Consider the following 114,094-nt stretch of genomic DNA (forward strand, 5'->3'; position numbering starts at 1 on the left):
GGAACGTCAGCCTCAACGACACCCGGGTCGATCCCGCCATCTTTATCGGTGCCTTCAAGCCCTGAATCGGCAGAGCCCGTTAACAAAACATCCTCTAACAAAACAGGCAGCCCATGGCTGCCTGTCTGCTGTCTGCACGTCGAACCTGATTACCTATCCGGCCAGCGTGTGGGCGCCGGACTCCCGACGCATCGCCCGCCACATCACCAACACCAGCAATGAGCTGCACGTTGGCAATGCCAGCCAGACGCCGGGCACGCCCCACTGGGTCGAGAATCCCCACAAGAAACCGCCAATCAGCACCAGCTTGCCGCCGGTGAGCAGGGAGGCGATGCGGGCCCGATTGATGGCCTGGAAGTAGGTGGCCCCCACCAGCAGCAAGCCCTCCATCGGCAGCCCCCAGAAGTAGAGCCAGATCCCGAGACTCGCCACCGGCAGCAGGGTGGCGTTGTCGCCGGCAAACAGATAGACCGCCGCCTCCGGCCACAGATAGAGCGGGAACATGGCGCACAGGGCGATCCCCAACGTCACTCCGAGTGCCAGATTGCGGATCCGCAGCACCCGCCGCCAGTGACCGGCGCCCGCGTTGAAGCTGGCGATGGGCTGGATACCCATGGCGATCCCCTCAAACACCAGATAGAAGAAGGCCTCGGTGTAACTGATCACCCCGTAGGCCGCCACATGCAGCGAAGTACCCACCGCTAGCAACGCCTTGTTGTGCAGCGCCAGCACCACAGAGAGATAGAGGTACATTAGAAAACTGGAGACCCCGAGGCGCACCGTTTCGCCCATCAGCCGCAGATCAGGGCGCAAGGTGTCCCAGCTTATCCGCAGTTGGCTGCGCGGCGTGAAGAAGTGCCACAGGCAGGCGAGGCCCGTCACCGCCTGGGAGAGCATGGTGGCCGTCGCCACCCCAGCCAGTCCGAACGGAAACACCACCATCAGCAGATAGTCGAGCAGCACGTTGAGCAGCCCCCCGACTACCATGATGAGCGTGACAAACCCGGGGCGGCCATCGTTGCGCAGCAGCGAGCTGAACGCCATCGACAGCACCGCAAAGACGCCCAGCCAGGCGTAGGCCTGCAGGTAGGAGAGCCCGGCGGTGAAGATCTCCCCCTCCGCCCCCATCCAGGCCAGCATGGGCTCGCCATAACGGATCCCGATAAAACTGAGCAGTGCCGAGGCCAGCAACACCATCACCAGCGCATTGCCGACGATATGGCGGGCTTTGGCCGGGTTGCCCTGCCCCAGATAAAAGGAGACCAGCGACGAGGCCCCCATACCGATCAGCGCCCCTACCGCATAGAGCACGGCGCAGATGGGATAAGCCAGCATCAGACCGGCCATCCCATCTTGACCCAGCACATGGCCAACGAAGATGCCATCGATGGTGACATAGATGCCGGTGATCAGCATGGCCGCAACGGTCGGGGTTACGTAACGCCAGAAAAGGCGAGATAGCGGGGCTGTGCCCAGATCAACAGCTGACATATTCGACTCGGTGGAGAGAAAGCGGCCGGGATCATAGCGAAACGGCAGCACGACTTCCTGTTATTTGTGTTATGAATCATTAATATAGACTGCTTTACCCGCCTCCCTGCCCTGTTTTAGGCTAGGGCCACCTCTTCTGAACGGAAACGAGCCTCATGTTGCAACGCCTGCTCACCCTCTTGCTGCTCTCCCTTCTCTTGTTGCCGCCAACCGTGCGCGCCGACGATGCCATTGCCCAGGCCGAATCCCTGTTGCAGAGCGTGCCCAAGAGCGATACCCCGGAAAACCAGAAGCTGCGGGAGAGCTACCAGCAGGCGCTGCAATTTGCCAGAGAGGCCGAGCGCTACCGGGAGCAGAGCAAAGCCTATCAGCAGATCCTTATCGATTACCCCAAGGAGTCGGCGCGCCTCAAGGAGAGCCTGCACAACTATCAGCCCGCTGCTCGCCCGCCGCTGGCGAGCCTCAAGGAGGAGGCGCTGCGCCAGGCCATAGGTCTGAGCAGCAACCGCCAGCTCAACCTGCGCAAGGAGCGGCAGGGGGTGATGGACAGCCTCAACCAGCTGGAAAGCACCGGGCAGGAGTATCACCTGCGGGTGGATGATCTGCGCAAACAGCTGCAACTGACCCGCAGCCAGCTGGAGCGACTGAGCTTCAGCAGCGAATCGGATCGCCAGCAGGAGGCACAACTGCTGCTGACCAGAATGAAAGAGCAAAGCCTCTCCGACCGGATCCAGATGCTGGAGCTGGAGCAGCTCTCGGCCCAGCAGCGCAACGATCTCGGCAAGCTGAAGCTGCAGGAGCTCAATCTGGCCATCGCCGACGAGGATGAGTGGCAAGCCAGCCTGCTGACCCAGCAGAACCAGCTGCGGCGGGAGAAGACCGAGCAGGCGCTGGAGGAGAGCGAGCGGCTGCGCAAACAGCTCACCACCGACATGCCGCTGCTGCTGGAGCAGCAACAGCAGAATCAGGCGCTCTCCATCCAGCTCGGCACGCTGGAGGATCAGATTGAGCGGGTGCAGGATGAGCAGCGTAGCGTCGACAAGAATCTGTTTGAACTGAATGAGCTGGTCAACTCGGTGCGCGAACAGCTGGAGTGGCTGCAGATCAGTAATGCCTACGGCGAGAACCTGCGCAGCAAACTCTCCGATCTGCCTCCCCAGTTTCCCCTCGACAAGCTGGAGTCCGCCATCGTCAGCGCCCGCATGGCCAAGTACCAGTACGAGAGCGAGCAGGATGGGCTCAAGGATACCCGTCAGCTGCGCGACAAGCTGATGGCCGAAGAGGAGGTGACGCTGGATCGGCCGCAGCAAGCGGTGCTCGACAACCTGCTCAAGGCCCGGCGCCAGCTGCTGACCCGGCTCAACGATGCCTCAGATACCCTCATTCAGGAGCAGACCCGCCTCAAACTGCTCTACAGCCGTCAGAACAGCAAGATCGACGAGATCCGTGAAATAAGCGCCAGCCACCTGTTCTGGATGCCGGATGTGCGCCCCTTTACCCCACAGGTCATGCTCGGTATTCCCGCCGCGCTGACTCTGGCCTTCAACCCGGACAACTGGTTGCAACTGCCCTATGCCATCGCCGAGAACAGCCCGCTGAGTCTCACGCTGGCCGGTATTGGTCTGCTGGTGCTGGCCTGGAGCTGGTTCAAACTGGCCCGTCACCTGAACCTCTATTGCGACCATATTGCGCCGCGGATCGGTAAGGTAACTCAGGACAAATTCAGCCTCACCAGCCGCTTGCTGCTGCGCTCCCTGCTTGCCGCCCTCCCCTTGCCCGCCATGGTACTGATGGTGCGCGGCCTGCTCGAAGGGGCCTGGCAATACCCGTTTGCGGTGGCGGTGGCGCGTGGTCTTGGCGAGATCTGGTTTCTGCTGCTGGCGCTGGTGATGGCCCGCCATCTGACGCTGGAGCGGGGGATTTTGATCCACCACTTCCGCTGGCCCCGGGAACAGGTGCAAAAGGTATGGGGGCAGTTTCGCACCCTGCTGCTGGTGCTGATCCCGAGTTTCTTTGTGCAGGGGATGGCCAACAGCTATCAGGAGCACGCCTTCTACGACTCCCTCGGCCGGATGGCCTTCATGATCGGTGCACTCTGGCTGCTGCTCTTCTTTGCCCGCCTCAACCGGGAGCGATTGCCGCTCACCTGGGGCCAGACCGACATGACCAAGCCCCATCTGCTGCACCACTTCATCTGGAACAGCCTGATGCTGGCGCCGCTGCTGGCGGTGATCGGCGCCCTGTTTGGCTACTTCTATACCTCGCGCACCCTGCTACGCCAGCTGGAGCTGAGCCTGCTGATGGGGCTGGGTTGCCTGCTGATCTACTATCTGGCCAGACGCTGGATGCTGATCCAGCGCCGCCGCCTCGCCTTCGAGCGAGCCAAGAGCAAGCGGGCCGAGATCCTGGCCCAGCGCGGCCGGGAAGAGGGGCATGACGAGCTCAACTCCGAGACCCCGGACGTGGTGGAAGAGACTGAACTGGATCTCGATACCATCAGCGCACAGTCGCTGGGGCTGGTGCGCACCCTGCTGATGCTGGGCTTCACCATGCTGGTGGTGGTGCAATGGTCGGATCTCAACTCCGCCTTCAGCTTCCTCAGCAATATCGAGGTGTGGCAGGTGAGCAGCAAGATTGGCGGCATCGAGCAGCTCTCGGCCATCACCTTGCAGGATCTGATGCTGACCGCCTTCGTCTTTATCCTGACCGTGGTGACTGCCCGCAACCTGCCGGGGCTGATGGAGCTGACCCTGCTGCAACACCTCAGCCTCTCCCCCGGTACCGGCTTTGCCCTCACGACCACCAGCAAGTATCTGGTGATCCTGATCGGTGCCCTCACCGGCTTCTCCATGCTCGGCATCGACTGGTCGAAAACCCAGTGGCTGGTCGCCGCCCTCTCGGTGGGGCTGGGTTTCGGTCTGCAGGAGATCTTCGCCAACTTTGTCTCCGGCCTCATCATCCTGTTTGAGAAGCCAATCCGGCTCGGTGACACCGTCACCATTCGCGATCTCACCGGCACCGTCACCAAGATCAAGACCCGGGCAACCACCATAGTGGATTGGGATCGCAAGGAGATCATCGTGCCCAACAAGGCCTTCATCACCGAGCAGTTCATCAACTGGTCGCTCTCCGATGCCATCACCCGGGTCAAACTGCGGATCCGGATCGGCCTGACCCGGGATCCGAAACTGGTGCAGCGCATTCTGGAAGAGTCCATCCAGGCATCGACCCTGGTATTGGAGACGCCGACGCCAGAGGTCTTCCTGATCGAATTCACCGACTCGGCACTGATCTACGAGATCCGCCTCTACGTCAACAACATGGATCACCGGATGCCCATCACTCACGAGGTTCACTCGCTGGTACTGGAGAAGATGCAGCAGCAGGGACTTACCCTGCCCCATCAACAGATCGACATTCACCTGAGCCGCGGCTGATCCGCGAGGTAAAAGGAGCAGAACATGCAGATTATTGCCCACCGTGGCGCCAGCGGTCTGGCCCCCGAAAACACTCTCAAGGCGATGGCCAAAGCGCTGGAGCTGGGAGCATCAGCCATCGAGATCGACGTGCAGGCGGCCGATGGCGAGTTGTGGGTCTTCCACGACCGGCGGCTGGAGCGCTGCACCAATGGCAAGGGGGTGCTGACCGAACAATCCCGCTCCTATCTGGAGCAGCTCGATGCCGGTGAGGGAGAGGTGATCCCGACCCTGTGGCAGGTGATGGAGATCATCGCCGGACGCTGCGAGCTGCATATCGAGCTCAAGGGCGCCCATACCGCCGATGCGGTGGCAGCCCTGACCCGACGGGCAGAGGCCGAGCTGGGCTTTACTCCCGGGCAGTGGGTGGTCTCTTCCTTCCATCACCCGGAACTGGCCCGATTTGCCGCCTTGCGGCCCGATATCCGGCTCGGTGCCCTGACCGCTAACCTGCCGCTCAACCTGGCGCAGTTTGCCGACGAGCTGGGGGCCTGGTCCATCAATTGCGATGTTGATTTCATCGACGCCGCGCTGGTCGATGATGCCCATCGCCGGGGACTCAAAGTTCTGGTTTATACCGTTGATTATCCAGAAGATTATGAAACGCTCTCTAGCATGGGGGTCGATGGAATCTTCACCAATCGACCAGATCGTTTTCTGGCGCAGTGAGGGGGGGATACGCACATGGATAACCACTGATTTAGGCACTAACTTTAAATAGCTGACCGGGATACAAAGAGTTCAACTTCAGCCGATAAACAGAGGCTCATAACAATAACTAGATTCCACACACACTTCAGACTGACGCTCACAAGGATGTAACTATGAACTTATCCATTAAAAACAAGCTTGTTCTGGCTATCGGGGTCATCATTCTGGTGATCACCTGCCTGCAGGTCTGGTACAACACCTCGCAACTGCGCAGCGAGACCCAGCGACTGGTCTGGAACATCATCGACGAAAGCTCCATGGCCAACGTCAAGGGAATCTCCCGCTGGGTCGACTCCCGGATTAGCATGGTTAGCACCACCAAGGAAGCATTCGCCAAAGAAGATGAGCCCATCAGTCATCTGGCCCAGTCCATGAATGCCGGTGGCTTCGACCTGGTCTATGCCGGTACCGCAGACGGCAAGATGATCCAGAGCAAACCAACCGACTTGCCCGCCGGTTATGACCCCCGTCAACGCCCCTGGTACAAGGACGCGGCCGCCGCAGGCAAGCTGGTCATCACGGCCCCCTATGCCGACATCTCCACCGGCCAGCTGATTGTTACCATTGCCGAGCCGTTCCAACGTGGCAATACCCAGGGGGTCATCGCCGGTGACGTCTCCATCAGCTCACTGATCTCGGACATTCTGGCGGTCACCACCGAGGGCACCTACGCCATGCTAGTGGACAGCAATGGCACCATCATCGCGCACCCCGATGCCTCCCTGAGCCTGAAATCCGCCACCGCTCTGGCACCGGAACTGACTGCCGCCTACATCAATCAGGTCGCCCATGACGGCATGATCAACGAGCTGGTGATCAGCGGCAAGAAAGAGGTCTACGACTTTAATGCCATTCCCAATACCAACTGGTATTACGGCATGATGGTGGATGAAGAGATCGCCTACCAGTCGGTACGCCGCATGGTTACCTCCTCCCTCATTCAGGGGCTTATCACCATACTTATCGTGGCAGGCTTCTCCTATGTCGCCATCAACGGCTCGCTGGCCCCTCTGAAAACCCTGGGCGAAGCGATTGCCGATCTCTCCCGTGGCAACGGCGATCTGACTCGCCGCATCAAGATTGAACGTGAGGATGAAGTAGGCGCGGTTGCCAAACACGTCAACACCTTCATCGAGCGGATCCATGTGATGGTGCAGGATATCTCCAACTCCTCCGGCCAGCTCAACCAGCAGGCTAAGTCCTCCCACAGCATGGCGGAAAAAGCCAATCAGGGGCTGGCACGCCAGCAAAACGAGATCTCCCAGATCGCCACTGCGGTACACGAGATGTCGGCCACCGCGGTCGAGGTCGCCAGCAACGCCGAGCAGACCGCCGAAGCGGCCCGCAGCTCCTCCAGCAGCTGCGAGCATGGCAAGCAGGTGATCGCCCGCAACCAGCGCTCCATCACCGATCTGGCCACCCAGGTGGAACAGGCCTCCAACATCATTCAGGAACTGGAGAAAAACGCTCAGGAGATCAACACCATCCTCTCCACCATTCAGGGCATCGCCGAGCAGACCAACCTGCTGGCACTCAACGCCGCCATCGAAGCGGCCCGTGCCGGTGAACAGGGTCGCGGCTTTGCGGTGGTAGCCGACGAGGTGCGCGTCCTGTCACAGCGTACCCACAGCTCTACCGTCGAGATCCGCAATATGATCGAAACCCTGCAACGCAATACCCAGGGAGCGGTCAGCACCATGCACGAAGGCCAGCTGTTGGCCCAGAACAGCGTGGATGACGCCAACAACGCCACCCATGCGCTGGAACAGATCACCACCTCGATCAACCAGATCTCCGACATGGCGACCCAGATCTCCAGCGCGGCTGAGGAGCAGCGGGCCGTCACCGATGAGGTAAGCCGCAACATTCAGGCGGTGAAAGATGTCTCGGACGAACTGGCAGTGGATGCAGACAGCTCACGCCATCTCTCTGAACAACTTAAAAATATTTCGGGTGAACTGAGCAATCAGGTCGGTATGTTCCGCATTTGAGGATGAGCAAAAGGGGCCGTACAGGCCCCTTTTATTTTTCTAAATAGCGCTTAATTTTCAGTGAGTAATCTCACATTACCCGCCAAATACCCCGCCTTGAAATCCTTGTAATTCGTCTGGAATTATCAGATCACCGCCGTGGTCACCGCAGTATTTCGGATTACCTATTTCTATCCGAATATATAAATGCCAATAATTCTCATTAAAAAATTACAATAAAAAACTTAAAATTTTTTTCGCGAGTACCCAAAAAGAGAGGTGATTCGCATTTTATTGAAAGAAAACTACGTACAATCCAGAAGTTAAAGTGCTCGTAGCTAGGTGTTCAACTGCTCAGTAACACCAAAAAATGACGATAATAACGACATTTTCATCCAGGGATTTGGGTGTTTTATAGAAAAATAACCAATAAAAAGGGAATAAAACCTAGCAGTTTGACTTGCATCAAGCCTGAATTTTTTTCATAGAGCAAAATCGTGCCCAGCAAATCTATCCCTAAGGAGGCAGATGTGGATATTATCAAGACCGATGTGGCCATCATCGGTGCTGGCGGTACCGGCTTACGCGCCGCTATCGCTATAGCCGAATCACAGCCAGACCTGGACATCGCCCTGATTTCCAAGGTTTACCCGATGCGCAGCCACACGGTTGCTGCCGAAGGCGGCGCCGCCGGTGTCGTCCGTGATGACGACTCCCTCGAAAACCACTTCAACGACACCGTCTCCGGTGGTGACTGGCTGTGCGAGCAGGACGTAGTGGAATACTTCGTCAACAACGCAACCAAAGAGATGATCCAGCTGGAGCACTGGGGTTGCCCCTGGAGCCGCAAGCCGGATGGTAAAGCCAACGTGCGTCCGTTTGGTGGCATGAAGGTTCCCCGTACCTGGTTCGCCGCAGACAAGTCCGGTTTCCATATTCTGCACACCCTGTTCCAGACCTCCGTCAAATACCCGAGCATCAAGCGCTTCGACGAGCATTTCTGTCTTGACCTGATCGTGGACGACGGCCGCGTTCAGGGCGTACTGACCTTCGACATCCAGAACGGTATCACCCGCTTCATCCAGGCCAAATCCGTGATCGTGGCAACCGGCGGTGCTGGCCGTGTCTATCGCTACAACACCAACGGTGGCATCGTCACCGGCGACGGCATGGCACTGGCCTATCGTCACGGCGTACCGCTGCGTGATATGGAGTTCGTCCAGTATCACCCGACCGGTCTGCCGGGCACCGGCATCCTGATGACCGAAGGTTGTCGTGGTGAGGGTGGCGTCCTGCTGAACAAGGATGGCTACCGCTACCTGCAAGACTACGGCTTGGGCCCGGAAACGCCGATCGGCCAGCCGAAGAGCAAATACATGGAGCTTGGTCCGCGCGACCGCGTTTCCCAGGCATTCTGGCAAGAGCAGCAGAAAGGCCGCGTCATTCAGGGCCCGATGGGCGATGTGGTTCACCTCGACCTTCGTCACCTTGGCGAGAAGTACCTGAAAGAGCGTCTGCCGTTCATCTGCGAACTGGCCAAAGCCTACGTCAACGTGGATCCGGCCAAAGAGCCTATCCCGGTACGTCCGACTGCCCACTACACCATGGGTGGTATCGAGACTGACAACAAGTGTGCCACCCGTCTGCCCGGCCTCTACGCCGCGGGCGAATGTGCCTCCGTCGGTCTGCACGGTGCCAACCGTCTGGGTTCCAACTCCCTGTCCGAGATCGTGGTATTCGGCAAGCTGGCCGGTGAGCAGGCAGGTGAATTTGCCAAGACTCAGAAGCATGGCAACACCGAAGCGCTGGCCGCCAAGGCCGAGGCGCTCATCAAGCAGCACCTCTCCCTGATGGACGTAGACGGTACTGAAAACCCGGCCGATATCCGCAACGAGCTGGGCATGTCCATGGAAGCCGGCGTCGGTATCTACCGTACCGAAGAGCTGATGCAGGGCACCATCGACAAGATCAACGAGCTGAAAGCCCGTTACAAGAAGGTCAAGATCAACGACAAGTCCTCTGTCTTCAACACCGATCTGCTGTACGCCATCGAACTGGGTTACATGCTGGACGTGGCTGAAGCCATGGCGCACTCCGCCATCAATCGTAAAGAGTCCCGCGGTTCCCACCAGCGTCTGGATGGTTACGAAGAGCGCGATGACGTGAACTTCCTCAAGCACACGCTCTCGTTCTACAAAAATGGCGAAACGCCCTCCATCGATTACTCCGATGTGAAGATCACTAAGTCCCAGCCGGCAAAACGCGTGTACGGCTCCGAGGGTGAGAAACAAGACGAGGCTAAGAAGAATGGCTGAGATGATTGAAATTGAGATCCTGCGCTACCGTCCGGAACAGGATAACGAGCCCTGGATGCAAACCTTCCAGGTGCCATACCAGAGAGAGATGTCTCTGCTGGACGCCCTGCAGTACATCAAGGATCACCTGGACTCTACCCTGAGCTTCCGCTGGTCCTGCCGAATGGCGATCTGCGGCTCCTGCGGCATGATGGTCAACGGTGTGCCCAAGCTGGGTTGCAAGGCGTTCCTGCGCGACTATCTGCCGGGCAAGATGACCGTCGAGCCGCTCAACAACTTCCCGATCGAGCGCGATCTGGTGGTCGACATGTCCGACTTCATCGAGAAGCTGGAGAGCATCAAGCCGTACATCATCCCGAGCGAGCCGCGCAGCCTGTGTGATGGCGAGTACATCCAGACTCCGGCCCAGATGGCGCAGTACAAGCAGTTCTCCCAGTGCATCAACTGTGGTCTCTGCTACGCGGCCTGCCCGCAGTACGGCATCAACAAGAAGTTCACCGGCCCGGCGGCACTGGCTCTGGCCTATCGCTACAACGTCGACAACCGTGATGCCGGCGCCAAAGAGCGTATGCGCATCATCAGCCAGGACGAAGGCGTCTGGGGCTGTACCTTCGTGGGCTACTGCTCCGAAGTGTGCCCGAAGGGCGTCGATCCGGCGGCGGCCATCCAGCTTGGCAAGGTCGAAAGCGCCAAGGACTACATGATCGCCATGTTCAAGCCAGATTGAGAGCAGGATTGAGACCATGAACAACACTGATAGCAAACGTAAACCTTACGTCCGCGAAATGAAGAAAGACTGGTGGCTGAAGAACGCCTTCTACACCGGTTACATGATCCGTGAAGGCACCAGTATCTTCGTCTCCATCTACGCCGTTGTGCTGATGTGGGGCCTGATGCGCCTGGTTCAGGGTCAGGAAGCGTTCAACGGCTGGCTGGAATCCCTGCAAAGCCCGATCGCCATCCTGTTCCATGTCGTCGCTCTGGCGGCGTGCCTGTTCCATGCCAAAACCTGGTTCGCCCTGGCGCCGAAAGCCATGCGTATCTTCCGTGGTGAAGACCTGGTACCGGAGAAGCCGATCGTTCTCGCCCAGTATGTGGCGCTGGCGGTGGTGTCCCTGCTTGTCCTGATCATCGTGGCCTGAGGAGAAAACAATGAGACGTTCTGACGAACCAATTTACTGGGGTCTGTTTGGTGCGGGTGGCATGGTCGTTGCCATGCTGCTGCCGGTCATTGTCCTCATCACCGGTCTGCTGGTGCCCATGGGCATCATGGACGTGGAAACCATGAGCTATGACCGCGTACACGCGTTCGCCAGCTCCTGGTGGGGTGCCTGTATCCTGCTGGTGATCATCGCCCTGCCAGTCTGGCACGGCATGCACCGTATCTACCACGGTCTGCACGATCTGGGGATCCACACCACCAAGCTGCACCACTATGTGTTCTATGGCTTTGCCTTCCTGGTATCTGCCATTACCGTCGGCCTGCTGATGGTACTGGTACTCCAGTAATCACATCTGACTGATTGACCAAACCGGGCCTCGTGCCCGGTTTTTTTTGCCCCGCTATCCCGCTCCTGCTTTTTATTCACTCAAACAATTCGATAAAAACCAGATTATCGTCCAATCATATGGCGATCACAGTCACATAACCCCAATACATTCGTCATTTGTAGCAAACCATTTTGACCACCATCAATTTAGTGACATCCATATCAATTATAATTATTCAGATTAAATAATTATTCATATGGAGCTAGCTAATGACAGACAAAACACGCTCGGTGAGCATAGGCAGTTACCTGGCACTGGCCTTCGCCGTGGTCTTCTTCTCCGGACTGTTGCAATCCGGCGAGTGGTACGGGGTATTCGATTTCACCACGCTGAACGGCTCGTTCGGCACCATGGTCCAGAGCGTCAGCGAGAATGGTGACGGCATCAAGACCGCCATGACCGACATGCGCGGCAAGGGGGGCAACGGCGCTCGCGATGGCTTTTTGTTTGCCCTGACCCTGATCCCCACCGTGATGTTTGCCCTCGGTATGATCAATGTGCTGGAACACTACGGCGCGCTGGAAGCGGCCCGCAAGTTGCTGACCCCGCTGCTGCGTCCGCTGATGGGGATCCCGGGCAATACCGGCCTCGCCCTTATCGCCTCCCTGCAGAGTACCGATGCCGGTGCCGCCATGACCCGCCAGCTCAAGGATGAAGGGCTCATCACCAAACGTGAAACCGACGTGTTCACCATGTTCCAGTTCTCCGCTGGTGCCACCATCGTCAACTTCTTCTCCTCCGGCGCCGTGCTGTTCACTCTTACACTGGCAGATGGCAGCCCGGCGGTCAGCTCCTCCATCGGTCTGGCTGTCATCGTGATGTTCGCCTTCAAATTTGTCGGGGCCAACCTGTTCCGGGTCTACCTCAATATGAGCGAAGGCAAGCAGACCGATAACAACACCCAGCAGACCCTCAACACTCAGGAGCAAGCCAAATGAGCCAGGCCAACATCAAGAAACCCATCGTCACCGATATCTTCGTCGAAGGGGCCAAGAAGGGCTGGGTCATCGCCACCACCTCCACCGTACCCAACGTACTGATGGCCTTCGTTATCATCAAGGCGCTGCAGATCACCGGCGCGCTGGATGCCATGGGCGCCATCTTCTCCCCTGTCATGGCCATCTTCGGGTTGCCCGGTGAGGCGGCAGCCGTGCTGATCGGCGCCTGGATGTCGATGGGTGGCGCGGTCGGCGTGGTCATTACCCTGTTCGATCAGGGGATCCTCAACGGCACTCACATCGCCATTCTGGCGCCAGCCATCTACCTGATGGGCTCCCAGGTGCAGTACATGGGCCGCATTCTCGGCTGCATCGGCACCGAAGGGCGTTACATCCCCATCATGGTCGCCATCTCGGTACTCAACGCCTTCGGCGCCATGCTGGTGATGAACATCCTTCTCTGACCCGAACCTGATAGTGGAGCAAGCAATGACTTTTTCTCTGGATCAATACCTGACCGAACTGGCCCCGCTGATCAATCTGGATTGCGGATCCCTGCACCAACCGGGCATTGCGGCAGTGGCCGACCTGATGGCCACCAAATATGAGGCGATGGGCGGCTGGCAGATCAAGCGGGTCGACTGTGGCGCCGCCGGGGTGGGACTGGAGATCCGCAACCAGCCTGATGCGGCGCAGATCGATGTAATGCTGATCGGCCATATGGATACCGTCTTCCCCCTCGGCACCGCCGCCGCCCGCCCGATGAGCATCGATGGTGAGCGCGCTTACGGCCCCGGTGTCTCCGACATGAAATCCGGCCTGCTCAACATCGTCTATGCCCTGCGTGAATTGCCCCGCGAGGTGCGCGATCGCCTGAGCATCTGCGTCTGCATGAACCCGGACGAGGAGATTGGCTCCCTCCACTCCAGCGACTGGCTGGCAACGGTGGCCAAACAGGCAAAGCAGGTGCTGGTGGCCGAAGCGGCCCGCGCCGATGGCTCGCTGGTCAAGGCTCGCAAGGGGATGGCCCGTTATCGCATCGATTTCACCGGCAAGGCGGCTCACGCAGGCAACGAACCGCAGAAAGGGCGCAGCGCCATCACCGAGCTGGGCCACTGGATCCTGGCCATCAACGCCCTGACCAACTTCGAGAGCGGCACCACCCTAAACATCGGCATTGTCGAGGGGGGCAATGGCGCCAACATAGTGCCGGCCCATGCCAGCGCCGTGGTGGATGTCCGTTTCTGGGACAATCAGGAGTACCACCAGATCAACGATCATCTGCTGACCCTGGCCGAGCGGCCGCATCTGAACGGCGTCACCATCAAGCTGACCCGCGAGGCCCACAAACCGGCCATGGTGCCGTCTGAGGGTACTCAGGCACTGATGCAGCTGGTGGAGGAGTGTGGCGCCGAACTGGGGCTGCCAATCAGCTGGCAAGAGGTGGGGGGCGGCTCTGATGCCAACCTGACCGCCGCCCTCGGCATCCCTACTCTGGATGGTCTGGGCCCCATCGGTGCCGGTTTCCACAGTGACGAGGAGTATCTGGATCTGGCCAGCATTGCCCCGCGCATCGAGCTGCTGGTGAAGGTACTGACCCGTCTGGCGGCCTGACAGCCTCTCACGTAAAAAAGGGCCAGCCGGTTTGCACCGGCTGGCCCTCTGTGTATCAGCCCCCCAGAATGACAGCAACCCTTCGCTATTACTCCATCGGCGGCAAGAAGCGGCGCATCACCTCATCCGTATGCCCCCCTTCCTGAAATGCCACCAGCGACTGATTGAGGATATTCACCAGCTGGTGGCCGCGGGGGGAGCCCTTGCTCACCAGCAGATAGAATCCCTTGCGGCTGGGCAGGGCGAGATTGAGCAACCCGCTCTCGCTGCGGTAGATGCCAAGGCTGATGCCTGCCACCAGAGGTTCGATTTCGCTTGGCAGAAAGTCGCAGCGATCCCGCTCCAGCATGTCGAGCGCCTGCTGCAACTGTTTGACCCGGCGTGGCTCCTGCGCAAGCCCGTAGGGGGTGTAGTTGTAGCCAATCACCCCGCACACCCGGGAACGATTGACCGTCTGCAGATCCGGCGGTTCGGGGTAGCGGCGCTTGAGATAGAAGAAACCGAGGTGAGTGTAATAGAGGGGTACGCTATAAAAGGCAAACTCGGCCCGCTCCTGCTTGTAGCTGGCATCCCAGGTCAGCTCGCACAGACCATTCTGGCGATAATCCGCCAGCTCCTGCTGCACCCGCGCCCAGGGCAGATAGCGGATCTGGTGCGAGAGCCCGCTCTGTTGTAATGAATCGAGCACCAGCGTCGTCGCCGAACCGGTCAGGCGGCTGGTATCGGGCACACCGTCCTTGCGCTCCCAGTAGGTAAAGGGGGCCCACTCGTTGCCCTCCCCCAGACAGATCTTCACTGGTGGCTCTTGCCCCCATAGCGCGGGGGACAAGATAGCCATCGCCAATCCCGCCCACCATGTTGCCGCTCGTCTCATCTCCCTCTCCCGAACTGTTTATCCCTCTTGCAGCTTAGCCCAGAAGAGATAGTGCTCACTTTGCAGGGGCGCTTTCATGCCACAACGTCAGCAAATTGGCCGGAATGGCACCATAACGAAGCTGCGGCGTCTGGTGCCAGTCAGCCAGCTTTTGCAGGGCTTTCGCCAGATCCTGTGCAAGCGTGCGGGTCACTCTCACACCGGCTTCCAGATAGAGGCTCTTGATCTCGAAAACTCCCTGCTGGCGATGGGCCTTGGCATCCATTCTGCCCACCAGCTTGCCACGATGCAGCAGCGGCAACACGAAGTAGCCGTACTGACGCTTGGGCGCCGGGGTATAGCACTCGATGCGATAGTCGAAGTTGAACAACTCACTGGCGCGCTTGCGATCCCATACCAGCGGATCGAACGGCGACAGGGCGGTGGTATGGGTTGCCTTGAGGCTACCCGCCTGCGCCCTTGCCAACTCATCGGCCAGAGATGCGGGCACAAAGGCGCCGTGCTGCCACCCCTCCACCCGTACCGGCAGCAGCTCACCCTCGTCCGCCAGCTGATGGAGCAGGGCGTCATATTTGCCGCGCCGCAGCCGGTAGTAGTCCGCCACCCAGCCAGTTTTGACCAGCCCCAGCGCCCGGCAGCTGGCGCGCACCATATCCCGCTGCGCCTGCTCGACGCTTGGCAGGTCCCGCTGGTCGCTCCACTCGGGGATGACCCGTTCGGCCAGGTCATAGACCCGCTGAAAGTTGCGCCGCTCCCGCACCATCAGCTGACCGCTGGTAAACAATACCTCCAGATGGCGCTTCTCCGGTTTCCAGTCCCACCAGCCATTCCCCTTGCCGGTTGTGCGTTCAAAGTCAGCCGCCCGCACCGGGCCGTGCTGGCGAATGCGCTCGATAAGCTGGCCAATCTCCTGCTGATGGGTAGCGAGCCAGTTGGCTGAAAACTTCCACCCCATGGCGGCAGGGTCGAGCATCCGGTGGCGCAGCAGCCGGTAATCCTCGCGGGGCACAAAGCAGGCCTCGTGGGCCCAATATTCGAAGATCTCGCCGTCGGCCAGCAGCTGCTCCAGCCAACGCGGTTCGTACTGGCCAAGGCGGCTAAAGAGCACCAGATAGGGGCTGCGCGCCACCACCGAGATGGTATCGATCTGCAGCAGCGCCATGCGGCGAATGGTGGCCAACAGATCGGCCGGAGTCGCCTTGCTGCGACGGGGGGCGAGCAGCCCTTGCGCCGCCAGTTGCAGATGACGGGCATCTTGCAGTGACAAATGGGTAATCGACATCAACAACCGCTCCCTGTTATCTGGCCATCGCGCGCCCGGCGGATAGCCAACAAAACCGGGGGAGACACCACGCTGACATGCCTCCCCTCCCTTGTGTGCCTGCGCCGCTATGAGTGAGCCGGGGGCAAGACCAGCTGATTGACCACCAGCATGATCTCTTGATAAGTGGCCTCTACCGTCTCGAGGGTCGGCTCCAGAATCAGGTCATCGGCATAGCCGTTGATAAGGGAGGTGATCTGGCGCGCCAGTCGCCGGGCATCACCCGCTGCAAACTCGCCGCTGTCGATCCCCTTTTGCAGGATCTGCTCCAGCACCTCGCGCCACGCCAGAATGATTTTGCGGTAGCTCTCGGCAAACACAGGGTCACGCAGTGACTCGTTCCAGGCATCGAGATAGATGGCCCAGGAGGCATCCTGACTGGTCGGCAGGTTGTCCCGCACAAAGAGCGGCAACGCTTCGCGGGCCGGCAGCGGCAACAGCCACTCCCGCTGCTCGGCGATCTCCTGATAGGTGAAACGCTCCACGGCGCAGAGGCAGAGCTCCTTCCAATCCTTGAAGTAGTGGTAGACGTGGCTGCGCGCCAGACCGGTGCGCTCGGCAATATCACGGGTTGACGATGCCGCCATCCCCTTCTCCCGAAACAGGGCCAATACGGCCTCGATGATCATCTCTTTGCGCTGTTCTGCTGATGGGCGTGCCATCTGACCTCCTGCGATATCAATCGATCTGCTTGACTTTGAGCAGTCGCTCAAACAAACTTTGAGCACTCGCTCAAACTTAGCGTTTCCGACATCTTAGGAGATAACCCATGACAACACCAACCACTTCGGCAGCCAGTTGCGACGAGCAGGCCACGCCGTTGCCACACTCGGCCGGTCGTTCGCTGGGGGCGATTGCACGGGCCAATCCCCTCAAGCTGGCAGGCACCTTCTCGCTGGTGGCCCTCGAAAACATCCTGCTGGTGGTCTATCCCCTGTTCGCCGGCTTTGCCATCGACGCCATCGTCAAGGGCCAGTGGCTGCAGGCCTCGAGCTACGCCCTCATCGTGCTGCTGTTCTGGCTCATCGGCGCCCTGCGCCGGGCGGTAGATACCCGCACCTTTACCCATATCTATGCGGCACTGGCGGTGCCGGTGATCCTGACACAACGCCAGCAGCAGGAGGGGCAATCCACCATAGTGGCGCGGGTCACCCTGGCGCGGGAGTTTGTCGACTTCTTCGAGAAACATATCCCGATCCTGGCCACCAGCCTGATCTCCATCGTCGGGGCGGCCGTGATGCTGATGGTGATCGAGTTCTGGGTCGGCATCGCTTGCATGGGGGTATTGCTGCTGTTCGGCCTGCTGCTGCCCGGCTTTTCGCGCAAGAACCAGCTGCTGCACGAGCGGCTCAACGATCGGCTGGAACACGAGGTCAAGCTGGTCACCCATGCCCAGTCAGCCAGCCTCGCCCGCCACTACCGCGCGCTGGCCTGGATCCGCATCCGGATTTCGGATCGGGAGGCACTCGCCTTTCTGGCGGTCGGCATCAGCGCCTCCCTGCTGTTCCTGCTGGCCATCACCATGCTAATGGCCCAGCCCCAGGTCTCGGCAGGCCATGTCTATGCTGTGATGACCTACCTCTGGAACTTTGTCACCAGCCTGGATGAGGGGCCCGGCCTTGCCGATCAGCTGGCCCGGCTGAGAGACATAGGCCGCCGGGTCAACACCGCCCAACCCGATGAAATGATTTGATATTTTGTATCTGTAACCGGAGTAGAAGATGAATCCGACCACCCTTTGCCAACGAGCGTTGACCATGTGCATCAGCTGTTTTTTCCTCGCCGCCTGCGGCCCCAAGACGAGCGACTTTGAGCCCAACACCAGCTACTGGTTCAAGGAGAAACCGACAGAGGAGAGTGCCCCGCTGGCGCAAGACCTGAAGGTCGATATCGCCATCATAGGTGGCGGCTACAGCGGCCTCTCCAGCGCCTGGCATCTGGCCAAGGCCAATCCGTCGCTCAAGATCGCTATCTTCGAGGCCAAACAGGTGGGCAGCGGCGCCTCGGGTCGCAACGGCGGCATGGTGTTACCGGGCTCCGAGGTGATGGATCTCTATGAAGAGGGGGAAGCGAGCAAGCGCCATTACGACCTCACCGTCGCCAGCATGCACAAGCTGCAGGCGTTGGTTGCCTCAACCGGCGTAGAGGCCGATCTCAAGCTCGATGGCTATGTGGAGGCGATCATCGATGAGGAGGATATCGCCGAGTACCGCGACTATGTGAAAACCGCCAATCGCCTCGGCATCCCGCTCCAGTACTGGAACGCCGATACCACAGAGGAAAAACTCGGCACCGACCGCTACGCGGGGGCGGTCTACGACCCCAATGGCGGTCAGGTACACGCCATGAAACTGGTCAATGCCCTGCGCAAGGCGGTGGAGCAGGCGGGCGTCACCATCTATGAACAGAGCCCGGTGCTGGGGATCAAGGAGGGCAAGCAGATCGAGCTCAATGTAGCCGACAAGTACAAGGTGACCGCCGACAGCATAGTGCTGGCGACCAACGGCTATACCTCAAAACTTGGCTACTTCAGCGGGCGAGTCTTTCCGGTGCACGCCCAGAGCGCCGTCACCGAGCCGCTCAGCAAAAAGCAGCTGGCCGCCATCCAGTGGCAGAGTCGGGTGCCCTACTACGACACCCGCAACATCCTGTTCCATCTGGTATTGACCCCGGATAACCGCATCGTCATCGGTGGCGGCAATGCCGAGTACGTCTTCAACGACGGCCTCAACTACAAGGGCGATCTTAACCGGGTCAGCGAGATGATGATGACCGAGCTGGTGACCCTCTATCCGGCCCTCAAGGGGATCAAATTTGAGCAGGTGTGGGACGGGGTGCTCGGCATGACAGGTGACAGCACCGAAGCGGTGGGGGTGATGGGGGATCACAAGAACATCTACTACGCCCTCGGCTACAACGGCCACGGCATCAATCTCTCCTTCCTGTTTGGCGACATCGTGGCCAGCCTCTATCAAGGCAAGGAGCACCCCTGGTTCAACCACGCGGAGCAGAGTCTGCCGATGTGGCTGCCGCCAGAGCCGTTCAAGTCAATTGGCGTAAAATCTGCCCTGATGTACTACCAGTGGCAGGACAAGGGCTACAAGGAGTAGCGCCGGGCGAACCCGACGAGTAACAGACGAAGGCACGCCTCAGGGCGTGCCTTTCTGCAATACCGCCACATCGGCGTGGGGGAAGCTGAGCTCGGCCTGCCAGCTGGCGGCCAGCACCTGAAACGATGCCTCGGCAAAGAAGACGATGTGGGTCGGGTCGTGGCGATAGCGCCAGTTTTTAAACCGCTCGTCACCGAGCACCCGCTGGGTCTGCAGCACCAGCAGGCCACCGGGCTTGAGGCAATCCCACAACTGCGCCAGTACCGTGCGCGGCTCGGCGATATGCTCGATCACCTCGGTACTGGTGATGAAGTCATACTGACGCGTCAGCAACTCGGGAAAATCGGCGTAGAACTTGTCATACCCCGCCATCTGGTAACCCGCCTCGCGCCCCATCGCCACCAGCGCCGGCCCTGGGCCACAGCCAAAATCTAGGCCACTGGCAGGGGTTGGCACCCGCGCCAGCACCTCACCAAAAGCCCGCATCAGAAAGCTGCGATAACGGGGGTCATCCACCCGGTTGTCGTGACCGTCATAGACCGCCTTCTCCGCCGCCTCATCCAGATGATCCGCCTCATCCAGCCAGACCAGCTCGCACACGAGGCAGCGATGATAGCGCTTGCCCGCCACCGGCAGGGGATAACTGCGATGGCTGGCACACAGGGGGCAGCTGACGGTGGATGACATGGCGGTTCCTCTTGGGGGCTTCCTGTTGGATAACAGCGGCGCAGATTGCCTGCCCGCTGCCTCGCTGACAACTTTTTTTGCTGCTTAAGGGTTTCTTAAGTTTGCCCTTTTACTCTCAAACCATCGCAAGAGAAGGAGTCACCCATGACCATCGAGATCCAGGCACCCTACCGATTGCTGCTAGCCAAGTCCCCGCAGCAGGTCATGGCGCTGCAAACCTATATCCAGGCAGCCTACACCCTCGAGTTCAACGCCCGCATCCCCCATTTCCTCCCCTGTCTGCTGGGGCTCTATCGGGCGGACGGGACGCTGGTCGGTGCCTGTGGTCTCAATCATGCCAGTGAAGGGCCTCTCTATCTGGAACAGTATCTGGAGCAACCCATCGAGGCTGCCATCAACACCCGCCTCGGGGTCTACCCGGCACGCAACCGCATTATCGAAGTGGGCAATCTGGCCTGCAGCGAACCGGGCAATGCCCGACTGATGTTCGCGGCCCTGTGTCGTCTGCTGTGTGAAAACGCCCTCGACTACGTGGTCTTTACCGGCACCGCCAAGCTGCGCAACAGCTTTGCCCGCCTGCAACTCAACCCGGTGGAGCTGGCACCCGCACAGGCCCATCAGGTGGGGGCCGACGCCGATGCCTGGGGTGAGTACTACCGCTGCCAACCCAAGGTGATGGTGGGTGACATCAATCAGGGGCGCGAGGTGCTCGCCCAGAGCAGCCTGCTGCTCAATCTGCTGGCCCCCATGCCGACCCTGTTTGACGATGCCGGCAAGAGCAGTGATAACCAGCCCCATCAAAAAAGGTGCGCCCAATGAGCCTGTTCGACGCCATCGCCAAACATGCCCGCGAGAATCCGCAATCCCCTGCGCTGCTGAGCAGCCAGCAGCGTCTCGATTACCAGACCCTGTGGCAACAGATCCAGCGTCTGGCCAGCCAGCTGCAACAGCTCGACATCAGCCGTCTGGCGCTGCAACTGGACAACGGCCTGCCCTGGGCGCTGCTGGATCTCGCCTGCACCCGCGCCGGTATCGTGGTCATTCCGGTGCCCCACTTCTTCAGTCAGGCCCAGCAGGCCTGGTTGCTGGAGAGCAGCGGCGCCGATGCGCTGGTGGGCCCATATCATCAGGGGTGGCATGCCGCCGAGCCGCTCTCGCTGATCACCGGCGAGCTGCCGCTCTGGCGCCATACCCCGGCCAATCGACCGGCGCTGCCCAAGGGCACCGCCAAGATCACCTACACCTCCGGCACCACGGGCCAGCCCAAGGGCGTCTGCCTGTCCCTGAGCCAGATGATGGCGGTGAGCCATGCGCTGGCCGAGCGGGTCGCGCCAGCCAAGGTGGAAAAACACCTCACCCTGCTGCCGCTGGCGACCCTGCTTGAGAACATCACCGGCCTTTATGTGCCGCTGCTGACCGGCGCCTGCAGCCGCATTCCGTCCCTCGGGGAGCTCGGTTTCACCGGCTCCAGCTCGCTCAACCCTGCCATGCTGGGGGAGGCCCTGCTGCGCTGGCCAACCCACAGTCTGGTGCTGGTGCCCGAACTGCTGCGCCTGCTGCTGGCGCTCTGCACCAGCACCCCGACGCTGGCCCAGCAGCTCAAGAGCCTGCGCTTTATTGCCGTCGGTGGCGGCAAGGTAGCCCCCGACCTGATCACACATGCCCGCCAGCTCGGACTGCCGGTATACGAAGGTTATGGCCTCTCGGAGTGTGGCTCCGTGGTGGCGCTCAACAGCCCGGATGCTGACAAGCCCGGCAGCGTCGGCCGCCCCCTGCCCCACTGTCAGGTCACCATCGCCAGCGACGGCGAAATTATGGTGAGCGGCAGTGCCATGCTGGGCTATCTCGGCAGCAGCGAACCTTCTGCCATGCAGATCGCCACAGGCGATCTGGGTCATCTCGATGATGAGGGCTACCTCCATATCACCGGGCGCAAGAAGAATGTCCAGATCACCGCCTTTGGCCGCAACTTCTCCCCCGAGTGGGTGGAGGCCGAAGCACAGCTCTGCCCCGCCATCGCCCGCATCGTGGTGTTTGGCGATGGTCAGCCCGCCAACGTGGCGCTGATCCAGCCCCTGCCGGGGAAAGAGGCGGATCTGCCCCGCCAGATCGCCGGTCTGAACCAGAGGCTGCCCGATTATGCCCGCCTGCACCACTGGTTGCCGGTAGCACTCGACCAGCATCCCGGCCTGCTGACCGCCAACGGGCGCCCCCGTCGCAACGAGATTTACCAACACTTTTCCCGGCAAATCAGCCAATGCCTTACAGGAGAATCGTCATGAGCTTCTACCAGACTCTGCAACAAGCCACTGCTCAGGAGCGTGAGCATCTGTTCAACGCCCCCATTATCGAAGCCTGTCGCCGTGGCGATATCAGCCGTGATACCTATCTCGCCTTTCTGGCGCAAGCTTACTACCACGTGCGCCACACAGTTCCGCTGCTGATGGCAACCGGCGGCAAGCTGGGTCAGGAGTACGAGTGGGTGCGCGGGGCCATTGCCGAATACATCGACGAGGAGTATGGCCATCAGGAGTGGATCCTCAACGATATCCGCGCCTGTGGCGGCGATGCCGAGGCGGTGCGCCACGGCCAGCCGGGGCTGCCCATCGAGCTGATGGTTGCCTTCCTCTACGACCAGATCCAGCGCGGCAACCCCATGGGCTTCTTCGGCATGGTACAGGTGCTGGAAGGCACCAGCGTGGCCATCGCCCTCACCGTCGCCGACCAGCTGAAAAAGGGACTCGGCCTGCCCCCGCAGGCGATGAGCTACCTGAGTTCCCACGGCGCCCTGGATCAGGAGCACCTCAAGTTCTTTGAATCCCTGATGGATCGGGTCGAGAGTCCGGCGGATCAGGCCGCCATCATCCACGGGGCCAAGGTGGTCTACCGCCTCTATGGCGAGATGCTCTACAACCTCACCGCCACACCGTAAGTCGGCAGCAGATCAGCAGACAGCAAAAAGGGAACCCACACCATGAACCTTGAAGGGAAACTCGTGCTGCTCACCGGCGCCAGCGGTGGCATAGGTGAAGAGCTGGCGCAGGAGCTGGCGGCCCAGGGGGCACACCTGCTGCTGCACGGACGTCGCGGCCCGGCACTGGAGCGGCTGTGCAAGTCACTGCCTCATCCCGAGCGCCATCAGGTGGTGCTCGCCGACCTCGGCTCTGCGCAGGAGCGGGCCAAGCTGTTGCAACACCCGGCTCTGGAGGATGGGATCGACATCCTGATCAACAACGCTGGCTGCAACCAGTTTGCCTGGCTGGAAGATCAGAGCTTCGAGCAGGTGGAGCGCCAGTTGCTGCTCAATATCGAGGCGCCCATCCAGCTCACCCGTGCCCTGCTGCCAACCATGCGCAAGCCGGGGATCATCATGAACATGGGGTCGAGCCTGGGCAGCATCGGCTACCCCGGTTACAGCGTCTACTGCGCCAGCAAATTTGCCCTGCGCGGCTTTAGCGAAGCGCTGGGACGGGAGCTGGAGGGGAGCGGCATCAAGGTGCTGCACTTTGCCCCCCGCGCCACCCGCACCAAGCTCAATTCTGAGGCCGCTTACGAGATGAATGCAGCGCTCGGCACCCAGACCGACAGCCCGCAGGAGGTGGCCGAAGAGGCGGTCATCGCCCTGTGCAACGAAACCCGCCGCAGCTGGCTCGGCTGGCCGGAAAAGCTGTTCGTGCGGCTCAATGCCCTGCTGCCCGGCATCGTCGATAAAGCGCTGGCCAGACAGCTGCCGATCATCAAACGTTATGCCCGTCATCTTCAGCCAGGGACGGCTGATGCCGGCGCCAACAGTGCGCCACAACCAGACTTGTCCCGCCCGATCCCGACCAAGAAGGAGCATTAATATGAACTTTTTCCGTCAATCAGTGACCTCTTGTGCCATCGCCATCCTGCTGGGGTCCTCCTCGGTCATGGCCGCGGATGATGCCCTCGTCCCCATCCAGCAGCAGTGGGCCGTCTGCCAGTACCAACAGACCGGCAAGGCGAAAGAGAGCTGCCTCGAAACCCTGAGCACCCGGGCCGAAGCGGCCAGCGCCAAGGAGCCTTTTCGCGCCGATCTGCTGATCTGGTCTGCCATCGTCAAGAGCACCTGGGCGGGGGCCAAAGGGGGGCTGGGGGCACTGGGTCTGGTGAAAGAGGCCAAAGCCAAGCTGGAGCTTGCGCTCAAGCAGGATCCCAAAGCACTGGACGGCTCTGCCTACACCAGTCTGGGCTCCCTCTACTATCAGGTGCCCGGCTGGCCGGTCGGCTTTGGCGATGACGAAAAGGCAGAACAGCTGCTCAAGCAGGCGCTGGCCATCAATCCGGATGGCATCGACCCCAACTTCTTCTATGGCGACTTCCTGCTGGATCAGGGTCGCAAGGCCGAGGCCAAAACCTACCTCGACAAGGCGCTGGCCGCCCCGGCCCGCCCGGGTCGCGAAGTGGCCGATGAAGGGCGCAGAATGGAGATCCGCGATCGGCTGGCCAAGCTATAAAACCCTGATGGATCAAAGAACTATTTAAACTCTGCCCACCAGCTTGCATACTGGTGGGCAGGGTTGTTTATGCCGCGGCACGCCCTGGCGCTGAGCCAGATCGCCACACCCAACAAACAGGGAGAAAAGAATGCGGATCCTGCTGGTGGAAGATGATGTGATGCTGGGGGATGGTATGCAGGATGCACTGCGCCATAGCGGCTACACGGTGGACTGGCTGCAACAGGGGTTGCCCGCTCTGGCAGCCCTCAAGAGCGACGAGTTCGCCGCCCTGATCCTCGATCTCAATCTGCCCGACATCGATGGCCTCAGCCTGCTGCGCAAGTTGCGACGTGAAGGACACCAGCTGCCTGTGCTGATCCTCACCGCCCGCGATGCGCTGGACGATCGGGTGGTCGGCCTCGATGCCGGCTCCGACGACTACATGGTCAAGCCCTTCGCCCTGCAGGAGCTCAACGCCCGCCTGCGCGCCCTGGTGCGTCGCAGCAAGGGGCAAGCTCAGGCGGTACTGGAGTATGGCGACATCCTCATCTATCCAGAATCCCAGCAGGTCACCTATCAGGGGGAAGCGGTCAAACTCACCCCCCACGAATACAAGTTGCTGCAGGAGCTGATCAGCCAGAGCGGCCGAGTGCTGAGCAAGGATCAGCTGCAACAGAGCCTCTACGGCTGGGATGAAGGCGCCGAGAGCAACGCGGTAGAGGTGCATATCCACCATCTGCGCAAGAAGTTCTACAGCGACCTCATCCGCAATATTCGCGGGGTCGGTTACATCATTCCCCAGCTCGAACAGCCAAGCCGGACACCCGCACGATGAAACGCCCCCGCTCCATTCGCCGCTTTCTACTCACCGGTATCCTGACGCTGGTGAGCCTGAGTCTCACCATCAGCGCCTTTATCGGCTACATGGAGGCGAGCCACGAGATGGAGGAGCTGTTTGATGCCCGCCTCGCCCAGTCGGCCCGCATCACCAACCAGCTGCTGGCTCGCTACATGGCCCAGCAGGGGCAACTGCCCGCCAACGGCACCGTCTATCAGGAGTGGGAGGCGCAAAATCCCGATGAGTGGCAAAAAGACCCCAGCCTCAACCTGACCGGCGAGGATCGGGAGATCACCCCCTACGGCCACGAGTTCGAACGCAATCTCTACTTCCAGCTGCTCGATGAAAAGGGCGGCTTGCTGCTGCGCGCCCCCAGCGCCCCGGATCAGCCGCTGGTCACCCTGGCCATCGGCTTCGACACTGTCGAAAAAGATAATCACCAGTGGCGCACCTTCACTCTCTACAATCAGCAGGAGCAGACCTGGCTGGTGGTAGCCGAGCGGGACGACGAGCGCAGCGAACTGGCCAGCAAGATGGCTACCCTCACCATGCTGCCGCTGCTGATCACCCTGCCTTTCCTGTTGGCCCTGCTCTGGTGGCTCATCACCCGCGGGCTGGCCCCCCTGCGTCAGCTGGCCCAGGCCATCAGTGAACGTCACCCCGCCAACCTGAGCCCCCTCAGCCTCAAGACAAGCGCGCAGGAGCTGACCCCCCTCACCAACGAGATCAATCGGCTGATGCAGGCGCTGGCGGAGACCATAGAGCGGGAGAAACAGTTCACCAACGAGGCGGCCCACGAGCTGCGCACCCCGCTGGCGGTGCTGCGGATCCACAGTGAAAATGCCCTGGCTGCCGAAGATGAAGTGAGCCGCCAGCAATCCCTGCACAAGATGCTGCAGGCCCTCGATCGCAGCGATCGTCTGATCCGCCAACTGCTGACCCAGGCCCGTATCGACAACCAGCAGGGGCTGGTATTGACCGAACTGGAGGTGGGTCACCTGCTGCAAGGCACCCTGGCGACGCTTGCTCCCATAGCGCTCAAGAAGGATCAGCAGCTATCGCTGGAATGTGAATTGCCGCAGCTGGTGATGGGGCAGGCCACCCTGCTCGAGCTGCTGTTCAGCAACCTGATCGACAATGCGCTGCGCTACACCCAGCCAGAGGGCGAGATCAGGGTACGGGTTCAGCGAGAGGGCAACCGGGTGAGGGTGGATGTGAGCGACAATGGCCCCGGCATTCCCGCCAGCGCCTTGCCCCGGCTGTATGAACGCTTCTTTCGGGTCAATCCCCAGCAGGGGGATGGCGTGGGGCTCGGCATGGCCATCGTCTCACGCATCGCCCAGCTGCACGGTGCCGATCTCGATGTCCACAACCGGCCGGAAGGGGGGCTGGAGGTGAGCGTCTGGCTACCGACCCACACCCACTCCCACTCCCAGCCCTGATCCGAAAATGACAACGCCTCCAGAGGGAGGCGTTGTTTATAGATAATTAACACGCTGACGCTACGCGACTTGTCGCCGCGCCATCACCGGCAGATCAGGCAAGCAGCGCATCCAGACCTGCCGTCACCGCCTCCATGCGATGCCCGCCAGAGTGTTCAATCACATAACGCTTGCCCACCTGGGAAGAGGCATCCAGCCCGAACACACCGTGCTCCACCTTCTGGCTCAGCGGATCCCCGCTGGTGTTGACGTGGGTGACATTAGCATCGTCCAGCTTGTGAGCGAGGCGATCCCTCAATCCGACATGCAGCCCCATGCTGTTGAACGCCGTGACCTTGAGCCCGTGCTTGATGCCGGCATATTGCGCCAGACCGCCCCCCAATGAGTGGCCTAGCACCTCGACCTTGCCGCCATACTGCTGGGCAAAGGCCTTGACCAGCCGGTCGGCATCTTGAAACGCGCTGTCCTTGATGCCAAGGGCCGCGCCAGCATCGCTCTTCAGGGTGCCGGGGCGTTTGGCAGGCTGAGTGCCCACAAACGAGAGCACCATGGTATCGCCACGCTTGTAAACGGCGACCTTGAGCGCAGACCAGGCATCACCTGTCAGGATAAAGGGGTCATTCTCGTTCTTGCCCGGGGTGACATGAAGCGTCAGGGTACTCCCGGTGCCACCGGAACCATCTTCACGGCGGGCCAATATCGAAGGGGGAATATCTGCCAGCGTGGCGTGACTGTAGCCTGCCGGCATCTCCCGATAGCTGCTGGAGCAGCTGACCCGCGCCAGCTGGGCCGCATCCATCACCGCTCTCGCCCCCTCGGCAGTCAGCGGCTCCTGCTGCGCCTTCGCCACGAAGGCCGGTTTGATGATCCCCTTGGCGGCACTCAAGGCCTGCTGTGAGCCTTGTTGCAACCGCTCTGACATACCGAGCGGCAGATGGGAGGCCCCCTTCATCACGCTACCCGCCAACCCCAGAGAGGAGGAGGCCACCAGACGCGCCGCTGACTCGCCAAGGTTTTTCACCCCGGCCACCCCGGCCGTCACCGCACCGCTGGCCACGCTGCTGACACCACCGGTGATATTGGCCAGCCCTTTGATGATGGCGCCCATCCAGTAACGAGCTTTGCCCTTGGCACTCTGGGCATGGGAGTCATGGCCGCCCTGGATGGCGATGCCAATCTTGCGAGCCGGGGCACTGAGGGTCAACCACTTGAGCGAGGTATTCAATACCTTGCCCGGCTGAACCCGGGAGCCGAAGCCGAGGCTGGTATAGTGAGAGGCCAGATTGTGATGAACCGAGTGCTGGCGAGATGAGGATTGCACCTCGCCATGCTCATGAGAGGCCACAGCGCTAGCGCGCTGGGGTTGTCCAATGCTTTGAATAGACATCTTCTACTCCTGATTAATACCAATGACGATCCATCAACACGGGATCATGGCGCCAGATAACGGGGAAGGAATGGCTGCTGTCTCCTGCTGGGCGCTCAACGCCTGCAACTGCGTCTGCAAGGTGACGCCGAGATCAAGAAATTCACCCAGAGTTTGCATAAACAGGGGTTTATCGAGCATCTCGATGAGAGAGGAAAAGGTCAGCACCAGATGGTTGCTGCGACTGTCCAGACTGATCTGGCTTCCTCCCGTGGTCAAACCAAACATGTTCAGCTCAAGGGCCGAGCGGGTCAGCTGCAACTGACTGGCCGCATCGTCAGGCAGACGCAGCAAGGGGATATAGAGGTAGCATGCCTGCAGATTATCGTTATCGGGCACTTCGACCAAGCACTCGCCATCCAGACCGAATGGCACACGGCAGTGGCCATCGTTGCCCAGACTCAAGGCTACGCCCTGCTGTTCGCCCGCGAGCAATAGCCATTCAGATACGATTTGTTGATAGGGTTTCACTATGATGCACTCCACGCTCAAGCCCTTGCTGGCGAACGAGCTCGCACGCTTCAGGGTATGGTGGAGATGCTACCTCTGGCAGAGGCGCGGGGATTTAGCTGTGAAACGGCGTTTTTTAGATTCACGCCGAAATTGCCCCTAACGGCAGGCGGGCTGTACGGTAAAGGTTCGACTGGAGTCCACCGGGCCCAGCTCCGCCAGCAGACGTCGGCCCAGCAGCACCGGATAGATCATCTTGCTGCGATCCCGCAGGGTGAACCACTCCTCATACACCTTGTCCCCCAGACAGATGGACATGGTCACCGTTGGCCGCTGCTCCATACCGCCCGCACCGCGCACCGTCACGCTGCGCTCGACCCTCCGTTCGAACTGTTGTTTGACCAGTTTGCCGCTGTCGGCATCGGTCACCACCAGCATGAAGCGCACCCAGGGCTTGCCATCCCGTTTGAATCTGGTGATGGCGCGTGCATCGAGGGAAGAGGTGAGCGCTCCGGTGTCAAGCTTCATCTTCACCGCCACGCCGCTAGGCAAAATAAGCCCCTTCTCGATCCAGCCATAGCTGGTCGGGGTCTCAGCCAGCGCACTGCCACACAGTGCCAGCATCAGGGTGATCCCCACCATCATCTTGCCCATTTTACTGCCCTGCCTTGTCAATCCTGCGCCCAGATCTACCACAGTCCCATTGTGGGTCAATCCGATTTATTTCAGCTACTTGGATAATATCTGGCGGGTCAGGAGAGAGACGACAAAGAGTGGCCGAACGGCGGCCCAAGCGGGCGGGAATATCGAAGGAGAGCAAGGCACCGAACGGTGCTGGATGAAACTGGTGGTTAACCTCAGGTTGTGACGCCAAAGGCTACCACAAGGATTTACAAATTATCAGTCTTGTTCTGAAGGGATTTTTGCCTACACTGTTGTAAACCGGAGGGCCTGAAAACCACCGGTTTTTTTGCGCCTGCCGAAAATTTGCCACTGCAAAAGTGACTTTCAACAAGGCTCAATAAGGAATTTGTAATGCGTATCGAAGAAGACTTGAAGCTCGGTTTCAAGGATGTCCTGTTCCGCCCCAAGCGCTCTACTCTCAAGAGCCGTTCCCAAGTAAGCCTGACCCGTCAGTTCACCTTCAAACACACTCAGACCCAATGGCAAGGCGTACCCGTCATCGCCGCCAACATGGATACCGTCGGCAGCTTCGCCATGGCGCGCACGCTGGCCGGTTTCGAGATGATGACCGCGGTACACAAGCACTACAGCCTTGAGCAGTGGCAAGCTTTCGTCAACGAGACCGACCCGGCGCTGCTGGGCCATGTGATGGTCTCCACCGGCACCTCGGCTGAAGATTTCGCCAAGACCCGCCAGATCCTCGCCATGTCCGAAGCGCTGCGCTTCATCTGTGTCGATGTGGCCAACGGCTACTCCGAACACTTCGTCGAGTTCGTGCGCAAAATTCGTGAAGCCTGCCCCAACCACGTCATTCTGGCGGGCAACGTGGTGACCGGCGAGATGGTCGAAGAGCTGATCCTCTCTGGCGCCGACATCGTCAAGGTTGGCATCGGCCCGGGCTCTGTCTGCACCACTCGCGTCAAGACCGGCGTCGGCTATCCGCAACTCTCCGCCATCATCGAGTGTGCCGATGCGGCCCACGGCCTTGGCGGCCAGATCGTCGGTGATGGTGGCTGCACCTGCCCGGGCGACGTCGCCAAAGCGTTCGGCGGCGGTGCCGACTTCGTCATGCTGGGCGGCATGCTGGCAGCCCACGAAGAGTGCGGTGGCGAGATCGTCGATGTAGACGGTGAGCCCTTCATGAAGTTCTACGGCATGAGCTCCTCCAGCGCCATGGACAAACATGCCGGCGGCGTCGCCGAGTACCGTGCCTCCGAGGGTAAAACCGTACTGCTGCCCTACCGCGGCCCGGTCGAGAACGCCGTGCGCGACATTCTGGGCGGCGTGCGCTCCACCTGTACCTACGTGGGTGCCAGCCAGCTGAAAGAGCTCACCAAGCGCACCACCTTTATCCGGGTACGCGAGCAAGAGAACAACGTCTACGGCAAGGAGTAACCTGCCGCAGAGACCGTCACGCGCTGACGGTTAGAAGCCAGCCAACCGGTGTGCTACCCTGCGCACCGGTTTTTTTGCATCCGGGATCCCGAGCCATGACAACTCCCCTGCCCCCGTTTGACTGGGACATCTTCTGCTGCGTCGTCGACAACTTCGGCGACATCGGTGTCACCTGGCGACTCGCCCGCCAGCTAAAACGGGAGGGGAATATAGCGGCACATGGCAATAAGGTTCAGGTGCGGCTCTGGGTGGACGATCTGGCAAGCTTTGCCCGCATCTGTCCGGGTCTCGACCCGGCGCAGGATGGCCAGTGGGTCGATGGCATCTATATCCAGCACTGGCATGAGCCCCTGCCGACCGACATGACCCCGGCCAGAGTGGTGATCGAGGCCTTTGCCTGCGATCTGCCCGCCCCCTTCATAGAGCTGATGGCGAGCCAACCCAGCCCCCCATGCTGGATCAATCTGGAGTACCTCTCGGCAGAGAGCTGGGTCGAGGATTGCCACGGCCTCGCCTCGCCCCAGCGTGTTGGCAATAAAAGCCTCAACAAATACTTCTTCTTCCCGGGCTTTACCGCTAAAACCGGCGGCCTGTTGTGCGAGCACGACCTCATCGCCGAACGGGAGCTGTGGCAGCAAGATGATGCGGGACTGGCAGCCTACTGGGCCAGTCTCGGTTTGCCGCCCAAGCAAGAGCACGAGCTGCGGGTCAGCCTCTTTACCTACGAGAGCGATGCGCTGAAGAGTCTGGTCGAGAGCTGGTGCCAGAGCGCCACGCCCGTCACCCTACTGCTGCCGCTGGGGCGCTCTCTCAACGATGTGCTCACCGGTGCCGGTCTGGCAGATGCCATCACCACCGCCCAAGCGGGGGATCTGCTCCACGCGGGCAACCTCACCATCAAGCTGCTGCCGATGACAGATCAGGCCGGTTACGATCGACTGCTCTGGAGCTGCGATCTCAATCTGGTGCGCGGGGAGGACTCCTTCGTGCGGGCCCAGTGGGCCGCTCGCCCTTTCCTCTGGCATATCTACCAACAGGAGGAGGAGGCCCATCTGGTCAAGCTGGAGCAGTTCCTCGACCACTATCTTGCTGATCTGCCTGTCGATTGCGCTCAATGGCTGCGCCGGTTCAATCTTGCCCTCAACCGTGGTGAAGATTGCGGCGAACTTTGGGCCCAATGGCCCCGATATAGCGCCATTTGGCAGCAACATGGGCGAAGCTGGTCACAGAAGTTGCTCCGGGATGGGGATCTCGTCACACGGTTGGTGAAATTTTTAGAAAGCCGTATATAATCTGGCAGTTTTTATCCGTCCGTTTCACGAACAGGAATTTTTTACATGAAAACCGCACAGGAAATCCGCGCTGGTAACGTAGTCATGATCGGCACCGAGCCGATGGTGGTTCAGAAGGCTGAATTCAACAAATCCGGCCGTAACTCCGCCGTGGTCAAAATGAAGCTGAAGGGCCTGCTGAACGGCAGCGCTACCGAGACCGTCTTCAAGGCCGACGACAAGCTGGACGTTGTTCAGCTGGAACGTAAAGAGTGCACCTACTCCTACTTCTCCGATCCCCTGTATGTCTTTATGGACACCGAGTACAACCAGTACGACGTAGAGAAAGACAACCTGGGTGACGTGCTGAACTACCTAGTAGACGGCATGGAAGACATCTGCGAAGTGACTTTCTACAACGAGAAAGCCATCTCCGTAGAACTGCCGACCACCATCGTGCGCGAAGTTGAGTACACCGAGCCGGCTGCCCGTGGCGACACCTCCGGTAAAGTGACCAAGCCTGCCCGTCTGAAAGGCACTACCTACGAGCTGGCTGTTGCCGCTTTCGTAGAGATCGGTGACAAGATCGAAATCGATACCCGCACCGGCGAATTCAAGCGTCGCGTCAACTAATTGACCGCTTTGAATTGATTGCAAAAAAGCGAGCCAACGGCTCGCTTTTTTATTGCCTCCGGGTTGCCATCACACCGCCCGCCTTCAGAAAATCCCGCCGCCGCCGCTAACCCAGATAACCGGGGGAGCACACTATGGCCAGATTATCCTTATCACTGCTGTTATTGACCTTGCTGGCTGGCCATGGGGCAGAGGCGAGTGAGGTTGCGCCCCCCGTTGCCGAACCTATGCCCCTCGACCATTGGCAAGCCAGCGACTGGAAAGGGTTGCCCGATGCTACCCAAATCGACAAGCAGACAGTGCTGTTCGCCAAACACGACAGTGAAAACTATCTGGGGCTCGCCATTTTACTACCCGACTGGCAGCGCAGCGGCCAGCTCTGGCAACTGACTCGCGCCCTTGGTCGACTGGGCTTTGATACCCTGCTGCTGCTCCCCTCCCCCCAGCAGACCGAACTGGACCCAGCCGCCGAGAAAAAAGCGAAAAACAGCGATGCATTTCGCAAGCAGTTTGCCGAGCGGATCAGCAAGCTGGCGGATGCCAAGCTGCAGGAGGGGGGCTTCAAGCTGATCCTGGCGCAAGGTACCGGCGCCGCCTGGACAGCCAACCTCATCGCCAGCGAACAGTTGCCCGCCCCCGACGCGCTGGTGCTGCTCGATGGCTTCTTCCCCAACCAACAGAGCAACCAGACCCTGGCCAAACAGGTGGCTCAAGCAGCCATCCCCACACTCGATCTCTATCAGGAGGATGGCGGTCGCTGGCCCCTGCTAGCCGCCGAGGCCCGCAAAAGCGAGAGCCGGCGCAGCAACAAGCTCAACTATCGCCCCTATGCCCTGATGGAGCTGGAGGAAACCCCCACCCGCATTCAGGGCTGGCTCAACCATCTGGGCTGGCTCTAAACCAGCCGTCACCGTGGCGCAATAAAGCGCGCGCCAGCTCACATCTGCCGGATAAAGCCCAACCCTGCCACGGCGGCGGGCTGGCCCTGACTGCATCCTCTTTGGCATCATGGCCTCTCGAACCTGAACAATGGCAGGAAGGCCCATGCAGCAGATTGTGTTTCTCGACAGCGATACCCTGGATGCGGGCATCACCCTGCATCACCCCGACTTCCCCCACCACTGGCAGAGCTATCCAAGTACTACCCCGGAACAGGTGGTGGAACGGCTCAAAGATGCCAGCATCGCTATCATCAACAAAGTACGGATCGGCGCCGCCGAACTGGCCCAGCTGCCTGAGCTCAAACTCATCGCCCTGGCCGCCACCGGCAGTGACAACGTGGATCTGGAAGCGTGCCGCGCCGCCAACGTCGGGGTGTGCAATATCCGCAATTACTCGGGCCCCTCGGTGCCGGAGCATGCCATGGCGCTGATGCTGGCCCTGTCGCGCAACCTCTTCTGCTGGCGCCAGTCGCTGCTGGAGGGGCGCTGGCAACAGAGCGGCCAGTTCTGCTTTTTCGACCACAACATCATGGATCTGCACGGCAAGCAGCTTGGCATCATCGGTAAGGGAACTCTGGGACAGGCGCTTGGCGAGCGGGCCAAAGGGATGGGGATGACAGTGCGTTACGCCCAGAGCCAGGTCGGCACCAGTCACGACGAGGATCGCCTACCCCTCGACGAGTTGCTGCAAAGTTCGGATGTGATCAGCCTGCACTGCCCGCTCACCCCCTACACCCGCAACCTCATTGGCGAGCGGGAGCTGGATCTGATGAAACCGGGCGCTCTGCTGATCAACGTCGGCCGCGGTGGGCTGGTGGATGAGGAGGCGCTGCTGCAAGCGCTGGCCAACGGCCGCCTCGGTGGCGCCGGTTTCGATGTGGCGAGCGTCGAACCCCCGCCCCCCGACCATCCCTTGATGAAGGCGCTGCAATACCCCCACTTCATTCTGACCCCCCATGTGGCCTGGGCCAGCGAGGAGTCGATGCAGCGACTGGCCGACCAGCTTATCGACAACATCAACGCCTTTGCCGCCGGTCGCCGCCAGCACCGGCTGGTGTAACCGCACGAGCGAGTCACCGCAAAATCGAGTGACCACACCATGCAAAACGGGACCAACAGGCCCCGTTTTGCATCTTCCGCACTCACTGCACACGCATCAATCGTCGTCATGCCATCTGTGCTTCTTATGCTTTTTGTACTTCTTGTGGTGCTTGTGATGGTGATGATCGTCGTCATCATCGTAATAGCGATCCTGGCTCTTATGACCATCGCCGGTCTTGGCACCGATGGCCGAACCGCTCGCCCCGCCGACCCCGGCGCCGATCAGCTGACCGGTATCACCACCGACACTCTTGCCGATGGCGGCACCGCCCAGCGCCCCCACCGCGCCGCCAAGGGCCGCTTCATTCTTGTTGCCCTTGTTGGCCGTCGCAGCCCCACCGGCAGCACCGCCCAACGCAGCCCCCACCAGCGCACCGGTATCGCCACCCAGCTCCTTGCCGATCATGGTGCCCGCCACACCACCTGCGCCGCCACCCAAAATGGTATTGAGGGTCTCGGAGGCGTGCACGGTCGCGCTGCCAGCCAGCAAGGCGCCCAGCAGTGCCAGTGCGCGAAGAGCACGCGAATTCATCTCCATGGGTACTCCTGTCAAACCTGATTAATATTCAGCGGCACTATACAAAGTGCCACGGGGTTCGCCAGCCAGCAGAAATGAGGGATGCGACAGTCAATGGCCGCACGGCCACCGCCCAAAATGGAAGAGTAAGATCAAGCAATTGAATTTAAAGATTAAAATCACCAAAAAGCCAAACTATTACGGCTGGGCGCCCCACAATCTGGTTGTCGTGTCCCGGCACAGACCCGCCGCGCTGGGACAAAAGCTGTCAGTCAGCAGCCTCATCCGCCAGATGCCAGCAGTCCCGGCCAGCCTCCTTGCTACGATAAAGGGCTGCATCAGCACGCTCGAAGATGGGGTCGGCAACGGGTGAATGGCAGGCGCCGCCGATACTCAAGGTGACCTGTCCCTTGTGCTCACGCCACTGTTGATGTCGCACCACGTCAAGCAGACAATTGAGCTTCTCCGCCAACTCATCCTGTGGCTGTTGCAGCAGAGCGGCAAACTCATCGCCACCAATCCGGTAAACCGTGCTCACCCCCAGCACATCAGCAAGACAGTTGGCCACCCGACACAGCACCTGATCGCCGAAGGCATGACCCCGACTGTCATTGAGTCCTTTGAAGTGATCAATATCAAACAGCAGCAGCCAGAAGCGCTCCCCCCTCAGCTCCAGCGCGCTCTTGTGCTGCTCGAAGGCTCGCCGGTTCATGATACCGGTCAGAGGGTCCCGCAACAGCGCATCCTGCCCCTTGAGGAAGCTGGCCCTGACCTGATCGATCTCGTTCAGGCTGCGTCGCACAAACCAGGTATTGGCCTTGGTGATAGGGGGAGAACTCTCCAGATTGCGCACGATACCGGTCAGTGACCCCGACACCAGCGCCTGCTCCTGGCGGAAGATCCGCACCAGCAGACTCAGCGTGCAACACCAGATGGCAAACAGGGAGATCAATGGCAAAACCACCATCTGCAGCGCCTCATAGAGGCTGTTGCGAAACAGCACGGGCGGCAGATAGATATTGAGATCCCAGCCAATATCCGCCAGCTCGCGCTTAAGGAAAGTGCCATGACACAACACATCCAGACCGAGCCACTGCTGGCCCTGATGTTGCTCGATGGGATGATCTGCCAGCAGATCCATATTGCTGCCCACCACCAGCTGGCCGCTGTCGCGCAAGGTAAGATAGAGTGCGGCCTGATTGCCACCAACCGTCCGCTGTAGCGCCTGCTGCAGCGAGTCGAACGACATGTCGACCATCAGCAGCCCCAGCAGTTGCCCCTGATCGTCCCGCACCCGTTTAATCAGGCTGAGTATCAGTTCATTGGTATTGTATTCAGGGTAGGGGCCAAACCAGACGAGCTCGTCGCCCGGCATGGTGGTCACCTGATACCAGGGTCGCAGCGCCGCCTGATAACCGGGGGGCGGTAGCCAGTCCGGGTAGCTGTCGATACGATCCGCGTTCAGGTTGTAAAAGTAGATGTAGTGGTTGCCTGGTTTGATCTTGTGCGCAATGGCCCAGATGGGGGAGTCGGCCAGCCCGCCGCGAGCGATCTTCTCCTTGTCGAGCGAGGCCTCCAGCACCGCCAGTTGCCGCTCATTGACCTTCACCATCTCGTGGATCAGGGACGCTTCAACGGAGGATGCCATGTGGCCGAAACCGGATACCGTCATGTCGATATCCCTCAGATAGCTGGCAATAGCCATGATGATCGTCACTATCAGGATCATCAAACCAATCAATGCAGAGAGGGGGACCAGCACATAGTAGCGTTTATTGAGATACGAACGGCTCACATCACATCCGAACCAAGAAAACATACGGGGATTGTGGGAGAGAAAGGAGAGTGAATCATTGATTAATATCACTTTCGCGCCCCTTAAATGACATTTCCAACATTAACGAAACTTCAAGGTTCGCAAACGAATATCAACTGACAGGAAAAACGCTAGTTACCCCAGGTTAACCCCGCTCTGCATTGCGGGTGTTATAGTCTATACCTGATTCGGCAGGCGCTGGACACACCGTCCATCACCGGCTGCAACGCCAAGCAGAACAAGGAGATGTTATGAGCAGTCCGTTTATCGAACAGATCAAAGCACGTCGTACCATCTATGCCCTGGGCGACCAGGTGTCCCACACGCCGGAGCGGCTGACGGCCCTGATCCAGGATGCCATCAGACACAGCCCTTCCTCCTTCAACTCCCAGAGCTCCCGTGCCGTCATCCTGTTTGGCGCCCAGCACCACAAGCTGTGGGATATCGTCAAAGCCGAGCTGAAAAAGATTGTGCCGCCGGAGGCCTACGCCCAGAGTGAGGCCAAGGTAGATGGCAGCTTCCGCGCAGGCTTTGGTACCGTGCTGTTCTTCGAAGACACCGATGTCATCAAGGATCTGCAGCAAAAATTTGCCCTCTACGCCGACAACTTCCCCATCTGGTCGGAACATGCCACCGGCATCGCCCAGTTTGCGGTCTGGACGACGCTGGCGCAGGAGAAAGTAGGTGCCTCCCTGCAACACTACAACCCCCTCATCGACGAGGCGGTACGCAAGGAGTGGAACCTGCCCGCCAGCTGGCTGCTGCGTGCCCAGATGCCCTTTGGCAGCATCAAGCAACCGGCCGGCGACAAGACCTTTATCGACGACGCTACCCGTTTCCGCGTTTTCAAATAACCGTTGAGAAAGCAAAACGCCCCCGCATCTCGGGGGCGTTTTTATTGCGGCATACAGTGTTGATGGCGATGGTTCATACCGCAATCTGCGGTCATAACGCGCTCTATCCACCGCTCAGGCGGGCAGCGTCACCAACAGGGACGCCTCCCTAGGCTCCACCTTCACCTCGCACCAGTCGCGGATCACCGCCACCACCGCCGGATTGAGCGGCGCATCGCCCCCTACCTGCACCACGGTGCAACCTGCACGCAGGGCACTCTCGATATCGGCCGGGGCATCCTCGAACACCAAGCAATGAGCGGGCGAGACGCCAAGCCGTTCAGCCCCCAGCAGATATGGCTCGGGATCGGGCTTGCCATTGATCACAGCTTCGGCCCCCACCAGCAGGTTGGGCAGCGGCAAACCGGCACAATTCAGGCGGTGATGGGCAACCCGCTCACTGGCGGAGGTCACGATGGCCCAAAGCTCTGGCGACAAACGGCCCAGCAACTCGCCAGCCCCTGCGATGGCGTCACCGCCGGTATGCTGCATCTCCAGCTCGTCGAGCCGCGCCGCTTCCCGCTCCACATCCAGCTGCGGGGCCAGCGCCCGGATCACCTCACGCGAGCGCATGCCGTGGCACATCGCCAGCACCGGCTCTGGGGCAAGCTGATGATGCTGGCACCAGAGCCGCCACACCTTCTCCACATCGCCGGTCGAGCAGACCAGGGTGCCATCCATATCGAGCAGCAGGGCGGATACAGACAGGGTGATCGTGTTCATGCCAGCACTCATACAGGCTCTCATACAGACACCCCGGCCAACTCGGGCAGAGAGCCAGAGAGCGCATCGGCAAGGGCCTGCTGCTGGGCGGCACGCTCATAACAAGCGAGCGCCTGCTCGGCACTGCCAGCCCACACCAGCAAGGGGCCGACCACAAAACCCTGTTGCAGCAGGCTGGCGAGCAGCTCCCCCGTCTCCGGGGCCGCCAATGGCTGGGCCAGCACCAGCGTGCCCTTGATCAAAAAGAGATAGCGTTGGGTAGACATGATATGGCTCCTTGTTCCGGTTCAGAGGAGGGCGATTCCCCCCTTGCCGAGCCATTAGAACAAGGCGATTAGATAATTTATAATCAATAAATCGCCACCTTGGATAACCAATTGGAATGAAATTCGACTTGAGGCAACTACATGCGTTTGTGACGCTGGCCGACACCGCCAACTACCGGGAAGCGGCCAGCCGCCTCTTTATCACCCAACCGGCCCTCACCAAGCAGATCCAGGGGCTGGAGCAGACGCTGGGCTGCACCCTGTTCAAACGGGGCCGCCACGGTGCCGAGCTGACAGCACTCGGTGCCCAGCTGCTCACTCAGGCGAGTGCGCTGGTCGAGCACGGTCGGGAGTTCGAAAGCCATGCGCTGGCGGTGGCGAGCGGCGTGGCCGGTCGACTCAAAATTGGCTTCGGTCTGTCGAGTTTCGCACTGGCCCCTGCGCTGGTGGCCCGCTTCAAACAGCAGGTCACGGACGTGATGGTCCATCTGCAGGATATGCCCTCCGCCATCCAGCAGGAGCAGTTGCTCTCCGGCCAGTTGCAGCTTGGCTTTATGCGCAGACCTCAGATGCCCCAGTTGCAGGAACACAGACTGCTGATCGACCGGCTGGTGCTGGCGGTGCCGACACGGATGACCGAGCCAGACCCGGCCGCATTCGACGTCCAGCAGGCACTGACCAGTCAACCCCTGTTGCAGATGGTGGGCCACCGCTGCCCTGGGCTCAGCCAGCAGATCGCCGGTTTTCTCGGCGCCAATCGGCTGACCGGCATGGTTCAGGAGGCCGAAGATATCCAGACGCTGGTGGCGCTGGTCGCGGCGGGCATCGGCAATGCCATCCTGCCGCGCAGCGTCAGCTTTATCGCAGGACCCGATGTCACCCTCTATCCTCTCTCTGGTCCCAGCTCCGAGTGGGAAGTCAGCATGGTATGGAATCCGGACTTTGCCGACCCCATCCGGGATCACTTCGTCAGGCAGGTGATCGCCAGCCATCCCCTGCCGGTGTCGGCCACACCCGAGCGCTGAAACCAACGCTCGCTGGTTGCTAACACCGTGACCAACCAAAAAACAGTGCGCCCCCAGAAGGGGGCGCATGCAGGACAAAAGCGGCAATGCGGCTCAACAGCTGGCGCAGTGACTACGGTTTTTACCCGCCCCCTTGGCGCAATAAAGCGCCGCATCGGCCGCGGCCAGCAACGCCCCTTCCCCCTCCAGCAGTTGCTCTGCCGTGTAGGTAGCAATGCCAATGCTGGCGCTAAGCTGAATATTATTTGCCACCACTATGTCGAGATCGTTGATGGCCTGGCGGATCTCCTCTCCAATCCGCTGGGCCGCATCTCGATCGGTATTGCCGAGGATCAGGGCAAACTCGTCCCCACCAAAACGGCAGGGAAGATCCGCCGGACGCTGGCAGAAGGACTGCAGAAGATGGCCCACCAGCTGGAGGGAGCCATCCCCCATCTGATGACCAAGATGGTCATTGCACGCCTTGAAGTTATCCAGATCCAGCATGATGAGGGAGAGCGGAGTATGTTCACGCATGCTGCGCCGCCACTCGTTATGCAAAAAGCTGTTGAACAGCCGCCGATTGGCCAGCCCGGTCAGGGGATCATGTTGGGAGAGGCTGGCAACTTCCAGCTCCAGCAGCTTGCGCTCGGTGATATTGATATGGGCGATGGAAAAATACTCGGCATCAAGCCCGGGTACCGGCGCGACTCGCATCATAAACCAGCGCTGGGTGTCGGGGCTGTGGCAGGGGTATTCCAGATAGAACTTCTCCTGCTGATGACGGATAACCCGGAGGATCCCCTCCACGGCAGCCAATCCAGAGGGCTCGGATTCAGCGTCACAAGCCCCCATGTAATTGACCCCAATCCAGTTATATCCCTTGGGCATGCCGTTTTGCTCGGCAAACAGATCCCAGGCGAGATTGGTGTAATGGATCACGCCATCCCGATCTATCACCGATATCTGGTCTTCCAGCGAATCCAGCAGCGCAGCCAGATGATGGGCTCGCTCGGCGAAGTGACTCTGCCGCGTCTGTATATCATCCGCCATGGTGGCCATCCTGTGGCAAAAGTGGCATACCGCCATCTATTAACAATTAAGTCAGCAGATAGAGTAAAGCACCCCGTTCCCACTTAGCCAACTGAGACCAAATTTCACCATCGCACATCATCCGGCAAGGTTTCAGGCCAGTTTCCCTGTTCCGGATAACAAGAGCACATCATGAGCATATGTATCTGATAAGTCACATTTAATGACCACACCACTGATTTTCACAGGGGATGCCATCTCCTTCCCCATCCATCTTGGTACCAGGGCAGTTTTGTAAAAACCAGGTTGCCTCCTCGCAGGAGGTCATCTGGGAGCAATGCTGCCGACCATCACACTGGCGAATAAAGGTCGTTGTCTGTGGCGTGCTCACAGTGGTGCTGACCTCCTTCTGATTGAAAGATGAGACCGGCAATGGCGCCATCGACTCGGCCGAGAAACGGGAATAGATGGAAAAGAGGCCGACGAGCACCAGCAGGGGGATCAGTTTTCCACTCCAACTGCTCTTGCGACGTCGATAGGGGTTACTTCGCTCTCTGGTCGAGGTGGGTCGTGGCGGCTGACTTGCCGCCCGAAACGATGGCGCCGCTGATGATGCGGTCGATCTTGCTGCTGATGGTGCGGCCGACGGCACTGCATCCGCCAACGTGAGCGGGCGATCGGGGAAAAAAACCTGTAACGCCCTCGGTTTGCCATCCTGGCCACTGCCGATCAGATAGGTGACACGCTCCCCCGGCTCGGGCAAGCGACCATCTGATTGCAGCGCAGTAACATGCACAAACAGCCCTGCACTGCGTGATCCATTGATTATCTGCTCGGCGCCATTTTGCTCCGGCGTAATAAATCCAAAGCCGCGCGCCTCGTTCCAGCTCGCGATCCGTCCCTGATAACGCATCTGTCCATCCTTGTTGTTATCCATGTGAGCACTATATTGCCCGACAATCATGTTGCCCAAAAGCGCTGCGGCCCGACAGAGGGCCGCTGAGTCAATCTCAACACGGTGCTCGGGTGCTGCCTGCGTTAAGGATCAAGCCAGCCGGGACACCTTGATGATCTCGGCGATACGGCCCAGCATCCGCAGCGAGGTGTGATGCTCGGTGGCATCTGCGGCGGCGCAGGCATCCTCCAGAATGGTAATGGCGTAGTCCCTGTCATGACCATCCCGCGCTGCCGCCTGAATGGCCCAGCTGGTGCTCACCCCGCACAGATGGAGGTGGTCGATGTGATTGGCCCGCAGCGCAGGCTCCAGCGCCGTGCCATAGAAGGGGCTGACCCTGGGCTTGGTCAGCACCAGATCGCCAGGCTGCACATCCAGACCAGGATGAAAGTCGGTGCCGCTGTCAGCCAAAGAGAGCGCCCCCAACTGGTGAGCGCGACCAAACATGGGGGAGCCCTTGGGTTGCAGCTGATAGCCGCCGTCAAAGCCCACCTTGATCAGCACCACCAGCCAGCCGTTGGCACGGGCATGGGCCAGCGCCTGATTAGCATGCGCGATGGCATCCTGCTCCAGCACATGGGCTGCGGAGGCGGCGATGCGCCCGTCGGGGTGGGCGATGTCGTTGATAAAATCGATCACCAGCAGTGCCTTGTTCATCACCTTTGCTCCTTCGCGCATTCAGCCCGTGTTATCTGATTCCGACCTGTCAAACCAGCCCCAGTGCATAGCGCAGCGCCATCTCCTTGAACGGGCCTGCCTTGTCCGCCAGATTGAGGGCCAGATTGCGGGCCAGCTTGAGGGGGCCAATCTCGTTGCTGAATACCCCGTAGAAGAGATCCATTCCCGACTGCATCAGCAGGTTGTCGGGGCGACGGCGTCGCTCGTAACGCTCGGCCAACGCCAGCTGATGCCAGTCGGCGCCAGCTCCTTGCAGCAGATCAGTCCAGCAGGCCACATCCTTGAAGCCGAGGTTGACCCCCTGCCCCGCCAGCGGGTTGATGGTGTGGGCAGCATCGCCAAGCAGCACCACCCGACCGACGTGATAGTCGTTGGCGTGGCGGCGCACCAGCGGGAAGCTCCCCTTGCCGGTGACGGTGAACCCACCGAGCCGACTCGGGAAGTGGCGGCGCACTTCGGCGGCGAGCGCCTCGTTGCTCATGGCTGCCAGCGCCCGGATCCGGGCCGGGCTGTCATACCACACCAGAGAGCCGTGCTGGCCTGGTAGTGGCAGGAAGGCGCGCGGGCCGCTCGGGGTGAACTGCTGCCAGGTGATATCTTCCTGCGCAAAGTCGGTGTCGATATTGATCAACATGCAGTGCTGGCGGTACTCGAAGCGCGATACGCCGATACCCGCCAGCTTGCGGGTGTGGGATTCGGCACCATCGCAAGCCAGCACCCAGCGGGCCGCCAGCTCGGTGCCGTCGTCCAGAGTCAGCACAGCTTCATCTGCACTCTGGCGCAGGCTGGTCACCGCCGCCGGGGTGTGGGTCTGGATGGTGGGGAAATCCTCCATCCGTTTGAGCAGGGCGAGCTGCACCAGCCGGTTTTCGATGATGTAGCCGAGCTGGGGCAGACCGAGATCGGCGGCATTGAAGCGGGTGGCAAAACCGTCCAGCTCCCAGGTCTCCAGCCGGCGATAGGGGCAGAGCCGCATCTGCTGCAGATGGTGCCAGGCACCGGCCTGCTCCAGCAGCGCCACCGAGGCCTGACTGATGGCGGAGACCCGCAGATCCAGCGGCTGCTCCGGCGCGTAATGCTCCGGCAGTTGGGTCTCGATGACCCGCACCGAGAGGCCCTGAGCCGCCAGCAGACAGGCGGTGGCGGCGCCCACCATGCCGGCGCCGACGATGGCGATATCACACTGTTCCATACATTTATTCCTGAAAGGGTGCGTCCGGCGACAGCGCCCGGACGTGAACCGGATGGCTGCATGATAGCGCAAGGGCGGCTGATAAACAGTGAGACAAACGGGGAATTGCTGCGTCAAATCAAGGAGAAAGCTTATTGAGCTTGCTGGCAACAGGTATCGGGTGAGCACCATTGCCAGCTGGATATTAGCTAGGCAGTATCCAGATTGCGGAGTAAAATGCGCGGTCCTTTGACCATGCCGATTTCAAAACAAGTCAAGAGAAGCAATGAGCAAGAAACTTCACATTAAAACCTGGGGTTGCCAGATGAACGAGTATGACTCGTCCAAAATGGCCGACCTGTTGGATGCCAGCAATGGCTACACCCTTACCGAAGAGCCCGAAGAGGCAGATGTCTTGCTGCTCAATACCTGCTCCATCCGCGAAAAGGCGCAGGAGAAGGTGTTCCACCAGCTGGGACGCTGGAAAAAGCTCAAGGCCAACAAGCCCGGTCTGGTGATCGGCGTGGGTGGCTGCGTTGCCTCTCAGGAGGGCGATGCCATCCGCCAGCGCGCTCCCTATGTGGATATCGTGTTCGGCCCGCAGACCCTGCATCGCCTGCCCGCCATGATCAAGGAAGTGCAAGAGGGCCGTGGTGCCCAGGTTGATATCGCCTTCCCCGAGATCGAAAAATTCGACAGCCTGCCCGAACCGCGCGCCGAAGGGGCCACCGCGTTCGTCTCCATCATGGAAGGCTGCTCCAAATACTGTACTTACTGCGTGGTGCCCTACACCCGCGGTGAAGAGGTGAGCCGTCCGCTGGACGACGTGCTCTACGAAATCGCCCAGCTCGCCCAGCAGGGCGTGCGCGAAGTGAATCTGCTCGGCCAGAACGTCAACGCTTACCGCGGCCCGACCTTTGATGGCGGCATCTGCACCTTCGCCGAGTTGCTGCGTCTGGTAGCCGCCATCGACGGTATCGATCGCATTCGCTACACCACCAGCCACCCGATCGAGTTCACCGACGACATCATCGAAGTCTACAAAGACACCCCGGAAGTGGTCAGCTTCCTGCACCTGCCGGTGCAGAGCGGCTCCGACCGTATTCTGACCATGATGAAGCGCCCGCACACCATCCTGGAGTACAAATCCAAGATCCGTCGCCTGCGTGCCGCCCGTCCCGACATCACCATCAGCTCCGACTTCATCGTTGGCTTCCCGAACGAGACGGACGAAGACTTTGAAGCGACCATGAAGCTGATCGAGGATGTGGGTTTCGACATGAGCTTCAGCTTCATCTTCAGCCCGCGCCCGGGCACCCCGGCCGCCGACATGCCTGACGATGTCGACATGGAAGTGAAGAAAGCCCGTCTGGCACGCCTGCAGCACGTCATCAACAACCAGGCGATGCAGATTGGCCGCGCCATGCTGGGCACCACCCAGCGCATCCTGGTGGAAGGGCCCTCCAAGCTCGACCCGATGCAGCTGTGTGGCCGCACCGAGAACAACCGGGTGGTCAACTTCGAAGGCCAGCACACCCTGATCGGCGGCTTTGCCGACGTGGAGATCACCGAGGTGCGTCCCAACTCCCTGCGCGGCAAGTTCATCCGCGGCGAGAGCGAGATGAACCTGCGGATCGCCACCGCCCCGAGCGAAATCCTGGCCCGTCGCCCGGATAACGTACCGGACGAGCTGGGCGTTGCCGCCTTCACTCCCCATTAATCCCCTCCTCCCCATTCGCCCGGCGGATGGGGAGCGCCTTGAGACGAGGATATTTTGAGCCGACACATCTCGACCCTGAATCTGCATCTGGAGCCCGCCGACAACCAGCGCCTTGCCAGCCTGTGCGGCCCCTTCGATGACAACATCAAGCAGCTGGAGCGCCGCCTCGGCGTCGAGATCAGCTACCGTGACAGCCACTTCCAGCTGGTGGGCAAACCGGCCCAGCTGGATGCCGCCGCCGTCATCCTCAAGCACCTCTATGTGGAAACCCAGCCCCTCAAGGGTGGCAAGGTGACCGACATCACTCCCGACATGGTCCATCTGGCCATTCAGGAGTCGCGGGTGCTGGAGCAGGATGACGAACCGGCGCCGAGCATCCCCTATGGCAAGGAGGTGACGGTCAAGACCAAGCGCGGTCTCATCAAACCACGCAGCCCCAATCAGGCCCAATACATCGCCAATATCGTGCGCCACGATATCTGCTTCGGCATAGGCCCGGCCGGTACCGGCAAGACCTATCTGGCGGTCGCGGCGGCGGTGGATGCGCTGGAGCGTCAGGAAATTCGCCGCATTTTGCTGACTCGCCCGGCGGTGGAAGCGGGGGAGAAGCTCGGCTTCCTGCCCGGGGATCTATCCCAGAAGGTGGATCCTTACCTGCGCCCGCTCTACGACGCCCTGTTCGAGATGCTGGGCTTTGAGCGGGTCGAGAAGCTGATGGAGCGCAACATCATCGAAGTGGCGCCGCTCGCCTATATGCGCGGAAGAACCCTCAATGACGCCTTTATCATTCTCGATGAGGCCCAGAACACCACCACCGAGCAGATGAAGATGTTCCTGACCCGCATCGGTTTCAACTCCAAGGCGGTGGTCACCGGTGATATCACCCAGGTAGACCTGCCGCGCAACGCCAAATCCGGCCTGCGCCATGCTCTGGAAGTGCTGCAAGGGGTCGATGGTCTGTCGTTCAACTTCTTCGAGTCCAAAGACGTGGTGCGCCACCCGGTGGTGGCCCGTATCGTGCAGGCCTATGAGGCGTTCGACGCCAAACAGGCCGCCGAGAAGGTGGCTGGCCAAACAAACTCCAGCAAAGAGAGTGAGCAATGAGCGTAACCCTAGATCTGCAACTGGCCAGTGCCAGCACCGACGGCCTGCCCACCGAAGCCCAGCTGCAAGGCTGGCTCGACGGCACCATTCTCGGCTTCCAGCAGGAGGCTGAAGTGACGGTGCGTATCGTCGACGAGGCGGAGAGCAACGAACTCAACCTCACCTATCGCGGCAAGGACAAGCCCACCAACGTGCTCTCCTTCCCGTTCGAGGCGCCACCCGGTCTGGAGCTGCCGCTGCTCGGCGATCTGGTGATCTGCCGTCAGGTAGTAGAGCGCGAGGCCGAGGAGCAGGGCAAGCCCCTCATGGCACACTGGGCCCACATGGTTGTGCACGGCAGTCTGCATCTGCTAGGTTATGACCATATCGAGGATGAGGAAGCCGAAGAGATGGAAGCGCTTGAGCGCGACATCATGCAGGAGCTCGGTTTTGCCGATCCTTATCTGAACGACGAAGAGTAAAACGCCGGACGGTCATCGACTTGAAACAGCAGATGACCATCCTTATATAACCCGAACAATTTCAAGTGTGTTTAAGCGAGTAACCAAGAGAAAAAATGACCGACGATCACCCTAGTACCGGCTCGCCGAAGAAAACCTGGCTCGACAAACTCAGCCAACTCTTCCAGGGCGAGCCAAAAGACCGCAATGATTTGGTAGACGTGATAGCCGATGCCGAAGAGCGCGACCTCATCGATCAGGACACCAAGGACATGATCGAGGGGGTGCTGGAGATCGCCGATCTTCGCGTGCGCGATATCATGATCCCCCGCTCCCAGATGGTGACCATCGAGAAGTCCCAACCGGTGGATGCAATCCTGCCGGTGATCATCGAGTCCGGTCACTCCCGCTTCCCGGTGATCAACGAGGACAAGGATCATGTGGAGGGCATACTGCTCGCCAAGGATCTGCTCCCCTTCGGGTTTGGCGGCCATCACGCCAGCGAGCCGCTGCAGCTCGAGAAAATCTTGCGCCCCACGGTGATCGTGCCGGAAAGCAAACGGGTTGACCGTCTGCTCAAGGAGTTCCGTGAAGAGCGCTACCACATGGCCATCGTGGTCGACGAATTTGGTGGCGTCTCCGGTCTGGTGACCATCGAAGACATACTGGAACTGATCGTTGGCGAGATCGACGACGAGTTTGACGACATCGAGGATGAGCCGGACGAAATCCGCCGCCTCAGCAAGCGGGTCTTCTCCATCAGCGCCCTGACCGAGATCGAGGATTTCAACGACTTCTTCGGCACCAAATTCAGCGATGAAGAGGTGGATACGGTAGGCGGTCTGGTGATGCACGCCTTCAGCCACCTGCCCAAGAAGGGCGAGGAGATCGAGCTGGATGGCTACCTGTTCAAGGTGATGCATGCCGACCGGCGTCGTCTGCAGCAGTTGCAGGTGAAGATCCCCGAGCACCATGCGGCGGCGCAATCCGAGCCGCAGTAAGCAGACCCGCTCAATGTGTGAAACAACGCCCCGACCTCGGGGCGTTGTGCTCTCTGCCACCGGCATCGAGGCTCGCCGTTGCCCCGCTTACAGGTTAAGATACCGGCCATTCGACCCCAGTTGCACACCAAGACGAGCACCATCGCCCGTGAGATTATCCCCTGTTACTTCCAAAATTCTGTTAAGCCTCAGTGCATTGGCCTCTGGTGCCATCGCAGTGCTGGCCTTCTCCCCCTTCGGCTACTGGCCGCTGGTGATCCCCTCCCTGCTTGGCCTCTACGCCCTGCTGGACAAAGCCACGCCGAAACAGGCCGCCTGGCGCGGTTTTGGCTACGCCATGGGACTCTTTTTACCGGGGCTGTGGTGGATCCATGTCAGCATGACCGAGTTTGGCGGCATCCCGCTGCCGGTCGCCTTCGTGCTGCTGGCCGGGCTCTCCGCCTATCTGGCTCTCTACCCGACGCTCGCCTGCTGGGTCTTTGCCCGCTTCTTTGGCGGCCGTCACTGGAGCCGCTGGCTGCTCGCCTTCCCGGCCCTGTGGTTAGTGGCTGACTGGCTACGTGGCTGGGTGATGACCGGTTTCCCATGGCTCTGGTTTGGTTACAGCCAGATCGACGGCCCCCTCAAGGGCTTTGCCCCCATTCTCGGGGTGCAGGGCATCACCCTCGCCCTGTTGCTGTCCGCCTCCGCTATCTGGCTGGTGTGGAAATCCCGCTCCCCGCTCTGGCTGGCGGTGCCCGCCCTGCTGACTGCCGGCGCTCACGGCCTGATGCAGCTCAACTGGGTAACCCGTGGCGAGCCGGTCAAGGTGGCACTGGTGCAGGGCAATATCGCCCAGTCCCTCAAGTGGGATCCGGAGGCGCTGGCCCCCACGGTGCGTACCTATCAGGATTTGAGCCGCGACAATCAGGATGCCGACATCATCGTCTGGCCAGAGTCGGCGATCCCGGCAATAGAGAAGGCGATGGGCCCCTATCTGGAGAATCTGGACAAGGCGATGAAGGTGAACGAGACCGGCCTGCTGGCGGGGATCATCCACTACGACGAGGATAAGCAACGCTTCTACAACACCGTGCTCGGCATGGGGGTACAGGATGCGGATGGCAAGGAGTCCTACTTCTACGGCCACCCCAACCGCTACAACAAATACCATCTGCTGCCCATCGGCGAGTTCGTGCCATTTGAAGATCTGCTGCGCCCCATCGCCCCCTTCTTCAACCTGCCGATGTCCTCCTTCAGCCGGGGTGACGAAGTGCAGCCCAACCTGATCGCCAAGGGGCTCAAGTTTGCCGCCGCCATCTGCTACGAGATCATCTTCCCGGAAGAGGTGCGCCGCAACGTCAACCCGGATACCGACTTCCTGCTGACCGTCTCCAACGACGCCTGGTTCGGCACCAGCATCGGCCCCTGGCAGCATATGGAGATCGCCCGGATGCGTGCGCTGGAGCTGGCTCGTCCGCTGCTGCGCGATACCAACACCGGCATCACCATCGTGACCGAGATCGATGGCAGCATCATCGGCCAGATCCCGCAGTTTGAAGCGGGTGTGCTGCGCAGCGAGGTGCGTCCCGCCCACGGCGAGACCCCCTACATGCGCTTTGGCAGCTGGCCCCTCTACGGTCTGACCGTGCTGCTGCTGGGTCTGGCGCTGGCGCTGCGCCCCAAGGCTCACCCCTGGGCCCGCGAACTGTAATGACCACCCGCAACCCCCGATAAACAACGAGGCGCCCGCAGGCGCCTCGTTTTTTTACGACAGCTAATCACTTATCTTTTTGCAGGCAGCAGATCACATAGCCGTAACTGCCCAGATATTGGCGGTGGATGGCCACCTCCCGGCTCAAGTCCTGCCAGGCAGCACTCTCCCCCAGCTCGTCACGATAGCGCACCAGATTGACCTCGATAGGGTCCAGATAGTTATTCCAGGCGCTCATCGGCAAGGGAGTGTGTGACAGGCAGCGGTAGCCTGCCGCTTGTACCGTCTCAAGCAGGCCCGCCAGCGTCTGCATGGCGGGATAATCCTGCTGCCAGAATGCCAATGCCGCCTCGGGCGGGTTATCGGTCAGCCAGACCGCATCACTCAGCACGATGCAAGCCTGCGGGCTCGCGAGCAGCGGACGCCACGCCTTCAGTGCATTGGCAACCCCCATCACGTAAGCGCTCCCCTCTGCCCAGATGAGGTCGGCCGGTGCCAGATCGTCCGGCAGTGCCGCCATGTTGGCACAGAGGGTGGAGACATGCTCAAAGCCCGCAGCACGGGCGGAGTGCGCCACGGCGGCCAGTGCCTCCTCTTCCAGATCGATGGCCACAATGTCGGCATCGGTCACCTGAGCCAGCGCCATGGTCGAGGCACCGCGCCCGCAACCCATATCGAGGATCCGGCGCGGCCGGATGGGCAAGGCGGCAAACTGCTGCTGGGTGAAGGCGCGATCCCCCGGCCCCCAGTAACTCATGCCATCCAGCAGCTGGATAAAGTCCTTGATGTAACGCTCATGTTCATTCATGTCTTTGCTCAACCATTGCAAGTGGTAGCGATCTTTCTCGCTAAAACCCTGTTTCATCACCCACGCGAAGTAGGCCTCAGGTGCCTCGCGCTGCAGTTGCAGCTGCCAGGCCTTGAATTCCTCACCGGAGCGCGGGCGCAGCCCTGCCAGATCCGCCAACAGATCCCGGGCGCGCTGCATCCGCGCCAGCTCCTCATCCAGCTCCCTGACCCGGGCCTGCAATGCCGCTTGATCTATCTCGCCAGCCAGACAGGCGAGGCACTGCTTGAGGCTGAGACCACCCGCCTGCAGGGCCTGAACCATCTGCAGTCGCTGCAGATCCCCCTCGTCATAGTGGCGATAGCCGTTGGCGGCCCGGGTACCGGCAATCACCCCCAGCTTCTCGTAATAGAGCAGGGTGGAGCGGGCGAGACCGCAGCGGCGGGCCAGTTCGGATATTTTCATGGCAATCACTCACGGTGCAGGCCATCAGGTGACCCGATAGAGACAAGCTTAAACTGTGAAGCTATAGACAGGTCAACGCCCTTTTCCAGAGATCCGCCAACAAAAACGGCCACCCTCGGGTGGCCGTTGTCAGCGCTATCTGTGATAAAGCGGCGATAGAGCAGCGATGCTACCGGCTCAAAGACCGGCCGCCTCCAGATGCTCCACCAGCAGCTGCACGCTGCGGTTGCCGCGCCACTCGTTGACGTCAAGCCGGTAGACAAGCCGCACCCGCTTGACCGAGGCATCGGGCCAGCGCTTGAGATCGACGCCAAAGGCGATGGCATCCACCGCATGACCGGAATCGGTTGTCAGCATCATCTTGAGGTGCTTCTCCCCCACCAGCCGCTGCTGCACCAGCACGAACTCGCCGTCGAACAGCGGCTCGGGGAAGGCCTGACCCCAGGGGCCGGAGGCGCGAATAAGCTCCGCCAGCTCGAGGTTGAGCTCGTCTGGCAACAACTCGCCATCGGTGAGCAGCACCCCGGTCAAAAGCTCTGGTGTCACCAGCTCGCTGATGACCGCCTCAAAGGCCCGACCGAACGCCTCGATATTGGTCTTGGGCAGGGTCAACCCCGCCGCCATGGCATGGCCGCCAAACTTGCCCATCAGGCCCGGATGGCGGGTATCGAGCAGCTCCAGCGCATCGCGCAGATGCACCCCGGGGATGGAGCGGCCGGAGCCCTTGAGTTCGGTCTCGCTGCTCTCGGCAAACGCGATGACCGGGCGGTAGTACTTCTCCTTCACCTTGGAGGCCACCAGCCCCACCACCCCCTGATGCCACTCGTCCCGATGCAGCACTATGCCGGAGGGCACCTCGCCATCGCGAAAACGGATCTGCTCCAGGGTGGCGAGGGCCTCCTGCTGCATCCCCTGCTCGATCTCCTTGCGCTCCTGATTGAGGCTGTCCATCTCGGCCGCAAGCTGGCGCGCCAGATTGAGATCATCGCAGAGCAGACAGGCGACCCCGAGGGACATGTCATCGAGGCGACCCACCGCATTGAGGCGTGGCCCCAGTGCAAAACCGAGGTCGGCGGCGGTGAGGCGACGACCATCGCGGCCCGACACATCCACCAGCGCCTGAATGCCGGGGCGACAGCGCCCGGCCCGGATCCGCTGCAAGCCCTGATGGACCAGAATGCGGTTGTTGCCATCGAGCGCCACCACATCGGCCACCGTGCCAAGCGCCACCAGATCGAGATAATCCGCCACATTAGGGGCGCGCAACCCTTGCCGTTCGTACCAGCCAAGCTGACGCAGATGGGTGTTGAGGGCCGCCATCAGGTAGAAAGCGACCCCGACCCCGGCCAGCGACTTGGAGGGGAAATCGCAGCCGTGCTGGTTCGGGTTGACGATGGCATCGGCGTCAGGCAGCTCCTGACCCGGCAAATGGTGATCGGTAACCAGTACCTGCATGCCGACCGCCTTGGCCGCAGCCACCCCGGCGATGCTGGAGATGCCGTTATCCACCGTGATCAGAAACTCGGCGCCACGGGCCACCGCCAGCTCGACAATTTCGGGGGTAAGGCCGTAGCCAAACTCGAAGCGATTGGGCACCAGAAAATCGATATGGCGGCCACCCATGGCGCGCAGGGCCAGCACACACAGGGCCGAACTGGTGGCACCATCGCAGTCAAAGTCGCCGACGATAAGGATCCGTTTCTGGGCAGTCAGGGCATCCGCCAGCAGCGGCACCGCCTGCTCCATCCCATAGAGGCGCTGGGGCGGCAACAGCTGGCTGGCGCTGCGCTCCAGCAGGGCGGGATCCTCTACGCCACGGCTGGCGAAGATTTGGCGAAGCAGGGGATGCAGGTTGGCAGGCAGATGGGAATCATCAACTCGCGGACGACGACGGATTTGCAGGGACATCAATATGATCCAGTATCTTGAGCAGCTGTTCGGGGCTCTGATACCCGCGCACCAGATCCCCGTCGGAGGAGACCCAGGCCGGCAGTACCTTGACCCCCAACCATTGGCTCAGGCCAATATTTTGGATAAGGGTCTCACTACATGCCGTTTGAGGCAAATAGGCTTTTAACGGATCATTTTGCAGCAGGGGATCGCTGCACCAGTCGGCGGCACGTTCGGCGTGATCAATCACCGGATAGAGAGCCACGCTCACCCCGGATGCCTGCAGGTGTTGCAAGGTGCCGGAGAGCTGACGGCGCTTTGCGTCCTGCTCACCGAGAAACAGCGCAACCCGGTGACGCTCATCCCGGGCCTTGAGCACGATGGGGGCATGAGCCACCTGCGCCAGACCAAGTCGGCGCTGCTCGCGCATACCCGAGATGGTCAGGTTCTTCATGTCGCGGGTCATATCAAGCATGACCCCCTGCACCACATAATCCCCTTTGGCATCGCTGTAAAGCACCCCCTGTGAGGTGCCCAGCATATACAACCCCGCGATCGGGGTCGGTTCAACCAGATAGACGGGGACCCCCAGCCGGGCTGTGATGGTCTGTTTCAAGGCTTGGGTATCCATCCCCGCTCTGGCAGCAAATGTGCACAAAAGCATCATTCCCAGTAGTAAATACTTCACTTGTTTACTCACGTGGTATGAATGAATCGACCCAGCAAACTACAGCAGCACAGCTCATCATTCAACCAGCTACTTACCAAAAAATTAATATCACTTTGTACCAAAAAAATGGTTCCCCCCGATTGCCAAGGACTCATAACGCCCGCAAGCTAGTCAGGACGACAGGAACAACGCGGCTTAGCCTCTGTTTTTCCTGACAAGAGTTCGCCCTTTGGCAAGGGTAATCAACGCGCTATCTTGTTTAATTTCGGAGGAAATAATGAGTCTGATTCAAGAGTTCAAATCCTTTGCCGCCCGCGGCAACGTCATCGATATGGCGGTCGGTATCATCATAGGTGCCGCCTTCGGCAAAATTGTCTCCTCTTTTGTCGGTGACGTGATCATGCCGCCCATAGGCCTGATCCTGGGCGGCGTGGACTTCAGCGACCTGGCGGTCACCCTGAAGGCCGCAGAAGGTGCAACACCCGCCGTGGTCATCGCCTATGGCAAGTTCATCCAGACCATCATCGACTTTCTGATCATCTCTTTTGCCATCTTCATGGGACTGAAAGCCATCAACACCCTGAAGAAGAAGCAGGAAGAGGAAGCCGCCGCCCCGGCAGGCCCGACCAAGGATCAGGAGCTGCTGACCGAGATCCGTGATCTGCTGAAATCCCAGCAAGGGAAATAAGCGCCATCTCCTGTCGTGTAGAGATAAAAAAACCGCCTGCTGGCGGTTTTTTGTTTTTGGGAGGCCAGCCACTCAAGCTCTGGGGTGATGCTCCCCGTGCAGCGCCTTGAGTCGCTCGTTGGCCACATGGGTGTAGATCTGGGTAGTGGAGAGATCCGCATGGCCCAGCAGCATCTGTACCACCCGCAGATCGGCGCCGTGGTTGAGCAGATGGGTGGCAAAGGCGTGGCGCAAGGTATGGGGGGATAGCTCGCCGTTAATCCCGGCCCGCAGGGCATAGAGCTTGATGCGATGCCAGAAGGTCTGGCGGGTCATCATACGGGCCTGCTTGGAGGGAAACACCACATCCGAGCTGGTGCCCCCCAGCAGCAGGGTACGAGCCTCCCGGTAGTAACGCTCCAGCCAGTACATCGCCTCCTCGCCCATCGGCACCAACCGTTCCTTGTTGCCCTTGCCCACCACCCGCACCAGCCCCTGCCGCAGGCTGACATGCTCGGCAGTCAGCCCCACCAGCTCGGAAACCCGCAAGCCGGTGGCGTAGAGCAGCTCCAGCATCGCCTTGTCCCGCAGCTCCAGCGGGTCATCCACCAGCGGCGCACTCAGCAACGCATCCACCTCCGTTTCGCTTAAATCGGAGGGGAGTTTTTTCGGCAGCTTGGGCCCCTCCAGCAGCACGGTCGGATCATCGCTGCGCAGCTTCTCACGGTTGAGATACTGATAGAAACGGCGCAGGGCCGACAGGAAGCGGGCGGTGCTGCTGGCCGCAAACTGGTGATCGACCCGCCAGGCGAGGTAGTGCTGGATCTCGTCCATCCCCGCCAGCAGCAGCGAGCTCCCCTGCTCGTCGAGCCAGAGGGAGAACTTCTCCAGATCGCTGCGATAGGAGCTGACCGTGTTGTCAGACAATCCCCGCTCCAGCCAGAGGGCGTCGAGGAAGGGTTCAATCAGGGGATGTGGGTCAGGCTTGCTCATGGTGCGCTGCAATCAGGGGAAAGATGGCCCATTGTAACGCGCCAACTCCTTGGAAAGACAAGGCACTTTCATTGGAAAGATAAGGCACGTTTGCCACACCCCTTGCCGGGCGGTGAAGGTCGAATGGCAATCTGCTAGACTGGCGCCCTCCCCTTACGTTACCCATCGTGTTGCCAACATGGCACAGCCCACACGAGCATGCGAGAACGCGCCAAAAGCAAGCGAGAAAGCGCCAACAGAGAGAAGAGCGATGAAGATTGGTCTGTTTTACGGTTCCACCACCTGCTACACCGAGATGGCTGCCGAGAAGATCCGCGCCCTCATCGGCCCCGAGCTGGTGGATATTCACAATATCAAGGATGTCTCCCTACGCCTGATGGAGGATTACGAGATCCTGATCCTCGGAATCTCCACCTGGGATTTTGGCGAACTGCAGGAGGACTGGGAGTCCCGCTGGGAAGATATCACCGATCTCCATCTGGAGGGGCGCATCGTGGCCCTGTTTGGCCTCGGCGATCAGCTCGGTTATGGCGAATGGTTCCAGGACGCCCTCGGCATGCTGCACGATCAGCTGGTGCCAAAAGGGGTCAAGCTGGTGGGATACTGGCCCAACGAAGGGTACGAATTCGATGCCTCCAAGGCACTGATCGACGATGGCCGTCACTTCGTCGGGCTGGCCCTTGATGATGCCAACCAATATGACCAGACCGATCCGCGCATCGAGCAGTGGGTCGAGCAGATCCTGAGCGAAATCCACGCCCTGCTCTGATCTTTTTCACTCATCTCAAGGCGGCCACTCCCTGTGGATGTGGCTGCCCGGGCGCAGTTATCGCACCGATTTTCTCAATCGGTATCATCGCATGACGCTATAGCGACTTTTTTGTGCTGGTCTGCAACAATGGACTCGACATCCCATAACAATCAGAGCCGGATGTCGGAAGCAAACGGACAGACCAGAAAAGGATATTCTATGACCCCATTCTCCCTGTTGGCCCCCGCCATTGCCCGTGACGTGCTCGATCACGCACTGGCGCTGGGTGCCGATTTCGCCGAGCTGTTTGTGGAGCGCAAGCGCCGCAGCCAGCTCAGCCTGCTCTCCAGCCAGATAGAGAACATCAGCGGCGGCCTCGATTTCGGCATCGGTGTGCGCCTCTGTTACGGCCACAAGGTGCTCTACGGCTACACCAATCTGGCAAGCCGCGACGAGCTGCTGCGCATCGTCACCCTGCTGGCGGCCAAAGACCGCCGCGACCCCGTGGTGACCGCCACCGCCTTCGATTTCACCCGCCTGAGCGATCGCAACCCGGTGGCCCTGCCCCTGTCGGCAGACAAGCTGCTGGAGCAGAAGATCGCCTATCTGCACGCCATGGATGCGGCGGCCCGCGCCGAGAGCGACAAGGTGAGCCAGTTCTCCGGCAACGTGCTGGGCTGGGAGCAGGAGGTGGAAATCTTCAACAGCGAAGGGGTGCAAGTGGCCGATCGCCGCCACTACAACCGCATCATGGCCCAGACTATCGCCATGGAAGGGAGCGAGCAGAGCGTCGGTTACGAGGCCCCCGGCGCCCTGATGGGGTGGGAGCATGCCGATCGCATCGATCCGCGCGAGCTGGCGCTCACCGCCACCCGTCAGGCACTGGTGAAACTGGGCGCGGCTCCCTGCCCGAGCGGCACCCTGCCGGTCATCATGGAGAACGGCTTTGGCGGCGTCATCTTCCACGAGGCGTGCGGTCATCTGCTGGAGACCACCTCGGTGGCCAAGAAGGCGTCGGTGTTCCACGACAAGATGGGCCAGCTTATCGCCAATCCGGTGGTCAATGCGGTGGACGAGGGACTGCAAGGCAACGCCTGGGGCTCCATCAACGTCGATGACGAGGGGATGGCGACCCAGCATACCCAGCTCATCAAGGACGGCGTCCTGACCGGTTTTCTGGTGGACAGAATGGGTGCCCTCAAAACGGGCTACGCCCGCACCGGCTCGGGGCGGCGCGAATCCTACAAGTACGCCCCCACCTCGCGCATGCGCAACACCTATATCGAACCGGGCAACCACAGCCTCGACGATATGCTGGCCACCGTCGAACATGGCATCTACGCCAAGAAGATGGGGGGCGGCTCGGTACAGCCCGGCACCGGTGAATTCAACTTCAATGTGCAAGAGGCCTACCTCATCGAGCACGGCAAAATCACCAAGCCGCTCAAGTCAGCCACCCTGATCGGCACCGGCCCGCAGGTGCTGAAAGAGATCTCCATGGTGGGCCGCAATCTGGCGCTGGCCGCCGGTATGTGCGGCTCGGTGTCGGGCTCGGTGCCGACCTCGGTGGGCCAACCCGCACTCAAAGTGGACAACATTCTGGTGGGAGGGAACGCCTGATGAGCCAACTCGACATGAACCAACTGCTCACCCGCCTGCTGGATAAAGTGGCTGATCTCGGTGCCGAAGCAGACATCATCGCCAATCAGGAGAGAGCCTTCTCCCTCAAGGCAGACAAGAGCGAGCTGGGTGAATACAAGGTGACCAGCAGCCAGCAGCTCGGTATTCGCCTGATAAAAGAGGGTCGGGTCGGCATCGCCTACTCGGAATCCCTCGATGAGCTGGCGCTGGATGCCATGCTGCAGGATGCGCTCGATGCCAGCCGCTTTGCCAAGGTGGATCCGGATCAGCGCATCTCGGTGGCCAATAGCTGGATCACCACAGATTGCGCCGAGATCAACCAGCCCGATACCACGCCGGTTGAGGAGAAGATCGCCCTGGCCCTGCGCCTCGAATCAGACATGCTAGCCATGCCCGATGTGAGCGGCGCCCCCTACAACAGCTTCTTCGAAGGGGAGAGCCAGCTCTGGCTCGCCAACAGTCAGGGCACCCTCTGCCAGCACGGCGAGTTCAGCGTAGGCTGCTACACCTCGGCGCTGGTGGAACGGGATGGCCGCCAGTCGATGCACTCACAGGGGCAGTATGGCCGTCGCTTCGACGAGCTGGATAGTCAGGCCCTGATCGAGCAGATCTACGCCATCGCCGATGGTCTGCTGCCCGGTGAAGCGGTGCCGAGCGGTCGCTACAGCGTCATCTTCAGTACCAACTGCTTTGCCAGCCTGTTTGGCTGCTTTCAGGGCGTGCTGTCGGGCAAGTGGGCCCAGCAGGGGATCAACCCCTGGCGCAGCAAGGTCGGCCAGAGCGTGGCGTCACGCTGGCTCACTCTGGAGAGCAGGGTCTATATGCCGGGCGGCATGAACATCAAGGCGTTTGATGGCGAGGGGGCGGCCAGCTCGGATCTGCTGCTGATTGGCGAAGGGGAGCTGAAAACCCTGCTCCACAACAGCGCCACCGCCCGCCACTTTGGCGTCGCCAGCAACGGCTCGGCCGCTCGCGGTGCCCGCAGCGCCCTTGATGTGACCGCTCGCCACCTGGTGTTTGGCGCGGGCCCCCACTGCGAAGCGGAAGTGCAAAGCGGCGACTATCTGGAGCTGGTCAAGCTGGATGGCCTGCATTCGGGTGCCGATGCGGTGAGCGGCGACTTCTCCTTTGGCGCGTCGGGTTTCCTCTGTCGCGATGGCGTTCGCCTGCAGCCGGTGCGCGGCATCACGGTAGCGGGTAACTTCTATCGCCTGCTGGGCGAGCTGGAAGCGGTCGGTGACACCCTGCACCACAACGATGGCAAGGGCTTCTACGCCCCGCAGATCCGTTTTGGCGGGCTCTCCGTCGCAGGCAAGTAAACGCCCCAACGAAACCTGTAAGTAAGAAAAAGGCGCCTGATGGCGCCTTTTTCTCGTTATCTCGTCCGCCTTGAGGCCTGACTCAGGGCGAGAGCGGCTCGCGATGATACTCGGCGCAGCCGCATTCGGGGCAGGTGTCGAGCTGTTGTGGGTGCAGCACGGTATGGCGCCAGCCACACTGGTCGCACACCATGACCCCGAGCCCTACCCAGTCACCCGCTTCGTAAACACCCTTATGCTCCAGCTCGTCGGCCAGCTCGCGCCACTCCACCTGGGCGCGGTCGGTCACATCCGCCAGCCAGGACCAGGCGGTGTCTTTGAGGGCCAGCATAAAGGCAGACTCTTCCACCTGCGCACTATCGTCATGGCGCCCCTCGTCATAGTTGCCCAGATCCCGCTTCACGTACTCGGCGATGAGCGCCAGTTCGTCTTGGGTCAGGTCGCTGGCAGCCTCCAGATAGGCCTGCACCTTGGCAATCATCCGGTTGAGGCGCTCCCCCTGGAACTCTTCAGTCTCTTGCCACTGCTTTTGCAGCTCGGCAATGAAGGCTTCGTACCCTTTTTGACGTTTGTCCATGGCTCTAACTCCTCTACTAAACCCTGATCTGGCCCGGCTTAAGGCCCAAGGGACGCTGGCGGTTGTTGCCGCCGCAGGATATGGGTATTCTATTGCGATTTCCCAGCTGATTTATCTATTCATTTCACAGATCCGGATGTCACCAATGCAAGAGCAATACGTTCCCCAATCAATCGAACCAGCAGTGCAAAAGCACTGGGATGCCAAGAAAACCTTCAAGGCCGTGGAGAAGGTAGACAAGGAGAAGTTCTACTGCCTGTCCATGTTCCCCTATCCGTCTGGTCGACTACACATGGGGCACGTTCGTAACTACACCATAGGTGATGTGATCTCCCGTTATCAACGCCTCAATGGCAAGAACGTGCTGCAACCCATAGGTTGGGATGCATTCGGTCTGCCAGCCGAGAACGCCGCGATCAAAAACAATACCGCACCGGCGCCCTGGACCTACGAAAACATCGAATACATGAAGAACCAGCTGAAGATGCTGGGTCTGGGTTATGACTGGGATCGTGAAGTCGCCACCTGCAAACCGGATTACTACCGCTGGGAGCAGTGGTTCTTCACCAAGCTCTACGAGAAGGGCCTGGTCTACAAGAAGACCTCCTCCGTCAACTGGTGCCCGAACGACATGACAGTGCTGGCCAACGAGCAGGTGGTCGACAACTGCTGCTGGCGATGTGACACCCCGGTGGAGCAAAAAGAGATCCCCCAGTGGTTCATCAAGATCACTGACTACGCCGAAGAGCTGCTCAACGACATCGACAATCTGGAAGGCTGGCCAGAGATGGTCAAGACCATGCAGCGCAACTGGATTGGCCGCTCCGAAGGGGTCAACATCAGCTTCGCCATCGAGGGTCAGGCTGAGCAGCTGGAGGTCTATACCACCCGTCCGGACACCTTCATGGGCGTCACCTATGTCGGTATCGCTGCCGGTCACCCGCTGGCGCAGCAGGCAGCCCAGAACAATCCTGAGCTGGCCGCCTTTATCGAAGAGTGCAAAAACACCAAAGTAGCCGAAGCAGAACTGGCCACCATGGAGAAGAAGGGCATGGCCACTGGCCTCTATGCCATTCACCCGCTGGATGGCCGCAAGATACCGGTCTGGGTCGCCAACTTCGTGCTGATGAACTACGGCACCGGCGCCGTGATGGCAGTTCCGGCCCACGATCAGCGTGACTTCGAATTCGCCACCAAATATGGCCTCGACATCAAGGCGGTGATCAAGCCGGTTGATGGCAACGTCGACGTGAGCGAAGCCGCTTACACCGAGAAGGGCGTGCTGTTCAACTCCGGCGAGTTTGACGGTCTCGACTTCCAGGGCGCCTTCGATGCCATCGCCAGCAAGTTGGAAGGGCTGGGCAAGGGCAAGCGCACCGTCAATTACCGCCTGCGTGACTGGGGTGTCTCCCGTCAGCGTTACTGGGGCGCCCCCATCCCGATGCTGACCCTGGCTGACGGCACAGTAGTGCCGACACCGGAAGATCAGCTGCCGGTACTGTTGCCGGAAGATGTGGTGATGGATGGTATCCAGAGCCCAATCAAGGCTGACGCCGAGTGGGCCAAGACCACTTACAACGGCCAGGAGGCGTTCCGCGAGACCGATACCTTCGACACCTTTATGGAGTCCTCTTGGTACTACGCGCGCTACTGCTCCCCGGACTACGACAAGGGCATGCTTGACCCGGCGGCTGCCAACCACTGGCTGCCGGTGGATCAGTACATCGGCGGTATCGAGCACGCCTGTATGCACCTGCTCTACGCCCGCTTCTTCCACAAGCTGCTGCGTGACGCGGGTCTGGTCAACAGCGACGAGCCGTTCAAGCGCCTGCTCTGCCAGGGCATGGTGCTGGCTGACGCCTTCTACTACAAAGACGAGAAGGGCGGCAACGTCTGGGTCAGCCCGACCGACGTCAAGGTAGAGCGTGACGAGAAGGGTCGCATCACCAAGGCCATCGACAACGAAGGCCGTGAGGTAATGCACTCCGGCATGACCAAGATGTCCAAGTCCAAGAACAACGGCATCGACCCGCAGCTGATGGTCGAGCGTTACGGCGCCGATACCGTCCGTCTGTTCATGATGTTCGCCTCTCCGGCCGAGATGACCCTGGAGTGGTCCGACTCCGGCGTAGAGGGTGCCCAGCGCTTCCTGCGTCGCCTGTGGCGCGTCACCTTCGAACACGTTTCCGGTGGCGCCGTTGCCGCGCTGGATGTGGCTACTCTTACCAACGAGCAGAAAGCGGTACGCCGTGAACTGCACAAGACCATCGCCAAGGTGAGCGATGACGTGGGTCGCCGTCAGACCTTCAACACCGCCATCGCCGCCATCATGGAGCTGATGAACAATCTCTCCAAGCTGGGCAGCGACGAGCAGGACCGCGCCCTGATGCAGGAAGCGCTGGAAGCCGTGGTAGTCATGCTCTACCCCATCACCCCGCACATCGGCTTCGAGCTGTGGAAGATGCTGGGCAAGGGCGACGACATCGATCACGCAGCCTGGCCGGTGGCCGATGAAGCGGCCATGGTCGAGACCGAGAAGCTGGTGGTGGTACAGATCAACGGCAAGATGCGCGGCAAGCTGACCGTGCCGGCCGAGATCAGCCAAGCCGACGTCGAGAAGCTGGCAATGGCCGATGCCTCCGTGCAGAAGTTCACCGACGGTCTGACCGTGCGCAAGGTGATCTATGTACCTGGCAAGCTGCTCAATATTGTCGCTAACTAATTGGCTGCCAACTGATTGGTTACCAACTGATCATTGCCAATCTGTGACAGCAAACGGATGATAACGGCGGGCCCTGCGCCCGCCGCTTTCCCTTAATGCAAAGAGGATTTTCTATGGGCACCATCTTCACCCGCTGGATGGCCATCGTGCTGGCTGGTCTGCTGCTGCAAGGCTGCGGCTTTCACATGCGCGGCAACGGCATTCCGAGCGAGCTGATGACCATGAAGGTCGTGGGCGACAACAAGAGCGACTTCTACCGGATGGTTACCACCCGTCTGAAGGCCTCTGGCGTGACCCTGGCCGACAAGGAGGGCATTCCGGTGCTCACTCTGGGCGGCGTAGGCAGCACCAGTCAGGTCGCCTCGGTCAACGCGCTGGGGACGGACACCGAATATGTGCTGGGCTTTGGTACCCAGTTCACCATCTCGGTACCGGGCAAGCCGACCCAGGTCTTCCCCATCAACTTCAACCGCAGCTTCCTCAACAAGCCGGATGCCGCACTCGCCTCCTCCCGTGAGCAGGAGCAGCTCAACCGCGAAATGCAGGAGCAGGCGGCCAATCAGGTGATCCGGCAGTTGAGTCAGGTCAGCTTCTGATGCGGATTTACCCGGAACAATTTGGTGACCACCTCAAAGCAGGGCTTCGGCCCTGCTATCTCGTTTTTGGCGACGAGCCCCTGTTGCGACTGGAGGCCATCGATGCCATCCGTCAGGTCGCCCGCAAGCAGGGTTTCGATGAGCGCCACACCTTCGTGGTAGAACAGGGGCTGGACTGGAATCAGGTCTACGATGCCTGTCAGGCCATGAGCCTCTTCTCCGCCCGCCAGATCATCGAGCTGGAGCTGCCCGCCAAGGTGGACAAGGATCTCGCTGCCCGCATCAGCGAAATTGGCAAGCAGCTTCATCCCGACCTGCTGCTGGTGCTGAGTGGCGGTCGCCTCAACCAGACCCAGATGAAGGCAGCCTGGTTCGACAAGCTCTACCAGATTGGCACCTATGTGCCGGTCAACCATCCGGAGCCCAAGTTCTTCCCGCGCTGGATGAGCGCCCGTTTTGCGCGTTTCGGCCTCAAGGCGCTGCCGGATGCCATCAACTTCATGTGCCACTCATACGAGGGCAACCTGCTGGCCGCCAGCCAGGAGATCGAGAAGCTGACCCTGCTCTCGCCGCCCCAGCCCATCAGCGTCACCTATCTGCAAGAGACCATTATCCGCCACGCCCACTTCACCCCGTTCCAGCTGGTCGATACCCTGCTGGAGGGCAAGGTGAACCGGGCCCAGCGCATTCTGGCCGCCCTGCGGGCCGAAGGCACCGAGCCGGGGATGCTGGCCTGGACCCTTTGCCGCGAGCTGGAGCAGCTGACCGAGCTGTCGCTGGCGATGCGTAACGGCCAGCCGCTGGGTGAGCACTTCAGCCGCCTGCGCATCTGGCAGAGCCGCCAGCAGCTCATTCAGCAAGCGCTGACTCGCCTCCCCTTCGCCAAGTTGCAGCAACTGTGGCAACTGATGGCCCAATTGGACGATGCCCAGCGCCGCTTCGATACCGAACAGGCGTGGCTGATGCTGCAGACCATTGCCCTCGGCTTTCGTGATGGCACCCCGCTGCCGCTGGTGATGGAGAGCAGCCTGTGCTGAAGGCGCCCATTGGCCTGCTGGGGGGCACGTTCGATCCTATCCATATCGGCCATCTGCGCCCGGCCATCGAGGCGCGCGATGCCCTCGGGTTGGCCGAGATGCGGCTGATCCCGAACCATATCCCGCCCCACCGCGCCAATCCGTTCTGCTCGAGCGAACAGCGCCTTGCCATGGTCAAACTGGCGGCGGCAGAGAACCACCACTTTGTGGTGGATGAGCGGGAGCTGAGACGGGACAAGCCCTCTTACACCATCGATACCCTGATCGAGCTGCGTCATGAACTGCCCGATACGCCGCTCTGTTTTCTGATGGGGATGGATTCCCTGCTGAGCCTGCCAAGCTGGCACCGCTGGCAGGAGCTGCTCGACCATGCCCATCTGGTGGTGAGCGTGCGGCCGGGCTGGCAACCGGATTATCCGGCCGGGGTGGCGCAGCTGCTGACGCGCCATCACACCACGGATGCCAACGCGCTGCATCAGCGTCTGGCCGGTCATATCTGGCTGGCGGACAACCAGCCCATCGAGCTGTCAGCCACCCGACTGCGAGCCTTGCTGGATGCGGGACAAGACACCCGCTACCTCTTGCCCGAGTCGGTTGCGCACTATATTGATCAACAGGGGCTCTACCGCGCCAGCCGCCGCTAGCCCCTGTCGTAATCCCGCCCCACCCGATGGGAAACGGGAGTGACCATGATATAATCCGCCGCCCTGACGCAAACGCTGCGCGCCGGAATACAGGAGAGACTCATTGCAAGGCCAAGAATTGCATGCCTTTATCATCGACAAGATCGATGACATGAAAGGCCGCGACATCATCACCCTCGATGTACGCGGCAAATCCAGCATTACTGACACCATGATCATCTGTTCCGGCAACTCCAGTCGTCACGTCAGCGCCATTGCCCACCATCTGGCCAGCGAGGCCCGCCACGCGGGTCTGGATCTACTGAGCGTGGAAGGGCAACTGAGCGGTGAATGGGTGCTGGTAGATATGGGCTCGGTGATCGTGCATGTGATGCAGGATGAACACCGTGACTTCTACCAACTGGAAAAGCTGTGGAGCGGTGCCGCTCAAATGAATACGCAATAAGAGCACAAGTGTAACGACCATGAAGATCCAGTTGATTGCGGTGGGCACCAAGATGCCCGCTTGGGTAGAGCATGGCTTCGAAGAGTATCGTCGCCGCTTCCCCAAAGACATGCCGTTTGAACTCGTCGAGATCGGCGCAGGCAAACGGGGCAAAAATGCCGACATTCCCCGCATCCTGCAGAAGGAAGGGGAAGCCATGCTGGCGACTGCGGGGCGCTCGCGCATCGTCACCCTCGACATTCCGGGCAAGCCCTGGACCACGGAGCAGCTGGCTACCCAGCTGGAGGCGTGGAAACTCGATGGTCGCGATGTGGCCCTGCTGGTAGGCGGGCCGGAAGGCTTGTCCCCCGAGTGCAAGGCTGCCGCTGAACAGAGCTGGTCACTGTCACCGCTCACCCTGCCCCATCCACTGGTACGGGTACTGGTGGCAGAGAGCCTCTATCGGGCCTGGAGCATCACCACCAATCATCCGTATCATAGAGAGTGAGCCATGCGTCTCTGGAGTCTCACCTCTCATATTCACCCCTATCACAGAGAGTGAACAATGCAGTTCCTGCTCTTATTGCCCCCAAGGGTCTTGAGGTAAAGGCATGCTGAAACAACGCATCGAAATGCGCGATCACAGTGCCGAGGGCAATCTGTTCTTCCGGCGCACCCTGGTAGCCTACATCGGCATCGTCGTGCTGATGCTGGTGCTGCTGGGCAATCTCTATTATCTGCAGGTCGAGTCCTACGACACCTACCAGACTCGCTCCAACTCCAACCGCATCCGCGTGGTGCCGGTGGCGCCGCCACGGGGCCTCATCTATGACACCAACGGTGTGCTGCTGGCGGAAAACCGCCCGGTCTACAGTCTGGAAATCGTGCCGGAAGAGACCAAAGATCTCGAAAAAACCGCCGACCAGCTGATCACCCTGCTGGGTCTGCCAGAGGGCACCAAGGAGAAGTTCCTCGCCGAAGTGAAGCGCCAGCGCCGCTTCAAGCCGGTCCCCCTCTACGAGAAACTGACCGAATATCAGGTAGCCCTCTTCTCGGTCAATCAGCATAACTACCCGGGCGCCAGCATCGAGGCCTACCTCAAGCGCTACTACCCCTTTGGTGACACCCTCACCCATGCTTTGGGCTATGTGGCCAAGATCAACACCCGTGACGTAGAGCGCCTCGAGAAGGAAGAAAAACTCGCCAACTACGCGGCCACCAAGGATATCGGCAAGCAGGGGGTTGAGAAGTATTACGAGGATGAGCTGCACGGTGTGGCGGGCTATCAGGAGGTCGAGGTGAACAACCGCGGCCGGATTGTCCGCACCCTCAAGTTCCAGCCGCCTATTCCCGGCAAGGATATTTACCTCAATATCGACGTCCGGATGCAGCTCAAGGCCCAGCAACTGCTGGCTGGCCAGCGCGGTGCCATCGTGATGATGGACCCGAAAACCGGCGCCATCCTGGCCCTGGAGTCGAGCCCGAGCTATGACCCCAACCTGTTCGTGACCGGTATCTCCAGCGCCAACTACTCGGCGCTGCTCAACGATCCGGCGCGGCCACTGGTGAATCGCACCACTCAGGGCATTTATGCACCTGCCTCCACCGTCAAGCCCATGATGTCCATCATGGGTCTCAACGAGGGGGCCATCACCCCGGGCTACCGCTATTTCGGCGGCCCGAGCTTCTCCATTCCCGGTACCACCAAGAAGTTTCGCGACTGGCGCCGTTGGGGTCATGGCTGGCTCGATGTCTATCGCGCCATCGAGGTCTCGGCAGATACCTACTTCTACGATCTCGCCTATCGGGTCGGCATCGACAAGATCCACAGCTACATGACCAAGTTTGGCTTCGGTCAGTACACAGGGGTCGATCTTTATGAAGAGACCAAGGGGGTCATGCCGTCCCGTGACTGGAAAATGGCCCGTTGGCGCCAGCCCTGGTATCAGGGTGACACCATCTCTGTCGGTATCGGTCAGGGCTACTGGAGCGCCACCCCGCTCCAACTGGCCAAGGCGATCAGCATCCTGACCCAGAATGGTCACGACGTCACCCCGCACCTGCTCAAGAGCACAGCCTCCCAGGCGGGGGTGGTCGATGCCCCCATCAACCCCAATATCGCCCTCAAACTCAAGAACGACAGCTTCTGGAAAGTGGCGCAGGATGGGATGTGGCGAGTCAACCATGGCAGTGAAGGCAGTGGCCGTCACTCGTTTGCCAAGGCGCCTTACTCCTCAGGCGGCAAATCGGGCACAGCCCAGGTAGTCGGTTTGAAGGAAAATCAGGTTTACAACATCAAGACGGTCAAGGCGGAGCATCGCGATAACGCTTTGTTCGTTGCTTATGCCCCCTTCGAGGCACCCAAAGCGGTGGTAGCTCTGGTACTGGAAAACTCCATCGGAGGTGGTGGTGGTCGAGCTGCATCGCCCATTGCACGCCAGATGCTGGATGCCTATCTGCTGCCCCCTGATCCGCAACTGCCACCGGCACCGGAAAAGCCGTCCCAACCGAGTGAGGTCGCTCCCAATGAGTAATTCTGCCCGCCAGCAGAGCATCTGGTACAAGCTGCATATCGACTTGCCCCTGCTGCTCGGTCTGCTGGCCGTGATGACCCTCTCCATGGTGGTGCTCTACTCCGCCTCCGGTCAGGATATGGACTCTATCGTGCGCCAGCTGGTGCGCGGCGGCCTCGCCTTTGCCCTGATGATCGGCCTGGCCCAGCTGCCCCCCTCCCTCTACGCCCGCTGGTCGGTGCCGCTGTTCGCCGTGGTGGTGCTGATGCTGATTGCGGTGGACGTATTCGGCCACATCGGCAAGGGGGCCCAGCGCTGGCTCGATCTGGGCTTTATGAAGTTCCAGCCCTCCGAGGTAATGAAGCTTTCCATGCCCATCATGGTGGCCGCCTGGCTCAGTCGCCACTCGCTGCCCCCCAAGTTCAGCCATGTGGTGATCGCCCTCATCATGGTGCTGCTGCCCACCCTGCTGATCGCCGCCCAGCCTGACCTTGGCACCTCCATTCTGGTGGCCGCCTCCGGCTTCTTCGTCATCTTCCTGGCGGGGCTCAGCTGGTGGCTGATCGGCTTGGCGGTCCTGCTGATGCTGGCCTTTATGCCGGTGCTCTGGTTCTTCCTGATGCACGACTACCAGCGCCAGCGGGTGCTGATGCTGCTCGACCCGGAGAAAGACCCGCTCGGCCGCGGCTATCACATCATCCAGTCCAAGATTGCCATCGGCTCCGGCGGCGTCTTTGGCAAGGGGTGGCTGCAAGGGACTCAGTCCCAGCTGGAGTTCCTGCCCGAGCGCCATACCGACTTCATCTTCGCAGTATTTAGCGAGGAGTTCGGTCTGGTGGGGGTTGCCCTGCTGCTGGTGCTCTACCTCTACGTCATCAGCCGCTGCCTGTTTATCTCGATGCAGGCCCAGAACAGCTTCGAGCGACTGCTGGGCGGCGCCATCACCCTCACCTTCTTCGTCTATGTGTTCGTCAACATGGGCATGGTGAGCGGCATCCTGCCGGTGGTGGGGGTGCCCCTGCCGCTGGTGAGCTATGGCGGCACCTCCATGGTGACCCTGATGGCTGGATTCGGTATCCTGATGTCCATTCAGACTCATAGAAGACTTCTCGCCTGATGAGACTGGTTGGATTGCTGCTCTCGCTCGCCACCACGATGGCGACCGCCGCCGTGGCGCCGGATCGGTTGGCCCTGCTCGCCGAACAGCAACAGGTGCCGCTGGCGGAGTTGCAGGCCGCGGTCGCCCGCGCCCAGTTACGGCAGGAGGTGCTCGACACCATCAGCAAGCCGTGGGAGGCCAAACCCTGGCATCGCTACCGGCCGCTGTTTGTTACCCCGGAGCGCATCCGTGACGGCCAGCAGTTCTGGCAACAACATGCCGAGACGCTGGCTCGCGCGGAGCAGACCTATCGGGTGCCCGCCTCGTTCATCGTGGCCATCATAGGGGTCGAGACCTTCTACGGTCGCCAGATGGGCCGTCATCCGGTGCTCGATAGCCTCTACACCCTGGGGTTCCACTACCCGGAGCGCAGCGACTTCTTTGCCAAGGAGTTTGCCCAGCTGGTGGTGCTGGCCAAAGAGGAAGGGTGGCAACTCGATGCCCTCAAGGGCTCCTATGCCGGCGCCATGGGGATGGGGCAGTTCATGCCCTCCAGCTACCGCCACTACGCCGTCGATTTTGACGGGGATGGCAAGCGGGATCTGTTTGCCAACCCGGTCGATGCCATCGGCAGCGTGGCCAACTATTTTGCCAGCCACCAGTGGCGCTGGGGCGAATCCGTGGTGGAACCGGCCCAGATCGGGTTGATGGCAGTCGAACCTCTACTCAGGCCTGAGCCCGAGTTAACACAACAGTGGTCAGAACTGGCGGCGGCAGGGATTGAGCTCGCCACGCCGCTGGCCCCACAGACGCCGGTCAAGTTGCTGGCGTTTGCCCAAGCCGATGGACCGGAATACTGGGTCGCACGGCATAACTTTTATGTGATCACCCGTTACAATCGCAGCCCACTCTATGCGATGGCGGTGTATCAACTTAGCCAAGCCATTCAGGAAGCGTATGCATCTTCGTCACAAACTCCTCCCGCTCAGCCTGAGCTTGTTGCTGGCCGCCTGTAGCAGCCAGCCGGAACAGAGCGCCCCCATCGAGCCGCAAGCACCGGTCAGCAAGCCACCCGTTATCGAGATCCCGCAAGCCACCGGCGCCATTCCGCGCCCCGAGCCCCTGAGTGCCAGCGGCAACCGGGACTACTGGATCGGCAAGCAGAAGCACGAGGTGTGGCGCGACATCAAACACTACAGCGAAGAGGGCACTGCCAGCTGGTTGTCGCCGGACCTGGACGGCCAGAAGACCGCCAACGGCGATGTGCTGGACAGCAAGCTGTTCAGTGCCGCCCACCGCAACCTGCCCATCCCGAGCTATGTGAGGGTCACCAATCTGGACAACGGGCTGGAGACCATAGTGCGGGTCAACGATCGCGGTCCCTTCAACAGCCCGCGCCTGATCGACCTCTCCTACGCAGCGGCCAAGCAGCTGGAGATGGTCGACAGCGGTGAGGCCCGAGTACGGCTGGAGCTGATCAGCGACACTCCGGATCAGATGGTGATCATGGAGCCAATGAAGCCCATCGAAATGACTCCGACCACTCCGGCTGCGGCCTCCAACACGCTGTCGCAAGATGGCTTCCTGGGTGAACCGACGGCGCTGGCGATGGCCACTCCCGCTGCCGAACCCGCTCCCGTCAAGGCGCCCGCGGCCAATCCTGCCAAAGCGGCACCTGTCAAGCCAGCGCCTGCCAAGGCCGCAGCGCCCGCCAGCAGTGGTGATGGCAAGATGATCCAGGTACTGGCCAGCGGCTCCCGGGATCGGGCCGAGGCGATGGGCAAGGTGATGACCCAGCGTTACGGCGTACCCTACCGAATCGATGCCCATGGCGCCATTTTCCGGGTGCTGATTGGCCCGGTAGCCGCCGACCAGCAGGCAAGTGTGCTGGAAAAAGTACGCCAGGGCGGGCTGGAACAGGCCTTTATCGTGCCCTGATCGCCCCCTTTTGCCGCGGATGTGACTAACCGCTTACTCACTGTCATCACGTCGTTTTATGGCGTGATGACAGGGAGTGATGGATAAAAAACCAGTTCTGATCGCCATCTCGGGCTATAACCTGCGGGCGCATCTGGTATAGTTAGGCCCGCATTTTATCCCCATCTGGCTCGCAGGAATTTCAAGATGTCCAAATTTGCCCGTTCAGTTCTTCTGGCCTCACTGATCAGCGTAACCGCCCAGGCCAATACGCCGGTGCCGACACCAACCCCGAATGCCATGCCCATGGTGGTTCCCGCCGCGCCGGAGATCTCCGCCAAGGCCCATATTCTGATCGATTACTACTCCGGCCAGGTGCTGGCCGAGCAGAACGCCGAAGAGCGTCTGCCGCCCGCCAGTCTGACCAAGATGATGACCTCCTACATCATCGGCCAGGAGCTGCTGAAGGGGAACATCAAGCGCACCGACATGGTGACCATCAGCCAGAACGCCTGGTCCAAGAACTACTCCGACTCCTCCAAGATGTTTATCGAGGTGGGCAAGCAGGTCTCCGTCGATGATCTCAACAAGGGCATCATCATCCAGTCCGGCAACGATGCCTGCGTCGCCATGGCCGAATTCCTGGCGGGCAGCACCGACTCCTTCGCCAGCCTGATGAACAGCTGGGCCGCCAAGCTTGGCATGAATGACAGCCACTTCATGAACCCGCACGGTCTGGATGCGGAAGGTCACTACAGTACCGCTCACGACATGGCCCGTCTGGGTCAGGCGCTGATCCGCGACCTGCCGGAGGAGTACAAGATCTACTCCCAGAAATCCTTCGTTTTCAACGGCATCACCCAGCACAACCGCAACCGCCTGCTGTGGGATCAATCCCTGCAAGTGGATGGCATCAAGACCGGCCACGTCAGCCAGGTCGGCTATAACCTGGTCTCCTCTGCCACCAACAACGAAGGCATGCGCCTGATCGCCGTGGTACTGGGCGCCAGCAGCGAAGCCTCCCGCGCCGCCGAGAGCAAAAAACTGCTCACCTACGGCTTTCGCTTCTTCCAGAGCCTGACCCCGTACAAGGCAGGCACCGAGCTGGTCACCCAGAAGATCTGGATGGGCGACAAACCGGAAGTGAAACTGGGCGTCGACAAAGATGTCTCCGTGCTGGTCACCCGCGGTCAGGGCAACAACCTGAAGGCTGACTTCCAGCTCGACAGCGAGCTGAAAGCGCCGCTGGCCAAGGGTCAGCGCGTCGGTACCGTGTTCCTGAAACAGGGCGACAAAGAGATCAAGCAGGTGCCGCTGGTTGCCCTGGAAGAGGTGCAGGAAGGTGGCTTGATGAGCCGTCTGTGGGACTATCTGGTACTGCTGGTCACCAGCTGGTTCAAGTAATCCAACGCACAATCCTCACCAAACAGCGGCGCCAACAGGCGCCGCTGCTGTCTGTGACGGACAAAAGCAGTGAATAACCCTGTAAACTGCAGGTTCCGCCTTACCCTGATTTGTGGTAAAAAGCAGCACTTCCATCCTTGTCTGACCGATCCTGGCCTTGATCCCGGTCCGGGCAGCGCCCATATAGTTATGAGCCGTGCCCATATAGACTTGAAATGGCGGCCTCCACGGGCCATCGGCCACTAGCCATCCAAGATGAAGTCATCCCGGTGATGACGCAAAAGGTGAGTAAATGAATACCAAGTTTGATGAACTGCTGGAGTTTCCCTGCAAATTCCCGTTCAAGGTACTCGGCGTTGCCGACCCGGCACTGCCGGAAATGGTGGTTGAAGTGCTGCAGCAGCACGCCCCCGGCACCTACAGCCCGACAGTCCAGCCCAGTTCCAAGGGCAACTACCACTCGGTCCGCGTGACCGTGACTGCCCAGAGCAAAGAGCACATCGAAGCGATGTACCACGCTCTTGGCAAGATCGAGCTGGTGAAATACGTACTGTAATTTCTCTCTCGCCCCGTTCTGCGGGGCGACTGTTTTTGGCCGCAGCACGCCGCGAGGACGCCATGTCATCCCAGATCCCCGCCCAGTCCAGTCTGATTGTCAGGCAGCTGGGTCGCCGCCCCTACCAGCCGGTATGGGACGCCATGAAAGCCTTCACCGACAACCGCACCAGCGATACCCCGGACGAGTTCTGGGTGGTCGAGCACGATCCCGTCTACACCCAGGGTCAGGCCGGCAAGGCCGAACACCTGCTCAATCCGGGCAATATCCCGGTGGTGCAGAGCGATCGCGGCGGTCAGGTGACCTATCACGGCCCGGGCCAGCTGGTGCTCTACGTACTGGTGGATGTCCGCCGCTGCAAATTCTCGGTTCGCGAGCTGGTGACCGCGCTGGAGACAGCCATCATCAACACCCTCGCCAAAAGCGATATCCAGGCCTATGCCAAGGCCGATGCCCCCGGGGTCTATGTGAAAAATGACCTTGGCATGGAGGCAAAACTGGCCTCGCTGGGTCTGCGCATCCGCAAGGGGTGCTCGTTCCATGGGCTGGCCCTCAACATCAACATGGACATGACCCCCTTCCTGCACATCAATCCGTGCGGCTATGCGGGCATGGCCATGACCCAGACCAGCGCTCTGGGCGGCCCGCAGAGCGTGGCCGAGGCGCAATCCATTCTGGTGGCCGAGCTGGCCCGCCTGATTGGCTATCAAACAATAACAAACACCGAGAGTGAATCATGAGCAAACCCGTTCGTATGGAGCCGGGCGTCAAGCTGCGCGATGGCGACAAGATGGCCCTGATCCCGGTGAAATTCATGCCGGATCCCAACGAAGAACTCCTTCGCAAGCCGGACTGGATGCGGATCAAGCTGCCCCCCTCCAGCCAGAAGATCGAACACATCAAGAGCACCTTGCGCAAGAACAAGCTGCACTCGGTCTGTGAAGAGGCCTCCTGCCCCAATCTGGCGGAGTGCTTCAACCACGGCACCGCCACCTTTATGATCATGGGCGCCATCTGCACCCGCCGTTGCCCCTTCTGCGACGTGGCCCACGGCCGCCCGCTGGCACTCGATCCGGAGGAGCCGAAGAAGCTGGCGCTGACCATCAAGGAGATGAACCTCAAGTATGTGGTGATCACCTCGGTAGACCGCGACGATCTGCGTGACGGCGGTGCCCAGCACTTCGCCGACTGTATTCGCGAGATCCGCGAGCACAGCCCGCAGACCCGCATCGAGATCCTGACTCCGGATTTCCGTGGCCGGATGGAGCAAGCGCTGGAGGTGTTCCGCGAGACCCCCCCGGACGTCTTCAACCACAACCTGGAAACCGCGCCGCGCATGTATCGCGTCGCCCGTCCGGGTGCCGACTACAAGTGGTCGCTGGAGCTGCTGCGCCGCATCAAGGAGATGCACCCCCACGTGCCGACCAAGTCCGGTCTGATGATGGGCCTTGGCGAGACCAACGAAGAGATCGTCGAGGTGCTCAAGGATCTGCGCGCCCACGGCGTCAACATGCTGACCCTGGGTCAGTATCTGCAGCCGAGCCGCCATCACCTGCCGGTGAAACGCTACGTGCCGCCAGCAGAGTTTGACGAGCTGAAAGATGTCGCCATGGAGCTGGGCTTTACCCACGCAGCCTGCGGTCCTTTCGTTCGCTCCTCCTACCATGCTGATCTGCAAGCCAAGGGCGAAGAGGTCAAATGATCTCGCACGACAGAGTGGCCAAATAACCGCCACCCTCGCAATGAAAAAGAGCGCCTATTGGCGCTCTTTTTGTTGGTATCACTGACCGTTGCGGCTTGATGTACTCATCAGCCGTGGTCGAAAATCCCCTGCTGATGCCAGCGTTGCAGCTGGGCCAGCACCCGGGTCTCCCGCGCCGTCCACTGGGGACAAGGCCCCGCCAGCTGGGTCTTGTTGGTCTGCAGCGCCTCGTCGAGGGCAAACCAGCCGGGCACGAAGCCAAGGCGGATCTCGTAGGGCTGTGGCTGCGGGGCCACCAGCTGATCGCCAATCCGGCACAAGTAGTAGAGCGAGCGGATGCAGTAGGCATCAAACCCCGGCTCGCGGGCGGCGCGATATTCACGGGTCTCGCCAAGCAGGCCACCCACTTCCCGCAGTTCGGCACCACACTCCTCCAGCAGCTCGCGAGCGAGCGCCACATGGTGGCTCTCCCCCGCTTCAATGCCTCCCCCGGGGAACATCAGATCGCCGTTGACCCGGGAGTGAACCAGCAGCAACTCGTCGCCACGGGGCACCACGGCGCGCACCGTGAGGCGCTCAAGCGTGCGGCCATCGGTACGTACCTCGCCATGAACGAAAGAGAGATCGAACGGATTGGGCCAGCAGCTGGCCGGAGAAAACGTCGTCATCACTGCATCAGGGCCGGTAGTTGCCATGCTTGAGCTGCTCGACAATTTCGGCAGCCCGCACATCGTAGCCATCCTGCTCTGTCTTGCTCAGGGTGTGGTAGATGCCAAAACGTTTGGCTGAGACCTCGGGGCTATCCTGAAACGATTCGCTCACCTTACCCCACAGATAGGCCAACCCATACTGTTTCTGACCCATATAGAGGGTGCTGAGGGAGGTGAATATACGGCTGTTTACCTTGTCCCCCTCCTGATAGAGGGAGAGGCCGTGCTGCAGGGTGGCGATGGCCTTTTCCGGGTCGCTCTTGGCGTAGATACCGCCGAGCGCCAGTTGCAGCTCGGGTTCATCCAGCGCCTTGGTGCCTTCCAGCGCCATAAACTGCTGGCGAGCCAGCTCGTTGGTGTTGTTGGTCCAGTGCCAGAGCAGCAGGTAGGGATCTTGTGAATTGCGGGTCGCCGCATCGAGCTGGGCCAACTGATCCCCGGCCGCCAGCATGCCCTCGACCCGTGGACTCTTCTGCTCACGGGCATTCTTGTACTCGATGTTGGTGGAGCGCTCGGCACATTTGAGATAGCGCTCAAGGTTACGCATCAGCTCATACTTGCGCCGATCCGTCCCCTCTTCCTTGAGATAGAAGCGACTGCGGATCACATCGGTACGCTCGTAGCGGCACCAGCCATCGTCCACCAGATCCTGACAGAGCTCGGCATGGTTGCTGCAGATATTGTGGATCCGATCGTCATTGCAGCCAGCCACGGCAAGGCCGACTGAAAGCATGATGAAGGTCTGTCGCAGGGGGAAATTGGCCATGGTTCACATCTTGTTGGTAACGCGGGTTGGTAACAATTGGCGCCTTTACGGGCCACCTCCGGCTAGCAAACCGGTTACATATCCATTACAATACGCGCGCCATATAAGGCCGCGATTGCAGAATAATATAACGAAATATACACCCCTACACTGATCTGCATTCGACGAATTTTCTATTTACACCAACAACGTGAAATAAAGGATCTGGTCAATGACCCACGAGCACTACTTGCAAGCGTGGCAGGAGAGCCAGGAGCTCGCCGAAGCCATGCAGCCCTTGATTGGTCGCCTCTACCGACAACAAGGGGTCGAGATCACCCTCTACGGCCGCCCGCTGCAAAACGCCTCCACCATCGATATCCTCAAGGCCCACCGGGTCGTCCGCCGCCACCAGGGCGCTCCCCTCCCCATCCAGCAAAGCTTCCCCCTGCTTCAGGCCATCGTTGCCCTCAAACCCACCGCCGCCGAGGTTGACCTTGGCAAGCTGGCAGTCGGCTACTGGCAGGATCATCAGGATGAAGCGGGGATCGAGGACTATCTGCAAGCGCGACTGGCACCGGCCCTTGGCCGCAGCCAGATGCCGCAGCCGACCGACGTGGTGCTCTACGGCTTTGGCCGTATCGGTCGCCTGCTGGCCCGCCTGCTGATCGAGCGTACCGGCGCCGCCAATCCGCTGCGCCTGCGCGCAATCGTGGTACGCGGTGGTCGCGACGGGGATCTGGAGAAACGTGCCAGCCTGCTGCGACGCGACTCAGTGCACGGCCCCTTCAATGGCTCCATCGAGGTGGATGTGGAGCGCAGCGCCATCATCGCCAACGGCACCTTCATTCAGGTGATCTACGCCAATAGCCCGGCCGACATCGACTACACAGCCTACGGCATTCACGATGCGCTGATCGTCGACAACACCGGCGTCTGGCGTGACGAAGCGGGCCTCTCCGAGCACCTGAAAGCGCGCGGTGCCGGCAAGGTACTGCTGACCGCCCCCGGCAAGGGGGAGATGAAAAACGTGGTGTTCGGGGTCAACCATGAGGTGATAGGCCCGGATGACAGGATCATCTCCGCCGCCTCCTGCACCACCAACGCCATCACCCCGGTGCTCAAGGTGATGCAGGAGCGATACGGCATCCGCCACGGCCACGTGGAGACGGTCCACTCCTACACCAACGATCAGAACCTCATCGACAACTACCACAAAGGCGAGCGCCGCGGTCGCAGCGCAGCTCTCAACATGGTGATGACCAGCACCGGTGCCGCCAAGGCGGTAGCCAAGGCGCTGCCCGAACTCAAGGGCAAGCTGACCGGCAACGCCATCCGGGTGCCGACCCCCAATGTCTCGCTGGCGATTATCAATCTGTCGCTGGAGCAGGCCACCGATCGGGAAAGCCTCAACGCCTATCTGCAGCAGATGGCGCTAAGCTCGGCCCTGCACCGCCAGATCGACTTCAGCGCCAGTACCGAGCTGGTCTCCTCCGACATGGTAGGTTCCCGTTATGCGGGCATCGTCGACTCCCAGGCGACCATCGCCGAGGGGGATCACTGTGTGCTCTACGTATGGTATGACAACGAATTCGGGTACAGTTGTCAGGTAGTGCGGGTGATGGAGCAGATGGCTGGCGTAGTCCGCCAGGATCTACCTGCATAGACCCCGATAGAGTCTACCTGCATGGCCCGTCAGATCCCGCTGTTTATGGCTCAATAGTTCAAGGAGAGGCCGGATGTCGTTTCAACAGGGTGAGTTTTTACAAGCTATCAGGCAGATGCCCGAAGAGGTGTATGAGCGGCTCAAGACCGCAGTCGAGCTGGGCAAGTGGCCCGATGGCAAGCCCCTGACCGACGAGCAGAAGGCCACCTCCCTGCAAGCCGTGATGGCCTGGCAGGCGATGCATCTCAACAATCCCGAACATATGAACATCGGCCGTGACGGCGAGATCGTGATGAAGAGCAAGAGCGAGCTCAAGCGTCAGTATCGCGACGAGGAAGAGATAGTGCGGGTCGACCTCAACCACTGAGACCGCTCGCCATCCCGTCTCGCGGCGGCCAGTCGAATAGCGATAGTGCGATACATAGTTCGATAAATAGCAAAGAGGGGAGCCATAATGGCTCCCCTCTTCTAAACTACTCTTCCACCAAGTGTTCAACCTTTACAGCACAATAACCTCATCACTAAAGCTGTCAGCAACACGTTGGCCATGGCAGAGCACAGAAAAAACAGAACAATTGAGTAATCTCTTTTGGGTCTGCAAGTGTTCGATAAAATCCTCCGAAAGAACGCAATCCCCATCAGAAATCATCAAAATATCAGCTTTTTCGTAGCCCTTATCTTGCCCGATGATTTCACAGGCTCGCTTCATAGGCGTCTCGTAATCGGTACCCCCTCCAAAACCCTGCCGCAAGAAGTGAAGCAGACCTGCGGCATTATTCTCCTCGGTCATCGCAAATTCTCTTACCTCTCCGCTATCGCCAAAGAGCAAGATATGTAAAGAGCGCCGCTCTTGCCGCAGGATTGCCGACACAGCCAACAATAATGCCCTGGCTTTTAATAGCGCTGTTCCATTCATGCTACCGGATGTATCCAGACAGGCCACCACAGGCCCTGTTCTTTTTTGCTCCAATTCCAGCTGTTCACCCGAAGTAAAAGTGGTTCCCTGCAACTCATAGGTCATCAGGTTTTGCTCCAAAAAACGGGCGTAGAACAGAGTTTCCAGCGCCTCATCTTCCAGATTGACCAACTCAGTAGGAAGCAAACGAGCCAGATCATCACTACGGTGAGTACCGTGTACCTCACTCTTGCTCGCCTGCGGGATCCGCGCCCGTTTTTTCTTCTCTTCCGAGATATAGGCTCGGCCCATCTTATAAGTTAACTCTTTAATGGCATGATTTTGCTGTAGCTGCTTGGCGAGCGGCTCAATATCATCCTTACATAGCTTGAGATCGTTATAAGAGAAATTGGCACCGGAACAGGCTAACAACAAAGGCTCTGACTTTTCATAGGTAATATCTATATCACCCAATAGCTGACCATAACCCGCCAGCTTTTTACGGATCTCGACAGGGATTCCCTCATCGACCAGCTCTGCCTCATAGGCTTTACACTCGGCCAACTCGGCACGAAGAGCGGCAATAACCTCCTCATTAAGAGGCTGGTTTTTAAGATGTTCTTCCTGCGCCTGCCAATCAGGTTCCGAGGCCGAATTATCCGCCAGCGAGCCGTCCCAGTCCCATAATCTCCATTTGGTTGCACCCAATTTGCTCCTGGCTGCAACTTTTAATTCTTTGATGGTTCTCTCCCAATTCTCACTAACTAAATTGGCTTGTACTAAAAAGCGCTCAATCCGGCTAGCTTCTCGCCCTTTTGGCGAGTGATTGACACACTTCCGAGAAAAATCATGGCAATTATCGAATACCAATCCATACAAACCACGGTCACCAATATGACTCTCGGCCTTGTGAGCCACCACCTCACAACCAACAGCTCCGTCACCGTCACAGGATACATAGATCTTGCGCCCCAGTGTACTTTTGGAGGTAAAACTGGCTGGGCCGCAACGATTGACAGTACCTTCAGCAACATCTGTGACTTCGATGTTGGCGATCTCTTGATCGCCAACATAAATACCGGAATGTTCTGCACCTAACCAGAGATCGCAATAGAGCACGCTACCTGGCTGCGGGGTTACCTGATCACGAAAATTGCTGTCAATAAAATATTTAATCCCTTTGATTCCGAGCGAAATAGCGGCTACTGCAATACCGCCTCTAATAATGCCAATACCACGCCACAATGAATTGGCTACGCCAGCTATCAGACCGAACATAACACCCCTTATACCCAGATATTGGCATTCATCTGCTGCACTAACAGATCTATTTTTTCTGATGCCAGTGTCTGCTCGCTGCTCGAATTGTTGGCGAGCATCAGTCCAACTGATTGCAGTCTAGGACTATTGGCCTGGTCATCCCACTGCCAAATATTTTGAAAATCCCAGCCTAAATCATGCTCAAAAAGATATTTATTAAACCTGGCCTGTGCAACTTTTTTACCGTATTTACCATTGGCATCATCTATTTGCCCATCAAATTTATTTGTATCTATTGTGATATTGTTAAATAAAACACTATTTACACTCTCTTCAAAGAAAGCACGAAAAACTTTGGAGCCGAGAAAAGACACCGGTCCCAAAGCACAAGTATTTATCTCACTGTTAGCTAAGTTTCTAGAAAAACAACCAATATATTCATAGGCCGATGAATTCGTTTTAAACGTCCCTGAAATATAACACCTATTTATTTTGCAATTTCTAAAGCTATGAACAACCCCTGCAGCAGACTTTATATTTGAGTAATCACAGCCATCCATAACAAATAAACTATCCACTATAGTGCAGTTATAAGAATCAAGCGACAACTTCGGATGATCATAACCAGGCGAACGACCATAAATATGACAGCGAGATATATTGCTATTATTGACTGAATTATTAGCCAAGCTCCCAGAAACCAAACAACCATGTATTTCACACCTGTCAGCAAGATTTAAGAACATGGTCTGGTTTGTTTCACACCATTTAAATTCACTTTCACTGGCTTGATTTGCTAACGAGCATCCATTTATGCGTAGACTCTTAATTATTGTATTTGGACACAATTGATTAAATAATGCTTCAACCTTATTTCTACCTATAATAGTAAAGCCTGCTCCATCATAACGCCCCTTGAAGTTAATAGTTGGCCATGTACTCAATATCGATAGATCTATGTCAGCACATTGCCTAAAATAAAGACCCTGCAGTCCTATCTCTTTTTTATCAAGCATACAAAACTGGTTTATGTCTTCTATTAGTAAAGGATCATGCTCTGTGCCACTGCCATTAAAACCAGGAATAACGCCTGTACGTTTGATGTTAGAGACATGAACTCTGGAGTCAACCAGACCATGCAATATATCATTGCTATTATTTGGTACAAGACTGCTGAATTTTGTTAAAGTTCTGCGGAGCAGGTCTCCAACTTTCCCAATATTGTCCGGATGCCCCCACAAGCAATGCCGCAGCAACATCAGATCAGACAAATCAACCTCACGTCGATTATTAGTCAGCGCTGATATTTTTAGCAGGCGAATCACCTTGACTAAACGTCTATCAGATAGGCCCTCTCTTCGATCCTCTTTAAACAACTCTCGATGGCCTTGCCAGATCTGAATAACAGCTTCCCGAATCGCCTCAGGGATCTCTATGCTGGCAACCAGCTTATCCAACTCTTTTAGTTCACCCAAGGTCAGTGGGTTAGGCTGTTTACTCGAACCGAAGGAGAATAACCGGTGCAAACTATCCTGGCTTACATAATCGACAAAACTACGTATTAAAAAACGGTCATAAAGCGCCCCCAGCTCTTCTTGACCAGTTGGCAGTTCGTTTGATGCGGCAATCAGGCTGCGTAGCGGTACCCTCTGTACTGATGCACCATTGTGATAGATACGTTCATTAAGAATGGTCAGCAAAGCATTAAGAATGGAGGAACTGGCTTTAAATATCTCATCGAGAAAAGCAACCTGCACCGATGGCAGATATCCAGCCGTATTGCGCTCAAAACGATCCTCTTTCAGTTTGGAGATCGAGAGGGGGCCAAAGATCTCCTCGGGAGTTGAAAATTTTGTCAGGAGATATTCAAAATGACTGGCCCCCTCTTTGTCATCATCCTTAAGCGCCTTGGCGACCTGACGAGAAATAAGGCTCTTTGCCGTTCCCGGTGGGCCCACCAGCAGGATGTTCTCTCCCGCCAGCAACGAGAGCAATGCTAGTTTCATCGCCTCATCGCGATCCACCAATCCTTCGTTAAGCTGTGCCAACAGGGCTACCAGTTTGTGTTTGATCTCGAGCATCTGCCGTTTCGTCCTTCATTATTCAGTCACGTGCTAACCACGCCGAAAAATAGATTCAAATTAACCCCAGCGGCACAATCTAGCATGAACATCGCCAATGAGCAGAACCTCGAGCATTGTTATGTGCTCTGTATCAAATGGAAAAACATATTTTTCAGTTAGATACTGTGCCGACTATGCTGATTCAGCGAACAACTGATTCATGATTGGTAAAAACAAGAAGGGAGCCATAATGGCTCCCTTCTTGTTTATCCATACCTCACCTAAGCATCAGGGAGTCAGCTCCCCACGCAGGGACTGCTGCATCAACTCGCGAATGCGGTGGGATGGCAAGTCCTGGCTCAGCAGGAAGTGGAGCTTGGTGAGCGCCGCTTCGGCGGTCATGTCAAAGCCCGAGATCACCCCGGCCCGCGACAGGGCATTGCCGGTGGCATAGCCACCCATGTTGACCTTGCCGTGCAGGCACTGGCTCAGGTTGACGATGATGACGCCGCGAGCGGAAGCCTCGGAGAGCAGCGCCAGCATGGCCGGGTTCTGCGGCGCATTGCCGACCCCGAACGACAGCAGGATCAGCGCCTTCACCGGCTGTTGCAGGATGTTGGCGATCACCTCGCTGGAGATCCCCGGATAGAGGGTCACCACGCCGATCGGCTGGGGGGTGATGTCGTGCAGCACCAGCGGCCGCTCGGACGGCACGCCCAACTCGCCCGCTTCCAGCGAGATGGCGATCCCGGCATTGAGCAGCGGCGGATAGTTGGGGGAGTCGAAGGCGTGGAAGCCGTCGGCGTGCACCTTCTTGCTGCGGTTGCCGCGATAGAGCTGATTGTTGAAGAACAGCGTCACCTCGTGGATCGGGTAGTTGGCCGCGATATAGAGGGCGTTGAGCAGGTTCTGCTGACCGTCGGAGCGCAACTCGGCCAATGGGATCTGGGAGCCGGTGATGATGATCGGCTTGTGCAGATCTTCCAGCATGAAGGAGAGCGCCGAGGCGGTGAACGACATGGTGTCGGTGCCATGCAGGATCACGAAACCATCGTATTTCTCGTAGTTGTCGCGAATATCCTCGGCGATACGCTGCCAGTCCGCCGGGGTCATGTCGGAGGAGTCGATGAGGGGCGCATACTCGTGGATATGGTAATCCGGCATCTCGGGGCGGTGGAACTCGGGCATCCGCGCCAGACAGTCTTCCATAAAGCCCGCCATCGGCACGTAGCCGTGATCGGAACGCTGCATCCCAATGGTGCCGCCTGTGTAGGCAATGTAGATAGACTTCTTCACACCCTCTCCTCTTGATGAAGTGAACACCGCCGGAACATGAACCATGTCGGGGTGAACCACAATGTCAACGCCCGCCAGCGCCTCTGCGTGCAGCGGAAACCGGCGAATTATAGAGACTGGCGCCCTAAATGACAGCCGTTCCATGCACCCTTTTCGGCTTTTCTGCCCTCTACCCACATAGTGTTAAATGTCACAATAAACCACTAAAACGAGCATTAATACGACAAAGATGGAATTAAACGATGCTTTTTGCTACAATCCGCCGGATTTTACTAAAATCTCATCTGGATGCCTGAGCATTTCAGGCCCGCACAAGCCCCATCTTTCCTGGGGCGGGGAGATGTTTCCCCTTCTTTGCTGGCACATAAGCCACACTGTTTTCATCCCGGCTGAATCTGTAAGTCTTTTGCTATGAAAGACACAGCCAATCAACATGGGAGTACTGAATGTTACAACTTGATTCCTACGCAACGCTGGTCGCTGCCACTCTGGTACTGCTGCTTGGCCGGGTGTTGGTTACCCGAGTCGGGCTGCTGCGTACCTTCAACATCCCCAAACCGGTAGCCGGCGGCCTGGTGGTCGCGCTGGTACTGCTACTGCTGCGCTCCACCCTGCAGATGGAGCTGCAATTTGATACCAGCCTGCAAACCCCGCTGATGCTGGCCTTCTTCGCCTCCATCGGTCTCTCCGCCGATCTCGCCAGCCTGAAACGCGGCGGCAAGGCGGTGGTTACCTTCCTGATGGTGGTCACCGGCCTGCTGCTGGTGCAAAACAGTCTGGGTGTCGGTCTGGCTACCCTGCTCGGTCTGGATCCCCACATGGGGCTGCTGGCCGGCTCCATCACTCTCTCCGGCGGCCACGGCACCGGAGCGGCCTGGAGTGCCACCTTCTCCGAGAAGTACGGCGTGCAATCCGCCGCTGAGCTCGCCATCGCCTGTGCCACCTTCGGTCTGGTGCTGGGCGGCCTGATTGGCGGCCCGGTGGCTCGCTATCTGGTGAAGAAAGTGCAGGTACCCGGTGAGGAGCACAATCAGGATGAGGCCCCCCAGGGCTTCGAAATGCCCGACATGGAGCGCCCCCTCACCACTTTCAGCGTCATCGAGACGCTGGCGCTGATCGCCATCAGCCTCAAGGGCGGCGAGCTGCTCTCTGCTTCCCTCAAAGGGGGCGCCTTCGAGCTGCCGATCTTCGTCTGCGTGCTGTTTGTCGGCGTGCTGCTGCGCAACGTCCTGACCCTGTTGAACTGGCATGAAGTGAGCGATCGCGAGGTCTCCCTGCTGGGCAACGTCAGCCTGTCGCTGTTCCTCGCCATGGCGCTGATGAGCCTGAAACTGTGGGATCTGGCCAGCCTGGCGCTGCCCATCTTCATTCTGCTGGCCGCCCAGACCGTGGCCATGGCGCTCTACGCCATCTTTGTCACCTTCCGGGTGATGGGCAAAAATTACGATGCGGCCGTGCTGGCGGCAGGTCACTGCGGCTTTGGCCTGGGGGCCACCCCGACCGCGATTGCCAACATGCAGGCCATTACCCAGCGCTTCGGTCCCTCCCACCTGGCGTTTCTGGTGGTGCCCATGGTGGGCGCCTTCTTTATCGACATCATCAACGCCATGGTGATCAAGCTGTTTATGGCGATGCCATTCCTGTAATTCCCTTTCCGTTAGACGTATATGATCAGAGCCCACCTTTCGGTGGGCTCTTTGTTTGTTATCGACTCGCCAGGTGACGCAGGGGCACGTATCCGGCACCAGGGTGACCCGCGAGCAACCTAGACAGCCCGAAATCACCAAGCCCGCACACCCTCCGAACAACAAAAAGCCCCGCACTCGACAGAGGACGGGGCTTGTTTATCTCAGGCGGAACAGGCCGTGAGTTGCACCTTACAGGATAAAGGTCGACACCTGCTGGTTAAGGTCAGCGGCACGCCCTTTAAGGCTGTGAGCCTGATCCAGATCGCGCATGGCAGATGCGGTGATCTCGTCACTCACATCCTTGATGGCGGTGGTGTTCTGGGTGATCTCGCCGGTCACCTGGGTCTGCTCCTCGGCGGCGGTGGCGATCTGGCCCGCCATGTCGGAGATGAGGGAGATGGCGCTGGTGATCTCTTCCAGCGCGCGCACCGCCTGATCGGCATCCTGCACGCTGTTGTCCGCTAGCCCCTGACTGGTCTGCATCAGACTCACCGCACGGGCAGTGGTCTGTTGCAGGGTCTCGATGGTGGACTGGATCTGCTGGGTGGAGTCCTGGGTACGGCGCGACAGCACCCGCACCTCGTCAGCTACCACCGCAAAACCACGACCCTGCTCACCGGCGCGAGCCGCTTCGATGGCTGCGTTCAGCGCCAGCAGGTTGGTCTGCTCGGCAATTCCCTGAATGGTGGAGAGAATGCTGGTGATGGCCTGCGCGTGACGGCTCAGCTCGCCGATCACCTCGGTCGCCTGCCCCACCTCTTCGGCCAGACCATTGATGGACTGGCGGGTCTTGTTGACCAGCATCTTGCCCTGCTCACTGCTCTGGGCAGATTGCTGGGCAGCGGCGGCGGTGTTCTCGGCGTTGCCGGCGATCTCCATGGTGGCGCTCGCCATCTCGGTGACTGCCGTGGCGACCATGGTCACCTCCTGCTGCTGACGCTGCAGCTCGTCCACCGCGGCCTGGTTGGTCACCAGACTCCGCTCGGCATCGGCGTTCAGCTCGTTGGCCAGCTGACGGATATTGCCGATCAGCTGATGCTGGCTGCCGACGAAACGGTTGAAGCTGTTGGCCAGCTGGCCCACTTCGTCGTTGGCGTCGATCTTGATGCGCTGGGTCAGATCGCCGTTACCATCGGCAATGCGAGCCAGTGCCTGGGATACCTTGGTGAGCGGGCCAAGCAGCATGCTGACCAGCCAGGAGATAGCGAGGATGCTACCCACCAGCACCAGTAGCGCCATGCCCAGCTGGGTCATCAGCAGGGAGGAGAGCGGCGCTTCCAGCGCGGCCTTGTCCAGCACCAGTACCAGTTCCCAGTCTGTGTCGGGGATATCAACCGCCCACAGCAGCTTGTCGCGACCTTCGTTGTCGAAATAGGCCGGCACCAGATCCTTGCTCGACTTGCTCTGCTCGATCAGCGCATTGGTCAGATCGTTGTCGATCTCGCTGGCCGGTTTCATCGCCTTGGCGGCATCCTTGTAGGCGATGATGGTGCCATCCTTGTGCATCATGATGGCGAAACCGTCGGCAGGCAGCTGCATCTTGGTCACGTCTTCCACTAGCGAGGCGATGGAGAGGTCACCACCGACTACCCCGCCAGAAACCGGCTGGGCCAGGGTCACCACCATGATGTTGTAAGCCACATCGAGATAGGGTTTGGTGACAATCAGGCCACCTTTGCTCATCGCCTCCTGATACCAGCCACGGGAGCGCGGGTCGTAGCCATCGCGGTTGATGGAGGGATCGGAGTCATTCATCTTGCCGCTGCTCTCACCGAAATAGGTGAGCTGGAAACGGCCGGAAACTTGTGCCTGTTGCAAGGCATTGAGGGGGTCGGCACCGGCCTTGTTGCCGAGCGCCTGGATCACGTCGCGACGGGCGGCGAGCCAGTCGCTGACACGCTCGGCCTGCTGGGTACCCAGCCGTTGCAACTGCTCCTGGCTGCCTTGCAGCAACAGGGACTTCTGGCTGCTATAGCTCTGCCAGGAGAGCAACAAAATCACCAACGAAAGGGCGATCACCACTGACAACAGTATCTTCTGCTTGAGTGACAGGTTTTTCATCATGTGTTCTTCTTATTGAGGTGAGGAGCGGGTTTTTCCCTAAATTGCACAACACTACACGTAGTCATTAGCGACCCGAATGGCCAAAACTGAACCTGAAAATGGGTCTGCGGGCGATATTTTCTACCGAGGTGGAGAAAAGTGCACCAGAAATTGACGGCATGAGCCGCACAAGCCAAGGCAACCCTGTTTATTCCTTCCACAATTGGCTAGAATATCCCGTTTTTAAATCACATCGACCCTGAGAGTTTTCACGATGTTCGAAGTTAATCCCGTATTAAATAAACTTAAGGAGCTGTCTGAGCGGACCGAGCTTCTTAGGGGGTACCTTTGACTATGACGCCAAGAAAGAGCGTCTAGAAGAGGTCAACGCCGAGCTGGAACAGCCGGACGTATGGAATGAACCCGAGCGCGCACAGGCGCTGGGTAAAGAGCGCGTAGCGCTGGAAAACGTGGTCGGCACCATCGACACCCTGACCCAGGGCGTGGATGACGTCGAGATGCTGGTGAGCCTGGCCGTCGAAGGGGAAGACGAAGAGACCTTCAACGAAGCCATCGCCGAATCCGAACAACTGGAAGCCAAGCTGGTGGATCTCGAATTCCGCCGCATGTTCTCCGGTCAGCACGACGGCTCCGACTGCTATATCGACATCCAGTCCGGCTCCGGTGGTACCGAAGCGCAGGATTGGGCCAACATGGTACTGCGTATGTACCTGCGCTGGGGCGATGCCCACGGCTACAAGCCCGAGCTGATTGAATGCTCCGAAGGCGACGTGGCTGGTATCAAATCCGCCACCATCAAGTTCACCGGCGAATATGCGTTCGGCTGGCTGCGTACCGAAACCGGCGTACACCGTCTGGTTCGCAAGTCTCCGTTCGATTCCGGTGGCCGCCGTCACACCTCCTTCTGTTCTGTGTTCGTCTACCCCGAGATCGACGACGATATCGATATCGAGATCAACCCGGCGGATCTGCGGATCGACGTCTACCGCGCCTCCGGTGCCGGTGGTCAGCACGTTAACCGAACCGAATCCGCGGTGCGTATTACCCACGTTCCGACCGGTGTCGTGGTACAGTGCCAGAACGACCGTTCCCAGCACAAAAACAAAGACCAGTGTATGAAGCAGCTGAAAGCCAAGCTCTACGAGCTGGAAATTCAGAAGCAGAACGCTGAGAAACAAGCCCTGGAAGAGACCAAGTCTGATATCGGTTGGGGCAGCCAGATCCGTTCCTATGTGCTGGATGACTCCCGTATCAAGGATCTGCGCACCGGCGTCGAAACCCGTAATACCCAATCGGTGCTCGACGGTGACTTGGACAAGTTTATCGAAGCCAGCCTGAAATCAGGTCTGTAAACAAGCAGGAATCACCATGTCTGAACAAACCATCACTCCGGAAGTCGACCAAACTCTCGAACTCAACAACGAGATGACCGAGCGTCGTTCCAAGCTGGCCGCCCTGCGCGCCCAGGGTAATCCTTTCCCCAACGACTTCCGTCGCGACAGCCTCTCTGGCGATCTGCACGCAGAGTTCGACGACAAAAGCGCCGAGGAGCTGACGAGCCTGGGTAAACGGGTGAAGATTGCCGGTCGCATCATGACCCGCCGGATCATGGGCAAGGCTTCTTTCGCCACCCTGCAGGACATGGCCGGCAAGATCCAGGTCTACGTCACCCGTGACGACCTGCCGGAAGGTTTCTACAACGAGCAGTTCAAGAAGTGGGATCTGGGCGACATCGTGGGTGTCGAAGGTACCCTGTTCAAGACCCAGACCGGTGAGCTCTCCGTTCACGTTTCCGATATCCGCCTGCTGACCAAGGCGCTGCGTCCCCTGCCCGAGAAGCACAAAGGCCTGACCGACCAGGAAGCTCGCTGCCGCCAGCGCTACCTGGATCTGATCGCCAACGAAGAGTCCCGCAAGACCTTCATGATCCGCACCCAGGTGGTTGCCGGTATCCGCAAGTTCTTCAACGAAAAGCGCTTCATGGAAGTGGAAACCCCGATGATGCAAGTCATCCCGGGTGGTGCTTCCGCGCGTCCGTTTGTCACTCACCACAATGCGCTGGACATCGACATGTACCTGCGTATCGCTCCGGAGCTCTATCTGAAGCGTCTGGTGGTCGGTGGCTTCGAGCGTGTCTACGAGATCAACCGCAACTTCCGTAACGAAGGTATCTCGGTTCGTCACAACCCCGAGTTCACCATGATCGAGTTCTACATGGCCTACGCCGACTACATCGATCTGATGGATCTGACCGAAGAGCTGCTGCGCACCCTGGCACAGGACATTCTGGGCGACACCAAGATCCGTTACGCCAAAGAGGGCGAAGAGGGCCTGACCATCGATTTCGGTCAGCCGTTCCAGCGCCTCACCATGGTCGAGTCCATCCTGAAGTTCAACCCGGATGTGACCCTGGACGATCTGGCTACCCTCGAGAGCGCCAAGGCCGTTGCCAAGCGTCTGCACATCGAGCTGATGAAGGGCTGGGAGCTGGGCCACGTGATCACCGCAATCTTCGAAGAGACCGTGGAGCACATGCTGCTGCAACCGACCTTCATCACCGAGTACCCGGCTGCCGTTTCTCCGCTGGCCCGCCGCAACGATGTGAACCCGGACGTAACCGACCGCTTCGAATTCTTCATCGGTGGCCGCGAGCTGGCCAACGGCTTCTCCGAGCTGAACGATGCAGAAGACCAGGCCAAGCGCTTCCAGGATCAGGTTGATCAGAAAGAAGCAGGCGACGACGAAGCCATGTTCTACGACGCCGACTTTGTCACCGCGCTGGAGCACGGCCTGCCGCCGACTGCCGGTCAGGGTATCGGTATCGACCGTCTGGTGATGCTGTTCACCAACAGCCACACTATCCGTGACGTCATTCTGTTCCCGGCCCTGCGTCCGCAGAAGTAAGGCCCACAGAAGTCAGCTACATCCCTTGGGTCAATCCCGAGCGTGATAGCCCATAAAAACGCCCCGCGACTGCGGGGTGTTTTTTTATAATGCTCACAACAATTGACGAATGCTTACCGCTTATGAGGCTGGCGGTAGCAGCCAATCTCCCTGCCACAAGGTGACGGCCTGACCGGCCATCAGTACCCGCGCCTCCTGCAGTTCAAGCCGCAACTCACCACCACGGGCCGAAATCTGACGGGCCCGCAGTTGCCGTTTACCAAGCCGTTCGGCCCAGAAGGGCACCAGAGCGCAGTGGTTGGAACCAGTAACCGGATCCTCATCGACGCCCACCCAAGGGGCGAAATAGCGGGAGACAAAGTCATGGTTCGAGTCGTTTGAGGGCGCCGTCACTATCACCCCCCGTCCCGGCAAAGCACGCAGAGCATGAAAATCAGGCGAAAGCGTACGGAGCTCCTCTTCACTTGCCAGTTCCAGCAAGAACTTGGCTCCGGCCGCTAGGGTTTGTCTTGGTTGGCAGCCGAGCGCGGCAGCATAGGCTAGGTCCAGAGTCAGTGGAGCCAATGTGATACGTGGAAAATCGAGCCAAATCCACTCATCTTCGCGCTGGGCCAGCAGCTCACCACTACGGGTCTCGAAGCGGATAGTCTCGTGTGCAGCTACCGCCCCTGTCTGCCACAACACATGAGCAGCCGCCAAGGTGCCATGACCGCAGAGATCAACCTCGACTTTCGGCGTGAACCAGCGCAACTGATAATGGGCTCTGCCAAGTTGTACCAGAAAGGCTGTCTCGGAGAGGTTGAACTCGGCCGCCATCGCCAACTGGCTGGCATCAGGCAGGGCTGCTCCCAATACGACCACCGCGGGATTGCCACCAAGGGGCTGCTGACTGAACGCATTGACATGAAACAATCGGATATTCGACATGGCACTTCCTGTGTTATCAAGTGGCTCTCATTTAACGCTCTTTATACCACGCCCCTCTTTTGCTGCGGGAACAGGCGTACCTCTGCCCCTTTAATGCATTAATAGAATAAAGAAGACATTTTTATTCTTTGTTGTTATCCAACACGCCCTTTAATCTGGCCAAAAATCAGACCATGGAAGACGCGTGTGATGCAATTGAAGGATTCCCCATTCAACCTCTCCCCCCTCTCTGACGAGCAGCAACGTCAGTTGGGTCAGGTACTCTCGACCCTCAATACCCAGCAACTGGCCTGGGTGAGCGGATATCTCTACGGCCTCTCCCAGACCGGTCAGCAGAGCGTTGCAGCCAGCGCCGCCGTGGCTGCGCCCAGCGGCAGCCTGACCATTATCTACGGCTCCCAGACCGGCAACGCCAAAGGTGTCGCCACTGCCATCAAGGCGCAGGCCGAGGCACGTGGCCTCCCCGTCACCCTTGCGTCGATGGCCGACTACAAACCCAAGCAGCTCAAGAAAGAGAGCCATCTGCTGGTGGTAGTGAGCACTTACGGGGAGGGTGAACCGCCGGAGAGCGCCGTCGATCTGTTCGAGCAGCTTAAAAAAGGCAAGATTGGCAAGCTGGACGGCCTCAGGTTCGCGGTGCTGGGGCTGGGTGACAGCTCCTACGAATTTTTCTGCCAGACCGGCAAAGATTTTGACAACTTCCTCGCCAGCGCAGGGGCCGAGCGGGTTTATGAGCTCGCCAGCCTCGATGTGGATTATCAGGATGCCGCCAAGGCGTGGGGCGAACAGGCGCTCAATGCCATCACCGCGACCCTCTCTACCGGAGCGGCCAGCAGCAGCGTAGCCAGCGCGGTGCAGCAGGCGGTTGGCCACAGCCAATACAGCAAGGAGAACCCCTTCCCTGCCCGCCTGTCGGTCAATCAGAAGATCACTGGCCGGGATTCCACCAAGGATATCCGCCATATCGAAATCAATCTGGCCGACTCAGGCCTCACCTACCAGCCGGGGGATGCCCTAGGTGTCTGGTTCGACAATGACGCCGAACTGGTGGGCGAAGTGCTGGCCCTGACCGGCCTCTCTGGCGATGAAGCCACGGCCCACGGCACCTTGCGCGCTGCCCTGACCAGTCACTTCGAACTGACCCGGCTGCACGGCGGCTTTATCACAGGACTCGCTGACATATCGGACAACGCGGCGCTGAAAGACTTGGCCGGTGACAAGGCCCAGGTCAATGCACTGGTGGCCTCCGCTCAGGTGGTGGATGTGCTGAAACGCTTCCCGACCGCCCTCACGGCCGAGCAGCTGGTTGGCCTGCTGCGCCCCCTCACCCCGCGCCTCTACTCCATCGCCTCCGCCCAGAGCGAAGTGGAAGAGGAGGTGCACCTGACCGTCGGCGTGGTGCGCTACCCGCAGGAAGATGGCACAGTGCGCAGCGGCGCCGCCTCCTCCTATCTGGCGGATCGGCTCATTGAGGATGGCGAGGTGCGGGTGTTTGTGGAGCACAACGACAACTTCCGCCTGCCGCAAAACCCCGACACCCCCGTCATCATGGTGGGCCCGGGCACCGGCATCGCCCCGTTCCGCGCCTTTATGCAGGAGCGGGAAGCTCAGGGCGCGGAAGGCAAGAACTGGCTCTTCTTCGGCAACCCCCACTTTACCCAGGATTTCCTCTATCAGGTGGAGTGGCAGCGTTATGTGAAATCGGGGCTGCTGTCGAAGATCTCGCTAGCCTTCAGCCGGGATCAGGCCAACAAGATTTATGTGCAGGATCGCCTGCGTGAAGCGGGCCAGGAGCTCTACCTGTGGCTGGAAGCAGGTGCTCACTTCTATGTGTGTGGCGACGCCAACAAGATGGCCAAGGATGTGCAGGAGGCCCTGCTGGAAGTGATTGCCGAACACGGCCACAAGAGCCGTGAGGAAGCAGAAGAGTATTTGAGCGAATTGCGTCGTGCCAAACGTTATCAAAGGGATGTCTATTGATGAGCAAACAAGTTATTCCAGGACCGGTGGAAGGACCGCTGGCCGACAACGAACGTCTGAAACGCGAGAGCAACTTTCTGCGCGGCACCATTGAGCAGGATCTGCAGGACCCGCTCACCGGCGGCTTTAACGGCGACAACTTTCAGCTGATCCGCTTTCACGGCATGTACCAGCAGGATGACCGCGACATCCGCCCGGAGCGCGCCGCCCAGAAGCTGGAGCCGCTGCACAACGTAATGCTGCGTGCCCGCCTGCCTGGTGGGATCATCACCCCGGCCCAGTGGCAGATCATCGACAAGTTCGCCGAAGAGCACAGCCTCTACGGCAGCATCCGTCTGACCACCCGTCAGACCTTCCAGTTCCACGGGGTATTGAAGCGCGACATCAAGCTGATGCACCAGACCCTCAACAGCACTGGCATCGACAGTATTGCCACCGCGGGCGACGTGAACCGCAACGTGCTCTGCACCAGCAACCCGGTGGAATCCGAGCTGCATCAGGAGGCCTACGAGTGGGCCAAGAAGATATCCGAACACTTGCTGCCCAAGACCCGCGCCTACGTGGAGATCTGGCTGGACGGTGAAAAACTGGGGCAGGATGAGGAGCCGATCCTGGGCTCCAACTACCTGCCGCGCAAATTCAAGACCACTGTGGTGATCCCGCCCCACAACGATGTGGATATCCACGCCAACGATCTCAACTTCGTGGCGATTGCCGAACACGGCAAGCTGGTCGGCTTCAACGTGCTGGTGGGCGGCGGGCTGGCCATGACCCACGGCGACACCAGCACCTACCCGCGCAAGGCGAGCGACTTTGGCTTTATTCCGCTCTCCCACGTGCTGGAGGTGGCGGCCGCCGTGGTCAGCACCCAGCGCGACTGGGGCAACCGGGTCAACCGCAAGAACGCCAAGACCAAGTACACCCTTGAACGGGTTGGCGTCGAAGCCTTCAAAGCCGAGGTGGAGAGCCGCGCCGGCATCCAGTTCGGGCCGGTTCGCCCCTATGAGTTCACCAGCCGGGGCGATCGCTTCGGTTGGGTCGAGGGGATCGACGGCAAGTACCACCTCACCCTGTTTATCGAAAATGGCCGCCTGCTGGACTTCCCTGGCAAGCCGCTCAAAACCGGCATGCTGGAGATCGCCAAGGTGCATCAGGGGGATTTTCGCCTGACTGCCAACCAGAACCTCATCATCGCGGGCGTGCCTGCCGGCGAGAAGGCCCGCATCGAAGGGCTGGCGCGCCAGTACGGCCTGCTGGATGACGGCGTGAGCGAGCAGCGCAAGCAATCCATGGCTTGTGTGGCCCTGCCCACCTGCCCGCTGGCGATGGCCGAAGCGGAGCGTATGCTGCCGGCGTTTGTCACCGACATCGAAGGGCTGCTGGCCAAACATGGGCTGGCGGATGACGCCATCATTTTCCGGGTCACCGGTTGCCCCAACGGCTGCGGCCGCGCCATGCTGGCGGAAGTGGGTCTGGTGGGCAAGGCGCCCGGCCGCTACAACCTCCATCTGGGGGGCAATCTGGAGGGGACCCGCATTCCGCGCCTGCACCTCGAGAACATCACCGAGCCGCAGATCCTGGCCGAACTCGACGCGTTGATCGGCCGCTGGGCCAAAGAGCGCAATCAAGGTGAGTGCTTCGGCGACTTCGTGATCCGGGTTGGGGTAATTGCCCCCGTTATCGATTCTGCGAGGGACTTCTATGCCGCTTAATCTGCCGCTTAATGTCACTGAAGATGGCCGCCTTGACCTGCAGGCACTGCTGGCCCTCGGCCGTGAAGAGCAGACCGAGGCGCTGGCGCCCCTCAACCGGGAGCTGGATACCATGAGTGCCCCCGAGCGGGTGCGCTGGGCCCTGGCCAATCTGCCGGGGGAGCATGTGCTTTCATCCAGCTTCGGCATTCAGGCGGCACTGATGCTCCATCTGGTAAGCCGCGAGCGGGCCGACGTGCCAGTGGTGCTGACCGATACCGGTTATCTCTTCCCCGAGACCTACCGCTTTATCGACGAGCTGACCGAGCGCCTCGCGCTCAACCTGAAGATCTATCGGGCCGAGCTCAGTCCTGCCTGGCAGGAGGCTCGATTTGGTCTCTTGTGGGAGCAGGGGGTAGAGGGGATCACCCGCTACAACCAGCTCAACAAGGTGGAGCCGATGGACCGCGCCCTTCGTGAGCTGGGGGCCCAGACCTGGTTCTCCGGCCTGCGCCGGGAGCAGTCCGGCAGCCGTGGCAAGCTGCCGGTGCTGGGCATCCAGCGCGGCCGCTTCAAGTTCCTGCCGGTGATCGACTGGAGCAACAAGGATGTCTTCTACTACTTCAAGGAGTTCAACCTCCCCTACCACCCGCTGTGGGAGCAGGGTTATCTCTCGGTGGGCGATGTCCACACCACCGCCAAGTGGGAGCCGGGCATGAGCGAGGAGCAGACCCGCTTCTTCGGTCTCAAGCGCGAGTGCGGTTTGCACGAGGAAAATGGCGAGAACGACGGCTCAGGCATCTAATCCCGTCTTGAAAACCCAACAGAACAACAAGGGCATCCGAAGATGCCCTTGTTGTTATTTGCAAATTAGCATTCGCCCGTCAGCGGCGCTGCCAGGTCTCGAAGCTATAAGGGTGCGGGTTCTTTTCATCGGCAGGGTGGCTCTCGCAATCAACGCGTTGCCAGTGGCCATCGTCAAAAGCGGGGAAACGGGTATCCCCCTCCACCTCCAGATCGATTTGCGTCAGATAGAGACAATCCGCGCTCGGCAACATCTCGGCATAGAGATGACCACCACCGATCACCATCAACTCCTCCACCGAGCTGCCTGCCAACAGCGCCAGCGCCGCCTCGACGGAGCTCACCACCTCAATGCCCTCAGCCTGATAATCGGGATTGCGGCTGATCACCAGATTGCGCCGTCCGGGTAGCGGCCGACCAATGGATTCGAAGGTTTTGCGCCCCATCAATACCGGTTTACCGAGGGTGACACGCTTGAAGTGAGCCAGATCGGCAGGCAGATGCCAGGGCATCTGGTTGTCCTTGCCGATCACCCTGTCGTGGGCCATGGCGGCAATCATGGAAATCTTCATGGGGCCTCTCACCGTCTGTCAGATTATGGGGCGGTTACGGTACACGACCAGAGAGGGGATCGCCAAACCGAAACTGAGGGCACCGACGATAAACAGCGCCTTGAGGCCGTTCTCCACCGCACTCTGGATCAACTCCATAGTCACGCCGTTGATGTTGAGCTCTACCACCGCAATCATGGTCTTGAACGCATAACTGCCCGGGATCATCGGAATGATGGAAGCAACGCTGAACACCGGACGCGGCGCCAGCAGACGGCGCGACCAGTAGACGCAGACAAAGCCGACCGTGGTCGCCGCCGCCAACGTCGCCCACTCGATGGGCATACCATAGTGGATCAGCAGGGTACGCAGGCTGTGGGCCAGCGCGCCGCCCATGGCGCAATATTTCAGCATCCGTGGCGGCACGTTGAACAGCATGGCAAACCCCACCGCCGGAATGGAGGACCAGAAGGCATCCTTGGCCAGTAGCCAGAGCAAATCCATCATACTTTCCACCCCCAGATCCCGGTGACCGACATGGCCAAAATGATACCTATGGCGGCGCTGATGGTCAGCAGGGTCGCAGTCCCCCAGCGGGCCAAGCCCATGTTGAAGTAGCCCTTCACCATGTCGGAGACCGCATTGATCAGCGGAAAGCCCGGCACCAGCAGCAGCACGCTGGCCGCCATGGCGAGATAAGGCTGGTCACCCCAGTTGAAGAAGGTGGCGCTGGAGGAGAGCAAGGTGGCGATAAAGCCGGTGGCGGCAAAGTTGATGAGCGGGCTATGGTGATGGCGAGCCATCAGCTGGCGCACCCGCATCGCCACGGCAGACGAGAAACAGGTCACCAGGAAGATGGGCCAGTCACCGCCAAACAGCAGGCTAAAGGCGCCACAGGAGAGCCCCACCATGGGGACCACTAGCCAAGGGTGATAGTGGAAGGGGACGATGGCCTCGAGCCGCTGGCGCACTTCACGGGCACCGATCAGCTCTTTTTCCGCCATGATGCAGATCCGCTGGATCTCGCACACCACCTGCATATTGATGCCATGTTCACGCACCCGCCGGGTAGTGGTGACGCAACCCCCCTGATAGAGACTGGTGAGCACGATGGCACTGGAAGAGATGGCCATTTCGACACTCTCCAGCCCCAGCGCCATCCCCAGCCGCACCGTGGTCTGCTCGATGATCCGGCTCTCCGCCCCGAACTGGGCCAACATCTGACCCACCTTGACGATAATGCGGGTGATCTCTGTCTGTTGCTCCCGCGACAACACCCGTCTTGGTGTGATACTTCTCATAATCCCTTCGAGTCGTAGCAATAAAAATTTCGGCCATATTAGCCTAACTTTTACTGTTATTCATCCACCCCTATCACAACCTGACTAATTAGTTATTACAAGAAGGAGAAAAGAGGTTACATCACAAATACATTACGACTAACATTAAAAACCATAACAATCAGGTCGCCAGCAATTCCCTTTATTATGGCTTCACCGATTTGGCTGAAATATCAACCAAGGGGGTTATTGCAGATTATTTGCGACGTCGATAGTCCGCCAGATGGATTATTTTACCACTGCCATCGCTTTCAGGCGGAGGGTCCCCCTCTTCTCTGAACTGGCTCATTTCGCTGCGCATCAAATAAAAAGATTCCCGCATCATGTTGGTAATCCGGATACAGCTATCAAGATTGTTTTTCGCCAGACGGCGCTGACCATCAATCTTGAACTGCAACCCGCGCAGACGGCGCTGCTGATCGGGGCTCGCACGGGCCATCAACTGGTCGATCTGCTGCTCCAGAATCGCATCCAGCCGGGAGGGCTCACTCGCAGCCAACTCCTTCAGGGTGTCAAAATCAGGCAACTCCATATGCCCTCCTTGGCGACTATTGCTGGCAACACACTGCGGTACCACACCATCACGTCCCAGCCATATAAATCTTTATATACGACGCGGCTAAAAAGGGTTCAATCCATCCACTGGCGACTAAACCGGACAATGGTCACTACGAGGGTGTCTATCTATTTTAATTGTGTTTGGAAACAAGCGATTGTTTTTAATTCATGCGAGATAAAACACTTATACATTTTAGGTTGTGATTTTCTGTTTTTTATTGCAAATAAAAATCCGGGTGGCCTTATTTTGCTTCATTCGACACTTTATTCTTCCCTCACCGACCCGCGTCATCTCCTGACGGTTTAACATATCTCACTGATTATGTTATTTTAATTGCCACTTTTATCGGACATTCAAGAGCAGACCATGAGCAAGGCAAAAATCGGTATCGTCACCGTCAGCGATCGCGCCAGCGCGGGCATCTATGAAGACCTCTCCGGCAAGGCCATCATCGACACCCTGAACGCCTATCTGACCTCGGAGTGGGAACCTGTCTATCAGGTGATCCCCGATGAGCAGGATCAGATTGAAGCGACCCTGATCCGGCTGGCGGATGAGGAGCAGTGCTGTCTCATCGTCACCACAGGCGGCACCGGTCCGGCCAAGCGGGATGTCACGCCGGAAGCGACCGAGGCGGTGTGTGATCGCATGATGCCGGGCTTTGGCGAGCTGATGCGGGCCGAATCCCTCAAATTTGTGCCGACTGCCATTCTATCGCGCCAGACTGCCGGGCTGCGCGACGATACCCTGATCGTCAATCTGCCAGGCAAGCCCAAATCAATCCGCGAATGTCTGGATGCTGTCTTCCCCGCCATCCCCTACTGTATCGATTTGATGGAAGGGCCGTATCTCGAGTGCGATGAAACTGTCATCAAGCCGTTTCGGCCGAAAAAATAGCGAACCCGACCATAAAAAATAATGGCGAGCCAAGGCTCGCCATTATTTTTAACTCATCTGTCTGCGCAGAAAAACCGCATCAATTATTTGCGGCCGAATACTTTTACGCCCGCTTTGCTGCGCTCTGAATTACCGTACACTTCGATTTTTTTCACACAACGGCGCGAGCCCAGTGATTTCCACTCGGTCTCTTTATCACTGCTCATTTCCCGATCGAAACGAATGGTCTTGGTACGATCACCACCATAGGTCACCACCACCCGATCCAGGGTCAAATCACGCTCCGCCTTCACCTTGATATATTTGGTCTGACGGCAAACCACCAAAGGTATTGTCGCACCATGATCACCGGCTCCCAGCAAAATAGTCCGCCCCAGCGTGAACTGATCGTCACCGGCATGGCTGGCTGACGCCACCACCAGCAAGGCACCACCCAGCAAGCTGCGTGCAGAAAAACGGGAATTCCAGATAGACATCAAGGACATAACACCTCCAATAAAAAATGGAGTGTGATGATAAGGGTTAAACCATAACGGAAGCTGTATCACGGCTGAATTTGCTGCGAATGTGCGGGGATCGACAGAGAAAACAGCGCGACTTTTCGGCAAAAAGATAAGAGCCGCAGATAGCGGCCCTTGCGGCAAGAGAGCGCTTAGCGCTCCATGATTTGGGTCACGTCATCTTTCTTGATCATGACCTCGCGCCCTTCATGATCGTAATAGCGATACATGCCGGTGCTCTCGTCCAGCTTGGGTTTGCTCTCTGTGGTGATCATCTTGCCATCCTTGGTGCTCATGATGTATTGGGAGCTGCATGCCACCAGCCCCAGGGCGCACACCAGGATCATCATCAGTTTTTTCATTGCGGCCTCTTCTGCGATCATCCTCACCACGAGGATGTTTCTTGAAGCCTAGTTCAATCGCACGGCACGGGATGGTGCGATGAGCAAAGCGGGATCGCCGTCAATAATCAGCGACTTAGCCTAGTTATCTGGCCGGGTGGCGAGCGCAATGAAAAAGGCCGGACATCTCTGTCCGGCCTCTTCTTTCAAGCGCAAGCACGTAATCAGGACTTGGCAGGCTGACGCTCACCGGTCACGGTCGGGTTCTTGGGATCGGAACTCCACTCGTACCAACCGCCGTCGTAGACGCTGATCTGTTTCCAGTCCATCAGCCAGGCGTAGAAGAAGGCCTCGGAAGCGCGCCAGCCGGTACCGCAGTAGAACGCAGCCTGCTGAGTTGGCTCGATGTTCCACTGGTCCCACATGGCGAGGATCTCGCGGGCCGGCTTCATGGTGCCGTCCGGGTTGTGGAAATCGCTCATGCTGTTGGCATCCACCCCGCCGTGACCCCACTTGGCCCCCGGGATATCGCCCTTCGGCTTGATGTAGCTGTAACCTGAGGTGTTGCCGACAAACTCGTCCCAGGTACGCACGCTGACCAGTGCGCTATCGGGCTGCTTGAGCAGCTCTTTTGCCTGACTTAACGTGGTGTAGTACTCGGGGTGAGCGGGAATGGCCACACCAAACTCCTTAACCGGCTCATATTTGTTGGGCAGACCGGTTTCGGTGCGCAGATGCTGGATAAACCAGGCATCCAGACCACCGTCCAGCAGGCGTACATCTTTCACCCCCGCATACATCATCAGGTGCGCGGCACGGGCAGCCGCCATGGTGTTTCGACCATAGAGGATGACGGTGGTGTCGTGACGGATGCCGTTATCCAGCAGCAGCTTCTTGAGCGCTTCGTCAGAGACCTTGTTCCACAGCGGCTCCTCTTCGAGGCTGTTGGTATCGATATAGCCGGCCCCCGGGATGTGGCTGATGAGGTAGGCCTTGGGTGAACCCCAATCCACTTCAAACAGCTTCCAGTCTCCCTTGGGCGCCGCCGCAACCGGCTTGCCCTCTTGCAGATCCGCCAACCAGCGCGGATAGACCAACTGCTGCCAGCGTGCCAGCGACTCGCGCGGTGCGGCTTGCCACCCTTGCAGCTCGAACAGCTGCTTGATCCCCTGCTTGCGCAGCAGACGGGCCACCTCGGCCACTTCGCGGGACGCACCGTAGAGGGCAACCGGACGATCGGCTTTCAGCCCCTTGATCTCGAGCGCCTTTGGCCACTCTTCATCGCTGTATTTCCACTCGGCAGAGAGGTTCTCGGCACCCGCCACATGGCCGCCCTGCTTCTCCCCTTCCATCGGCCACCCCTGATAGAAGTAGCTGGCGCGGGTATCCAGGATGACAGCCTGTTTGGCCTTGGCATCGGCCAACGAGAGCGGTGGCAACTCCCCTGCCACGGCGGGCAGGGCACACCAGAGCAGTAAGGTCGCCAGCGCGGCCTGCAGGAAGCGAAGATGTCGTTTCATGGTGATTTCTCGATTCATAGTGAACAAGGTTAAAAAATGGAGCGACCCAGCCGCTCGGCCAGCAGCTCCAGCGCCGCCGTGCCCGCCAGCGAGTTGCCGGCTTTGTTGAGCTCGGGCGACCAGACACAGACGCAGAGCTCGCCCGGGATCAGGGCGATGATACCGCCGCCGACCCCCGATTTGCCCGGCATGCCGACCCGATAGGCAAAATCGCCCGCCTCATCATAGAGACCGCAGGTGGCGAGCAGGGCGTTGACCTGTTTGGTGGTGCGGGCGGGCAGCAGCGATACGCTCTCGCCCAGTGGCACACCACGGTTGGCCAGATAGATGAATGCCCGCGCCAGATCGACGCAGCTCATGCGGATGGCACAGGCATTGAAGTAGCTTTGCAGCACCTTGTCCACTTCGTTTTCGAAGTTGCCATAGGCCTTCATCAGATAGGCGATGGCGGCGTTGCGGGCAGAGTGCTGATATTCGGAGCGGGCGACCACCTGATCCGCCATGATGGCCGGATTGCCGGAAAGACGGCGCACCAGCTCGAGGGTACGCTGACGCGGCGCAGTGAGGCGGGTCTCCAGCAGGTCGCTCACCACCAGCGCTCCGGCATTGATAAAGGGGTTGCGGGGGATCCCCTGCTCGAACTCGAGCTGAACCAGCGAGTTGAAGGGCTGGCCGGAGGGCTCCTTGCCAACACGGGCCCAGATCTCCTCCTCCTGATAGAGGGTGAGTGCCAGGGTCAGGCTCAGGGCCTTGGAGATACTCTGGATGGAGAAGGGTTCAAAAGCGTCACCGGCGGTGAACAGCTCCCCCTCGACGGTACAGACTGCGATACCAAGCCGATCGGCAGGCACCTGAGCCAGTGCCGGAATGTAGTCGGCCACCTTGCCTTGTCCCAGCAACGGGCGCACCTCTTCAAGGATGCTGGCCAGTAATTCGGATGACAACACCATAAGCAATAAGCGATTCCATGACTAAAACAGCGGTGGAGATCCCATCCCCACTGACAAAAATCCCGCCAGCGGCGGGATTTTTCAGTTACCCACAACAAGGCGCCAGATGCGGCAGCCTTGTATCAGGCCGGTTCACCGTACCAGAGGTCGAACAGCTCGGTAACGACCACGGCTTCCATCCCCTTGCCTTCCAGCCAGGATTTGACGGCTGCGCGGTCTTCTTCGGTACATTTGCCCAGTTGCTGGGTGCAGATCATCCCTTCCCAGGCCAGGTGACCGGAGCCGGCAAAAGCCAGTTTACGGGGTTCAACAACCTCATCGATCATCGCATCGACTACCGCATCGATGGTCTCTTCGGCAGTGCCGACCGGGAAGTTGAAACTGATGTCGAAACCCATTTCCTGGAATTCATCGACGCGCAGTTTCTTGCGCAGGCGGCGGCTACGATTGGCCATGATAGCTCCTCAAGTTAGTTGATACGCTAGGTGTGTTGACGTGCCAGCTTAGCTGACACGCTTGAAAATCAGATCCCAAACCCCGTGGCCCAGACGGTGGCCGCGTTGTTCAAATTTGGTCAGCGGACGCCAGTCCGGACGAGGCACCCAGTTGCCGGTGGCAGAGGTGTTCTCGTAACCCTCGGCGGCGCTCATCACTTCCAGCATGTGCTCGGCATAGTTTTCCCAGTCGGTAGCCATGTGGAACACGCCACCAATGGCCAGCTTCTGGCGAATATCCTGGGCAAACGCAGGCTGTACGATGCGGCGCTTGTGGTGACGGCTCTTGTGCCAGGGATCCGGGAAGAAGAGCTGCAGGCAGGAGAGTGAACCGTTCGGGATCATGTGCTCCAGCACCTCGACCGCATCGTGGCAGATCACCTTCAGATTGGTGACGCCCGCTTCCTGAGCGGTACCCAGACAGGCACCCACGCCCGGGGAGTGTACTTCAATGCCGATGAAGTTCTTCTCGGGGGCATTCTTGGCCATCTCAACCAGAGAGGCGCCCATGCCAAAGCCGATCTCCAGCACCACAGGTGCTTCACGGCCAAACAGTGCGACCAGATCGAGCTGCTTTGGCTCGAAATCGATGCCCATGACCGGCCAGAGCTCTTCCAGGGCCTTCTCCTGCCCTTTGGTCAGGCGGCCTTCGCGACGGACAAAGCTGCGGATCTTGCGCATGAACTTGCCGTCTTCGTTAAATACATCTTGGGTCACAGGCATAATGGTCTCGTTATTTCATCAATCCGGGTAATACATCTTGTGTTCGATCCCGAGCGGGACCGCTCGCGGCTCGGCATTTCATCGACCCGCGAAAACAGGGGAGCGAATTATCCCAAGATAGGCCCAAGGCGCAAGTGTTTCGCGCAACAAATATTCCGGCCATCCACTTCCCTCCTCCCTCACTGGCATCACCATACCGACTAACCGTCCAATATAATCCGCAGTAGAGTCGTTCCAGCCCTTTTTTGGCGATTTTTGTGACAATCATTGCCTCATTTCTGAAATCTGATACAAACGGATAACCTGGCGGTCGAATGGAGCGACCGCTCACATGCCGAGAGAATTGTCTATGCAGCCGTTTTTTGCCCAGCGCTTCGAGAAGGTTGAACCTTCCTTTATCCGTGAAATCCTCAAAGTTGCCGCCAATCCGGAGATCATCTCCTTCGCCGGTGGCCTGCCCAATCCCCACCTGTTTCCGGTCAAGGCGATCGATCAGGCCTGTCAGGATGTGCTGCGCGAACAGGGGGCTGCGGCCCTGCAATATGCGGCGACCGAGGGCTTCGCCCCGCTGCGCCAGTATATTGCCGACCGCTATCTGGCCCGCCACGGCATGCAGATCAATCCGGACAACATCCTCATCACCAGCGGCTCCCAGCAGGCGCTTGATCTGCTGGGCAAGGTGCTGATCGACGAGGGTCAGGATCTCATCATCGAAGAGCCGGGTTACCTTGGCGCTATTCAGGCCTTTTCTGTCTACCAGCCCACCTTCAAGCCGATTACTCTCGGCGAAGCCGGGCTGGATCTGGCGGCGCTGGATGCGCTGCTGGCCAACGGGTCCAATGCCAAGCTGCTCTACGGCGTGCCCAACTTCCAGAACCCGAGCGGTGTCTCCTACAGCCGTGCCAACCGCGAGGCACTGGCCGAGCGACTGGTGCGCCACGAGCTGTTGATGGTGGAAGATGATCCCTACGGCGAGCTGCGCTTCGAGGGCGAGCATCTGCCCCCCATTGCCAAGCTGGCGCCAAACAATACCGTGCTGCTCGGCTCATTCTCCAAGACCGTGGTGCCCGCCTTCCGGCTGGGCTGGATGGTAATGCCGGACTGGCTGCGCAAGAAGGTGACCATCGCCAAGCAGGCGACCGATCTGCACAGCAACGCCTTCAGCCAGCAGGTGCTGCACCGCTTCCTGACCGACAACTCCCTCGACGCTCACTTGGAGAAGATCAAGGAGGTCTATGGTCGCCAGCGTGCCGCCATGGAGGCCGCGCTGGCCCGTCACTGCCCGCCCGGTGTCAGCTACACCCGACCGGAAGGGGGCATGTTCCTCTGGCTGACTCTGCCAGCCCACATCAGTGCCATGGCGCTGTTTGACGAGGCGATCAAGGAGAAGGTGGCCTTCGTACCCGGGGCCCCCTTCTACGTGCGCCCCGAGATCAAGAACACCCTGCGCCTGAGCTTCTCCTGCGTCGATGAAGCGACCATCGAGGAGGGGGTCAAACGCTTGGCTCGCGCCCTCCAGCGCATGCTCTGATCGCCCAAGCCAAACCGTACCAACAAAAAACCAGCGAGCGATCGCTGGTTTTTTTATGCTCCCCATTCAACCGTTCAGCCAAACAGGGTCTTGCAAAACTGCTTCATCGGGATGGGGCGGCTGTAACGATACCCTTGCAGATAGTCAACGTGGCGCGCCCGCAGGTAGTCCGCCTGCGACTGCTTCTCGACCCCCTCCGCGATCAGGATCAATTCAAGTCGCTTCGCCAGATCAATCACGTTTTCAACGATATGGCTGGAGAGTGCATCCGTGCCGATCATCTCCACAAAGCTCCGATCAATCTTGAGTGCATCGACCTGAAACTGTTGCAGATAGGTGAGACTGGAGTGACCGGTGCCAAAATCATCGATAGAGATCAACACGCCCAGTTTGCGCAACTCGGCAAACATCTGAGCGGTTGTTTCATCAGCCACCAGCAGTTCACGCTCAGTCAGCTCCAGCCCCAAATCAACGGGATTGTCCTTAAACGCGTCGAGAAAGGCCTTGCAGTCAGCCAACAGGTCAAGGTCCTGAAAGTGCTTGGCGCTGATATTGAAACAAAAATGGAACTTTGCCGGCAGCTTGCGGGTATAAGGGGAGAAGTGGTCACGCACCTGAGCCATCAACAAGCTGGTCATGGGCACGATCAGCCCACTATCTTCCGCCAGCGGAATAAAGCGATCCGGCGAGATCATCCCCTGCTTGGGATGCTGCCAGCGCATCAGCACCTCACAGCCACGCCACTGCTCATCCTCACCGGAGACCACCGGCTGCAGATAGGGGATAAACTCCTCCTCAATCAACGCCCGCTTGAGCTCTTCCGCTGGTGAGCTACTACGCCCCATCAGCCTGAAGGTGCCGAATCCAATCAGCAGCGCCAGCAACGGAGAGAGGATCAAGGTATATCTGGAGTATCGCCATGCGTGGCTCCAGTAGTCATGCACCGTGACCCGGGTGACGACCTGATAGGGGAAATCAGCCGAAGCGAGGGCAATATAACCCTCTTCTGTCGGAGAGGGCGCCGCCCCGACCTGACCTGAGCCAAACAGAGCCCTCTGCCCCACCACGAGAGCCATCGGGGAGTTCTTGCTGGAGATCTCCAGGGTATTGCGCAGGTAGTAGCCATCTACACCGATCAGCACACTCCCCTTGTCCGTTTCATGACGCAGCACGATCAAGGGGCGATCCGGTGTGACCTCATTGCCAGGCAGCAGTTGCAACCTGCCATCCACATAGTTGTTCAGAGTGAAGGGGCCATCGTAGTCACCATAGAGCGAGGTGCAGTAGATGTGGCTGCCGACAGCCAGATTGGCGGAACGGACATCGGGCACTGTAGCCACCTGTTCGCGCAGCAGTTGTGCCGCCTCCTTGCAGGAGTGACCAAGCATCCCCTTCACATTAATGGCCGCTTGCCGGGCATGGCCGATGGTGCGATCAAACATCATCCGGGCATGCTGCAACCGTGAATCGGCATCACGCTCTATCTCCGTCACGGTCTGCCAGATAACGGCAATAACCCCCAGCAGCAGGATCCCGCCCCCCATCAGCAGCGCCAGCAGAATCCTCGAGTAAAGCTGACGAAGTTTCAAACGACGAAATGGCATGGCGGCCTCTTTGATGCTCGGATAATGGGTGACAGCCTCGGTGGACAGGCGAAAAGGGGCGCCATAATAGCGATTGATCAACAAATGTCCACCCAACAAAAATCAATCAATTCAAACTATTGTTCAACAATATGTCGTAAGAAGAGGATAGAGTTAACAAACGTCAAACAGAAAACTCCCGAAGCACGTCTCACTTGTTGAAGGGAAGCCACACCATTAAAGTTGAGCAAACGGCAGCAGGAGCATGCAGCGATGAAGATTCTTATTACCGGAGGAACCGGCTTTATCGGCCGCAAGCTGGTTGCCCATCTCAAGGTCAATCACGAGGTCGTGGTCTTGAGCAGGCAGGGGAGCCGCGCTTACTCCCTGCTGGGTCACGATATCAAGGTATTGGATAACCTCGACCGGCTCGATGACCTCAATGACGTGGACGCGGTGATCAATCTGGCCGGTGAACCCATCGCCGCCGGACGCTGGAGCGAGTCGCGCAAACAGCTGCTCTGCGATAGCCGCTGGCTGTTGACCGAGCAGCTGGTGGATCTCATCAAGCTATCCAGCACGCCGCCCAAGGTGCTGATCAACGCCTCCGCCATCGGCTGGTATGGCAGACAGGGCACCGAAACCCTCGATGAGCAGTGCCGCTCTCCCAACGACGAGTTTACCCACCAGCTCTGCCAGCAGTGGGAAACCCTGGCGCAGGAGGCCCAGAGCCGCCAAACCCGGGTCTGTATCGTGCGGATCGGGCTGGTGCTTGGCATGGATGGGGGCGCCCTGCCCAAAATGCTCCCCCCCTACCGACTCGGACTCGGCGGCCCCATGGGATCGGGCAGCCAGATGATGAGCTGGATCCATGTGCAGGATCTGGTGCGCGCCATGCTGTTCTTGCTGGATCACGAAGAGTGCAGCGGCATCTTCAACGGCACTGCGCCCCATCCGGTCAGCAACCGGGAGTTCAGCCAAACCCTTGCCACCACGCTGCACCGTCCACACCTCTTCTTCGTCCCGGCGCCGCTGTTGCAACTGGTGATGGGGGAGGCGGCCGATCTGCTGCTGACCGGACAAAAGGTGATACCAACAAGGCTGCAACAGGCCGGTTTTCACTTCAGCTATCCCGATCTGCCGAGCGCCCTCACCAATCTTCTGCGTGAGCCCCGCTAACTCACATCCGCTCGCTGCATCCGCTCGTCAGCGCCCCACATAGCAAGCAGCCCGGTCAATGGCCGGGCTGCTTGTTTATTGTGGCTGCGCTATTGCACTCAGTAGCATCGGCTCGCGCTGGCAGGATTACAACAGTCCCTGACCCAGCCCCCGCAACCGATCGCTCAGGGTGCCAGCCAGCAGCTGGCGCTGCATCCCCTGCCCCGCCAGCGTCACCAGCAGCGCCCCCAGCGTCGGCAGGCCGAGCCAGATGGCCCAGTGGAACTGCCACTGCCCCTCGAACCACCACCACTGAAGGCCAAAAGAGCAGAGCTCCACCACCATGGCGGCACAGAACCCCGCCAGCGCACCACTGGCCACCAGCTCCCAGCGCAGCATCTTCCTGAGCAGATCGCTGCTGGCACCCAGAGTGCGCATCAGCAGCAGCTCGCGCCGACGCTGAGCCATGCTGGCCTGGGTCTGGGTCAGCAGCACCAGCAGCGCGGCCACTGTCACCAGCCCCAGCATCAGCGCCAGCGCCCGGCTCACCTGCTCCGATACCTGAGTGAGCCGCGCAATCAGGTCATCCACATCGATAAGACTCACCGTGGGGTGGCGGCGGATCAACTCCACCTCGGCAGTGCGCCCCGCCTCGGGCAGCCGGTAGCTGCCAAGCCAGGTTCGGGAGAAGGGTGCCAGCAGATCCTCGGAGAAGATCATGTAGAAGTTGGGACGCATATTGTCCCACTTGATGCTGCGCAGACTGGTGACCCTGGCGCCAAAGCTGCGCCCCTCGATGGTAAAGGCGAGCATGTCCCCCAGCTTGATATCGAGCCGCTTGGCCAGTTCGCTATCCACCGACACCTCGCCGGGTCCGGCAAGCCACTTCCCGGCCACCAGCTTGTTGTCGATTGGCAGAGTTGCGGTGGTAGTGAAGTTGAGCTCCCGATCGACCCCCTCGCGGCCACTGCTGGCCCCCTCGCCCACCGCCTCACCGGCGATATGGGTCAGCCTGCCGCGCACCATGGGGTAGAAGTCGGAGGTGGTGGCCCCGGCTGCCGCCAGCTCGCTCAGGATCCCCTCCCGCTCGTTCTCGGCCACATTGACCAGAAAACGGTTGGGCGCATCGACGGGGAGACGTGCCGAAAACTCATCCAGCAGATCGACCCGGGCCGCCCAGAGCAAGCCAAACAGCATCAGCGCCAACGCAAAGCCCGCCAGCTGAAACAGGCCACTGCTGCGCTCGCGCGACAGGTGGGCCAGCGCCAGCCGCAAGGCATGAGGCCCGCTCACTTTCGTCCCCAGCCGCAACATCAGGGCCGCCAGCAGGGCCAGCAGACCCATCAGCAAGCCCATGCCACCCACCAGACCCAGCGCCAGCCGTACATCGGCGGTAAAGCCCCAGACCAGCGCAAACAGCCCGAGCAGGCCGACCGGCAGGGCCAGCCAGGCGGGAATACCCGCCTCCAGCTCCCGGCGCAATACCCGCAGCGGCGGCACTTTCAGCAGCCGCAAGAAGGGCACAAAAGCGAGCAGCAGGGTGATAAAGAGCGCCACCGCCACCCCCAGCGCAAAGGGGCGCCAGGAGGGGGGCGGCAGATCCGGCGGCAGCAGGTCCCCCAGCAGTTGCAAGGTGATCCACTGCATGGCTGTGCCCGCCACCAGACCCAGCAACGCACCAATCAGCGTCAGCGACAGCAGCAGGGTTCCCATCAGTTGCCAGAGCGAGCGACGAGATGCCCCCAGGGTCTTGAGCAGCGCCACCATATTGGTCTGGCGCTCGGCAAAGTGGCGCACCGCAATCCCCATCGCCAACGCCCCCAGCAACACCCCGCTTAGCGAGGCGAGCCGGAAGAAACGTTCGGCATTGGCCAACGAGCGGCCCACTTGGGATTCGCTGTCATCCGGTTTGATCCACTTCTGTCCGGCCTGCAATTGCGGCAGCAGCCATTGCTCGTAACGGGCCAGCGATTCCCGCGGCCCCTTGAACAGATAGCGCCACTGCTGGCGGCTGCCGGGGAGCAGGGCGCCGGTCGCCTCGATATCGGCACTGTGGATCAGCGCCCGCGGCGCCAGCAGGAAGGGGCTGAAGCCCTGATCCGGCTCCTCGCCAAGCAGGCCTGCCACCTTGAGCACCGTATTGCCTACCTCCAGCTCATCCCCCGTTTTGGCCTTGAGCAGCTGCATCACCCGGGCGGAGAGCCAGATCTCGCCGGGAGCCGGGGCGCGGGCAGGTTCCAGAGTGAGTTTGCCATAGAAGGGAAAACCATCGGGCACGGCCCGAATGGAGGCAAGCTGCAGCGCATCACCGTGAAACAGCATGCTGTTGAAGCTGACGGTGGTCTGCACCGCCAAGCCATCCTGTTTCGCTCGTTCCAGCCAACCATCTGGCAGGGCGGCGGCAGTACGCAGCACCCGATCCGCCCCGATAAAGTCGCGGCCCGATGCCTTGAGTCCGGCATCGAGCCGATCCGCCACCAATGCCACACTCAAGACACACGCCACGCTCAGGGCCAGCGCCAGCACAAACCAGCGCAGCTCGCCGCTGAAACCTTCCCGGCGCAGCAGTCGCCATCCCAATCGCCACTGCATCATCCCTTGCATCTCCCGCTTGACCCACAGCTCACCCCGTTACACCACACCATGGGCCACCTCGCGATCCAGTCTGCCCGCCGTCATGACCACTTGCCGCTGGCAGCGTTCGGCCAGCTGATGGTCATGAGTCACGACCACTAGCGTGGTGCCGTGCTTGCGATTGAGTTCAAACAGCAGCTCGATAACCTTCTCGCCGGTCTTGCTGTCGAGGTTGCCGGTCGGCTCGTCCGCCAGCAGCAGACTGGGGCGGGTCATAAAGGCACGAGCGATGGCCACCCGCTGCTGCTCACCGCCGGAGAGCCGTGGCGGCAGATGGTGCAACCGCTCGCCAAGCCCGACCGCTGCCAGCAGTTCGCGGGCTCTTGGTTCGCAATCGCGCTCGCCGCGCAGCTCGGCGGGCAGCATCACATTCTCCAGCGCCGTCATGGTCGGGAGCAGCAGGAACGACTGGAACACAAAGCCGATCTGCTCGGCGCGCAATCGGGCCCGCCCCTCCTCATCCAGCTCGCCAAGGGATTTGCCGAGGATTTCGATATCCCCCTGACTCGGCAGATCGAGCCCGGCCAGCAATCCCAGCAGGGTGGACTTGCCGGAGCCGGAGGCACCGACCAGAGCCACCGTCTCGCCACTATTGACTTGCAGATCGATCCCTTCAAGGATGGTGAGGCTTTCCTGGCCGAGGCGAACCGATTTGCCGAGGCCCTTGACGACAATAATGGGGGTTGAACTCATGCTCTGTATCCTTTGTTCCAATCCCTCGATGACAATCCATAGCGGGAGTTGAATTGATGGTGCGTATTCTGTTTGTCTTGTTCGTTGGCCTCGGCAGCCTGCTCTCGTCGGCTCAGGCCCAGACCCTGCTGGTACTGGGAGATAGCCTGAGCGCCGGCTATCAGATGCAGGTTGAGCAGAGCTGGCCCGCCCTGCTCAACCAGAAATGGCAGGAGGAAGGGGGCAAACACACCCTGCTCAATGCCAGCATCAGCGGTGAAACGACCCAGGGGGCGCTGGCCCGTCTGCCCGCTCTGCTGAAGGAGCACAAGCCGGACTGGCTGCTGATCGAACTGGGGGGCAACGATGGCCTGCGCGGCTTCGCACCGACCATTACCCGCCAAAATCTGGCCAGCATGATCGCGCTCGCCAAGGAGCAGCAGACCCGTGTGGTGTTGACCCAAATCCAGCTGCCCCGCAACTACGGTGCCCGCTATCTGCGCCAGTTCGAACAGATCTTTCCCGAGTTGGCCCAGGCTAACGATCTGCCCCTGCTGCCCTTCTTTATGGATGATATTGCGCTGCGCCCTGAACTTATGATGAACGATGGTATTCATCCCACCCCGGCGGCCCAGCCCCAAATCCGCGATAAAGTCGCCCGCTTTATGGAGCCGCTGCTCAGCCAATAAGCCCGCCGTCTACCACCAATATCCCATAACAAAATATCCCGCCAAAATCGGATGTTTTGAATGTTCGACGATCTCTGCGTGGCACCTTGATTCACCCAATCCATCGCCAATACCCAATAACAACACATCCCGCCGAAGCGGGATGTGTTGTTATTGATTTAGCATAACCGGCAGGCAGCGTCTCAGCTTTCCAGCACCTGGCGCAGCCGCTCCTGGGCCACCCCCACCAGCAAGTCGGGCTGGAATTTGGAGATAAAGCGGTCGCACCCCACCTTCTTGACCATGGCTTCGTTGAAGTTGCCGCTCAGGGAGGTGTTGAGGGTGATAAAGAGATCGGACATGCGCGGATCGCTGCGCACCTCGTGGGTCAGGCGGTAGCCATCCATCTCCGGCATTTCGGCATCGGTGATCATCAGCAGGATCTCGTCGGTCACCTTCTTGCCAGCATCGCACCACCCCTTGAGCAGGGTCAGCGCCTGCAAACCATCTTGGCACTCGATCACCTCAAGCCCAAGCTGGCCCAGGGTCTCGCGTACCAGATTGCGGGCGGTGCTGGAGTCATCGACGATCAGCACTTTGCGGCCATGCATCTCGGGCAGGATCTCCCGATCCAGCACCTCTTCGGAGATGCGGATGTCATAGGTGATGATCTCCGCCAACACCTTCTCCACATCGATGATCTCGACGATCTGATCCACTCCATCTTCGGGAATGCGGGTGATGGCGGTGAGGTAGTTGGCACGCCCGGCAGAGCGCGGTGGCGGCAGGATATCCTTCCAAGTCATGTTGACGATGTTGGCCACCTGCCCCACCAGAAAGCCCTGAATGGTACGGTTGTACTCAGTGATGATGAGGTTGGATTCACTGTCGATGGGCATGGGGCGCATACCGATGGCGCTGCGCAGGTTGATCACCGGGATCGAGGTACCGCGGATATTGGCCACCCCGCTGATATTGTGATGGGAGCCCGGCATCTTGCTCAGATGGGGCAACTTGACCACTTCCCGTACCTTGAAGACGTTGATGGCGAACATCTGACGGGTGCCGAGACGAAACATCAACAACTCGAGGCGGTTTTCACCCACCAGTTGAGTTCGTTGATCAACGGAATCCAATATACTCGCCATACGCTGATATCCATCTGATTATTAATCGACTCTATTATAGAGGCTGCCCGCCAGGAAAGGCAGGCGCATTTTCAACCAGAGCGACCAACCAGACAAAAAAAGTGAGGCCGAAGCCTCACTTATCTCATTGATTTTAAAATCAATAGCTACAGACAGACTTCCAGCTGCCATCGGTTGCCTTGGGCTCGCTGCTGGTCCACCAGTTTGCTTGCCACACCACCTTGTTATGGGTAATGCGATCGCCGCCATTGGCATGATCCCCCTGCGGCCAGCTCGGATAGGCCTTGTAGGCCGCCGGATTGACGTTCTGGCTGCTGCAGCTGGTGCCCGGATTCTCGCCGCCACCCGAACCCAGCACGGCCTCCGGCAGGGTCGGGAACTCTGCCTTGAGACCAATGGTCTGGCTGCCACTGGTGATGCGCATACCGCTCGGCACGCCAGCGGCGGGCAGGTAGTAAGTCATGGCGACTTCAATCTCGGCCCCTGGCGCCAGAGTCTGCCAGCCCGGCAGGTTCATGGCGACCTTGTGGAAATCCTTCTCATTGGCAATACCTTCCGAGTTGTCGTTGCCACCGCTCTCCACCACTTTCAGGCCCATGCCACTCTGATCCGTGATGGTATCAGAGGTGGAGGTGGGCACCAGAAACTCGATGCGCGCGCCGCCCGGAATGGTCTGGGTCGACTTGTTGACCAGCTTGAGTTTCGGGTTGATCGGGTAGTTGGAGTCCCCTTCCTTGAAGCCGGAGAGGCTGACCTGGATGTCGAGCTGGGCGCTCGGCGCGGCCAGATCGTTTTGCTTGGTGTTGTACGGAGTTGCCTTGGCAAACTTCTCGTAAGCCAGGGTGGTCAGGGTGCTGCCCATGCCGTACTCGTTCTTGGCCGGATCGAAGGCGTAGTCACCCGCCATCTCCCAGAACATCACGCCACCCAGGCCGCGCTTGATGATGTAGTCCAGCTTGTGGCCCATGGACTCTTCATCTTCGGTTGAGAGGAACACCTTCTTCTCTTCATTCCACAGCCAGGGCGCGTGGGCCTTGTCATCGTAGTAACGCACATACTTGCCCTGCATCACGTGAGCCGGATTGTTGGGATCCAGACCCCAGGCAGTGCCATAGCTCGGCAGCGTGGTGATGCCGAGGCTGGCTGCATGCTCCAGGTTCTTGGCATGCCACATGGGCACGGCGCCACCGCCGATCTCTTTGCCGTTCTTGTCGAGATCATGCCAGATGTTGTCGATGCCGGCCGCCCCGTTGCCGCACGGAATAGTGCTGCCACCTGTGCCCGGCTGGCACTCGTTCTGGCTCGGCAGGGCTGCCTTGCCACCCAGCCCGTGACTGCCACCGCTCACCCCCTGCCAACCGCGGGTGTAATAGGGCACGCCAACGTTGATCTTGCCAGCCGCCAGCGCACCGCGGAAGTAGTGGGCAGACCAGGCCGCGTTGAGGTAACCGATACCGCCAAACTGGGTCTGGGTATAGACGCCCCAATGGGAGAGCTCGGGGTCGGCATTGTTGTCGAACAGGGCAGCGTTGTGACCGACAAAGTGGTTCCAGGCACCGTGGAAGTCATAGGTCATCAGGTTGACGTAATCGAGGTACTGGGTGACCTGGAAGTTCTCCATCCCGCGCAGCAGATAGGCAGAAGCCGGTGAGGCGATGGTCAGCATATACTTGCGGCCATCTTCGTTACCGGCGTTGTCGAGCCGCGCCCGCAAGGTCTTCATCAGCACCTCGTAATTGGCAAACAGCTTGGCCCGGCACTGGTTGGAGAGCGGGAAATCGTTGGGATTGCCCGCATCCTTCATCGAGGTGGGGTATTCGTAGTCGATATCGACCCCATCAAAGCCGTACTGGCGGATAAAAGTCACCGCCGAGTCAGCCAGGGTGTTGATGCCGGCAGTATTGACCGAGCAGTCGCCCTTGGTGGTGGCAGTGTAGAAGCCGCGGGTATCGGCCCAACCCCCGACCGAGATGAGGGTCTTCACGTCCGGATACTGCTTCTTGTACTTCGACAGCAGGTTGAAGTGGCCCTTGTAGGCGAATTCAG

At 59.6% G+C, this 114,094-nt stretch carries 105 protein-coding genes (2 of these 105 only partly in view); 62 read left to right on the plus strand and 43 right to left on the minus strand.

The features are described from left to right. Window positions 1-65, plus strand: the end of a protein-coding gene (locus I6L47_RS08540; protein WP_216949095.1) for a peptidoglycan DD-metalloendopeptidase family protein. It extends 757 nt beyond the left edge of the window; 65 of the gene's 822 nt are visible here — the last part of the coding sequence; its start codon lies off the left edge, out of view; it ends in the stop codon at window positions 63-65. Between the two features lie 88 nt (window positions 66-153). On the opposite strand, the gene I6L47_RS08545 is transcribed toward I6L47_RS08540, so the two are convergent. Then, the gene (locus I6L47_RS08545; protein WP_216949096.1) at window positions 154-1,491 is read right to left on the minus strand and encodes an MATE family efflux transporter; all 1,338 of its coding nucleotides are present in this window, start codon (window positions 1,489-1,491) and stop codon (window positions 154-156) included. 155 nt (window positions 1,492-1,646) lie between these two features. Here I6L47_RS08545 and mscM point away from each other — a divergent pair, with 155 nt between their 5' ends. The 10 genes from mscM to I6L47_RS08595 all read left to right on the plus strand — a co-directional run bounded on the left by mscM (window position 1,647) and on the right by I6L47_RS08595 (window position 14,066). Then, window positions 1,647-4,928 (plus strand): miniconductance mechanosensitive channel MscM, encoded by a 3,282-nt coding sequence (mscM, locus tag I6L47_RS08550; RefSeq protein WP_216949097.1) that lies wholly within the window; start codon window positions 1,647-1,649, stop codon window positions 4,926-4,928. Between the two features lie 24 nt (window positions 4,929-4,952). Continuing rightward, on the plus strand, window positions 4,953-5,636 hold the full coding sequence (locus I6L47_RS08555) for a glycerophosphodiester phosphodiesterase (protein WP_216949098.1): 684 nt from the start codon (window positions 4,953-4,955) through the stop codon (window positions 5,634-5,636). 155 nt (window positions 5,637-5,791) lie between these two features. Next, complete coding sequence (locus I6L47_RS08560; protein ID WP_021229777.1) at window positions 5,792-7,669, plus strand: methyl-accepting chemotaxis protein; 1,878 nt, start codon at window positions 5,792-5,794, stop codon at window positions 7,667-7,669. A gap of 509 nt (window positions 7,670-8,178) precedes the next feature. Further along, on the plus strand, window positions 8,179-9,963 hold the full coding sequence (gene frdA / locus I6L47_RS08565; protein WP_005335056.1) for a fumarate reductase (quinol) flavoprotein subunit: 1,785 nt from the start codon (window positions 8,179-8,181) through the stop codon (window positions 9,961-9,963). Continuing rightward, on the plus strand, window positions 9,956-10,690 hold the full coding sequence (locus I6L47_RS08570; RefSeq protein ID WP_005335057.1) for a succinate dehydrogenase/fumarate reductase iron-sulfur subunit: 735 nt from the start codon (window positions 9,956-9,958) through the stop codon (window positions 10,688-10,690). Before frdA ends, I6L47_RS08570 begins: the two co-directional genes overlap by 8 nt. Window positions 10,691-10,706: 16 nt before the next feature. After that, complete coding sequence (locus I6L47_RS08575; RefSeq protein ID WP_005335058.1) at window positions 10,707-11,105, plus strand: hypothetical protein; 399 nt, start codon at window positions 10,707-10,709, stop codon at window positions 11,103-11,105. Window positions 11,106-11,115: 10 nt separating this feature from the next. Beyond that, window positions 11,116-11,472: a fumarate reductase subunit FrdD gene (gene frdD, locus I6L47_RS08580; protein ID WP_040066869.1), complete on the plus strand. Its 357-nt coding sequence runs from the start codon at window positions 11,116-11,118 to the stop codon at window positions 11,470-11,472. A gap of 251 nt (window positions 11,473-11,723) precedes the next feature. Then, window positions 11,724-12,452, plus strand: coding sequence for a nucleoside recognition domain-containing protein (locus tag I6L47_RS08585; RefSeq protein ID WP_005335061.1), 729 nt, complete (start codon window positions 11,724-11,726; stop codon window positions 12,450-12,452). Continuing rightward, a complete protein-coding gene (locus tag I6L47_RS08590) occupies window positions 12,449-12,916 on the plus strand; it encodes a YjiG family protein (RefSeq protein ID WP_005335063.1) in 468 nt (155 codons plus the stop codon). The genes I6L47_RS08585 and I6L47_RS08590 overlap by 4 nt, the downstream gene beginning before the upstream one ends. Window positions 12,917-12,941: 25 nt before the next feature. Continuing rightward, complete coding sequence (locus I6L47_RS08595; RefSeq protein WP_216949099.1) at window positions 12,942-14,066, plus strand: M20 family metallopeptidase; 1,125 nt, start codon at window positions 12,942-12,944, stop codon at window positions 14,064-14,066. 88 nt (window positions 14,067-14,154) lie between these two features. Here the strand turns inward: I6L47_RS08595 and I6L47_RS08600 are convergent, their stop codons facing one another. The 3 genes from I6L47_RS08600 to I6L47_RS08610 all read right to left on the minus strand — a co-directional run bounded on the left by I6L47_RS08600 (window position 14,155) and on the right by I6L47_RS08610 (window position 16,923). Continuing rightward, on the minus strand, window positions 14,155-14,904 hold the full coding sequence (locus tag I6L47_RS08600) for an ABC transporter substrate-binding protein (RefSeq protein WP_216949100.1): 750 nt from the start codon (window positions 14,902-14,904) through the stop codon (window positions 14,155-14,157). A gap of 91 nt (window positions 14,905-14,995) precedes the next feature. Continuing rightward, on the minus strand, window positions 14,996-16,222 hold the full coding sequence (locus tag I6L47_RS08605) for a winged helix-turn-helix domain-containing protein (protein ID WP_216949101.1): 1,227 nt from the start codon (window positions 16,220-16,222) through the stop codon (window positions 14,996-14,998). Window positions 16,223-16,329: 107 nt separating this feature from the next. Then, window positions 16,330-16,923: a TetR/AcrR family transcriptional regulator gene (locus tag I6L47_RS08610; protein WP_216949102.1), complete on the minus strand. Its 594-nt coding sequence runs from the start codon at window positions 16,921-16,923 to the stop codon at window positions 16,330-16,332. A 107-nt stretch (window positions 16,924-17,030) separates the two neighbouring features. Between I6L47_RS08610 and I6L47_RS08615 the strand changes: the two genes are divergently transcribed. Together I6L47_RS08615 and I6L47_RS08620 are read left to right on the plus strand one after the other, a co-directional pair. Next, window positions 17,031-17,954, plus strand: coding sequence for an ABC transporter six-transmembrane domain-containing protein (locus I6L47_RS08615; RefSeq protein WP_216949103.1), 924 nt, complete (start codon window positions 17,031-17,033; stop codon window positions 17,952-17,954). A gap of 28 nt (window positions 17,955-17,982) precedes the next feature. Next, entirely contained in the window at window positions 17,983-19,371 is a 1,389-nt protein-coding gene (locus I6L47_RS08620; protein ID WP_216949104.1) for an FAD-binding oxidoreductase, read from the plus strand. Between the two features lie 39 nt (window positions 19,372-19,410). Here I6L47_RS08620 and I6L47_RS08625 read toward each other — a convergent pair whose 3' ends face one another. Beyond that, entirely contained in the window at window positions 19,411-20,058 is a 648-nt protein-coding gene (locus I6L47_RS08625; protein WP_216949105.1) for a class I SAM-dependent methyltransferase, read from the minus strand. Between the two features lie 144 nt (window positions 20,059-20,202). On the opposite strand from I6L47_RS08625, the gene I6L47_RS08630 reads away from it, so the two are divergent. The 7 genes from I6L47_RS08630 to I6L47_RS08660 all read left to right on the plus strand — a co-directional run bounded on the left by I6L47_RS08630 (window position 20,203) and on the right by I6L47_RS08660 (window position 26,798). Next, window positions 20,203-20,877, plus strand: a complete 675-nt coding sequence (locus I6L47_RS08630; RefSeq protein ID WP_216949106.1) for a thermostable hemolysin — start codon at window positions 20,203-20,205, stop codon at window positions 20,875-20,877. Further along, window positions 20,874-22,340, plus strand: coding sequence for an AMP-dependent synthetase/ligase (locus tag I6L47_RS08635; RefSeq protein ID WP_216949107.1), 1,467 nt, complete (start codon window positions 20,874-20,876; stop codon window positions 22,338-22,340). Before I6L47_RS08630 ends, I6L47_RS08635 begins: the two co-directional genes overlap by 4 nt. After that, entirely contained in the window at window positions 22,337-22,990 is a 654-nt protein-coding gene (locus I6L47_RS08640; protein ID WP_100645292.1) for a TenA family transcriptional regulator, read from the plus strand. The genes I6L47_RS08635 and I6L47_RS08640 overlap by 4 nt, the downstream gene beginning before the upstream one ends. Before the next feature lie 42 nt (window positions 22,991-23,032). Beyond that, window positions 23,033-23,902: an SDR family oxidoreductase gene (locus I6L47_RS08645; RefSeq protein ID WP_042082681.1), complete on the plus strand. Its 870-nt coding sequence runs from the start codon at window positions 23,033-23,035 to the stop codon at window positions 23,900-23,902. Window positions 23,903-23,969: 67 nt separating this feature from the next. After that, on the plus strand, window positions 23,970-24,536 hold the full coding sequence (locus I6L47_RS08650) for a tetratricopeptide repeat protein (RefSeq protein ID WP_228023533.1): 567 nt from the start codon (window positions 23,970-23,972) through the stop codon (window positions 24,534-24,536). Window positions 24,537-24,666: 130 nt separating this feature from the next. Continuing rightward, window positions 24,667-25,353, plus strand: coding sequence for a response regulator (locus tag I6L47_RS08655; protein WP_005335091.1), 687 nt, complete (start codon window positions 24,667-24,669; stop codon window positions 25,351-25,353). Continuing rightward, entirely contained in the window at window positions 25,350-26,798 is a 1,449-nt protein-coding gene (locus I6L47_RS08660) for an ATP-binding protein (protein WP_216949108.1), read from the plus strand. Before I6L47_RS08655 ends, I6L47_RS08660 begins: the two co-directional genes overlap by 4 nt. 94 nt (window positions 26,799-26,892) lie before the next feature. Here the strand turns inward: I6L47_RS08660 and I6L47_RS08665 are convergent, their stop codons facing one another. The 3 genes from I6L47_RS08665 to I6L47_RS08675 form a co-directional block, all read right to left on the minus strand. Then, the gene (locus tag I6L47_RS08665) at window positions 26,893-28,185 is read right to left on the minus strand and encodes a phospholipase (protein ID WP_216949109.1); all 1,293 of its coding nucleotides are present in this window, start codon (window positions 28,183-28,185) and stop codon (window positions 26,893-26,895) included. A gap of 33 nt (window positions 28,186-28,218) precedes the next feature. After that, window positions 28,219-28,695, minus strand: coding sequence for a CesT family type III secretion system chaperone (locus tag I6L47_RS08670; RefSeq protein ID WP_254204838.1), 477 nt, complete (start codon window positions 28,693-28,695; stop codon window positions 28,219-28,221). A 138-nt stretch (window positions 28,696-28,833) separates the two neighbouring features. Continuing rightward, on the minus strand, window positions 28,834-29,328 hold the full coding sequence (locus I6L47_RS08675; RefSeq protein WP_216949111.1) for a RimK/LysX family protein: 495 nt from the start codon (window positions 29,326-29,328) through the stop codon (window positions 28,834-28,836). A 381-nt stretch (window positions 29,329-29,709) separates the two neighbouring features. On the opposite strand from I6L47_RS08675, the gene I6L47_RS08680 reads away from it, so the two are divergent. The 5 genes from I6L47_RS08680 to I6L47_RS08700 all read left to right on the plus strand — a co-directional run bounded on the left by I6L47_RS08680 (window position 29,710) and on the right by I6L47_RS08700 (window position 34,658). Then, complete coding sequence (locus I6L47_RS08680) at window positions 29,710-30,753, plus strand: GMP reductase (RefSeq protein ID WP_005348017.1); 1,044 nt, start codon at window positions 29,710-29,712, stop codon at window positions 30,751-30,753. 95 nt (window positions 30,754-30,848) lie between these two features. Beyond that, entirely contained in the window at window positions 30,849-32,045 is a 1,197-nt protein-coding gene (earP, locus tag I6L47_RS08685) for an elongation factor P maturation arginine rhamnosyltransferase EarP (protein WP_216949112.1), read from the plus strand. A 45-nt stretch (window positions 32,046-32,090) separates the two neighbouring features. Next, entirely contained in the window at window positions 32,091-32,657 is a 567-nt protein-coding gene (efp, locus tag I6L47_RS08690; RefSeq protein WP_005362323.1) for an elongation factor P, read from the plus strand. A gap of 134 nt (window positions 32,658-32,791) precedes the next feature. Continuing rightward, a complete protein-coding gene (locus I6L47_RS08695) occupies window positions 32,792-33,556 on the plus strand; it encodes a DUF3530 family protein (protein ID WP_005354060.1) in 765 nt (254 codons plus the stop codon). Between the two features lie 145 nt (window positions 33,557-33,701). Beyond that, the gene (locus I6L47_RS08700; RefSeq protein WP_021229760.1) at window positions 33,702-34,658 is read left to right on the plus strand and encodes a D-2-hydroxyacid dehydrogenase; all 957 of its coding nucleotides are present in this window, start codon (window positions 33,702-33,704) and stop codon (window positions 34,656-34,658) included. A 96-nt stretch (window positions 34,659-34,754) separates the two neighbouring features. Here the strand turns inward: I6L47_RS08700 and I6L47_RS08705 are convergent, their stop codons facing one another. Together I6L47_RS08705 and I6L47_RS08710 are read right to left on the minus strand one after the other, a co-directional pair. Continuing rightward, window positions 34,755-35,237 (minus strand): YMGG-like glycine zipper-containing protein, encoded by a 483-nt coding sequence (locus tag I6L47_RS08705; protein WP_043822238.1) that lies wholly within the window; start codon window positions 35,235-35,237, stop codon window positions 34,755-34,757. A gap of 247 nt (window positions 35,238-35,484) precedes the next feature. Continuing rightward, window positions 35,485-37,035 (minus strand): sensor domain-containing diguanylate cyclase, encoded by a 1,551-nt coding sequence (locus I6L47_RS08710; protein ID WP_162516197.1) that lies wholly within the window; start codon window positions 37,033-37,035, stop codon window positions 35,485-35,487. Window positions 37,036-37,283: 248 nt separating this feature from the next. Here I6L47_RS08710 and I6L47_RS08715 point away from each other — a divergent pair, with 248 nt between their 5' ends. Continuing rightward, on the plus strand, window positions 37,284-37,886 hold the full coding sequence (locus I6L47_RS08715; protein ID WP_047438005.1) for a nitroreductase family protein: 603 nt from the start codon (window positions 37,284-37,286) through the stop codon (window positions 37,884-37,886). 114 nt (window positions 37,887-38,000) lie between these two features. On the opposite strand, the gene I6L47_RS08720 is transcribed toward I6L47_RS08715, so the two are convergent. Both I6L47_RS08720 and I6L47_RS08725 read right to left on the minus strand, forming a co-directional pair. After that, complete coding sequence (locus tag I6L47_RS08720; RefSeq protein WP_216949113.1) at window positions 38,001-38,648, minus strand: HAD-IA family hydrolase; 648 nt, start codon at window positions 38,646-38,648, stop codon at window positions 38,001-38,003. Between the two features lie 20 nt (window positions 38,649-38,668). Continuing rightward, entirely contained in the window at window positions 38,669-38,914 is a 246-nt protein-coding gene (locus I6L47_RS08725) for a hypothetical protein (protein ID WP_167573433.1), read from the minus strand. Window positions 38,915-39,030: 116 nt separating this feature from the next. Between I6L47_RS08725 and I6L47_RS08730 the strand changes: the two genes are divergently transcribed. Next, on the plus strand, window positions 39,031-39,939 hold the full coding sequence (locus tag I6L47_RS08730; protein ID WP_201907065.1) for a LysR family transcriptional regulator: 909 nt from the start codon (window positions 39,031-39,033) through the stop codon (window positions 39,937-39,939). A gap of 93 nt (window positions 39,940-40,032) precedes the next feature. On the opposite strand, the gene I6L47_RS08735 is transcribed toward I6L47_RS08730, so the two are convergent. From I6L47_RS08735 to I6L47_RS08750, 4 genes are all read right to left on the minus strand, one after another. Further along, a complete protein-coding gene (locus I6L47_RS08735; protein WP_005335125.1) occupies window positions 40,033-40,971 on the minus strand; it encodes a sensor domain-containing diguanylate cyclase in 939 nt (312 codons plus the stop codon). A 199-nt stretch (window positions 40,972-41,170) separates the two neighbouring features. Further along, the gene (locus I6L47_RS08740) at window positions 41,171-41,863 is read right to left on the minus strand and encodes an excalibur calcium-binding domain-containing protein (RefSeq protein WP_216949332.1); all 693 of its coding nucleotides are present in this window, start codon (window positions 41,861-41,863) and stop codon (window positions 41,171-41,173) included. Window positions 41,864-41,995: 132 nt separating this feature from the next. Continuing rightward, window positions 41,996-42,562 (minus strand): cysteine hydrolase family protein, encoded by a 567-nt coding sequence (locus I6L47_RS08745; RefSeq protein WP_216949114.1) that lies wholly within the window; start codon window positions 42,560-42,562, stop codon window positions 41,996-41,998. A gap of 49 nt (window positions 42,563-42,611) precedes the next feature. Further along, complete coding sequence (locus I6L47_RS08750) at window positions 42,612-43,775, minus strand: FAD-dependent oxidoreductase (protein ID WP_216949115.1); 1,164 nt, start codon at window positions 43,773-43,775, stop codon at window positions 42,612-42,614. Between the two features lie 265 nt (window positions 43,776-44,040). Here I6L47_RS08750 and miaB point away from each other — a divergent pair, with 265 nt between their 5' ends. The 5 genes from miaB to lnt all read left to right on the plus strand — a co-directional run bounded on the left by miaB (window position 44,041) and on the right by lnt (window position 49,712). After that, window positions 44,041-45,474 (plus strand): tRNA (N6-isopentenyl adenosine(37)-C2)-methylthiotransferase MiaB, encoded by a 1,434-nt coding sequence (gene miaB, locus I6L47_RS08755; RefSeq protein WP_005335132.1) that lies wholly within the window; start codon window positions 44,041-44,043, stop codon window positions 45,472-45,474. Between the two features lie 54 nt (window positions 45,475-45,528). Continuing rightward, the gene (locus I6L47_RS08760) at window positions 45,529-46,578 is read left to right on the plus strand and encodes a PhoH family protein (RefSeq protein ID WP_128814851.1); all 1,050 of its coding nucleotides are present in this window, start codon (window positions 45,529-45,531) and stop codon (window positions 46,576-46,578) included. Beyond that, complete coding sequence (gene ybeY / locus I6L47_RS08765; protein WP_005354089.1) at window positions 46,575-47,039, plus strand: rRNA maturation RNase YbeY; 465 nt, start codon at window positions 46,575-46,577, stop codon at window positions 47,037-47,039. The genes I6L47_RS08760 and ybeY overlap by 4 nt, the downstream gene beginning before the upstream one ends. Before the next feature lie 95 nt (window positions 47,040-47,134). After that, window positions 47,135-48,019, plus strand: coding sequence for a CNNM family magnesium/cobalt transport protein CorC (gene corC, locus I6L47_RS08770; protein WP_005354092.1), 885 nt, complete (start codon window positions 47,135-47,137; stop codon window positions 48,017-48,019). A 148-nt stretch (window positions 48,020-48,167) separates the two neighbouring features. After that, window positions 48,168-49,712 carry an apolipoprotein N-acyltransferase gene (gene lnt / locus I6L47_RS08775; RefSeq protein WP_216949116.1) on the plus strand — a complete coding sequence of 515 codons (1,545 nt, stop codon included), beginning with the start codon at window positions 48,168-48,170 and terminating at the stop codon, window positions 49,710-49,712. Window positions 49,713-49,779: 67 nt separating this feature from the next. Here the strand turns inward: lnt and I6L47_RS08780 are convergent, their stop codons facing one another. From I6L47_RS08780 to I6L47_RS08790, 3 genes are all read right to left on the minus strand, one after another. Beyond that, entirely contained in the window at window positions 49,780-50,964 is a 1,185-nt protein-coding gene (locus tag I6L47_RS08780) for a MerR family transcriptional regulator (protein ID WP_216949117.1), read from the minus strand. A 177-nt stretch (window positions 50,965-51,141) separates the two neighbouring features. Further along, on the minus strand, window positions 51,142-52,872 hold the full coding sequence (gene recJ / locus I6L47_RS08785) for a single-stranded-DNA-specific exonuclease RecJ (RefSeq protein ID WP_216949118.1): 1,731 nt from the start codon (window positions 52,870-52,872) through the stop codon (window positions 51,142-51,144). Then, window positions 52,838-53,485, minus strand: a complete 648-nt coding sequence (locus I6L47_RS08790) for a disulfide isomerase DsbC N-terminal domain-containing protein (protein ID WP_005335146.1) — start codon at window positions 53,483-53,485, stop codon at window positions 52,838-52,840. The genes recJ and I6L47_RS08790 overlap by 35 nt, the downstream gene beginning before the upstream one ends. Window positions 53,486-53,801: 316 nt before the next feature. On the opposite strand from I6L47_RS08790, the gene mscL reads away from it, so the two are divergent. Next, a complete protein-coding gene (gene mscL / locus I6L47_RS08795) occupies window positions 53,802-54,212 on the plus strand; it encodes a large-conductance mechanosensitive channel protein MscL (RefSeq protein WP_216949119.1) in 411 nt (136 codons plus the stop codon). Window positions 54,213-54,284: 72 nt separating this feature from the next. On the opposite strand, the gene xerD is transcribed toward mscL, so the two are convergent. Next, window positions 54,285-55,184, minus strand: coding sequence for a site-specific tyrosine recombinase XerD (xerD, locus tag I6L47_RS08800; protein ID WP_199427339.1), 900 nt, complete (start codon window positions 55,182-55,184; stop codon window positions 54,285-54,287). Between the two features lie 250 nt (window positions 55,185-55,434). Between xerD and fldB the strand changes: the two genes are divergently transcribed. The 3 genes from fldB (at window position 55,435) to I6L47_RS08815 (ending at window position 58,895) form a co-directional block, all read left to right on the plus strand. Next, the gene (gene fldB / locus I6L47_RS08805) at window positions 55,435-55,953 is read left to right on the plus strand and encodes a flavodoxin FldB (RefSeq protein WP_069554118.1); all 519 of its coding nucleotides are present in this window, start codon (window positions 55,435-55,437) and stop codon (window positions 55,951-55,953) included. 201 nt (window positions 55,954-56,154) lie between these two features. After that, window positions 56,155-57,555: a TldD/PmbA family protein gene (locus I6L47_RS08810; protein ID WP_139733460.1), complete on the plus strand. Its 1,401-nt coding sequence runs from the start codon at window positions 56,155-56,157 to the stop codon at window positions 57,553-57,555. Beyond that, a complete protein-coding gene (locus I6L47_RS08815; protein ID WP_216949120.1) occupies window positions 57,555-58,895 on the plus strand; it encodes a TldD/PmbA family protein in 1,341 nt (446 codons plus the stop codon). The genes I6L47_RS08810 and I6L47_RS08815 overlap by 1 nt, the downstream gene beginning before the upstream one ends. 82 nt (window positions 58,896-58,977) lie before the next feature. On the opposite strand, the gene I6L47_RS08820 is transcribed toward I6L47_RS08815, so the two are convergent. Next, the gene (locus tag I6L47_RS08820; RefSeq protein WP_005335155.1) at window positions 58,978-59,472 is read right to left on the minus strand and encodes a zinc ribbon-containing protein; all 495 of its coding nucleotides are present in this window, start codon (window positions 59,470-59,472) and stop codon (window positions 58,978-58,980) included. Between the two features lie 145 nt (window positions 59,473-59,617). Here I6L47_RS08820 and leuS point away from each other — a divergent pair, with 145 nt between their 5' ends. From leuS to lipA, 14 genes are all read left to right on the plus strand, one after another. Then, complete coding sequence (gene leuS / locus I6L47_RS08825) at window positions 59,618-62,194, plus strand: leucine--tRNA ligase (RefSeq protein WP_216949121.1); 2,577 nt, start codon at window positions 59,618-59,620, stop codon at window positions 62,192-62,194. 113 nt (window positions 62,195-62,307) lie between these two features. Then, window positions 62,308-62,790 (plus strand): LPS assembly lipoprotein LptE, encoded by a 483-nt coding sequence (gene lptE, locus I6L47_RS08830; RefSeq protein WP_005335160.1) that lies wholly within the window; start codon window positions 62,308-62,310, stop codon window positions 62,788-62,790. Then, window positions 62,790-63,827, plus strand: coding sequence for a DNA polymerase III subunit delta (gene holA, locus I6L47_RS08835; protein ID WP_216949122.1), 1,038 nt, complete (start codon window positions 62,790-62,792; stop codon window positions 63,825-63,827). Before lptE ends, holA begins: the two co-directional genes overlap by 1 nt. After that, on the plus strand, window positions 63,821-64,471 hold the full coding sequence (gene nadD, locus I6L47_RS08840; RefSeq protein WP_216949123.1) for a nicotinate-nucleotide adenylyltransferase: 651 nt from the start codon (window positions 63,821-63,823) through the stop codon (window positions 64,469-64,471). Before holA ends, nadD begins: the two co-directional genes overlap by 7 nt. A 103-nt stretch (window positions 64,472-64,574) precedes the next feature. After that, on the plus strand, window positions 64,575-64,916 hold the full coding sequence (gene rsfS, locus I6L47_RS08845; RefSeq protein WP_005335165.1) for a ribosome silencing factor: 342 nt from the start codon (window positions 64,575-64,577) through the stop codon (window positions 64,914-64,916). 19 nt (window positions 64,917-64,935) lie between these two features. Then, a complete protein-coding gene (gene rlmH, locus I6L47_RS08850) occupies window positions 64,936-65,403 on the plus strand; it encodes a 23S rRNA (pseudouridine(1915)-N(3))-methyltransferase RlmH (protein WP_216949124.1) in 468 nt (155 codons plus the stop codon). Window positions 65,404-65,506: 103 nt separating this feature from the next. Further along, on the plus strand, window positions 65,507-67,429 hold the full coding sequence (gene mrdA, locus I6L47_RS08855; RefSeq protein ID WP_103250745.1) for a penicillin-binding protein 2: 1,923 nt from the start codon (window positions 65,507-65,509) through the stop codon (window positions 67,427-67,429). Then, the gene (gene rodA, locus I6L47_RS08860) at window positions 67,422-68,525 is read left to right on the plus strand and encodes a rod shape-determining protein RodA (RefSeq protein WP_005335170.1); all 1,104 of its coding nucleotides are present in this window, start codon (window positions 67,422-67,424) and stop codon (window positions 68,523-68,525) included. Before mrdA ends, rodA begins: the two co-directional genes overlap by 8 nt. After that, on the plus strand, window positions 68,525-69,523 hold the full coding sequence (gene mltB, locus I6L47_RS08865; RefSeq protein ID WP_216949125.1) for a lytic murein transglycosylase B: 999 nt from the start codon (window positions 68,525-68,527) through the stop codon (window positions 69,521-69,523). The genes rodA and mltB overlap by 1 nt, the downstream gene beginning before the upstream one ends. Continuing rightward, window positions 69,465-70,445, plus strand: coding sequence for a septal ring lytic transglycosylase RlpA family protein (locus I6L47_RS08870; protein WP_216949126.1), 981 nt, complete (start codon window positions 69,465-69,467; stop codon window positions 70,443-70,445). The genes mltB and I6L47_RS08870 overlap by 59 nt, the downstream gene beginning before the upstream one ends. Window positions 70,446-70,631: 186 nt before the next feature. Continuing rightward, window positions 70,632-71,828 carry a D-alanyl-D-alanine carboxypeptidase family protein gene (locus tag I6L47_RS08875; RefSeq protein WP_005335176.1) on the plus strand — a complete coding sequence of 399 codons (1,197 nt, stop codon included), beginning with the start codon at window positions 70,632-70,634 and terminating at the stop codon, window positions 71,826-71,828. Window positions 71,829-72,120: 292 nt separating this feature from the next. After that, window positions 72,121-72,384 (plus strand): DUF493 family protein YbeD, encoded by a 264-nt coding sequence (gene ybeD / locus I6L47_RS08880; RefSeq protein WP_005335178.1) that lies wholly within the window; start codon window positions 72,121-72,123, stop codon window positions 72,382-72,384. Window positions 72,385-72,446: 62 nt separating this feature from the next. Further along, entirely contained in the window at window positions 72,447-73,124 is a 678-nt protein-coding gene (lipB, locus tag I6L47_RS08885) for a lipoyl(octanoyl) transferase LipB (RefSeq protein WP_040066806.1), read from the plus strand. Then, window positions 73,121-74,086 (plus strand): lipoyl synthase, encoded by a 966-nt coding sequence (gene lipA, locus I6L47_RS08890; protein WP_005335190.1) that lies wholly within the window; start codon window positions 73,121-73,123, stop codon window positions 74,084-74,086. The genes lipB and lipA overlap by 4 nt, the downstream gene beginning before the upstream one ends. A 107-nt stretch (window positions 74,087-74,193) precedes the next feature. Here the strand turns inward: lipA and I6L47_RS08895 are convergent, their stop codons facing one another. Further along, window positions 74,194-74,781, minus strand: coding sequence for an NUDIX domain-containing protein (locus I6L47_RS08895; protein ID WP_254204839.1), 588 nt, complete (start codon window positions 74,779-74,781; stop codon window positions 74,194-74,196). Beyond that, window positions 74,762-75,562 (minus strand): DUF2989 domain-containing protein, encoded by an 801-nt coding sequence (locus I6L47_RS08900; protein ID WP_040066801.1) that lies wholly within the window; start codon window positions 75,560-75,562, stop codon window positions 74,762-74,764. Before I6L47_RS08900 ends, I6L47_RS08895 begins: the two co-directional genes overlap by 20 nt. A 211-nt stretch (window positions 75,563-75,773) precedes the next feature. On the opposite strand from I6L47_RS08900, the gene I6L47_RS08905 reads away from it, so the two are divergent. Then, complete coding sequence (locus I6L47_RS08905; protein WP_043822179.1) at window positions 75,774-77,207, plus strand: glyceraldehyde-3-phosphate dehydrogenase; 1,434 nt, start codon at window positions 75,774-75,776, stop codon at window positions 77,205-77,207. Between the two features lie 73 nt (window positions 77,208-77,280). Beyond that, the gene (locus I6L47_RS08910; protein ID WP_216949127.1) at window positions 77,281-77,574 is read left to right on the plus strand and encodes a YeaC family protein; all 294 of its coding nucleotides are present in this window, start codon (window positions 77,281-77,283) and stop codon (window positions 77,572-77,574) included. A gap of 132 nt (window positions 77,575-77,706) precedes the next feature. Here the strand turns inward: I6L47_RS08910 and I6L47_RS08915 are convergent, their stop codons facing one another. The 3 genes from I6L47_RS08915 to ansA form a co-directional block, all read right to left on the minus strand. Continuing rightward, the gene (locus I6L47_RS08915; RefSeq protein ID WP_216949128.1) at window positions 77,707-79,380 is read right to left on the minus strand and encodes a VWA domain-containing protein; all 1,674 of its coding nucleotides are present in this window, start codon (window positions 79,378-79,380) and stop codon (window positions 77,707-77,709) included. Window positions 79,381-79,388: 8 nt separating this feature from the next. After that, window positions 79,389-81,443 carry an AAA family ATPase gene (locus tag I6L47_RS08920; RefSeq protein WP_216949129.1) on the minus strand — a complete coding sequence of 685 codons (2,055 nt, stop codon included), beginning with the start codon at window positions 81,441-81,443 and terminating at the stop codon, window positions 79,389-79,391. A 270-nt stretch (window positions 81,444-81,713) separates the two neighbouring features. Continuing rightward, the gene (ansA, locus tag I6L47_RS08925) at window positions 81,714-82,721 is read right to left on the minus strand and encodes an asparaginase (RefSeq protein ID WP_216949130.1); all 1,008 of its coding nucleotides are present in this window, start codon (window positions 82,719-82,721) and stop codon (window positions 81,714-81,716) included. 446 nt (window positions 82,722-83,167) lie between these two features. Here ansA and gltS point away from each other — a divergent pair, with 446 nt between their 5' ends. Continuing rightward, complete coding sequence (gene gltS, locus I6L47_RS08930; protein ID WP_005348115.1) at window positions 83,168-84,367, plus strand: sodium/glutamate symporter; 1,200 nt, start codon at window positions 83,168-83,170, stop codon at window positions 84,365-84,367. 231 nt (window positions 84,368-84,598) lie between these two features. On the opposite strand, the gene I6L47_RS08935 is transcribed toward gltS, so the two are convergent. Then, window positions 84,599-86,470, minus strand: coding sequence for a methyl-accepting chemotaxis protein (locus tag I6L47_RS08935; protein ID WP_106842849.1), 1,872 nt, complete (start codon window positions 86,468-86,470; stop codon window positions 84,599-84,601). Window positions 86,471-86,726: 256 nt separating this feature from the next. Between I6L47_RS08935 and prfB the strand changes: the two genes are divergently transcribed. After that, window positions 86,727-87,825 (plus strand): peptide chain release factor 2 gene (gene prfB, locus I6L47_RS08940; RefSeq protein WP_100645262.1). Its coding sequence is split into 2 segments (ribosomal slippage): window positions 86,727-86,801 and window positions 86,803-87,825, totalling 1,098 coding nucleotides; the frame shifts between segments, so codons are not numbered across the junction. Window positions 87,826-87,898: 73 nt separating this feature from the next. Next, a complete protein-coding gene (lysS, locus tag I6L47_RS08945) occupies window positions 87,899-89,377 on the plus strand; it encodes a lysine--tRNA ligase (RefSeq protein WP_223849333.1) in 1,479 nt (492 codons plus the stop codon). A 120-nt stretch (window positions 89,378-89,497) separates the two neighbouring features. On the opposite strand, the gene I6L47_RS08950 is transcribed toward lysS, so the two are convergent. Further along, the gene (locus I6L47_RS08950; RefSeq protein ID WP_100653074.1) at window positions 89,498-90,304 is read right to left on the minus strand and encodes a PhzF family phenazine biosynthesis protein; all 807 of its coding nucleotides are present in this window, start codon (window positions 90,302-90,304) and stop codon (window positions 89,498-89,500) included. A 189-nt stretch (window positions 90,305-90,493) separates the two neighbouring features. Between I6L47_RS08950 and I6L47_RS08955 the strand changes: the two genes are divergently transcribed. Genes I6L47_RS08955 through I6L47_RS08965 form a run of 3 tightly spaced genes read left to right on the plus strand, consistent with a single transcriptional unit; the run spans window position 90,494 to window position 94,780 of the window. Further along, window positions 90,494-92,284 (plus strand): assimilatory sulfite reductase (NADPH) flavoprotein subunit, encoded by a 1,791-nt coding sequence (locus I6L47_RS08955; protein WP_216949333.1) that lies wholly within the window; start codon window positions 90,494-90,496, stop codon window positions 92,282-92,284. Further along, window positions 92,284-93,996, plus strand: coding sequence for an assimilatory sulfite reductase (NADPH) hemoprotein subunit (gene cysI / locus I6L47_RS08960; RefSeq protein WP_216949131.1), 1,713 nt, complete (start codon window positions 92,284-92,286; stop codon window positions 93,994-93,996). The genes I6L47_RS08955 and cysI overlap by 1 nt, the downstream gene beginning before the upstream one ends. Then, the gene (locus I6L47_RS08965; RefSeq protein WP_216949132.1) at window positions 93,986-94,780 is read left to right on the plus strand and encodes a phosphoadenylyl-sulfate reductase; all 795 of its coding nucleotides are present in this window, start codon (window positions 93,986-93,988) and stop codon (window positions 94,778-94,780) included. Before cysI ends, I6L47_RS08965 begins: the two co-directional genes overlap by 11 nt. A 79-nt stretch (window positions 94,781-94,859) precedes the next feature. On the opposite strand, the gene folA is transcribed toward I6L47_RS08965, so the two are convergent. The 4 genes from folA to I6L47_RS08985 form a co-directional block, all read right to left on the minus strand. After that, window positions 94,860-95,351 (minus strand): type 3 dihydrofolate reductase, encoded by a 492-nt coding sequence (gene folA / locus I6L47_RS08970; protein WP_216949134.1) that lies wholly within the window; start codon window positions 95,349-95,351, stop codon window positions 94,860-94,862. A gap of 18 nt (window positions 95,352-95,369) precedes the next feature. Further along, entirely contained in the window at window positions 95,370-95,837 is a 468-nt protein-coding gene (locus I6L47_RS08975; RefSeq protein ID WP_026035076.1) for a threonine/serine exporter family protein, read from the minus strand. Then, on the minus strand, window positions 95,834-96,631 hold the full coding sequence (locus tag I6L47_RS08980; protein ID WP_005348133.1) for a threonine/serine exporter family protein: 798 nt from the start codon (window positions 96,629-96,631) through the stop codon (window positions 95,834-95,836). Before I6L47_RS08980 ends, I6L47_RS08975 begins: the two co-directional genes overlap by 4 nt. A 235-nt stretch (window positions 96,632-96,866) precedes the next feature. Then, window positions 96,867-97,202, minus strand: coding sequence for a DUF3135 domain-containing protein (locus I6L47_RS08985; protein ID WP_021229719.1), 336 nt, complete (start codon window positions 97,200-97,202; stop codon window positions 96,867-96,869). A 393-nt stretch (window positions 97,203-97,595) separates the two neighbouring features. Here I6L47_RS08985 and mog point away from each other — a divergent pair, with 393 nt between their 5' ends. Beyond that, window positions 97,596-98,126, plus strand: a complete 531-nt coding sequence (gene mog, locus I6L47_RS08990; protein ID WP_005354170.1) for a molybdopterin adenylyltransferase — start codon at window positions 97,596-97,598, stop codon at window positions 98,124-98,126. Window positions 98,127-98,209: 83 nt separating this feature from the next. Here mog and I6L47_RS08995 read toward each other — a convergent pair whose 3' ends face one another. The 6 genes from I6L47_RS08995 to trmB all read right to left on the minus strand — a co-directional run bounded on the left by I6L47_RS08995 (window position 98,210) and on the right by trmB (window position 102,654). Next, on the minus strand, window positions 98,210-98,611 hold the full coding sequence (locus tag I6L47_RS08995) for a DUF2541 family protein (RefSeq protein WP_005335217.1): 402 nt from the start codon (window positions 98,609-98,611) through the stop codon (window positions 98,210-98,212). 167 nt (window positions 98,612-98,778) lie between these two features. After that, the gene (locus tag I6L47_RS09000; protein ID WP_005335219.1) at window positions 98,779-98,988 is read right to left on the minus strand and encodes a YgdI/YgdR family lipoprotein; all 210 of its coding nucleotides are present in this window, start codon (window positions 98,986-98,988) and stop codon (window positions 98,779-98,781) included. 203 nt (window positions 98,989-99,191) lie between these two features. Continuing rightward, the gene (locus I6L47_RS09005) at window positions 99,192-100,487 is read right to left on the minus strand and encodes a sulfurtransferase (protein ID WP_139733444.1); all 1,296 of its coding nucleotides are present in this window, start codon (window positions 100,485-100,487) and stop codon (window positions 99,192-99,194) included. Between the two features lie 29 nt (window positions 100,488-100,516). Continuing rightward, window positions 100,517-101,437 (minus strand): glutaminase B, encoded by a 921-nt coding sequence (gene glsB, locus I6L47_RS09010; protein ID WP_139740965.1) that lies wholly within the window; start codon window positions 101,435-101,437, stop codon window positions 100,517-100,519. Between the two features lie 122 nt (window positions 101,438-101,559). Next, the gene (locus I6L47_RS09015) at window positions 101,560-101,892 is read right to left on the minus strand and encodes a YggL family protein (RefSeq protein ID WP_005348158.1); all 333 of its coding nucleotides are present in this window, start codon (window positions 101,890-101,892) and stop codon (window positions 101,560-101,562) included. Window positions 101,893-101,940: 48 nt separating this feature from the next. Further along, entirely contained in the window at window positions 101,941-102,654 is a 714-nt protein-coding gene (trmB, locus tag I6L47_RS09020) for a tRNA (guanosine(46)-N7)-methyltransferase TrmB (RefSeq protein ID WP_005335228.1), read from the minus strand. A 349-nt stretch (window positions 102,655-103,003) separates the two neighbouring features. Here trmB and I6L47_RS09025 point away from each other — a divergent pair, with 349 nt between their 5' ends. Further along, complete coding sequence (locus I6L47_RS09025) at window positions 103,004-104,185, plus strand: PLP-dependent aminotransferase family protein (RefSeq protein ID WP_216949135.1); 1,182 nt, start codon at window positions 103,004-103,006, stop codon at window positions 104,183-104,185. Window positions 104,186-104,259: 74 nt separating this feature from the next. Here the strand turns inward: I6L47_RS09025 and I6L47_RS09030 are convergent, their stop codons facing one another. Then, window positions 104,260-105,789 carry a cyclic diguanylate phosphodiesterase gene (locus tag I6L47_RS09030; RefSeq protein WP_216949136.1) on the minus strand — a complete coding sequence of 510 codons (1,530 nt, stop codon included), beginning with the start codon at window positions 105,787-105,789 and terminating at the stop codon, window positions 104,260-104,262. Between the two features lie 252 nt (window positions 105,790-106,041). Between I6L47_RS09030 and I6L47_RS09035 the strand changes: the two genes are divergently transcribed. Then, entirely contained in the window at window positions 106,042-106,947 is a 906-nt protein-coding gene (locus I6L47_RS09035; protein WP_216949137.1) for a TIGR01777 family oxidoreductase, read from the plus strand. Between the two features lie 126 nt (window positions 106,948-107,073). Here the strand turns inward: I6L47_RS09035 and I6L47_RS09040 are convergent, their stop codons facing one another. Continuing rightward, window positions 107,074-109,521, minus strand: coding sequence for an ABC transporter permease (locus tag I6L47_RS09040; protein ID WP_216949138.1), 2,448 nt, complete (start codon window positions 109,519-109,521; stop codon window positions 107,074-107,076). A gap of 36 nt (window positions 109,522-109,557) precedes the next feature. Continuing rightward, window positions 109,558-110,253 carry an ABC transporter ATP-binding protein gene (locus I6L47_RS09045; protein ID WP_098970368.1) on the minus strand — a complete coding sequence of 232 codons (696 nt, stop codon included), beginning with the start codon at window positions 110,251-110,253 and terminating at the stop codon, window positions 109,558-109,560. A 56-nt stretch (window positions 110,254-110,309) separates the two neighbouring features. On the opposite strand from I6L47_RS09045, the gene I6L47_RS09050 reads away from it, so the two are divergent. Next, the gene (locus I6L47_RS09050) at window positions 110,310-110,921 is read left to right on the plus strand and encodes an arylesterase (RefSeq protein ID WP_106842862.1); all 612 of its coding nucleotides are present in this window, start codon (window positions 110,310-110,312) and stop codon (window positions 110,919-110,921) included. Window positions 110,922-111,103: 182 nt separating this feature from the next. Here the strand turns inward: I6L47_RS09050 and I6L47_RS09055 are convergent, their stop codons facing one another. Both I6L47_RS09055 and I6L47_RS09060 read right to left on the minus strand, forming a co-directional pair. Beyond that, window positions 111,104-112,048 (minus strand): chemotaxis protein CheV, encoded by a 945-nt coding sequence (locus tag I6L47_RS09055; protein WP_005335238.1) that lies wholly within the window; start codon window positions 112,046-112,048, stop codon window positions 111,104-111,106. 139 nt (window positions 112,049-112,187) lie between these two features. Continuing rightward, window positions 112,188-114,094 carry the 3' portion of a glycosyl hydrolase family 18 protein gene (locus I6L47_RS09060; protein ID WP_216949334.1) on the minus strand. The gene runs 1,090 nt beyond the window's last position, so only the last 1,907 of its 2,997 coding nucleotides appear in the window; its start codon lies beyond the right edge, outside the window; the stop codon is at window positions 112,188-112,190.

The organism is Aeromonas sp. FDAARGOS 1417 (assembly GCF_019046985.1).
Lineage (GTDB): Bacteria > Pseudomonadota > Gammaproteobacteria > Enterobacterales > Aeromonadaceae > Aeromonas > Aeromonas veronii.

Excerpts from the sequence above, each read along its gene's own strand:
- gltS (WP_005348115.1), top strand. The coding sequence starts at position 83,168 with ATGTTACAACTTGATTCCTACGCAACGCTGGTCGCTGCCACTCTGGTA.
- mrdA (WP_103250745.1), top strand. The coding sequence starts at position 65,507 with ATGCTGAAACAACGCATCGAAATGCGCGATCACAGTGCCGAGGGCAAT.
- I6L47_RS08630 (WP_216949106.1), top strand. The coding sequence starts at position 20,203 with ATGACCATCGAGATCCAGGCACCCTACCGATTGCTGCTAGCCAAGTCC.
- I6L47_RS08705 (WP_043822238.1), bottom strand. The coding sequence starts at position 35,237 with ATGGAGATGAATTCGCGTGCTCTTCGCGCACTGGCACTGCTGGGCGCC.
- I6L47_RS08920 (WP_216949129.1), bottom strand. The coding sequence starts at position 81,443 with ATGCTCGAGATCAAACACAAACTGGTAGCCCTGTTGGCACAGCTTAAC.
- I6L47_RS08735 (WP_005335125.1), bottom strand. The coding sequence starts at position 40,971 with ATGGCGGATGATATACAGACGCGGCAGAGTCACTTCGCCGAGCGAGCC.
- mog (WP_005354170.1), top strand. The coding sequence starts at position 97,596 with ATGAGCAAGGCAAAAATCGGTATCGTCACCGTCAGCGATCGCGCCAGC.
- I6L47_RS08910 (WP_216949127.1), top strand. The coding sequence starts at position 77,281 with ATGTCGTTTCAACAGGGTGAGTTTTTACAAGCTATCAGGCAGATGCCC.
- I6L47_RS08870 (WP_216949126.1), top strand. The coding sequence starts at position 69,465 with ATGCATCTTCGTCACAAACTCCTCCCGCTCAGCCTGAGCTTGTTGCTG.
- I6L47_RS08730 (WP_201907065.1), top strand. The coding sequence starts at position 39,031 with ATGAAATTCGACTTGAGGCAACTACATGCGTTTGTGACGCTGGCCGAC.
- I6L47_RS08950 (WP_100653074.1), bottom strand. The coding sequence starts at position 90,304 with ATGTCGAATATCCGATTGTTTCATGTCAATGCGTTCAGTCAGCAGCCC.
- rlmH (WP_216949124.1), top strand. The coding sequence starts at position 64,936 with ATGAAGATCCAGTTGATTGCGGTGGGCACCAAGATGCCCGCTTGGGTA.
- I6L47_RS08710 (WP_162516197.1), bottom strand. The coding sequence starts at position 37,035 with ATGTTTTCTTGGTTCGGATGTGATGTGAGCCGTTCGTATCTCAATAAA.
- I6L47_RS08625 (WP_216949105.1), bottom strand. The coding sequence starts at position 20,058 with ATGTCATCCACCGTCAGCTGCCCCCTGTGTGCCAGCCATCGCAGTTAT.
- I6L47_RS08985 (WP_021229719.1), bottom strand. The coding sequence starts at position 97,202 with ATGGAGTTGCCTGATTTTGACACCCTGAAGGAGTTGGCTGCGAGTGAG.
- I6L47_RS08545 (WP_216949096.1), bottom strand. The coding sequence starts at position 1,491 with ATGTCAGCTGTTGATCTGGGCACAGCCCCGCTATCTCGCCTTTTCTGG.
- I6L47_RS08595 (WP_216949099.1), top strand. The coding sequence starts at position 12,942 with ATGACTTTTTCTCTGGATCAATACCTGACCGAACTGGCCCCGCTGATC.
- cysI (WP_216949131.1), top strand. The coding sequence starts at position 92,284 with ATGAGCAAACAAGTTATTCCAGGACCGGTGGAAGGACCGCTGGCCGAC.
- I6L47_RS08600 (WP_216949100.1), bottom strand. The coding sequence starts at position 14,904 with ATGGCTATCTTGTCCCCCGCGCTATGGGGGCAAGAGCCACCAGTGAAG.
- I6L47_RS08655 (WP_005335091.1), top strand. The coding sequence starts at position 24,667 with ATGCGGATCCTGCTGGTGGAAGATGATGTGATGCTGGGGGATGGTATG.
- I6L47_RS09055 (WP_005335238.1), bottom strand. The coding sequence starts at position 112,048 with ATGGCGAGTATATTGGATTCCGTTGATCAACGAACTCAACTGGTGGGT.
- lipB (WP_040066806.1), top strand. The coding sequence starts at position 72,447 with ATGTCATCCCAGATCCCCGCCCAGTCCAGTCTGATTGTCAGGCAGCTG.
- I6L47_RS08560 (WP_021229777.1), top strand. The coding sequence starts at position 5,792 with ATGAACTTATCCATTAAAAACAAGCTTGTTCTGGCTATCGGGGTCATC.
- rodA (WP_005335170.1), top strand. The coding sequence starts at position 67,422 with ATGAGTAATTCTGCCCGCCAGCAGAGCATCTGGTACAAGCTGCATATC.
- frdD (WP_040066869.1), top strand. The coding sequence starts at position 11,116 with ATGAGACGTTCTGACGAACCAATTTACTGGGGTCTGTTTGGTGCGGGT.
- holA (WP_216949122.1), top strand. The coding sequence starts at position 62,790 with ATGCGGATTTACCCGGAACAATTTGGTGACCACCTCAAAGCAGGGCTT.
- efp (WP_005362323.1), top strand. The coding sequence starts at position 32,091 with ATGAAAACCGCACAGGAAATCCGCGCTGGTAACGTAGTCATGATCGGC.
- I6L47_RS08645 (WP_042082681.1), top strand. The coding sequence starts at position 23,033 with ATGAACCTTGAAGGGAAACTCGTGCTGCTCACCGGCGCCAGCGGTGGC.
- leuS (WP_216949121.1), top strand. The coding sequence starts at position 59,618 with ATGCAAGAGCAATACGTTCCCCAATCAATCGAACCAGCAGTGCAAAAG.
- I6L47_RS08575 (WP_005335058.1), top strand. The coding sequence starts at position 10,707 with ATGAACAACACTGATAGCAAACGTAAACCTTACGTCCGCGAAATGAAG.
- I6L47_RS08680 (WP_005348017.1), top strand. The coding sequence starts at position 29,710 with ATGCGTATCGAAGAAGACTTGAAGCTCGGTTTCAAGGATGTCCTGTTC.
- corC (WP_005354092.1), top strand. The coding sequence starts at position 47,135 with ATGACCGACGATCACCCTAGTACCGGCTCGCCGAAGAAAACCTGGCTC.
- I6L47_RS08895 (WP_254204839.1), bottom strand. The coding sequence starts at position 74,781 with ATGGCAACTACCGGCCCTGATGCAGTGATGACGACGTTTTCTCCGGCC.
- trmB (WP_005335228.1), bottom strand. The coding sequence starts at position 102,654 with ATGCCTGTGACCCAAGATGTATTTAACGAAGACGGCAAGTTCATGCGC.
- I6L47_RS08650 (WP_228023533.1), top strand. The coding sequence starts at position 23,970 with ATGGCCGCGGATGATGCCCTCGTCCCCATCCAGCAGCAGTGGGCCGTC.
- recJ (WP_216949118.1), bottom strand. The coding sequence starts at position 52,872 with ATGTCCCTGCAAATCCGTCGTCGTCCGCGAGTTGATGATTCCCATCTG.
- I6L47_RS08740 (WP_216949332.1), bottom strand. The coding sequence starts at position 41,863 with ATGCGTTATCAGGGACGGATCGCGAGCTGGAACGAGGCGCGCGGCTTT.
- I6L47_RS09005 (WP_139733444.1), bottom strand. The coding sequence starts at position 100,487 with ATGAAACGACATCTTCGCTTCCTGCAGGCCGCGCTGGCGACCTTACTG.
- I6L47_RS08955 (WP_216949333.1), top strand. The coding sequence starts at position 90,494 with ATGCAATTGAAGGATTCCCCATTCAACCTCTCCCCCCTCTCTGACGAG.
- I6L47_RS08615 (WP_216949103.1), top strand. The coding sequence starts at position 17,031 with ATGACAACACCAACCACTTCGGCAGCCAGTTGCGACGAGCAGGCCACG.
- I6L47_RS08750 (WP_216949115.1), bottom strand. The coding sequence starts at position 43,775 with ATGGAACAGTGTGATATCGCCATCGTCGGCGCCGGCATGGTGGGCGCC.
- I6L47_RS08700 (WP_021229760.1), top strand. The coding sequence starts at position 33,702 with ATGCAGCAGATTGTGTTTCTCGACAGCGATACCCTGGATGCGGGCATC.
- I6L47_RS08875 (WP_005335176.1), top strand. The coding sequence starts at position 70,632 with ATGTCCAAATTTGCCCGTTCAGTTCTTCTGGCCTCACTGATCAGCGTA.
- mltB (WP_216949125.1), top strand. The coding sequence starts at position 68,525 with ATGAGACTGGTTGGATTGCTGCTCTCGCTCGCCACCACGATGGCGACC.
- I6L47_RS08820 (WP_005335155.1), bottom strand. The coding sequence starts at position 59,472 with ATGGACAAACGTCAAAAAGGGTACGAAGCCTTCATTGCCGAGCTGCAA.
- I6L47_RS08570 (WP_005335057.1), top strand. The coding sequence starts at position 9,956 with ATGGCTGAGATGATTGAAATTGAGATCCTGCGCTACCGTCCGGAACAG.
- I6L47_RS08620 (WP_216949104.1), top strand. The coding sequence starts at position 17,983 with ATGAATCCGACCACCCTTTGCCAACGAGCGTTGACCATGTGCATCAGC.
- I6L47_RS08915 (WP_216949128.1), bottom strand. The coding sequence starts at position 79,380 with ATGTTCGGTCTGATAGCTGGCGTAGCCAATTCATTGTGGCGTGGTATT.
- lptE (WP_005335160.1), top strand. The coding sequence starts at position 62,308 with ATGGGCACCATCTTCACCCGCTGGATGGCCATCGTGCTGGCTGGTCTG.
- I6L47_RS09040 (WP_216949138.1), bottom strand. The coding sequence starts at position 109,521 with ATGATGCAGTGGCGATTGGGATGGCGACTGCTGCGCCGGGAAGGTTTC.
- I6L47_RS09015 (WP_005348158.1), bottom strand. The coding sequence starts at position 101,892 with ATGGCCAATCGTAGCCGCCGCCTGCGCAAGAAACTGCGCGTCGATGAA.
- I6L47_RS08790 (WP_005335146.1), bottom strand. The coding sequence starts at position 53,485 with ATGGATACCCAAGCCTTGAAACAGACCATCACAGCCCGGCTGGGGGTC.
- I6L47_RS08815 (WP_216949120.1), top strand. The coding sequence starts at position 57,555 with ATGAGCCAACTCGACATGAACCAACTGCTCACCCGCCTGCTGGATAAA.
- I6L47_RS08675 (WP_216949111.1), bottom strand. The coding sequence starts at position 29,328 with ATGGGCAAGATGATGGTGGGGATCACCCTGATGCTGGCACTGTGTGGC.
- I6L47_RS08610 (WP_216949102.1), bottom strand. The coding sequence starts at position 16,923 with ATGGCACGCCCATCAGCAGAACAGCGCAAAGAGATGATCATCGAGGCC.
- miaB (WP_005335132.1), top strand. The coding sequence starts at position 44,041 with ATGAGCAAGAAACTTCACATTAAAACCTGGGGTTGCCAGATGAACGAG.
- I6L47_RS08725 (WP_167573433.1), bottom strand. The coding sequence starts at position 38,914 with ATGTCTACCCAACGCTATCTCTTTTTGATCAAGGGCACGCTGGTGCTG.
- I6L47_RS09050 (WP_106842862.1), top strand. The coding sequence starts at position 110,310 with ATGGTGCGTATTCTGTTTGTCTTGTTCGTTGGCCTCGGCAGCCTGCTC.
- I6L47_RS08605 (WP_216949101.1), bottom strand. The coding sequence starts at position 16,222 with ATGTCGATTACCCATTTGTCACTGCAAGATGCCCGTCATCTGCAACTG.
- lysS (WP_223849333.1), top strand. The coding sequence starts at position 87,899 with ATGACCGAGCGTCGTTCCAAGCTGGCCGCCCTGCGCGCCCAGGGTAAT.
- earP (WP_216949112.1), top strand. The coding sequence starts at position 30,849 with ATGACAACTCCCCTGCCCCCGTTTGACTGGGACATCTTCTGCTGCGTC.
- I6L47_RS08695 (WP_005354060.1), top strand. The coding sequence starts at position 32,792 with ATGGCCAGATTATCCTTATCACTGCTGTTATTGACCTTGCTGGCTGGC.
- I6L47_RS08585 (WP_005335061.1), top strand. The coding sequence starts at position 11,724 with ATGACAGACAAAACACGCTCGGTGAGCATAGGCAGTTACCTGGCACTG.
- I6L47_RS08900 (WP_040066801.1), bottom strand. The coding sequence starts at position 75,562 with ATGGCCAATTTCCCCCTGCGACAGACCTTCATCATGCTTTCAGTCGGC.
- I6L47_RS08640 (WP_100645292.1), top strand. The coding sequence starts at position 22,337 with ATGAGCTTCTACCAGACTCTGCAACAAGCCACTGCTCAGGAGCGTGAG.
- I6L47_RS08905 (WP_043822179.1), top strand. The coding sequence starts at position 75,774 with ATGACCCACGAGCACTACTTGCAAGCGTGGCAGGAGAGCCAGGAGCTC.
- I6L47_RS08635 (WP_216949107.1), top strand. The coding sequence starts at position 20,874 with ATGAGCCTGTTCGACGCCATCGCCAAACATGCCCGCGAGAATCCGCAA.
- I6L47_RS08715 (WP_047438005.1), top strand. The coding sequence starts at position 37,284 with ATGAGCAGTCCGTTTATCGAACAGATCAAAGCACGTCGTACCATCTAT.
- I6L47_RS09000 (WP_005335219.1), bottom strand. The coding sequence starts at position 98,988 with ATGAAAAAACTGATGATGATCCTGGTGTGCGCCCTGGGGCTGGTGGCA.
- mscL (WP_216949119.1), top strand. The coding sequence starts at position 53,802 with ATGAGTCTGATTCAAGAGTTCAAATCCTTTGCCGCCCGCGGCAACGTC.
- I6L47_RS08660 (WP_216949108.1), top strand. The coding sequence starts at position 25,350 with ATGAAACGCCCCCGCTCCATTCGCCGCTTTCTACTCACCGGTATCCTG.
- I6L47_RS08995 (WP_005335217.1), bottom strand. The coding sequence starts at position 98,611 with ATGTCCTTGATGTCTATCTGGAATTCCCGTTTTTCTGCACGCAGCTTG.
- ybeD (WP_005335178.1), top strand. The coding sequence starts at position 72,121 with ATGAATACCAAGTTTGATGAACTGCTGGAGTTTCCCTGCAAATTCCCG.
- I6L47_RS08720 (WP_216949113.1), bottom strand. The coding sequence starts at position 38,648 with ATGAACACGATCACCCTGTCTGTATCCGCCCTGCTGCTCGATATGGAT.
- glsB (WP_139740965.1), bottom strand. The coding sequence starts at position 101,437 with ATGGTGTTGTCATCCGAATTACTGGCCAGCATCCTTGAAGAGGTGCGC.
- I6L47_RS08590 (WP_005335063.1), top strand. The coding sequence starts at position 12,449 with ATGAGCCAGGCCAACATCAAGAAACCCATCGTCACCGATATCTTCGTC.
- xerD (WP_199427339.1), bottom strand. The coding sequence starts at position 55,184 with ATGAGCAAGCCTGACCCACATCCCCTGATTGAACCCTTCCTCGACGCC.
- folA (WP_216949134.1), bottom strand. The coding sequence starts at position 95,351 with ATGAAGATTTCCATGATTGCCGCCATGGCCCACGACAGGGTGATCGGC.
- fldB (WP_069554118.1), top strand. The coding sequence starts at position 55,435 with ATGAAGATTGGTCTGTTTTACGGTTCCACCACCTGCTACACCGAGATG.
- I6L47_RS08555 (WP_216949098.1), top strand. The coding sequence starts at position 4,953 with ATGCAGATTATTGCCCACCGTGGCGCCAGCGGTCTGGCCCCCGAAAAC.
- lipA (WP_005335190.1), top strand. The coding sequence starts at position 73,121 with ATGAGCAAACCCGTTCGTATGGAGCCGGGCGTCAAGCTGCGCGATGGC.
- I6L47_RS08935 (WP_106842849.1), bottom strand. The coding sequence starts at position 86,470 with ATGAAAAACCTGTCACTCAAGCAGAAGATACTGTTGTCAGTGGTGATC.
- mscM (WP_216949097.1), top strand. The coding sequence starts at position 1,647 with ATGTTGCAACGCCTGCTCACCCTCTTGCTGCTCTCCCTTCTCTTGTTG.
- I6L47_RS08965 (WP_216949132.1), top strand. The coding sequence starts at position 93,986 with ATGCCGCTTAATCTGCCGCTTAATGTCACTGAAGATGGCCGCCTTGAC.
- I6L47_RS08780 (WP_216949117.1), bottom strand. The coding sequence starts at position 50,964 with ATGAAAATATCCGAACTGGCCCGCCGCTGCGGTCTCGCCCGCTCCACC.
- I6L47_RS08980 (WP_005348133.1), bottom strand. The coding sequence starts at position 96,631 with ATGAGAAGTATCACACCAAGACGGGTGTTGTCGCGGGAGCAACAGACA.
- I6L47_RS08745 (WP_216949114.1), bottom strand. The coding sequence starts at position 42,562 with ATGAACAAGGCACTGCTGGTGATCGATTTTATCAACGACATCGCCCAC.
- I6L47_RS09035 (WP_216949137.1), top strand. The coding sequence starts at position 106,042 with ATGAAGATTCTTATTACCGGAGGAACCGGCTTTATCGGCCGCAAGCTG.
- I6L47_RS08810 (WP_139733460.1), top strand. The coding sequence starts at position 56,155 with ATGACCCCATTCTCCCTGTTGGCCCCCGCCATTGCCCGTGACGTGCTC.
- ybeY (WP_005354089.1), top strand. The coding sequence starts at position 46,575 with ATGAGCGTAACCCTAGATCTGCAACTGGCCAGTGCCAGCACCGACGGC.
- I6L47_RS09030 (WP_216949136.1), bottom strand. The coding sequence starts at position 105,789 with ATGCCATTTCGTCGTTTGAAACTTCGTCAGCTTTACTCGAGGATTCTG.
- I6L47_RS09025 (WP_216949135.1), top strand. The coding sequence starts at position 103,004 with ATGCAGCCGTTTTTTGCCCAGCGCTTCGAGAAGGTTGAACCTTCCTTT.
- I6L47_RS08665 (WP_216949109.1), bottom strand. The coding sequence starts at position 28,185 with ATGTCTATTCAAAGCATTGGACAACCCCAGCGCGCTAGCGCTGTGGCC.
- I6L47_RS09045 (WP_098970368.1), bottom strand. The coding sequence starts at position 110,253 with ATGAGTTCAACCCCCATTATTGTCGTCAAGGGCCTCGGCAAATCGGTT.
- I6L47_RS08975 (WP_026035076.1), bottom strand. The coding sequence starts at position 95,837 with ATGATGGATTTGCTCTGGCTACTGGCCAAGGATGCCTTCTGGTCCTCC.